This is a genomic window from Glutamicibacter sp. NPDC087583 (assembly GCF_044743685.1).
GTDB lineage: Bacteria > Actinomycetota > Actinomycetes > Actinomycetales > Micrococcaceae > Glutamicibacter.
Genome location: NZ_JBIUWY010000008.1, coordinates 1 through 115343, shown reverse-complemented (window position 1 = coordinate 115343; position 115343 = coordinate 1). Strand labels below are relative to the sequence as shown.

General features: G+C 61.8%; 93 protein-coding genes, 4 tRNA genes and 2 pseudogenes (1 of these 99 running past the window's edge). 42 read left to right on the top strand and 57 right to left on the bottom strand.

Annotated elements, in window-relative coordinates; translation table 11 throughout:
• The 10 genes from ACIOU9_RS16440 to rfbB form a co-directional block, all read right to left on the bottom strand.
• Positions 1-1179: the 5' portion of a Wzz/FepE/Etk N-terminal domain-containing protein gene (locus tag ACIOU9_RS16440; RefSeq protein WP_146112302.1), read on the bottom strand. It extends 114 nt beyond the left edge of the window; the window shows 1179 of its 1293 coding nt (coding positions 1-1179); its start codon is at positions 1177-1179; the stop codon falls past the left edge of the window.
• A 76-nt stretch (positions 1180-1255) separates the two neighbouring features.
• Complete coding sequence (locus ACIOU9_RS16435) at positions 1256-1999, bottom strand: CDP-alcohol phosphatidyltransferase family protein (RefSeq protein WP_105658095.1); 744 nt, start codon at positions 1997-1999, stop codon at positions 1256-1258.
• 244 nt (positions 2000-2243) lie between these two features.
• Positions 2244-7700, bottom strand: a complete 5457-nt coding sequence (locus ACIOU9_RS16430) for a PKD domain-containing protein (RefSeq protein ID WP_402697579.1) — start codon at positions 7698-7700, stop codon at positions 2244-2246.
• 33 nt (positions 7701-7733) lie between these two features.
• Positions 7734-8999 carry a hypothetical protein gene (locus tag ACIOU9_RS16425; protein ID WP_402697578.1) on the bottom strand — a complete coding sequence of 422 codons (1266 nt, stop codon included), beginning with the start codon at positions 8997-8999 and terminating at the stop codon, positions 7734-7736.
• Entirely contained in the window at positions 8996-9529 is a 534-nt protein-coding gene (locus ACIOU9_RS16420) for a hypothetical protein (protein ID WP_146112301.1), read from the bottom strand. The genes ACIOU9_RS16425 and ACIOU9_RS16420 overlap by 4 nt, the downstream gene beginning before the upstream one ends.
• A 627-nt stretch (positions 9530-10156) precedes the next feature.
• A complete protein-coding gene (locus tag ACIOU9_RS16415) occupies positions 10157-11686 on the bottom strand; it encodes a sugar transferase (RefSeq protein WP_133834685.1) in 1530 nt (509 codons plus the stop codon).
• A gap of 568 nt (positions 11687-12254) precedes the next feature.
• Positions 12255-14942 (bottom strand): LuxR C-terminal-related transcriptional regulator, encoded by a 2688-nt coding sequence (locus ACIOU9_RS16410; protein WP_402697576.1) that lies wholly within the window; start codon positions 14940-14942, stop codon positions 12255-12257.
• Complete coding sequence (locus ACIOU9_RS16405; protein ID WP_402697574.1) at positions 14939-17467, bottom strand: LuxR C-terminal-related transcriptional regulator; 2529 nt, start codon at positions 17465-17467, stop codon at positions 14939-14941. The genes ACIOU9_RS16410 and ACIOU9_RS16405 overlap by 4 nt, the downstream gene beginning before the upstream one ends.
• 435 nt (positions 17468-17902) lie before the next feature.
• Positions 17903-19324, bottom strand: a complete 1422-nt coding sequence (gene rfbD / locus ACIOU9_RS16400) for a dTDP-4-dehydrorhamnose reductase (protein WP_133834687.1) — start codon at positions 19322-19324, stop codon at positions 17903-17905.
• Complete coding sequence (gene rfbB / locus ACIOU9_RS16395; protein ID WP_402697572.1) at positions 19324-20340, bottom strand: dTDP-glucose 4,6-dehydratase; 1017 nt, start codon at positions 20338-20340, stop codon at positions 19324-19326. Before rfbB ends, rfbD begins: the two co-directional genes overlap by 1 nt.
• 105 nt (positions 20341-20445) lie before the next feature.
• Between rfbB and rfbA the strand changes: the two genes are divergently transcribed.
• The gene (gene rfbA / locus ACIOU9_RS16390) at positions 20446-21363 is read left to right on the top strand and encodes a glucose-1-phosphate thymidylyltransferase RfbA (protein ID WP_105658087.1); all 918 of its coding nucleotides are present in this window, start codon (positions 20446-20448) and stop codon (positions 21361-21363) included.
• A gap of 56 nt (positions 21364-21419) precedes the next feature.
• Here the strand turns inward: rfbA and ACIOU9_RS16385 are convergent, their stop codons facing one another.
• Positions 21420-22124: a class I SAM-dependent methyltransferase gene (locus tag ACIOU9_RS16385; protein WP_208294286.1), complete on the bottom strand. Its 705-nt coding sequence runs from the start codon at positions 22122-22124 to the stop codon at positions 21420-21422.
• A 164-nt stretch (positions 22125-22288) separates the two neighbouring features.
• Between ACIOU9_RS16385 and ACIOU9_RS16380 the strand changes: the two genes are divergently transcribed.
• Positions 22289-22945: a hypothetical protein gene (locus ACIOU9_RS16380; protein ID WP_133834689.1), complete on the top strand. Its 657-nt coding sequence runs from the start codon at positions 22289-22291 to the stop codon at positions 22943-22945.
• 136 nt (positions 22946-23081) lie between these two features.
• Here the strand turns inward: ACIOU9_RS16380 and ACIOU9_RS16375 are convergent, their stop codons facing one another.
• The 4 genes from ACIOU9_RS16375 to ACIOU9_RS16360 form a co-directional block, all read right to left on the bottom strand.
• Positions 23082-24347 (bottom strand): hypothetical protein, encoded by a 1266-nt coding sequence (locus ACIOU9_RS16375; protein WP_133834690.1) that lies wholly within the window; start codon positions 24345-24347, stop codon positions 23082-23084.
• Between the two features lie 273 nt (positions 24348-24620).
• The gene (gene ilvC / locus ACIOU9_RS16370; protein ID WP_013348730.1) at positions 24621-25652 is read right to left on the bottom strand and encodes a ketol-acid reductoisomerase; all 1032 of its coding nucleotides are present in this window, start codon (positions 25650-25652) and stop codon (positions 24621-24623) included.
• A gap of 122 nt (positions 25653-25774) precedes the next feature.
• Entirely contained in the window at positions 25775-26293 is a 519-nt protein-coding gene (ilvN, locus tag ACIOU9_RS16365) for an acetolactate synthase small subunit (RefSeq protein ID WP_105658085.1), read from the bottom strand.
• 3 nt (positions 26294-26296) lie between these two features.
• Entirely contained in the window at positions 26297-28180 is a 1884-nt protein-coding gene (locus ACIOU9_RS16360) for an acetolactate synthase large subunit (RefSeq protein WP_402697569.1), read from the bottom strand.
• Between the two features lie 619 nt (positions 28181-28799).
• Here ACIOU9_RS16360 and ACIOU9_RS16355 point away from each other — a divergent pair.
• Positions 28800-29261, top strand: a complete 462-nt coding sequence (locus tag ACIOU9_RS16355; protein WP_105658083.1) for a hypothetical protein — start codon at positions 28800-28802, stop codon at positions 29259-29261.
• A gap of 81 nt (positions 29262-29342) precedes the next feature.
• On the opposite strand, the gene ACIOU9_RS16350 is transcribed toward ACIOU9_RS16355, so the two are convergent.
• From ACIOU9_RS16350 to ACIOU9_RS16305, 10 genes and pseudogenes are all read right to left on the bottom strand, one after another.
• Positions 29343-29867, bottom strand: a complete 525-nt coding sequence (locus ACIOU9_RS16350) for a hypothetical protein (RefSeq protein ID WP_332728512.1) — start codon at positions 29865-29867, stop codon at positions 29343-29345.
• 80 nt (positions 29868-29947) lie between these two features.
• Complete coding sequence (gene idi / locus ACIOU9_RS16345; protein ID WP_402697568.1) at positions 29948-30472, bottom strand: isopentenyl-diphosphate Delta-isomerase; 525 nt, start codon at positions 30470-30472, stop codon at positions 29948-29950.
• 26 nt (positions 30473-30498) lie between these two features.
• The gene (locus tag ACIOU9_RS16340) at positions 30499-31362 is read right to left on the bottom strand and encodes a prenyltransferase (RefSeq protein WP_402697566.1); all 864 of its coding nucleotides are present in this window, start codon (positions 31360-31362) and stop codon (positions 30499-30501) included.
• Positions 31359-31679 (bottom strand): lycopene cyclase domain-containing protein, encoded by a 321-nt coding sequence (locus ACIOU9_RS16335; RefSeq protein WP_105658079.1) that lies wholly within the window; start codon positions 31677-31679, stop codon positions 31359-31361. Before ACIOU9_RS16335 ends, ACIOU9_RS16340 begins: the two co-directional genes overlap by 4 nt.
• A complete protein-coding gene (locus tag ACIOU9_RS16330; RefSeq protein ID WP_402697565.1) occupies positions 31669-32031 on the bottom strand; it encodes a lycopene cyclase domain-containing protein in 363 nt (120 codons plus the stop codon). The genes ACIOU9_RS16335 and ACIOU9_RS16330 overlap by 11 nt, the downstream gene beginning before the upstream one ends.
• Positions 32028-33554 carry a phytoene desaturase family protein gene (gene crtI, locus ACIOU9_RS16325; protein WP_402697611.1) on the bottom strand — a complete coding sequence of 509 codons (1527 nt, stop codon included), beginning with the start codon at positions 33552-33554 and terminating at the stop codon, positions 32028-32030. The genes ACIOU9_RS16330 and crtI overlap by 4 nt, the downstream gene beginning before the upstream one ends.
• A 3-nt stretch (positions 33555-33557) precedes the next feature.
• Positions 33558-33626, bottom strand: a pseudogene (locus ACIOU9_RS16320) (hypothetical protein); the annotation flags it as partial.
• Positions 33617-34561 carry a phytoene/squalene synthase family protein gene (locus ACIOU9_RS16315; RefSeq protein ID WP_402697563.1) on the bottom strand — a complete coding sequence of 315 codons (945 nt, stop codon included), beginning with the start codon at positions 34559-34561 and terminating at the stop codon, positions 33617-33619. The pseudogene ACIOU9_RS16320 and the gene ACIOU9_RS16315, both read right to left, overlap by 10 nt.
• A gap of 5 nt (positions 34562-34566) precedes the next feature.
• Positions 34567-35670, bottom strand: a complete 1104-nt coding sequence (locus ACIOU9_RS16310) for a polyprenyl synthetase family protein (protein WP_402697561.1) — start codon at positions 35668-35670, stop codon at positions 34567-34569.
• 12 nt (positions 35671-35682) lie between these two features.
• Positions 35683-36171, bottom strand: coding sequence for a MarR family winged helix-turn-helix transcriptional regulator (locus ACIOU9_RS16305; protein ID WP_133834694.1), 489 nt, complete (start codon positions 36169-36171; stop codon positions 35683-35685).
• A 114-nt stretch (positions 36172-36285) separates the two neighbouring features.
• Between ACIOU9_RS16305 and ACIOU9_RS16300 the strand changes: the two genes are divergently transcribed.
• Entirely contained in the window at positions 36286-37116 is an 831-nt protein-coding gene (locus ACIOU9_RS16300) for a tryptophan-rich sensory protein (protein WP_133834695.1), read from the top strand.
• Positions 37113-38564, top strand: coding sequence for an SDR family oxidoreductase (locus ACIOU9_RS16295; protein ID WP_402697560.1), 1452 nt, complete (start codon positions 37113-37115; stop codon positions 38562-38564). Before ACIOU9_RS16300 ends, ACIOU9_RS16295 begins: the two co-directional genes overlap by 4 nt.
• Positions 38565-38596: 32 nt before the next feature.
• On the opposite strand, the gene ACIOU9_RS16290 is transcribed toward ACIOU9_RS16295, so the two are convergent.
• From ACIOU9_RS16290 to ACIOU9_RS16275, 4 genes are all read right to left on the bottom strand, one after another.
• Positions 38597-39157: a MarR family winged helix-turn-helix transcriptional regulator gene (locus ACIOU9_RS16290; protein ID WP_133834697.1), complete on the bottom strand. Its 561-nt coding sequence runs from the start codon at positions 39155-39157 to the stop codon at positions 38597-38599.
• Positions 39158-39274: 117 nt separating this feature from the next.
• A tRNA-Leu gene (locus ACIOU9_RS16285) sits at positions 39275-39359 on the bottom strand.
• A 92-nt stretch (positions 39360-39451) separates the two neighbouring features.
• Positions 39452-39943, bottom strand: a complete 492-nt coding sequence (gene bcp / locus ACIOU9_RS16280) for a thioredoxin-dependent thiol peroxidase (RefSeq protein ID WP_133834698.1) — start codon at positions 39941-39943, stop codon at positions 39452-39454.
• Between the two features lie 66 nt (positions 39944-40009).
• Positions 40010-40082 (bottom strand) — tRNA-Lys (locus ACIOU9_RS16275).
• Between the two features lie 458 nt (positions 40083-40540).
• Between ACIOU9_RS16275 and ACIOU9_RS16270 the strand changes: the two genes are divergently transcribed.
• Complete coding sequence (locus ACIOU9_RS16270) at positions 40541-40801, top strand: hypothetical protein (protein ID WP_402697559.1); 261 nt, start codon at positions 40541-40543, stop codon at positions 40799-40801.
• A gap of 101 nt (positions 40802-40902) precedes the next feature.
• Positions 40903-41067, top strand: coding sequence for a hypothetical protein (locus ACIOU9_RS16265; RefSeq protein ID WP_402697557.1), 165 nt, complete (start codon positions 40903-40905; stop codon positions 41065-41067).
• A 356-nt stretch (positions 41068-41423) separates the two neighbouring features.
• Here the strand turns inward: ACIOU9_RS16265 and ACIOU9_RS16260 are convergent.
• Positions 41424-41496 (bottom strand) — tRNA-Lys (locus tag ACIOU9_RS16260).
• A gap of 49 nt (positions 41497-41545) precedes the next feature.
• Positions 41546-41618, bottom strand: a tRNA-Lys gene (locus ACIOU9_RS16255).
• A 173-nt stretch (positions 41619-41791) separates the two neighbouring features.
• Here ACIOU9_RS16255 and ACIOU9_RS16250 point away from each other — a divergent pair.
• The 3 genes from ACIOU9_RS16250 (at position 41792) to ACIOU9_RS16240 (ending at position 46285) form a co-directional block, all read left to right on the top strand.
• Positions 41792-42724, top strand: a complete 933-nt coding sequence (locus ACIOU9_RS16250; protein ID WP_105658069.1) for a 2-hydroxyacid dehydrogenase — start codon at positions 41792-41794, stop codon at positions 42722-42724.
• Between the two features lie 150 nt (positions 42725-42874).
• A complete protein-coding gene (locus ACIOU9_RS16245; protein ID WP_402697555.1) occupies positions 42875-44719 on the top strand; it encodes an ABC transporter substrate-binding protein in 1845 nt (614 codons plus the stop codon).
• Positions 44720-44791: 72 nt separating this feature from the next.
• Entirely contained in the window at positions 44792-46285 is a 1494-nt protein-coding gene (locus ACIOU9_RS16240) for a malate:quinone oxidoreductase (protein ID WP_332499058.1), read from the top strand.
• A 70-nt stretch (positions 46286-46355) separates the two neighbouring features.
• On the opposite strand, the gene ACIOU9_RS16235 is transcribed toward ACIOU9_RS16240, so the two are convergent.
• On the bottom strand, positions 46356-46634 hold the full coding sequence (locus ACIOU9_RS16235) for a hypothetical protein (protein ID WP_105661102.1): 279 nt from the start codon (positions 46632-46634) through the stop codon (positions 46356-46358).
• 251 nt (positions 46635-46885) lie between these two features.
• Here ACIOU9_RS16235 and ACIOU9_RS16230 point away from each other — a divergent pair, with 251 nt between their 5' ends.
• Positions 46886-50233, top strand: a complete 3348-nt coding sequence (locus tag ACIOU9_RS16230) for an efflux RND transporter permease subunit (protein ID WP_402697553.1) — start codon at positions 46886-46888, stop codon at positions 50231-50233.
• A gap of 87 nt (positions 50234-50320) precedes the next feature.
• On the opposite strand, the gene ACIOU9_RS16225 is transcribed toward ACIOU9_RS16230, so the two are convergent.
• From ACIOU9_RS16225 to ACIOU9_RS16215, 3 genes are all read right to left on the bottom strand, one after another.
• On the bottom strand, positions 50321-50959 hold the full coding sequence (locus ACIOU9_RS16225; protein ID WP_402697551.1) for a CueP family metal-binding protein: 639 nt from the start codon (positions 50957-50959) through the stop codon (positions 50321-50323).
• A 34-nt stretch (positions 50960-50993) separates the two neighbouring features.
• Positions 50994-51599, bottom strand: coding sequence for a DUF305 domain-containing protein (locus ACIOU9_RS16220; protein ID WP_332488993.1), 606 nt, complete (start codon positions 51597-51599; stop codon positions 50994-50996).
• A 93-nt stretch (positions 51600-51692) separates the two neighbouring features.
• On the bottom strand, positions 51693-52133 hold the full coding sequence (locus ACIOU9_RS16215) for a hypothetical protein (protein ID WP_402697550.1): 441 nt from the start codon (positions 52131-52133) through the stop codon (positions 51693-51695).
• Between the two features lie 229 nt (positions 52134-52362).
• Here ACIOU9_RS16215 and ACIOU9_RS16210 point away from each other — a divergent pair, with 229 nt between their 5' ends.
• The 3 genes from ACIOU9_RS16210 to ACIOU9_RS16200 are packed head-to-tail and all read left to right on the top strand — an operon-like array spanning position 52363 to position 53702.
• Positions 52363-52815 (top strand): MarR family winged helix-turn-helix transcriptional regulator, encoded by a 453-nt coding sequence (locus ACIOU9_RS16210; RefSeq protein WP_286172289.1) that lies wholly within the window; start codon positions 52363-52365, stop codon positions 52813-52815.
• A 34-nt stretch (positions 52816-52849) separates the two neighbouring features.
• Complete coding sequence (locus ACIOU9_RS16205; RefSeq protein WP_402697548.1) at positions 52850-53272, top strand: organic hydroperoxide resistance protein; 423 nt, start codon at positions 52850-52852, stop codon at positions 53270-53272.
• Positions 53265-53702: a DoxX family membrane protein gene (locus ACIOU9_RS16200; protein ID WP_286172290.1), complete on the top strand. Its 438-nt coding sequence runs from the start codon at positions 53265-53267 to the stop codon at positions 53700-53702. The genes ACIOU9_RS16205 and ACIOU9_RS16200 overlap by 8 nt, the downstream gene beginning before the upstream one ends.
• A 71-nt stretch (positions 53703-53773) precedes the next feature.
• On the opposite strand, the gene ACIOU9_RS16195 is transcribed toward ACIOU9_RS16200, so the two are convergent.
• Both ACIOU9_RS16195 and ACIOU9_RS16190 read right to left on the bottom strand, forming a co-directional pair.
• Complete coding sequence (locus tag ACIOU9_RS16195; protein ID WP_133834709.1) at positions 53774-54568, bottom strand: ABC transporter; 795 nt, start codon at positions 54566-54568, stop codon at positions 53774-53776.
• Positions 54565-55488: an ATP-binding cassette domain-containing protein gene (locus ACIOU9_RS16190; RefSeq protein WP_402697545.1), complete on the bottom strand. Its 924-nt coding sequence runs from the start codon at positions 55486-55488 to the stop codon at positions 54565-54567. The genes ACIOU9_RS16195 and ACIOU9_RS16190 overlap by 4 nt, the downstream gene beginning before the upstream one ends.
• 140 nt (positions 55489-55628) lie before the next feature.
• Here ACIOU9_RS16190 and ACIOU9_RS16185 point away from each other — a divergent pair, with 140 nt between their 5' ends.
• A complete protein-coding gene (locus tag ACIOU9_RS16185) occupies positions 55629-56978 on the top strand; it encodes a sensor histidine kinase (RefSeq protein WP_402697543.1) in 1350 nt (449 codons plus the stop codon).
• A 15-nt stretch (positions 56979-56993) separates the two neighbouring features.
• The gene (locus ACIOU9_RS16180; RefSeq protein ID WP_332728518.1) at positions 56994-57671 is read left to right on the top strand and encodes a response regulator transcription factor; all 678 of its coding nucleotides are present in this window, start codon (positions 56994-56996) and stop codon (positions 57669-57671) included.
• On the opposite strand, the gene soxR is transcribed toward ACIOU9_RS16180, so the two are convergent.
• Positions 57652-58161, bottom strand: coding sequence for a redox-sensitive transcriptional activator SoxR (soxR, locus tag ACIOU9_RS16175; RefSeq protein ID WP_332727574.1), 510 nt, complete (start codon positions 58159-58161; stop codon positions 57652-57654). The genes ACIOU9_RS16180 and soxR overlap by 20 nt on opposite strands.
• Before the next feature lie 87 nt (positions 58162-58248).
• Here soxR and ACIOU9_RS16170 point away from each other — a divergent pair, with 87 nt between their 5' ends.
• The 5 genes from ACIOU9_RS16170 (at position 58249) to ACIOU9_RS16150 (ending at position 61752) form a co-directional block, all read left to right on the top strand.
• The gene (locus ACIOU9_RS16170; protein WP_402697541.1) at positions 58249-58482 is read left to right on the top strand and encodes a hypothetical protein; all 234 of its coding nucleotides are present in this window, start codon (positions 58249-58251) and stop codon (positions 58480-58482) included.
• Positions 58483-58667: 185 nt separating this feature from the next.
• The gene (locus tag ACIOU9_RS16165; protein ID WP_105661548.1) at positions 58668-59801 is read left to right on the top strand and encodes an LLM class flavin-dependent oxidoreductase; all 1134 of its coding nucleotides are present in this window, start codon (positions 58668-58670) and stop codon (positions 59799-59801) included.
• Positions 59785-60243 (top strand): MarR family winged helix-turn-helix transcriptional regulator, encoded by a 459-nt coding sequence (locus ACIOU9_RS16160; RefSeq protein ID WP_105658053.1) that lies wholly within the window; start codon positions 59785-59787, stop codon positions 60241-60243. The genes ACIOU9_RS16165 and ACIOU9_RS16160 overlap by 17 nt, the downstream gene beginning before the upstream one ends.
• 122 nt (positions 60244-60365) lie before the next feature.
• Positions 60366-61049 carry a hypothetical protein gene (locus ACIOU9_RS16155; RefSeq protein WP_105661090.1) on the top strand — a complete coding sequence of 228 codons (684 nt, stop codon included), beginning with the start codon at positions 60366-60368 and terminating at the stop codon, positions 61047-61049.
• 109 nt (positions 61050-61158) lie between these two features.
• The gene (locus tag ACIOU9_RS16150) at positions 61159-61752 is read left to right on the top strand and encodes a dihydrofolate reductase family protein (RefSeq protein WP_402697539.1); all 594 of its coding nucleotides are present in this window, start codon (positions 61159-61161) and stop codon (positions 61750-61752) included.
• Positions 61753-61765: 13 nt separating this feature from the next.
• Here the strand turns inward: ACIOU9_RS16150 and ACIOU9_RS16145 are convergent, their stop codons facing one another.
• Both ACIOU9_RS16145 and ACIOU9_RS16140 read right to left on the bottom strand, forming a co-directional pair.
• Entirely contained in the window at positions 61766-62242 is a 477-nt protein-coding gene (locus ACIOU9_RS16145) for an SRPBCC family protein (protein WP_332499038.1), read from the bottom strand.
• 69 nt (positions 62243-62311) lie between these two features.
• Positions 62312-62821, bottom strand: a complete 510-nt coding sequence (locus tag ACIOU9_RS16140; protein ID WP_166650847.1) for a GNAT family N-acetyltransferase — start codon at positions 62819-62821, stop codon at positions 62312-62314.
• Positions 62822-63270: 449 nt separating this feature from the next.
• Here ACIOU9_RS16140 and ACIOU9_RS16135 point away from each other — a divergent pair, with 449 nt between their 5' ends.
• Positions 63271-64698: a D-alanyl-D-alanine carboxypeptidase family protein gene (locus tag ACIOU9_RS16135; RefSeq protein ID WP_402697537.1), complete on the top strand. Its 1428-nt coding sequence runs from the start codon at positions 63271-63273 to the stop codon at positions 64696-64698.
• A gap of 65 nt (positions 64699-64763) precedes the next feature.
• On the opposite strand, the gene ACIOU9_RS16130 is transcribed toward ACIOU9_RS16135, so the two are convergent.
• The 5 genes from ACIOU9_RS16130 to ACIOU9_RS16110 are packed head-to-tail and all read right to left on the bottom strand — an operon-like array spanning position 64764 to position 70466.
• Positions 64764-65906: a cysteine desulfurase family protein gene (locus ACIOU9_RS16130; RefSeq protein ID WP_402697535.1), complete on the bottom strand. Its 1143-nt coding sequence runs from the start codon at positions 65904-65906 to the stop codon at positions 64764-64766.
• A complete protein-coding gene (gene nadC, locus ACIOU9_RS16125) occupies positions 65903-66769 on the bottom strand; it encodes a carboxylating nicotinate-nucleotide diphosphorylase (protein WP_402697534.1) in 867 nt (288 codons plus the stop codon). The genes ACIOU9_RS16130 and nadC overlap by 4 nt, the downstream gene beginning before the upstream one ends.
• Positions 66766-68409: an L-aspartate oxidase gene (gene nadB / locus ACIOU9_RS16120; RefSeq protein WP_402697533.1), complete on the bottom strand. Its 1644-nt coding sequence runs from the start codon at positions 68407-68409 to the stop codon at positions 66766-66768. The genes nadC and nadB overlap by 4 nt, the downstream gene beginning before the upstream one ends.
• A complete protein-coding gene (gene nadA / locus ACIOU9_RS16115) occupies positions 68406-69689 on the bottom strand; it encodes a quinolinate synthase NadA (RefSeq protein WP_332489029.1) in 1284 nt (427 codons plus the stop codon). Before nadA ends, nadB begins: the two co-directional genes overlap by 4 nt.
• Positions 69690-69740: 51 nt before the next feature.
• The gene (locus ACIOU9_RS16110; protein WP_402697531.1) at positions 69741-70466 is read right to left on the bottom strand and encodes an NUDIX hydrolase; all 726 of its coding nucleotides are present in this window, start codon (positions 70464-70466) and stop codon (positions 69741-69743) included.
• 116 nt (positions 70467-70582) lie between these two features.
• Between ACIOU9_RS16110 and ACIOU9_RS16105 the strand changes: the two genes are divergently transcribed.
• Both ACIOU9_RS16105 and ACIOU9_RS16100 read left to right on the top strand, forming a co-directional pair.
• Positions 70583-71341 carry an alpha/beta fold hydrolase gene (locus tag ACIOU9_RS16105; protein ID WP_332498684.1) on the top strand — a complete coding sequence of 253 codons (759 nt, stop codon included), beginning with the start codon at positions 70583-70585 and terminating at the stop codon, positions 71339-71341.
• A 142-nt stretch (positions 71342-71483) separates the two neighbouring features.
• Positions 71484-72632: an ATP/GTP-binding protein gene (locus ACIOU9_RS16100; protein WP_402697529.1), complete on the top strand. Its 1149-nt coding sequence runs from the start codon at positions 71484-71486 to the stop codon at positions 72630-72632.
• Positions 72633-73066: 434 nt separating this feature from the next.
• On the opposite strand, the gene ACIOU9_RS16095 is transcribed toward ACIOU9_RS16100, so the two are convergent.
• Positions 73067-73846, bottom strand: a complete 780-nt coding sequence (locus ACIOU9_RS16095) for a helix-turn-helix transcriptional regulator (protein WP_402697527.1) — start codon at positions 73844-73846, stop codon at positions 73067-73069.
• A gap of 85 nt (positions 73847-73931) precedes the next feature.
• Between ACIOU9_RS16095 and ilvD the strand changes: the two genes are divergently transcribed.
• Positions 73932-75851, top strand: coding sequence for a dihydroxy-acid dehydratase (gene ilvD, locus ACIOU9_RS16090; protein ID WP_105661080.1), 1920 nt, complete (start codon positions 73932-73934; stop codon positions 75849-75851).
• A gap of 68 nt (positions 75852-75919) precedes the next feature.
• Here ilvD and ACIOU9_RS16085 read toward each other — a convergent pair whose 3' ends face one another.
• A complete protein-coding gene (locus tag ACIOU9_RS16085; RefSeq protein WP_332498682.1) occupies positions 75920-76096 on the bottom strand; it encodes a hypothetical protein in 177 nt (58 codons plus the stop codon).
• A gap of 138 nt (positions 76097-76234) precedes the next feature.
• Between ACIOU9_RS16085 and ACIOU9_RS16080 the strand changes: the two genes are divergently transcribed.
• Complete coding sequence (locus ACIOU9_RS16080) at positions 76235-77854, top strand: hypothetical protein (RefSeq protein WP_332498681.1); 1620 nt, start codon at positions 76235-76237, stop codon at positions 77852-77854.
• Positions 77855-78137: 283 nt separating this feature from the next.
• On the opposite strand, the gene ACIOU9_RS16075 is transcribed toward ACIOU9_RS16080, so the two are convergent.
• Entirely contained in the window at positions 78138-86042 is a 7905-nt protein-coding gene (locus ACIOU9_RS16075) for an LPXTG cell wall anchor domain-containing protein (protein WP_402697525.1), read from the bottom strand.
• A gap of 835 nt (positions 86043-86877) precedes the next feature.
• Here ACIOU9_RS16075 and ACIOU9_RS16070 point away from each other — a divergent pair.
• From ACIOU9_RS16070 to ACIOU9_RS16060, 3 genes are read left to right on the top strand one after another with little or no spacing between them, the layout of a single operon-like run.
• Entirely contained in the window at positions 86878-87957 is a 1080-nt protein-coding gene (locus tag ACIOU9_RS16070) for an efflux RND transporter periplasmic adaptor subunit (RefSeq protein WP_332488687.1), read from the top strand.
• Complete coding sequence (locus tag ACIOU9_RS16065; protein ID WP_105658038.1) at positions 87947-88654, top strand: ABC transporter ATP-binding protein; 708 nt, start codon at positions 87947-87949, stop codon at positions 88652-88654. The genes ACIOU9_RS16070 and ACIOU9_RS16065 overlap by 11 nt, the downstream gene beginning before the upstream one ends.
• On the top strand, positions 88651-89886 hold the full coding sequence (locus tag ACIOU9_RS16060; RefSeq protein WP_133834727.1) for an ABC transporter permease: 1236 nt from the start codon (positions 88651-88653) through the stop codon (positions 89884-89886). The genes ACIOU9_RS16065 and ACIOU9_RS16060 overlap by 4 nt, the downstream gene beginning before the upstream one ends.
• Before the next feature lie 189 nt (positions 89887-90075).
• Here ACIOU9_RS16060 and ACIOU9_RS16055 read toward each other — a convergent pair whose 3' ends face one another.
• Complete coding sequence (locus ACIOU9_RS16055) at positions 90076-91704, bottom strand: hypothetical protein (protein ID WP_402697523.1); 1629 nt, start codon at positions 91702-91704, stop codon at positions 90076-90078.
• Between the two features lie 547 nt (positions 91705-92251).
• Between ACIOU9_RS16055 and ACIOU9_RS16050 the strand changes: the two genes are divergently transcribed.
• From ACIOU9_RS16050 to hpaD, 4 genes are all read left to right on the top strand, one after another.
• On the top strand, positions 92252-93775 hold the full coding sequence (locus tag ACIOU9_RS16050; RefSeq protein ID WP_181148971.1) for a fumarylacetoacetate hydrolase family protein: 1524 nt from the start codon (positions 92252-92254) through the stop codon (positions 93773-93775).
• Positions 93775-94434 (top strand): GntR family transcriptional regulator, encoded by a 660-nt coding sequence (locus ACIOU9_RS16045; protein ID WP_332488680.1) that lies wholly within the window; start codon positions 93775-93777, stop codon positions 94432-94434. The genes ACIOU9_RS16050 and ACIOU9_RS16045 overlap by 1 nt, the downstream gene beginning before the upstream one ends.
• Positions 94435-94512: 78 nt before the next feature.
• The gene (hpaE, locus tag ACIOU9_RS16040) at positions 94513-96006 is read left to right on the top strand and encodes a 5-carboxymethyl-2-hydroxymuconate semialdehyde dehydrogenase (protein ID WP_105658032.1); all 1494 of its coding nucleotides are present in this window, start codon (positions 94513-94515) and stop codon (positions 96004-96006) included.
• A 63-nt stretch (positions 96007-96069) separates the two neighbouring features.
• Complete coding sequence (gene hpaD / locus ACIOU9_RS16035) at positions 96070-97167, top strand: 3,4-dihydroxyphenylacetate 2,3-dioxygenase (protein ID WP_105661547.1); 1098 nt, start codon at positions 96070-96072, stop codon at positions 97165-97167.
• A gap of 126 nt (positions 97168-97293) precedes the next feature.
• Here the strand turns inward: hpaD and ACIOU9_RS16030 are convergent, their stop codons facing one another.
• A complete protein-coding gene (locus tag ACIOU9_RS16030) occupies positions 97294-97659 on the bottom strand; it encodes a VOC family protein (RefSeq protein ID WP_105658031.1) in 366 nt (121 codons plus the stop codon).
• Between the two features lie 94 nt (positions 97660-97753).
• Here ACIOU9_RS16030 and ACIOU9_RS16025 point away from each other — a divergent pair, with 94 nt between their 5' ends.
• Positions 97754-98749, top strand: coding sequence for a WYL domain-containing protein (locus ACIOU9_RS16025; protein WP_332595293.1), 996 nt, complete (start codon positions 97754-97756; stop codon positions 98747-98749).
• A 79-nt stretch (positions 98750-98828) separates the two neighbouring features.
• On the opposite strand, the gene ACIOU9_RS16020 is transcribed toward ACIOU9_RS16025, so the two are convergent.
• Positions 98829-100142, bottom strand: a complete 1314-nt coding sequence (locus ACIOU9_RS16020) for an MFS transporter (protein WP_105658029.1) — start codon at positions 100140-100142, stop codon at positions 98829-98831.
• A 9-nt stretch (positions 100143-100151) separates the two neighbouring features.
• On the bottom strand, positions 100152-101567 hold the full coding sequence (locus ACIOU9_RS16015; protein ID WP_402697521.1) for a M20 family metallopeptidase: 1416 nt from the start codon (positions 101565-101567) through the stop codon (positions 100152-100154).
• Positions 101568-101693: 126 nt separating this feature from the next.
• Here ACIOU9_RS16015 and ACIOU9_RS16010 point away from each other — a divergent pair, with 126 nt between their 5' ends.
• The gene (locus ACIOU9_RS16010) at positions 101694-102590 is read left to right on the top strand and encodes a LysR family transcriptional regulator (protein ID WP_402697519.1); all 897 of its coding nucleotides are present in this window, start codon (positions 101694-101696) and stop codon (positions 102588-102590) included.
• Positions 102591-103019: 429 nt separating this feature from the next.
• Here the strand turns inward: ACIOU9_RS16010 and ACIOU9_RS16005 are convergent, their stop codons facing one another.
• The 3 genes from ACIOU9_RS16005 to ACIOU9_RS15995 form a co-directional block, all read right to left on the bottom strand.
• Positions 103020-104015 carry a permease prefix domain 1-containing protein gene (locus ACIOU9_RS16005; protein ID WP_105658026.1) on the bottom strand — a complete coding sequence of 332 codons (996 nt, stop codon included), beginning with the start codon at positions 104013-104015 and terminating at the stop codon, positions 103020-103022.
• Between the two features lies 1 nt (position 104016).
• Positions 104017-104346, bottom strand: coding sequence for a PadR family transcriptional regulator (locus ACIOU9_RS16000; RefSeq protein WP_105658025.1), 330 nt, complete (start codon positions 104344-104346; stop codon positions 104017-104019).
• Positions 104347-104882: 536 nt separating this feature from the next.
• The gene (locus ACIOU9_RS15995) at positions 104883-105593 is read right to left on the bottom strand and encodes a FadR/GntR family transcriptional regulator (protein WP_402697517.1); all 711 of its coding nucleotides are present in this window, start codon (positions 105591-105593) and stop codon (positions 104883-104885) included.
• A gap of 153 nt (positions 105594-105746) precedes the next feature.
• Between ACIOU9_RS15995 and ACIOU9_RS15990 the strand changes: the two genes are divergently transcribed.
• The 5 genes from ACIOU9_RS15990 (at position 105747) to ACIOU9_RS15970 (ending at position 111384) form a co-directional block, all read left to right on the top strand.
• Positions 105747-107108 carry an SLC13 family permease gene (locus ACIOU9_RS15990; protein ID WP_105658024.1) on the top strand — a complete coding sequence of 454 codons (1362 nt, stop codon included), beginning with the start codon at positions 105747-105749 and terminating at the stop codon, positions 107106-107108.
• Between the two features lie 44 nt (positions 107109-107152).
• The gene (locus tag ACIOU9_RS15985; RefSeq protein WP_332488669.1) at positions 107153-108382 is read left to right on the top strand and encodes a CoA transferase; all 1230 of its coding nucleotides are present in this window, start codon (positions 107153-107155) and stop codon (positions 108380-108382) included.
• Positions 108379-109887, top strand: coding sequence for a carboxyl transferase domain-containing protein (locus ACIOU9_RS15980; RefSeq protein WP_105661070.1), 1509 nt, complete (start codon positions 108379-108381; stop codon positions 109885-109887). Before ACIOU9_RS15985 ends, ACIOU9_RS15980 begins: the two co-directional genes overlap by 4 nt.
• 187 nt (positions 109888-110074) lie before the next feature.
• Entirely contained in the window at positions 110075-110521 is a 447-nt protein-coding gene (locus tag ACIOU9_RS15975; protein ID WP_181148970.1) for an HD domain-containing protein, read from the top strand.
• Between the two features lie 200 nt (positions 110522-110721).
• On the top strand, positions 110722-111384 hold the full coding sequence (locus ACIOU9_RS15970) for a phosphoribosyltransferase (RefSeq protein ID WP_402697514.1): 663 nt from the start codon (positions 110722-110724) through the stop codon (positions 111382-111384).
• A 179-nt stretch (positions 111385-111563) separates the two neighbouring features.
• On the opposite strand, the gene ACIOU9_RS15965 is transcribed toward ACIOU9_RS15970, so the two are convergent.
• Entirely contained in the window at positions 111564-112784 is a 1221-nt protein-coding gene (locus ACIOU9_RS15965) for an MFS transporter (protein WP_402697512.1), read from the bottom strand.
• Positions 112785-112811: 27 nt separating this feature from the next.
• The gene (locus ACIOU9_RS15960; protein ID WP_105658020.1) at positions 112812-113177 is read right to left on the bottom strand and encodes a metalloregulator ArsR/SmtB family transcription factor; all 366 of its coding nucleotides are present in this window, start codon (positions 113175-113177) and stop codon (positions 112812-112814) included.
• 83 nt (positions 113178-113260) lie between these two features.
• Here ACIOU9_RS15960 and ACIOU9_RS15955 point away from each other — a divergent pair, with 83 nt between their 5' ends.
• Both ACIOU9_RS15955 and ACIOU9_RS15950 read left to right on the top strand, forming a co-directional pair.
• Positions 113261-114901: an ABC-F family ATP-binding cassette domain-containing protein gene (locus ACIOU9_RS15955; protein WP_402697510.1), complete on the top strand. Its 1641-nt coding sequence runs from the start codon at positions 113261-113263 to the stop codon at positions 114899-114901.
• Positions 114902-115028: 127 nt separating this feature from the next.
• Positions 115029-115343 (top strand): annotated as a pseudogene (locus ACIOU9_RS15950) (acyl-CoA desaturase); the annotation flags it as partial.

Below are 115343 nucleotides of genomic sequence, written 5' to 3'. Positions count from 1 at the left end.
GGTTCGCCGTTCACGTCCGGTGAGGATCACGCAATCGCTGTGCAGGGCCACTGCGGTGGCGTCCACCGGCTGGCCCTCCATGCTGGCTACGAAGATCACTACATCGAAATCCTCTTCGAGGGAAGCGATCAAGCTGTCCAATCCGGCGAACACATCGAAACGGCGCAGCGTTTCAGGTTGCGGTCCGGCAGGGAGGTAGCCCATCGGCACCGATTCGATATGAGTGAGCGCATCATGCAGCTCGCTGGTGCCAGCGAGCACTTGGGCCAGGCCCGTTCCACTTGCCTCGTCGCGGCGCAGCGGCTCCAGTTGACGGTCGGCCTGCACGATCACCGAGCGCTTGCCCATGGCCGCCAGGGTCTGGGCGAGCTGCTGCCCATCGAGAACCGCATCGGCACGGGTACTGAGCACCAGGATGCGTTGCGGCAGGCGCCCGTCATTGGCCATCAGCAGGTTCGATACCAGCTGGCGGTAACCGACCTGGATGCCGGTCGGGTTGGCACGGGCTCCGTCCTTGGACCGGGCCGCCACGGTGCCCAGCACGCGCATGCGCAATTGCCTTTCGGCGTCGCGGCCGCGCAGGATCCTCGGATCCAACTTGTGCAGCGCCAGGGCCAGCAGCAATCCCAAGCTGGCTCCCGAAACCAGGCCCAGGGCCAGATTCACGGATTTGCGAGGCGCGGTGGCGTACTGCGGTGCCGCGGCCGGCACGGACAGCTCCGCTTTGACTTCGAGCTTCTTGGGGTCGGTGTTCTCCAGCTTCTGGATGGACTCCGCCAGCAACCCGGCAGCCGTATTGGCGATGTCCGCGGCCTGCTGGGCCTCCGGGGCCTTCGCCGTCACGGCCAGCAGCACGGTATCGACCGGATTGGTGGCGTTCACATTGGATTTGACGTCCTGGAAACTGCGATCCAGATCGAGCTCGCGGATCACCTGGTTGATCAGCTGCGGATCATTGACCAGCTGCGGGTAGGACCCCACTCGCTGCAGCGCGAACTGGCCACGGGCATAGGCCGTGTCCTGGCTGGAATTGACGCTGACGAACAAGGTCGACTTCGCGGTGTAGACCGGGGTCATCCCCAGGGTGATGGCGATGGAGGCGAGTATCCCGGCAAGGGTGCTGGCCGCGATCCACCACAAGCGGGTTCGCAGCACGAAGAGGAAATCACTCAGATCCATGCCTGCCGCCTCCCGATGCGCATGCTGTCCCCAGCCCAATTCCGGTGCAGCTGGCCAGGTGCGATGTTCTTGGTAATCAAGCGCTTTGGCCAAGGCCCTTCACCTCCCGGTACCACTTGCCCAGGGCCAGCGCCAGGAAGCCTGCGTTGGCCAGCAGCAGCAGGACATACACCGGAATGAACACCGATGGCAGCCACAGCGTCAGGAAGGCCAGACAGATCAGGCCGAAGTCGGTAGGCACGACGGCCAATGAATACAGGGCCGAGCTCTTGCCCTGGCCCTGCAGGTAGTGCCCCGTTCTCCCGGAGTTCAGCCGGCGCAGCTGATCGGTGAGGATCATGGAGAAGAACAGGCTGCAGGCCACGACCTGGTAGGCAATGGGCACCAGGTACCAGGCGCCTTCTACCGGGTAGAACCGGTACCACGAGATCAGCACCATCGCGTGCAGGGCGGCGGTCTTGATCGCATCGACAATATGGTCCAGCCATTCGCCGGCAGCGGATCCGGAGCCTTGGAGACGGGCCAGCTGCCCATCAGCAGAATCCAGCGCGTAGCCGAGCACCAGCAAAGCCGTGATCAGCAGCGAAGAGCCGAAGGACGGTTCCAGCAGCGCGATCACCGCCAGTCCGCCAGCCGTGCATAGTGCGCTGATGCCGGTGACGCCATTGGGCGTTAGCCGAAGCAGATAGGCCAGTGCCGCCAGCCGGCGGCCCAGTGGCCTGTTGACGAAGCGCGAGTAGGCTGGCGCTCCCTTATTGGTTTTCTGCCGCTGGCGCAGTTCTGCGACTGCCCAACGGTATCCTTGTTGTTCTTGCAGCATGTGAGTCCTCCCCAGTGAACTCTTATGTGCTTGCGGCCGCGATCGGCCGCAAGCGCCCCCGATATTCAGCCCTGTCCCCAAGCACCGCATTTGTGCAGCGCATCCCCAGGGGACAACCCAAGCTGAGTACAATCTAGTTCATTTCCCGTGTTCTATCCATCGAATGCCCATTCCTAGGCGAAGCCGCTGAGCCAGCGCTCGCGATTCGCACCGCATTGGCGCAACGAACCGCGAACGGCCGGGCTCATTCGGCGATTTCCCGCACCTCCAGATCATCGAACCCGCCGTTGACCGGCGCGTTACCCGCCGAGCCGGAGAGGTAGACCGACAACCCCAAACGGCCTTCGGCCTGCAGTGCGGCGGTGGAGTCGGTGGCGTTGAGCTGCCAGTTCACCGGCTCATCCTGGCCTTGGTTGTAGGCCTTGGCCCGCAAGCTGGTGGAGCTGCTGCCCTGAGCCTGCAAACGCAGCCACACGGCCTTGCCCGGCGAACCGTCTACCTGGCCGATGACGGTCTCGGCGCTCAACGCACTGACGCTGCCGGAGACAACCTTCTCCAGGGTCACCGCCACCGAGCCGTTGGACAGGAACCTGACCTTGGCGCGGTACGCCCCGACGCCAGGAATATCCCGGATGGTCACCGTCTGGTAGATGCCTCCGCCGGTGGCAGCCTTGTCGCGGCTGAGCTTGATGCGCATGTCGCCTTCCCGTACCGTGGCTGGCAGCCACGACAGCGGTCCACTGCCGGCGGAGGACATGCGGATCGTTCCGGTGCCTCCGGCCACGCTGAAGTTGGACGATGAGCCTTGCCGCGTCCAGGTTCCCCCGGTATCGGCGTCACCCCAGCCATCGGAAACGGTGCGTCCAAATGCATCTGAAACCAGCAGGGCCGGTTCGGCGACGGCCGCGACCTGCACTTGCTGGACCAGCTCGGCACTTGCGCCGTCCTCGTCGGTGACCACCAGCTTGATCGGATAGCCGCCTGGCTCGGCGTACTCATGGGAGGCATTCTGGCCGCTGGCGGTGTTCCCGTCTCCGAAATCCCATGCGTAAGTGGCAATCTGGCCATCAGCATCGCTGGAGGCGGCGCCATCGACCTGGACTTCAAGTCCGTTCACTTCCAGGGCGAAGGCCGCCACCGGTGCCGAATTCTGGACATCCACTTCGGTTTCAGTGCGTGATTCCAGCCCGTTCCTATCGCTGACCGTCAGGGTGACCGTGTACCGGCCGTCCTCGGCGTAGCGATGCTGCGCAGTTTCTCCCAGAGCGTTCTGCCCATCGCCGAAGTCCCACTGGTATCCGGTAATCGGCGTATCCCCGGCCGTGCTGCCCGAGGCATCGACGCCCAGTGCGAGTCCGCGTACCGCGGTGCTGAACTGCGCCTGCGGACCTTGGGCGGCGGCAACCGTGGCCACCTGGCTGATGGTGCTTTCCCGCTCCCCTGCCTGGACGGTCAGCGTCACCGAGTAGGTTCCGGCCGACTCGTAGCTGTGGCTGGCCGCCACTCCGCTGGCCTGGGTTCCATCGCCGAACTCCCACAGGTACCCGGTGATCTCCCCGCCGGCTGCCGGAGGCAGCGAATCGGAGGCGTCCACGGTAATCGCGAGCTCATCGGCTTCCCAGGTGAAGGCCGCGGTCGGATCCAGCTCGGCCGGGTCCTGCACGGTGACTTCGCTGGAAGCGGTGCCGGTGGCGCCCTCGTTGTCGGTGACGGTCAGGGTCACGGTCTTGGTGCCGCTGCTCGAGTACTGGTGCATGGCTTCGGCCCCGGTTCCGGTGGTCCCGTCGCCGAAGTCCCATTCCCAGGACACGATCTGCCCATCGGCATCCTGCGATGGTGCGGCGGTGAAGACGGCGGCCAGTCCGTCGACGGTGGATTCGAAGGCAGCGTCCGGTGCCGTGTTCGGCACCTTCACTTGCACCGAATTCGCCACCGTGCCGGTGGCCCCGTGCTCATCGGCGACCACGAGGGTGACCTCGTAGGTTCCCGGTTCCGCGTATTCGTGGGCGGCTTCGGCCCCGGTGGCCTCGGTCCCGTCGCCGAAGTCCCAGGCATAATCCAGTACCCCGCCCTCGGGGTCTGCGGAGCCAGCACCGTTGACTTGGATGCCCAGGCCGTCAACAACCACTTCCATGGCCGCGAGCGGAGCGGAGTTTTCCACCGTCAGGATGCTCTGCGCCTGGGCGGTGGCCCCAGCGTTGTCTGTCACCGTCAGGGTCACCGTGTACTCTCCGCCTGCGCCATAGGCATGCTCCACGTCCTGGCCGGAGGCCTTCTGGCTGCCATCGCCGAAGTCCCATTCGTAGGACAGCTCTCCTTGTTCCGGATCCTCGGATCCGGAACCGCTCAGGCTTACCTTCAAACCGGTCTGTTCGCTGGCTATCGCGGCCACCGGCGGCTGGTTGACCGCCTTGGCCTCGACCTGCTGCGTCTTCGTGGCAGTGCCACCGCGGTCATCGGTAATGGTCAGCACCACCGTGTAGGTGCCGGCCTGGGCGTATTCATGAAGCACTCCTTCGGTCTGCACGGTGGTGCTTTGCCCGTCGCCGAAGTCCCAGGCGTAGCTGGCGATGGTGCCGTCGGCATCGGTTGATCCGCTGGCGTCGAAGGCCACCGCCAGACCTTGGCTGGTGCTGGTGAAGTCGGCCACCGGATCCTGGTTCGGCTCGCCGGCAATCCCGTAGTGCTCATTGACCTCGGCCTGGCTCAGTGCCCTGGCGTAGACGGCGGCCTCATCGATTTCGCCATCGAACCATGCGGAGCTGGCTCCGGACCATACCCGGTCCCCGCCAATGCGCCAGTAGCCGTTGAACGGCTCGGCCGCGGTTTGCGGGTTGGTGCCGGTGAGCCCGCCATCGACGTACAGCTTCATGCCCTCGCCGGACAACGTGGCAACCAGATGATGCCAGTCCCCGTCGTTGTAGGCACGGCCGGTGGTGACCAGATTTTCAGCTCCGGTGTAGACGCCGAAGACCAAGGTGCCGTCATTGCGCATGTAGACATGCCGGTCATAGCTGGAGGACAGGCCGCTGGCCGCATTGCCGAAACCGATGATCTTGCCTCCATTGCCCGTGGTTGTCCGGAACCAGGCCTCGGTGGAGAACACTGTCGGGTTCTGCACCGCCCGGTTCGAGACCACCGCGGCATCGGACTCCCCGAAGCCCAGCGATGTGCCGTGGCCGATGGCGGAATCTTCTGCGTAGCGGACCGGGCCGTTGATGGTTCCGTCGTTGCGGGCGATGGTGCTGTCCGTGGCCACGTTGCCCCCGGTTTCATCCAGGCGCCAGTACATCTGCGGTTCATCGGCGTAGACCGCGATGCCGTAGGCATCGGCTGGAGGCTCGGGAATGTCCGCAGTGCGCCCGGTGGATTGGAAGAGCTGCAGCACGGTGGCTGCGTCAATCTGCTCGTTGAAGATCGCCACCTCGTCCAGCTCGCCGTTGAAGGCCTTGCTCGACGGCTGGTTCGGCCAGCCGTTGAGGTTGTCCCCGCCGATGCGCCACATGCCGGAGTAGGCCTGGCCGCTGCTGGCATCGGTGCGTTCGGCGACCTTCAGCCCGTCAACATACAGGTGCATTCCGGCTTGGCCCAGGGTTGCGGTGAGCTGGTGCCACTGCCCGTCGTTGTAGCTCGCCGAGGAACTGACCGTTGCCGCCCACCCCAGCCATGTGCCAAAGTGCAAGCGTCCGGAATTGTCCATCCAGGCATGGCGGTCGTAGCTACCGGAGTCGCCGGTGGCCGAGCTGCCATAGCCGATCAGCTTGCCGCCCTGGTCGCTCTCGGTCTTGAACCACAGCTGGGTGGTGAAGGTGTCCGGCGCGGTCGCGGCATTTCGGCTCGCCAGCGACTGCCCGCTGAACCCGCTGGCGTCATCGTCGCTGATCGCACCGGGCAGGCCGCGCTGCAAGACCGCGCTGGCGTCGGCATCGACGAAACCGATGTTGTCAAAGGCTACGCTGCCATCGGATTCGTTCAGTGGATAGTAGATATCCGCGCCGGTCTCTCGCAGGACCTGCGTATACGGACTCTCGGCGCTGTTGCTGACGGTCACCGGATCCGAGCGCGGACCGATGTAGTTATTGCCCCACGGGTCCGAGACGCGTACCCGGTAGGTGTGGGTGCTGCCCGGAGCCACGCTGTCATCGCGGAAGCCCAGCGACTGCTTTTTCCACCAGATGGAGGACACATCCTGGCTGTCGATGGCGGTGAGCGAATTATCGCGCAGCAGCTCGTAGGTGAGCGTTTCGTCATCGATATCCCAGGTGGTCGGCCAGGCCACGCGCACGGAACCGCTGCGTTGGGAAATCGCCGACGGCTTCAGCCCCGCGGTGTACTCGGGCCGTATCGAATTCGACGACAGCGACCGCTTGGGGAAGACAGCCAAGCCCTGCTGGTTGGTGTTGTTCAACCTGGTGAACTCGCCGCCGAGAACCAGGTAGTCCCCGTTATTGTCCATGGCCCAGCCACCTTGGTACTGCCCGGTGTAGGTACCGGTATTGATCGAGGGATACCAGTGCAGCAAGGTCGGGATTGGCTGGTTGCGCACCAGCGAATTATTCGACGGCGCAGTGGCATCCGTACCGGTGGCGAAGGCAGTCTCCGCCAGCGCGCGCTTCCAGATCATCGGATTCTCCTCGGGGAACCCGTTGACCGACGAACAGTCGTGGGCGTGCGGGGTCGAGTAGACCACGTCGCCCATGATGCTGATCGATGAGGTCGATCCATAGCAATTATCGAGCCAGATCAGGTCTCCGGTGGCGTAATCGGCGGCAAATCGGCCGTCGAACCAGTGCCAGCCCATGCCGTTGTTCGCCGCGTAGATGACGCCGTTTTCCAGTTTCAGGTCCACGACCCATGCACGGGCATTGTCATCGATCCGCGCCGGGACCGGAGTGGAGCTCCATGCCGCCTGCTGGCCGGTGGTCGCATTCACGGCGCCGATGCCGACCTTGGGCTCGTTGTTGATCGTCTGGAAGCGTCCGCCAATGACCACGCGGTCGCTCTGGTCGGTGGCGATGATGCCGTGGACGATATCATCGGTGGCCGGTGCCCACGCCTGAAGTTCCGCGTTGGCGCGGTTCAGCTTGGCGACATTGCGCCGGGTCTGGTTGGCCACGGAGTTGAAGGAGCCGCCCAGGTAGACAGCGTCGCTGGTCACTGCAAGGGTTTCCACGGACCCGCCCACGCTGGCGGAGAAGGAAGTCAGCGCCCCGTTGGAAGTGGTGAATTCAGCGATCTTGCTGCGGGCTTGGCCGCTGACGGCGGTGAACTGTCCACCTGCGTAGAAACGGCTTCCATCCGGAGAGAACTCGATATCCATGACTGGAGCGTTGAAGTTCGGGTTCCAGGGCAGGATTTGCCCGTTGGTGATGTTGAAGGCCATGGCGTTATTGCGAACCACTTCCCCGGCGCCGCCAGGATTCGCACCGCTTGGCCGTACCCGGGTGAACGAACCGACCACATAAGCCACATTCCCGCGCACACGCAGGTCCCAAGCCACCCCGTTCAGCTGCGGGGTAGGAAGATGATTTGCGCTGACCGTCTCGGGCAGCTCGATTTCCTCTTCGCCAGCGGCTGTCGCCGGAATTGCGCTCAGGCCGGCAATGACCAGCACAGCCGCGGCGACCGAAGCCAGCACCCGTGTGAATCGCCGCACGGGTGTGCGCCGGCCTGCCGTTATCTGCTGCTCTTCCATGTCCATTCCGTTCATTGTTGATACCGGGGCTTTGCCAAGTCAGCGCTGCTGGGCGAATCGGCCCGCTGGTTGCCCCTGCCGGGGCAAGTGCACGGCAACCGATTTCTGCAGCCACCGCCGCATGGCCAAGCCGCCGGCCAAGGCACCAGCGGCGGCGGCCCACGGAACCAGCCGGTAGTCCGAAGTGAATACCAGGACCGAGGCAATCAGCACCACGGACAGGATGCTGTCCATGAACCTGATAGCAAATACCGGCCGTGCATTCTCGTGTACCGCAGCCAGCAGGCCATACGGCGTGGATGCCGCCACCGCGCTGGCATACGCCAGCCACCCGGTAACAGCAAGACCTGACGGGCGGATGCCCGTCAGCAGAGGTCCGCCCCAAGGCAGCAGCACCAGCCCAATGGCCGCGCAGCCTGCGGTGGCCAGCAAAAGCTTGAGCACCACCGAATCAGTGTTCTTCAGCTGGCGCCAAGGACCGGCATCTCGGTCGCGGGCCAGTGACGCAAACAGGTAGGCACAGGTGCCGGTGACCAGCAGCATCGCAGGAGCAGCATAAAGCCTAGCCGCCTCCAGCGCGCCGGCTGCGGCCAGGCCGATCAAGGCGGTGACGAGCACGCGCATCACGGTCAGCTGGGCCGGGCGCAGTCCTTGCAGGGCAGAGCGCCAGATTCCGAATCTGGCCACAGCCCGGATTTGCGCCGGACGGTGGGCCAGCGTTTTTTCGCTGTTTGGCAGGCGCAGCCAACCGAAGGCGGTTCCGGCGCATTGCCCGGCCAGGACCGCCAAGAAGAACGCTTCCAGCGTCAAGGTGGAGAAGACGCCGAATCCCAGCAGCACCATGCTGGTGGTTCCCAATACCACCAGGTCTACCGCGATCAGCTTTCCGAAGCTGAGGATCACCATGTAACTGCGCCGAACCAGCTCTTCAGCGACGTAGGCAACCACTGCCAGGCCGTAGAGCACAGCTCCGAGCAAGCCCAGCTCGGTACCCGCCCAGCAAAGCAACGCTCCGATGGCCCCGAGGGACAGGGCCAGCAACGCGAGCCAGAAGCGCAGTCCGGCCCGCACATGCGGATCATGCCGGTCCAGTACCGTCAACGAGTCGCCGACAAAGCCGGAGATGATGGCGGCTGCAAGGATCAGCGCTCCGTAAAGCGTCGAAATGAGGCCCAGCGCCTCCAGCCCGAGAAGCTTGGCGGCCAGCATCAGCACAATCAGGCTCGTCAGGGACTGGATTGCCTGTGCCGTGGAAGATGAAGCTACACCGGCAATCTTGTTCAGCAGGGTTCTGGCTAGAGTCATTTCTTCTCTGCCTTCAACGTGAACAACCCTGGAGCGTGCTGGTTGTCCAGATCCACCTGCACCTTTGCCACGGCGCCGGCATCTTGGACGATGAAGGCGTAGTGGGCGCTGGCCTGCTTTCCTGCCTCGATCGTGCCAGAGAAGTCATAGGCCTCGACCTCGCCGTATAGCGGCAGTGCTGCCTGCTGGCCCTTGCCCGGCACGAGGTTAATGATCACACTGGAGATGTCCAGTTCCTCACCGGATCCATTGCTAATCCGGACCTCGTACACCCGGTATTTCGCTCCGGTGAAATAGCCTGGTCCCTCGCTTTTCACGATGCCATTGCCGATCGCGGCAACCGTGACGTTGACGCCGTCCCGATAGCTGGCTTGTGTCGCATCCTTCATATTCGCCGGCATGCGGTCTGCGGCCCTGACTGCTTCACCGGAGCGCTTCACCACCGGCAGCTTTCCATCGCCGGCTTCGAAGGCTATCCCGCTGTAGTCCGCTGGCTTCTCTACTTCGGGTGTTGGCTCGTCGCTGGGCACTTTGGTAGCTTCCAGCTGCGGCGCACTGTCTTCCGGTGCCTTCGTCGGATTGGCCTGGGGTTTCCCAGTTGGCGGTGCGTAAGGTGATGGTGCTTGTTCTTGCGGCGCCGCATTGTCCAGCTCGCTCGCCTGGGGCGCAGCTGAAGTGCACGCTGCAAGCAAGAAGATCGACGAGCAGAGCATCGCCAGCGTTGACAGAATTCTTATCCGTCCGGCGGGTTTCGTGGCAAAGGAGTCGGCGGCAGCTGGGGGGCAAGTCGTGTTTTCGCGCGACTGACATGCCGCCGACTCCGCCTCATGAGCCCACCCGGAACTCGCAAGCGGGAATTCTCCCGCGCAGGAAATCGGATGGACTGGTTGATGCGCATCCGGCGGTGTCCCGCCAGAGCAATTCTTGTTGATAGCCCGAGTGCTTCCAGGCTCATGTGCTCGCAACGAACGCATTTTCTGATCCCCCACAGAATCCGTACTGCTTTGTTTTCGAACATTGGTTGCGCTTGGCACCCGATGAGAGGTAGCGCATGCTTGCGGATCCTGGCTGCAAATTGATGCGGCCCGATATCTTCTTGTCCCAGTGGCCCTGCCACGGCGTGCCCGCGGGCACGCTGCAAGTTCTCATCCTGGCTCCTAGTAGGCACCGTCGGGCTTGACCATGACCTGGAAGGTACGCCAGATCAACCGCAAATCGCTGAGCACGGTCCAGTTCTCTGCGTAGTACAGATCCAGCCGCACGCTTTCCTTCCACTCCAGGTTTGACCGTCCGGAGACCTGCCAAAGTCCGGTCACCCCCGGCTTCAGCAGCAACCTGCGGCGGGCCTGGCCCTCATAGGTTTCCACTTCGGCGAACAGCGCCGGACGGGGTCCGACCACCGACATGTCCCCGCGCAGGACGTTGAGGAACTGCGGCAGCTCATCCAATGAATGCTTGCGCAGCCAGTTGCCGCACCGGGTGACCCTCGGGTCGTCTTTCAATTTGAACAGCGGCCCTGCCCCTTCATTCAGCTTTTGCAGGGCGGCCAATTGCGCTTCGGCATCGTGGACCATGGTGCGGAATTTGATCATCTTGAAGGGGCGGCCGTCCTGTCCGGCCCGTTCTTGGAGGAAGAAGATCTTCCCCGGGCCCTCGCGCCGGATCAGCAAGGCGATCACCAGGAAAACCGGTGACAAGGCCAGCAAGGCGAGCAGCGAGAAGACGATGTCGAAGCCGCGCTTGCAGAGGTATCGCGCTCCGGTGAACTTTGCCAGTTCCACATGCAGCAGCGGCATCCCATCCACGGGGCTGGTCCGCACGCGGCGGCTGGCAACCCCGATGATCGAGGAGGCCACGATGAGCCTGGTCCCGGTGCCCTCAAGCCGCCAGCCCAGTTGCTGCAAGGCTTCATTGCCACCGGGTAATGGTCCGGCCACGATCACCGAATCAGCATGCAACCGCTGGATTTCCTGCTCGATGGCGCCGGTGTCGTAGGCCAGAGGAAGGGTCGGATCGGTTTTGCGGATATCGCGTTCGGCTTCCGGATCCGCCGCGCCGTCCATCAGCGCGCCAACAACCCGGTAGGCGGGCCCGGATTTCTTGGAAATCTGGCGGACGGCGTACGGGACGTCGGTGGGCTGGCCGTAGATCAGCACATTGCTCAAGGCGTAGCCGCTTCGGCTGCGCCAGCTCAGCCACTGGCGACAGGTCCACCTGCTCAGCAGCAGTGCGGGCAGTCCCAGCGGCAAAGAGAGGACCAGGAAAATTTTCAGGCTGTCTTGGCCGGTGAGCACGATAAGTACCCCCATGAAGCCCGACAGTGCCAGCCCCGAATAGACCATGATCTTGTATTCCTGCATCCCCACGGCAACACTTCCCAGCCGGTGGGCCTTGAAGGATAGCAAGCTGGCCATCCAGGCGAAGGTGAGCAGCAACCCGGCCAGCACGTAGTAATGCGTGCTACCCGCAATGAACTGCGGCATCTGCGAGCTCTGGAATTGCGTGATTGCCGGCAAGGAGCTCACCAAGGAAATGACCAGCAGATCAGTGCCGTAAAGCCGACGCAGATAAGCGCGGCCCCGGGCACTGGCGGTACCGGTTTCCTGATTTGTCCTTGGAGGTGCGAACGTCCAGGTGCCGAGAGAAGATACGCGATCTTCGCGCAGCCTGCTGCTAATTTGCGACATGTCTTGTTCCCACCCTGGCTAGCGATTCGACGCAGCAAGGGTGGTCGCAGACCGGCAACACAACGTCAATCATCTGTATTCCCCCAAGAAATAAGCGAGTTCCCCAATACACATGGCAATCGCGCTGTCCCACCAGCCCGGCTGCCGTTCTCGACCTTGAGCCTATGATGCGAATGCATCCGATGCACGAGTGGAAGAACACTCAAAAGATGGCCTGCATATCCTTCAAATACTCACACGGCACTTGGTTCATACTCGCTCGCTACTTGGAAGGAAGTTTCCGGGCATGGAAAAACCCTGCACCGGCGCAGAGGGGTTGCCGATACAGGGCCTTTTCGGGAAGGGACCGGCGGTAGCGCTGGGGGTAATCCTCGCGGATTCGCTGGCCGCCGGCCCCGTTTCAGGAAAGAGCTTCGCCGCCACGGCACCGACCGCGCACCCTACGGATAGGCACTCGTTCGCAAAAGAACGCCTGCGTAAGTCTCCAGCTCCCGCAAATCACATTACCCACCTGTGCTGGGCCGGGCACGGGTGGTACCTACTCCAAGTTTGCGCAAACCGGCACGTGCTACCTGCCGGTTGTACCCGCTTCAAGCCCTGCGTGATCCAATTCCGCGCGCTCGGTAATCCCCAACTTCGAAAATACCCGGTAGAGATGCCCCTCCACCGTGCGCTGCGAGACCGTCAAGGTCCGGGCAATCTGCGCGTTATTCAATCCCTGCCGGGCCAAACCGACGATTTCCGCTTCCCGGGCGGTCAATTCGGTCAGCGCCAGGACACGGGCGATGTACTTTCCCGGGTCCATCCCCTGTTGGTCGATCAGTTGGGCGGCCCGGCGCAGCAAGGCGCCGCAGCGCCGCTGGTCCCCGGACTGGGCGTAGCGTTCGGCCGCCCGGGCCCAGGCCTCGATCACCACCAGGTATTCTTTCTTGGCCAGGGCGTCCTGGGCCAGCTGCTCCAGCGGCTCGCCAAGCTCTGAGCCTCGCAAGTCCATCAGGCGCGCCAAAAACGCCGCTCGCGATCCCTGCTGCCCCGCAGCCAAGGCACGCAGTCTTTCACCCATCTGGGATTCGGCCAGCTCCTGGTCCCCCAGCTGCCGGGTCATGCTGAAAAGGAATTCGCGTTCCACCAGCGGGAAGCACTCCAGCGACTCACCCGGATACGGATGGCCCAGTCCCGCTGCGAAGGCCCGTGCGAAGATGCGCTGCTTCGACGACTCCTCGCCCAGTTGTCCGTTCAGCGAAATCGTACCGCTGGAACTGAAGGACTCGGGCCCGGTGACCAGGGCTTCAGGCACCGGAAAGCCCAACCGGGCCAGCAGCAGCCGGTACAGATTACTGGCCAAGGCCAGCAGTTGAGTGGTGTCCGCAATCTGCAGTTCCGTCACGGCCTCGGCCATTTTGGCCATGGCGAGCTGTACTCTGCCTTGCAGCAGGTGGCTGACGCCGTCGAGCAGCGAGATTGCCCCCTGGTAGTACTGGATGGAACGGAGCCGGGCATGGCGGTAGGAGTCGATGAATGCCGCGGCGCGCTCGTATTGTCCCAAGAACAGCAGGTTCCAGCCAATGCGGAAGAACACCCGGACCTCGTACATGGACTGCGGGGCCGGGTACTCCTTGAGGTCTTGCAAAGCCGGTTCCATCAGATCCAAGGCCTGCTGGCACCGGCCGGCGGACGTGTGCAGGTCGCTGAGCACCATCATGCCGATGAAGCGCACCTGCGCGGGCAGCAGCCGGTCCTCCAGGAATTCTTGCAGCTCGGAAACGCTCGGCAGTGGACCGCGGGCGGTATTGACCCTGAGCCAGAAATCCAGGACCCTGGCCCCTGCGCTATGCAGGGCCAAGAAGCTGGCTACCTCTTCTGCGTCCGCGTGCCCCAGGGCCCGATGCTTCCAATCGTCCAGGATCCGCCCCAATTCGACGCCATCGGTTCCGATATTCGTGGTGACCTCCAGCAGGTAGGCGTAGGCCTGCCCCAGCAGCGCCAGATCGGTCAGCTGATCGATCAGGCGCAGCAACAGCGCGCGCGCGGCATGGTGCCGCCCCATGCTCAGCAGCATCCGCGCTTCGAGCAGCGCTCCTTGCCCATGATGCCGGGCGAGCTTACCCAGGACGCATAGGCGCAGGGCCAACCCGAAATTCAGTTCCCGAGCGGCCTGCTCGGCCAGATCCAGGACCAACTTCATGGGCACCTGCTTACCGGTTTCCAAGGACCACAGCACCTCGCGGGCGTTTGGCTCGTTTCCCAGCGAGACCGCCGCGGTAACCCACAGGTCGTGCAGCTGTGCGATGTCATGTTCGGTGGCCAAGGCGCGGACGATCCGCTGCATCAGCTTGGATTTCAAGACCATTGCCGGGCCTTGCTGCATCAGCTCACCGATTTTCAGCAGCCGTTGGTAAGGCAATCCGCACTGCTCCAGCACTTCTGGGGGCTGCGGGCCAGCCAAAGCCAACAGCAACAGCGACTGCTGCTCCTGAACGGACAGGGTCCGGGTGATTTCCCGGCCCAGCGTCAACATTGGCGTATCGATTTCCGGAAGTGCGCGGGCCACGATCCATACCGGCTCGTGGAGCCCGTGGCTCTGCAGCAACCTGTCATCGTGGAAAAGCGTGCCTTGTTCCAGGCAGGATGCAGCGTAGGCTTCAACGAAGCTGGGATTACCGCCGGTGACCACGTCGATCAGGCTCACCGTGCCCTCGGCGAGCTTGCGTCCGATCACGCCTTCGGCCACCGCGCGCACTCCTTTGCGGTCCAGGCGCTGCAGGGCCATGGTGGTGAAGGATCCCAGCTCGGCCAGCGCGCCCAGCGGGCTATCCGCTTCCAACGACCCGCTGCCCAGGGCCAGCACCTTCACCTCGGCGTTTTCCACCAGCAGAGAGAGGATAAAGCAGGACTGCGGGTCCAGGAACTGCGCATCTTCGACGACAACGATATGCGGTTCAAGCTGCCCGCGGCTGGAAAGCAGGCTCCGATTCAGTTCGCGCAGCACGCTCACCGGCTCGTCGATGCTCTCCAGGGCCCCAAGATATGGCGACAAGGCACCATGGGCAACAGTGCTCAAGGACGGCGTGCCATACAGCGTCATGACCGGCTCGCCCGCGCCCGAGGAGGCAAGCACTGCCTCCACGAGGCTTGTCTTGCCCACGCCCTGCTCGCCCAGCAGCAAGACGCCGGCGGGACCTGGCCTTTGCAGGATCTGCAGCAGCCGGTTGTATTCAGTTGGCCTGGTCTTGGTAATCAGTTGATGCTGTTTCATCGCAGCCCTGCGGTACGGCGGCTGGTGCGGTCAAGCGCAGTGAGCTCCTGGCGATTTCGGACCTGGAGCTTGGAATATACCTGGTACAGATGCCCCTCCACGGTGCGAATCGAGACGCCATTGAATTTTGCAATTTCCGAATTCGTTTTGCCAGTTATGGCCATCTTGGCGATCTGGGCCTCACGCTTGGTCAACTCGCGCATCCAGCCCGGCTGCTGTTCGATGGCTTCAAACTGCAGCTCGTCGTGCTGCTGGATCTGCGGAGCCGAGTCCCGCTTGCGGCCGTTGACTGCCCGGGCAAGCTTGCGCTGATCCCTGGCTTCCATTGATGTGACGAACTCGTTGTTCGATGGCACGGACATGAGCAAGTGCCCGGCCTCGACCATGCTGTCCAGAGCCGCTGCCAAGCGCGGCGAGTCCTTGGCCGCCGCCGCGTCTGCGAGCGCCTCCAGATTCTGTCCGACAAGGCCCTCGCAGCGTCTGGCGGCGCTGCGCAGCTGCGGCAGCACCAGCTGGTCTCCCAGCCGCGCGGCGAACCCCAAGGTCAGCGCTTCGAGCAGGGTGTGCTGGCCGCCGCGGGCACGCTGGGCGAAGGTTGCCAGCCGCAGCCTTGCAGCCTGCGGCGAGCCGAGTTCGGCCAACGCAAGGCAGGAGAAGACTTCTGCCGCCCAGGAGTAGAAGCTCAGCGGCATCTGCATCGCTCCGGGGGTCCCGTATTCAGGGCATACCAGTGCGGATGCCTCCACCCGCCTCCCGGAGCAAGCCAGCGCATAGGCAATGACCGACCCAATCAGCGCTTCGGTTCCCCGGTCTCCGGCCACTTGCATCTGGTGCAGGTTCGGTTCCAGCAGGCGCAAGGCAGCGTCGTAGTCATTGCCCAGTCCCAGCAGGATCCCCCGCATGATGTCCCCGTAGGAAATGAGCAAGGGACTGATGTACTGCCCTTCGGCCAGGCGCTGGGCGCGGGCTGATGCCGCGTTCCAGACTCCGGAGAGCAATTCGGCCTGGAGCAGCTGGAACTCTATGTCTGCTGCGTCCTCGGAATGGAAATTCGAGACCGTCGGGCCGTTGAAGCGGATATTGCGCAGTTCCCCGTCCACGTAACTGACCAGCTTCATGGCATCGGCCTGTCGCGACTGCGCCGCCCAGCTGGCAGCTTGCAACGACAGGGACCGCAGGTGCAATGACTCGCTCATCCAGCCTGACGAAGACAGCAGTGACTCGCTGCTGCCGGCGATGCTCGTTTCTTTGGTCATCTCGGTGCTGAATAAGGTCGCGAACGTGCTGAGCAGTTCCAGTTCCTGGAATGCGGTATCCAGGGATTCGCGCGGACCGGACTCCCTGGCGGCCTGGGCCAGTCCCGCCCTGGCCAGGTCGATTGCTTCGAGTCCGTTGGACAGCTGGCCGAGCATGGCCTGCGCGCGCACGTGCATCTCCACGATGGCCACCCGGGCGCGCGGGTCAGTTGGCCAGCATTCGGCGTGATAGCCCTGCTGCTGGAAGTCTTCTGCCACCCTGAGCTGCGATTCGTAGTCGCCAAGGTCGTTCAGGGATTTCAGTTGCGCAAGGATCCGGGCAGCCAATGGGTCCTTGTGCAGCTTGGCCAGCAGTTCCACACCGTGAGGGTGGGCCTGGTTGCTGGATTCGGCGCGCACGAGCAGGGACAGCAGCGGATTGGATATGCCTACCTTGTAGGCGGCGCCGGGCAGGTACTTGGCCTGGCCACGGTTCAGCAAGCCGTCAAGCTCGCAGGTCAGGCCCGAACGCCGGATGCGGTTGAGTTCCACCGGCCCGCCCAGTGCCAGGGCCCCGAGCAGTTCGCGTTCACCGTCATCGAGCCCATGGACCAGCGAAGCGTGCAGGGCCTGCATCGCTGGCCCGGAATCGAGCGCGTTCATCCGCAAGGCCCAGGTACCGTTGCGCTGCAGCAGCTGGCCGTCTTCGCGCCAGCTGTGCATCAGCTTGAGCATCAGCGAGCGGTTGCCCCCGGCCAAGTAGCACAGGGTTGCCGAGGCGTAGGCGGAGACCCGCCCTTCCAATTCCTGCTGGACGAAAGCGTGCGTTTCCATGCTGCCCATGCGCTCGACGCGCTGGTGCGCCAGCCGGCCCGAACGGTACAAGGCGAACAGGTCCCCAGGAAGATCCTGCACGTGTTCGCAGATCACGAAAAGCTTGATCTTGCCCATCGTGGCCAGCTGGGCGAGCAAGGAGCTGGATTGCTCGTCGATCAATTCAGGCCGCCCGAGCACCACCATTGACGGGCGCTGGTCGGTGCACAGCACCCGGCCCAGCTGGTGGATCAGCTCATGACGGCTCGAAGCTCCGGCCACGTCGACTTGGGCAAGCAGGAATGAAAGCACACCGAAAGGCACTTTCGTGCCGAAGTTGCTTCCGTTCAGCCGGATCAGCTTCGGCGGCTCGGCCATCTGGCCCAAGTCGGTTTCCAGCTGCGCCCTTCGACCGCTGCCCGGTGGTCCGGAGACCACAGCTCCGGCGCAATGCGGGTCGTTCAGGACCCTGCCCAAAATGCCTTGCGAAATCCGCGAAAGTTTCGAAGTTGTCTTGCTATCTCCCCGCTGCGATCGAGCATTGCGAGTGCCCGCCAGCGAGAGAATTCGTGAATATTCCATTATTCAAACCGCCCCAATCGGTTCGTTCCCCCAAATTAACCGTGAAAGAATCTGTCAGGACTCTTCCTCGTGTTTCCCCATCCTAGGACTTAAAGGCAGCGAGAACACTGGGTTCGGCAGGATAAATGAAGCTCAGTCACTTTTTCTTCTTTTCCCAGTGATTGCACAGCACTTCGCCTTCACTCGGGAACAACGAGTTAGTGCCCATGACTTTTCTAGTTGACTTGGAATAACTCGCACCTTGGGAAGGATTGCCGAGCCTGGATGAGGGGTTCTGGCCGTTCACCTGCCATTCACTGGGACCACACCCGATTTTTACCTACCCGGTTTTTATGGCGTTACGCGATTCTGGCCAAGGAACTGATCCAGCAAGTCGGTTAACGGCTTCGGCGCGAAGCCGGTCGCTTGCAATTTTGCGGTGTCCAGCGTGCTGTTCGCCGGCCGGGGTGCCAACTGCGGCCGGCCCAAGGCATACTCCCGGGTGGAAACCGGCTGCACGGAATCCGGGTCATGGCCGCACAAGGCGAAGACCTCGCGGGCAACCTGGTACCAGCTGGCGGGTTCGCCGCCACCCTGCAGGTGATAGGTCCCCGGGGCGCTGCCGGCATCAATCAAATGCATGATGCCGCGGGCCAGCTCGCTGGCGAAGGTCAACCGGCCAATTTGGTCATCGACCACCCTGGGCGCGATTCCCTGCTCGGCGAGCCGGCGCATGGTGGACACGAAATTGTTGCCCTGCCCGATAACCCAGCTGGTGCGCACCACATAGTTTCTGGTGTGGGCCAGCACGGCCTGCTCGCCGGCGGCCTTGCTTTGGCCGTAGACTCCGAGCGGCGCGATCGGATGCAACTCATCAACCTCGCGTTGCGCGCCATCGAACACATAGTCGGTGGACACATGCACCAGCGGCACCCCCCGCTCGGCGCATCGTGACGCCAGCTGGCGCACGGCCACGGCATTGACCTGCCACGCTTCGGCACTGCCCGCAGGGGTTTGCGCCCGGTCCACTGAGGTCATCGCCGCCGCGTTGACCACGTGGCTGCAATTTGCAAGGTCCAGCGATGCCGCGAAGCCCGGGGACTGCAAGTCGGTCTGGGCGCGGGTATACAAAGCGATCCGTTCATCTGACTTCGCCAGCTGGGCGAAGGCACGTCCGAGCTGACCGTTCCCGCCGAGCACCGCAATTTTCTTGGGCTGCACTGGTTTCGCCTGCGCCAGCGGTGGGTGCTCCTTGTCCGCCTGTGAAACTATGGCCTCATCCAAGCTGATGGGCCAGGGGATGTCCAAATCCGGGTCGGCCAGATTGACGTAGCTGTATTCCAACCGGGCTGGCTCGGTCCAGTGCTCGGTGACCAGGTAGGAGTACACGGTATTCGAGGCCAAGGTCTGGAAGGCGTTGGCCACCCCGCGGGGCACGAAGACCGCTTGGCCTTCGCCCACCTGAGCGGTGAACAGCCTGCCGAAACCGTGCCCGGGACGCAGGTCCACCCAGGCGCCGAAGATCTCCCCAGACAGCATCGAAATGTATTTGTCCCATGGCTCGGCGTGCAATCCGCGAGTGGTCCCGCGCTGGCCATTGAAGGAGACATTGTTCTGCACCGGACGGAAGTCCGGCAAACCCGCAGCCACCATTTTCTCCCGCTGCCAGTTCTCCTTGAACCAGCCGCGCTCATCGCGGTGCACCGGCAGGCTGACCACTTTGAGTCCCTGAATCGGGCTGTCCTCTACCCGTAGCTGTGCCGCGCCGCCCATCAGCTGGCAACCTTGAACGCATCGGCCTGCTGCGCATAGCGCTGCTCGGTCTGTGCCTTGGCCGGCTCCCACCAGGAGCGGTGCTGACGGTACCAGCCAATGGCCTGCTCCAGGCCCTGCACCAGGTCGGTGTACCGCGGCTGCCAGCCAAGCTCGGTGCGCAGCACCGTGGAATCGATGGCATAGCGCAGGTCATGGCCGGCCCGGTCGGCCACCGCATCGAAGTCATCGGCTTTCCTGCCCATCAGCTCCAGAATCAGTGCGAGCACTTCGCGGTTGCTTTTCTCCCCGTCCGCACCAATCAAATAGGTCCGCCCGGTCTGGCCCGCTTCCAGGATGAGCTGCACCGCCGAGGAGTGGTCGCTGGCGTGGATCCAGTCGCGCACATTTGCCCCATTGCCGTAGAGCTTGGGCGGCAATCCCCCCAGGACGTTGGTGATCTGCCGCGGGATGAACTTCTCCACATGCTGGTACGGACCGTAGTTGTTCGAGCAGTTGGACAGCGTCGCCTCGATCCCGAAGGAACGGACCCAGGCCTTGACCAGAAGGTCGCTGGAGGCTTTGGTAGCCGAATAAGGGCTGGATGGCTTGTAGGGCGTAGTTTCGGTGAAGCGCTGCGGATCATCGAGTTCCAGGTCCCCATAGACCTCGTCGGTGGAAATATGGTGCAGGCGCACACCGTGGTTACGCACGGCTTCCAGGAGTTCGAAAGTTCCCAAGACATTGGAATTCACGAAGCTGCGCGGGTCATGCAAGGAATTATCGTTGTGCGTCTCTGCCGCGAAGTGGACCACAGCATCATGCTGCGGCACCAGTTCGTTGACCAACACGTAGTCGCAGATGTCGCCAACAACAAGGTTGACGCGTTTGCTGTCCAAGCCTTCCAGCGACTGCCGGTTGGCGGCGTAGGTCATCTTATCCAATACGGTGATTTCACTGTCGGAATGCGCAATCATATGGTGCACGAAATTTGCCCCAATGAATCCTGCTCCCCCAGTTACAAGGATTCTTTTCATCTCACCAATGTAGCCAGTGGGCACCGCGGCCAAGCAGCTTCCTAGCAATTCTCGAGTATGACTACTCTGACAAGATCGCTGCCCGCTTCATTAGGCTCGATAGCCATGAGGGGAATAATTCTAGCTGGGGGAACCGGGTCTCGTTTGCACCCGATCACGCGAGGCATCTCAAAGCAATTGGTGCCTGTCTTCGACAAGCCGATGATCTACTATCCGCTGACCACCCTGATGCTCGCTGGAATCAGGGACATCCTGGTCATCACGACGCCGCAGGATGAGGGGCAGTTCAAGTCCTTGCTCGGCGATGGCTCGCAGTTCGGCATCAATCTGTCCTATGCCGTGCAAGCCCGGCCTGAAGGCCTGGCCCAAGCGTTCATACTTGGCGCCGAGCACATCGGAGGGGAATCCGTGGCGCTGGTGCTGGGTGACAACATCTTCCATGGACCGGGCTTCGGCACCCAGTTGGGAAGCTACGCCGACCAGACCGGCGCGACGATCTTCGGCTACTGGGTCAAGGATCCCAGGTCCTACGGCGTCGTCGAGTTCGATAGCTCCGGAAGGGCCGTATCGCTGGAAGAGAAGCCGCTGGACCCGAAAAGCCACTACGCTGTTCCGGGATTGTACTTCTACGACAATTCCGTGGTTGGCAAAGCCCGGACATTGCAGCCTTCGGCCCGTGGAGAGCTTGAGATCACCGACATCAACCGCTTGTACCTCGAAGAGGGCAACCTCAACGTCACGGTGCTGGCCCGCGGAACTGCGTGGCTTGATACCGGAACCTTCGATTCGCTCAACGACGCCTCCAACTTCGTGCGCACTGTCGAAGCGCGGCAGGGTTTGAAGATCGGTTCTCCCGAGGAAGTTGCATGGCGCCAGGGGTTCATCTGCGATGACCAGTTGCGCACTTTGGGCCGGGAGCTGGGCAAGAGCGGGTATGGCGATTACTTGCTTCAGCTGGCAGAAAACAGTTTCGTCGATCCCCATCATTCAACGCGTCCTGCCGCTATGCCGGCTATCAGCTGATATTCGAGGGCTTCGCGGCTTCCGGACGCCGTTGGCACCCGGAAGCAGTGCGCTGGCTAGCGCGTCGAGCGCAGCGAGAAGAACAGGAAGCTCAAGAACGCGTCGCGTTCACGCAAGGCTTCTGGAATCACGCCTTCGGGCGCATCCTTGGCATACGGCGGCTCCCAAACACGCTCCACCGCGAACCCTGCGGAGATCAGTGCCTTCATAGTTTCATGCAAAGGCCGATGCCAATAGGTCAGTTCGGCAGGCTTCCCCTTGAAAGTCACTTCGTCGGTGTACTGGGTGAGCTGGAAGTAGTCCTTGCCTCGGTGGTTGAACGGGTAGAGAATCGGATGGTTCACCGACATGATGAGCCGGCCGCCGGGCTTGAGGACCCGGCGGACTTCCTCCAGTGCGTAGTCCCAGTCCGGCAAATAGTGGAACACCAAGGAAGCAATGGCATCGTCAAAACTGTTGTCGGCATACGGGAGCTTCTCCCCCAATGTCGCCACTTTCAGGTCGGCATCTTCGCCCAGCCGCTGGCGTGCCAGGTCCACCATGGCCCGGCTGGTGTCGAAGCCCGAGACGCTCGCTCCACGGCTCATGAGCTGTTCCGACAGCGGGCCGGCGCCGCAGCCGATATCCAGGATGTTCCGGCCGGCAACGTCTCCTGCCAGTTCCAAGGTGGCCGGCCGCTCATAGTAGGCGTTCAGCATGCTGAATTCGTTCTCGTCAGCGTAGTCCTGGGCGAAATCGTCGTAGTTGCTTTCCTGTGGCACGGGCGCGCTCCTTTGCATGGTTTTGCCCGAGCCTAGCAAAGGCTTCAACTAATCATTGGGAAAACACTCGACTGATCGAGTAACGCTTTGACTGCAATAGCCGCAATCGATCACAATCGCGTCCAGCCATAGTTTCTATTCCCAGTCCAGATTAGAATCAGCACATGGGACCGATCAGTGCCCATGCTCGTTCGACTTTCCATGGGGAGAAATTGAATAAATTAGTTCAGCGTTCACTCGCTGTCATCGCTTCGGGAGCACTTGCATTCTCCGGTGTCTCCGCGGCCTCGGCCGCTCCGTTGCCCACCAGCATTTCATCTGCCAGCATCGTTGCTGCGAAGAAAAAGGCTCCTGCGGTAACGATCAAGAAAATTGGCACGAAGACTGTCAAGGGTTCAGCCAAGGCAACCATCAAGCCTAGCTATTCCAAGGCAAAGAACGTGAAGATCAAGTCGGCGTTGCTGAAGGTGGTCAAGGGCAAGAAGACCGTCGCCAGCAAGAAGAAGTCCGTCAAGCTCGCAGCGGGCACCTACAAGGTCACCACCACGGTCAAGTACCAGCTCAAGGGCAAGACCTCGACCATTCAGAAGACGCAGACCTTGCTGGTGAAGAAGGCGGCCGCCAAGCGTTCCGTGAAGATGAGCGGGAAGGCGAAGAACTGCCCTGCAGGCTACCCGGTGAAGGGCAACCGCACCGGCAGCCAGAAGGAGTGGAAGTACCATGTCAAGGGACAGCGCTTCTACAACATCACGAAGCCAGAAGAATGCTTCAAGACTGCAGCTGATGCGCGCAAGGCCGGCTACCGGGCTTCGAAGCTCTAAACCTGCCTGGCTGGTATCCGACCCAGCAAACTAAAAAATCGACCTCGGTTGCTTCCCATATGGGAAGCAACCGAGGTCGATTTATTTGAAATGCAATGGAGCCAAGTGCGAGGGAAGAATCTAGTTCCGCCAGCTCCTACTTCTCAATGGCTTCTGGAGAATCCTTCGCGGACTCCCCACTGCGGCTTTTCTTGATATTCTCGGCAAATGAAGTTGCTACGTCCTCGGCTTTGTCCAAGGCACGGTTCTTCGTCTCGTCCCCAAACTGCTTGATTGCGCTCAAGCCATCAGCGCCTGCATCAGTCACCTTGTCCCGAACCTCGGAGACAGCCTTGAGCCACTTCTTTGACTCCAGTGCCCCGTAGGCGCTCTCGATTCCCAATCGGCTTTGGAATTCCACTAGATCATTCGAGACGGCATTCGTCGCCTTCACGACTTCGCTCGATGACTTCGGATGCAGCAGCACCTTTGAATTCGCCAGTCCGGCGACGACAGCGATTCGCTCAAGAAGCTGCTCGGTCACCTTCGTAATGTGTGCGATTCTGCGTTCGCGCGCGATCTGCAGCGCGATTCGATGATTCTCCAGTTCGTCAGGAGACCCGTTGAGCACACGGTCCAGTTCCAGAACAGACATGCCGTCTTCGAGTTGGAAGCAACGTGCCAGTACTGCCAACCACTGGGTGGCCTTTGATTCGATCTCGCGGGTGATCTTGGCCAGTTCACCCATCTTCGTTTTGTCTTCCAGCTTTTCAGCTAATCCTGCCAAGGCCCGCAGCGCATAGGACTGGGTCGTTGCGATGGTCTTGGCATTCGAATTAACCTTTGACCATGTCGTCTCGCCGATATGCCCCACTTGGTCGCGCACGACCATGGCATCATCGATGAGCATTCCAACACCATCAAGATCCGCTAGGACCGCGTCATTCTGCGCACGGAGGATATCGTCAATTTTCTCGTCGATCACCTTCAAGTAATCGGTGATCTCATCCATGCTCTGCTGCATCGCGTATTGGGCTATAATCCCACCCACGCCTGCCAGAACAGCCGGGTTTGAAAGCATCGCCGTTGGGCTGGTGACGATTTCAAGCAAATTGCTGATCTTGCCATCTTTCATGACGACTGCACGCGCCAGGCCGTTCTCCGATCCAGCCATCAGGTTCTTGGCATTGAAGATCCGTGCTGAGTCTTCCGAGAGCTTGATCCAGCGTCCGGACGTCTGCGCAATCCCGCTACCGGCTTGCATCGCGGTTGCACTGAGGCCAGCTGCTTTGCTTACGCGTTCCAAGGGCAGTTCCTTGGAAATCAAGCCGACGGATTCCACGAATTTGTCAACGGCGCTGCGTTCGCCAAGGACTGCCACGCCATTTCCATCAGAAACGATCTCAATATCTTCGCTAGCCACTTTTGCTCCTTGAACTATCAGCTATTGAACAGCGGCGGCGGCATTGTTCGTTCTGCTCTCGCCCGGAACAATTCTTACACTAAAAGATTGAATACTAAAGTTCCTTCAGGCCGCGGCACTTCAGCACACAGCAGGAGTGCAGCTCCCTTTTCGATGCGCTCATCGCAGAATAGACGCAACATGCATTTAAACGAAAACCGCTGGCTCTAAACGATATTCCTATCGTTCAGAGCCAGCGGTTTTCAGCTTATGAAGCTAGTTGTCACCTCGCAATTAGCGGGCTACCGAACCATCGACGTAGTCATCCGAGGATGCATCAGAGATCCAGGAGAACAGCGAGCGCAGTTCGCGGCCGGTGGTCTCGATTGGGTGGGCTTCGCCCTTGGCGCGCAGTTCCTTGAACTCCGGAGCGCCAGCCTTCTGGTCTTCCATGAAGCGGTTGGCGAAAGCACCGGACTGGATATCGGCCAGCACAGCCTTCATGTTTTCCTTCACCTCTGGGGTGATCACGCGTGGGCCGGAAACGTAGTCGCCGTACTCAGCGGTGTCGGAGATCGACCAGCGCTGCTTGGCGATGCCGCCTTCCCACATCAGGTCGACGATCAGCTTCAGCTCGTGCAGCACCTCGAAGTAGGCGATTTCCGGCTTGTAGCCAGCTTCGGTCAGGACCTCGAAGCCGTACTGGACCAGCTGGGAGGTGCCACCGCAGAGCACAGCCTGCTCGCCGAACAGGTCGGTTTCGGTCTCTTCGGTGAAGGTGGTCTCGATAACGCCGGCACGGGTGCCGCCGATGCCTGCAGCGTAGGACAGTGCCAGTTCCTTGGCGCCGCCGGTGAAGTTCTGCTCCACGGCGATCAGGTCAGGGATGCCACGGCCGGCTTCGAATTCGCGGCGCACGGTGTGCCCTGGTGCCTTGGGAGCAACCAGTGCAACGTCGACGTTGGCTGGTGGCTGGATGAAGCCGAAGCGGATGTTGAAGCCGTGGCCGAAGAACAGCGCGTTGCCCTCTTCGAGGTGCTCGGCGATCGACTCGGTGTAGACCTGGGCCTGGACCTGGTCCGGGGTCAGGATCATGATGACATCTGCCCAAGCCGCTGCCTCGGCAACGGTAGCTACCTTAAGGCCTTCGGCCTCGGCCTTGGCACGGGACTTGGAGCCCTCAGCCAGGCCGACGATAACCTCGACGCCGGAGTCGCGCAGGCTCAATGCGTGGGCGTGGCCCTGGGAGCCGTAGCCAATGACAGCTACCTTCTTGCCCTGGATGATCGAGAGGTCTGCGTCGTCTTCGTAGTACAGATCAGCCACTGTAATTCTCCTTATTTGTGCTTCTGGTAAAGAAGTCTTGTGCTTAGGCACTGTTGCTTTCTTCTAAGCTAGGTGCCAAATACCTAAATTTGTAGTTCGTGTCTCTTGAAGTCGTTGTGCGCTTAGGCGGACAGCGTCTTCAGGGCACGGTCGCTCATCGACTTTGTTCCGCGTCCCACGGCCAGCGTTCCGGCCTGGACGATCTCGCGGATGCCGAATGGCTCAAGTACTGCCAGCAGTGCTTCGATCTTCGCCGCATTGCCGGTGGCCTCAACGACCAGCGAGTCCGTGGATACGTCGATCACCGATGCGCGGAACAGCTCCGCGGCCTGGGTGACCTGCAGTCGCGTCGCCGCATCGGCGCGCACCTTGATCATGATGTGGTCACGCTGCACCGAGGTTTCCGGCAGCAGTTCCACGATCTTGATGACGTTGACCAGCTTGTTCAGCTGCTTGGTGACCTGCTCCAGGGAATCCCCTTCGGCGTCCACCACCACGGTCATGCGGCTGATGCCGGCAATTTCCGTGGGGCCCACGGCCAGCGAGTGAATGTTGAAGGCACGGCGGGCGAAGAGGCTGGCGACGCGGGTGAGCACGCCGGGAACGTCTTCAACCAGTACCGAAAGCGTATGCTTTGCCATGTCCTAGTCCTCCTCTTCCCATTCAGGGGTCATGCCGCGGGCAATCTGGATCTGGTCGTTGCTGACTCCCGATGGGACCATTGGCCACACCATGGAGTCGGCCGAGACCACGAAGTCGATGACCACCGGACGGTCATTGATTTCCAATGCCTTCTGGATGGTCGCGTCGATATCCTCGTCGCGTTCGCAGCGCAGGCCCACGCAGCCGTAGGCGTCGGCCAGCTTCACAAAGTCCGGAATCCGGGCGGTTCCGTGGCCGGTGTTCAAATCGGTGTTGGAGTAGCGGCCATCGTAGAACAGCGTCTGCCACTGGCGGACCATGCCCAGCGACGAGTTGTTGATGATGGCAACCTTGATGGGGATCCGGTTGATCACGCAGGTAGCCAGTTCCTGGTTGGTCATCTGGAAGCAGCCGTCTCCGTCAATGGCCCAGACCACGCGGTCCGGCTGCGCCACCTTGGCGCCCATGGCGGCAGGCACCGAGTAGCCCATGGTGCCCAGGCCGGCGGAGTTCAGCCACGAGCGCGGGCGCTCGTACTTGACGAACTGCGCTGCCCACATCTGGTGCTGGCCCACGCCTGCCACGTAGACGCCTTCCGGACCGGTCAGCTCGCCGATGCGCCCAATGACGTTCTGCGGAGCCGAGAGGCCATCGTGGGTTTCGGTGTAGCCGATCGGGTAGGTTTCGCGCAGGCGGTTGAGCAGTCCCCACCAGCCAGCCAGATCCTGCTGGGCTTCGTTCTCGAAGCGCGAGGCGCAGGCCTCGTGCAGCTGCGGGATGATTTCATCCAGCGAGCCGACGATCGGCACATCGGCCACGCGGTTCTTGGAGATTTCCGCAGGATCGATATCGGCGTGGATCACCCTCGCGTTCGGCGCGAAGGTGGAGAGTACGCCGGTGACGCGGTCATCGAAGCGGGCGCCGAGGGTAATGAGCAAATCCGACTGCTGCAGTGCGGTGACCGCAGAGACGGCACCGTGCATGCCTGGCATGCCCACGTGCTGTTCATGCGAGTCCGGGAAGGCACCGCGTGCGGTCAGCGTAGTGACCACCGGAGCGTTGACGAATTCCGCGAATTCCTTGAGCTGCTCATGGGCGTTGGCCTTGATCACGCCACCGCCAACATACAGCACCGGGCGGGTTGCCGAAGCGATGAGCTTGGCGGCTTCGCGCAGCTGCTTGTTGTGTCCGCGGGTGACCACACGGTAGCCAGGCAGGTCGACCTTTGGCGGCCATGAGAAGGTCATGTCGCTCTGCTGGGCATCCTTGGTGATATCCACCAGCACCGGACCGGGACGGCCGGTCTGCGCCAGGTAGAACGCGCTGGCCAGCGTGCGCGGAATGTCTTCCGCGTTGGTGACCAGGAAAGCGTGCTTGGTAATCGGCATCGTGATGCCGACAATGTCTGCTTCCTGGAATGCGTCAGAGCCAATGAAAGCGCTATTGACCTGACCGGTGATTGCCACCATTGGTACCGAGTCCATATTGGCATCGGCCAGTGCGGTGACGAGGTTAGTTGCGCCTGGTCCGGAAGTAGCGATGCATACGCCCACTTCCCCGCTCACCATGGCGTAACCCTGTGCGGCATGGCCGGCACCCTGTTCGTGGCGGACCAAGATGTGGTTAATCTTGGTCGAATCCATCAGTGGATCATAGGTGGGAAGGATGGCCCCACCTGGTAATCCGAAGACGTCTTTGACGCCCAGTTCTTCCAGCGAGCGGACGATGGCTTGTGAGCCCGTCATCTGTGTGGGAGCAACGATATTATTCGGACCCTGTACCGGGTTCGAAGCCTCCACGACGGAAGAGACAGCGGCGGCGGCATCCTTGGTTCGATTGATTGACTTCGCAACCGACGCCGGATTGGCGGGTGTTGAGTTGCTCATCGGGATCCTTTCCATATCTATCTCTTCGTTTGCGCATAAAAAACGCCCCGCGGCCGTCACTACTGACGAAAGGGGGCTTGCGCGTTACCGACGTACTGTCCGTGTTGTTGGACAGTGCCTCAGGCTCCGCGCCTGATAACTAGTAGTACATCGGTGTTTGTTTGCATGCCTCTAGTTTTCTCCACCTCACGGCAAAGAGCAACTAGACACCCTGTTTATCTCATTATATGAGATGGATGTCCAAGCCTTGGACGCGACACCGCAAACAAGACTTGGTTTTTTCGCTTCATAGGCACCAAAAGTGCCTGTCGAAACGGGATTAGCTGGAGACAAGCACCAACTGCCGGGAATGCGCATCGCTCGCGCTGCGCACCCCTTGCTCCAAGGAAGTCCCCTGCCATGCAGTTGGTTTCGCTTGCAGCGTTGAGCCGGGAAAGGCATGAGTTCCGTCGATGGCCACACGGGCGCATGGCTTGGCGACTCAATCAGCATCCTGGCTCATTAATCCCATTCTAGAAGTCAATATGACCAATCAGATAACCCATGACGTGCCGATGACACATTTCGATAAATGTTGCGACTGGTCAAATTGTCCAAAGTTATCGGTAGAGTATTAGTTATGGACAAGCGCCCAGACGAAAATCCAACCCAGCAGGTAAAGGCCCGCCTCCATGAGGCCTTCGACTCGCAGATCCCCAACTTCGCCAGCTACAATCTCGTGGCGGGCACCGGCATCGCCGGCTCCGGAGGGCTCAAGGTCATTGGATATCGGCGCCAACCAGCGGAACTGATTATTGCGCCAGTGAATGCCAGCAGCTTGGAAGCATCCGAGGATGCGATCAACATCAACAATACGAATGTGAACCAGCTCGCCGAGCTCAGCGATGGCGGCTACGAAATCGCGATCTCTTCGGGCCGAGTGTTCCGCTTCAGCATTCCCGAAGCGCCGAGCATCGACTTGCATGTCGATGATGCCATCAGCATTGGTGCCACCATTGACCAGAAATCCGATGCAGAGGACTTCGCTGATTTCATGGACCACTTCATGAACACCATCGAAGGCACCGAGAACTTCGTATAGCCGGCAAGAGAATTCCCGATAGCAAAGGCCATCCCGCCAGCTAGCTCCATTGGAAGCTACGCGGCGAGATGGCCTTTTCGCTTACAAAGCCCCGGGATGATTCCCGCGGTAGTCGGAGGCGAGCAGCTGCCCTTCGACGGTGAGGATCTCAACCCGGTCCAACTCGATTGATTCGTAGCCGACGGAGGTCATGACCCGCTCGGCATAGCCGGCAGCACTGCCCTCCGCGATCCAATCGCTGCCCTCCACGACAATGGCGAGCACGCCCTGGACTGGAGAGAGCCACCCCACGGTGGCGTACTGGATGGAATCCTCGGCGAATGAATGGAAGCCGGCGGCGCCCTGGCCATTGAGGTACTGGAAGATCTTCTGATCCGCCCATTCCTGGCGCCCTTCGACTTCCTGGAGGTTGTCGGCATACTTCGGCAAGGCCGCGATCTGCGGGCTCACGCCAGGAGTTTGCGCGGATGCTTCGAACTGGAGCGGGGCACAGCTGGCCAGGGACGAAGCCAGCACCAAGCCGCCGGCGACCACACTGGCCTTGCGCAACGCATCGATGGCCACGCAGCGCCGCTGGATTCCGGAAGAAATTACTTGAAGCACCATGCAATCGAGCATAGCCAATGACCCGGACAATTCCACAGGAATCACCCTGCACGGATTCCACGCCGGCGGCGGGCCCGGAATCAGCCTTGCTCGACCTGGTACAGGGACATCCCTGCAGCCTGCATCACCAGCCACGGGCTGAAGGCCCACGGGGTGGCGCGCAGGGCTTCACCGAGTTGTGCCGGATCCGCCCAGCAGTAGTCCATGACTTCGTCCGGGTTAGCGGAGATCTCGCTGTCGATTATCGCGGTGAAGACCGGGCAGATTTCGTTTTCCACAATGCCCGAGGCATCCACGGCGCGATAGCGGAAGTCCGGCAGCGCCGATTCGATGCGGCTGACCTTGAAGCCGAGCTCATGGGCCGCGTGGCGCGTAATGGCTTCTTCGAAGCTCTCGCCGGGCTGGGGATGCCCGCAGAAGGAGTTCGTCCAGACCCCTGGCCAGGTCAACTTGGACAGGGCACGACGCGTCACCAGCACCTGGCCAGCTTGATTCTGCACATGGCAGGAGAATGCCTGGTGCAGCACGGTATCCGTGGTGTGAACCAATTCTTTCGGGTGCGTGCCAATAGGCTGGCCTTGATCCGAAAGCAAAATGACGTCCATTGAAATCCTTGAATCCCCATCCGGGTCTAGTAGGTGAAAAGTGCCGAAAAGATCAGGAGCATGGTCAGCAGGAAACCGCACAGGTAGTTGATCCACAAGAATCTCTTCCATCCTCGATTAACCGTACCCGAGCTTGCATCGCTGATTCCAAGATGGGGTAGGACGTTGAGCACATAGGCCAGGGCCAGCACCGCCGCCCAGCGGCCAATCCCCGAAAGGCCCACCGCCACGAGCACTCCGGCCAGCAGGTAGGCGGCCAAGACCAGGTAGATGGTCGTGCGGGCCGACAAGGCGGTGGCGATCGAGGACAGCCCGCCTTGGCGGTCGGGAACAATATCCTGGATGGCGCCCAGGGCGTGGCTGGCCATCCCCCAGAGCAGGAACGCGCCGAAGACCAGCCACTGCTCGGCCTGCACGCTGGCGCCAGCAAGCACCCACCCGTAGACCGCCGGGGAGACGAAGTGCACCGCGCTGGTCAGCGAGTCCAGCCCGGGCCTTTCCTTGAAGCGCAGCCGCGGTGCGGAGTAGGCCAGCACCGCAAGGATGGACACGGCCAGAACGAGGTTGGCTGCGCCGTCCCCGGCTGCCGCGAGCACCACGAGGAACGGCGCGGCGCACAGGACGCAGGCGATGAGCAGCGCCTTATGGCTCTGCCTGGACAGCAACGCCCCTTCGAATCCTCCCTTGCGCGGATTGCGCAGGTCCGATTCGTAGTCGAAGACATCGTTCACGCCGTACATCAGCAGGTTGTAGGGGAAGAGGAAGAACACCGTGCCCAGGACCAGGCGCCAATCGATCCCGCCGCCGGCCAGCAGATAGGCGGCGGCAAACGGGTAGGCGGTATTCACCCAGGAGATGGGGCGTGAGCTCAATACGATTCCGCGGATCATGAAGCGTCCTTTCTGTGGCTGCGGGCACCGAGCAGCCACCACAGCCCGGGAACCAGGAAGACCGCGCAGGCGGCGTAGAAGAAGTCTTCAATCGGGGCCAGGCCCAGATGCACCCCGGACAGCGTCCCGCTGCCGTAGCCGAACAGCCCGGCGTAGATCATCAGGTTGTCGAAGATCGCGGTGAGCACGAGCATCAAGGCCATGGCAGCGCCCAGCGGCTTGGCGACCGAGCGCAGGCGCTGCTTGCTGGCGGCCAGACCGGCGGCAAAGACGGCCATGGCCGCAAATAGGAAGCAGAAGCTCAATTCAAGGAACATGGTTCTCCCCTAGCGTGCGCTTGGGTGCTTTCGGGTTTCGGTTGCGCAGCATTCCGGCCAGCACCGGCAGCCCGGTGAAGGCAATCATGGCGCAATAGCACAAGAAGACCAGGAAGAAGACTTCTTCCACAGGGAACTGCTCGCCCACCATGATTCCGGTCATGAGCTCTGATTCCTTGTGCAGGAAGATGCCCTGCCTGATGGCCAGCACATCCCAGAGCACGAAGAATCCGGTGCCCAGCCCCAGGGCCAGGATCCCACGCACCGGGTGGCGGAAGATGAAGAGCTTTCCCTTCGCGTCCAGCAACCCCATGCAGGCCAGCAGTGCCAGCAAGATGCCCAGGTAGATCATGCTCCGGCCTCCTGACGCACCGTGGCCGCGAAGTTTTCGTCCATGGGCCCCGCGGATTTGATCCCGAGCACCGCTTTGGCAGCCAGTTCCCCGCTGATCAGGCACATCGGCACGCCGATTCCAGGGCGCACGGTGCTGCCGGCATAGTGCAGCCCGCCCACCTTGGCGCTGCGGTTGCCCGGACGCAGCATGGCGCTTTGCCCCAGGGTATGGGCCAGGCCCAGCGCACCGCCTTTGAAGGCGCCGTACTGCTGGACGAAGTCCCCCGGGCCGATGCTCTGGCGCACCACGATCCGCTCCCGAAGATCCGTGATGCCAGCCCATGCGGCCAGCTGGTCGATGGCCGCGTCGGCCACCGCTTCCACCGCGGCATCTCCTGCCCCATCGGCTGCGCCAATCCCCCATTCGGGCATGGCCGGAGCCGGGACCAGGATGAACAGGTTTTCGCAGCCCTCCGGGGCCACCGAGGGGTCGGTGGCACTGGGCTTGCAGACATAGATGCTGGTTTCCGCCTCCAGCATCCGCCCTTGGCGAATCCGCGAGAAATTCTCTTTCCAGTCGGTGGTGAACAGCAAGTTGTGGTGCTCCAGCTGCGGCAGCTTGCCGCTGATGCCCAGGCAGAGCAGCACCGCGCTGGGGCCGGGGTCTTTGCGCTGGAAGCTCTTGGCGGTATGGGTCTGCAGCGCTTCGGGCAGCAGTTGGCCTTCCAGGTGGCGCACATCGGCGGCTCCGATCACCTGGGTCGCCGAGGTGAGCTGCTGCCTGCCGTGCGCGTCGATCCAGCGCACCGCGGTGACCCGGGGATTTTTTCCTGCGCTGGTTTCAATGGCCGTTGCGGTGGCGCCCAAATGGATGGACGCGCCGTGTTTCCGTGCCAGTTCAGCCATGGCATCGGCAACGGCAGCGAAGCCTCCCATCGGGTATTTCACCCCGTCGGTGAGGTCCAGGTGGCTCATCAGCTGGTAGAGCGCAGGGGTGCGGCTCGGGCTGGAGCCCAGGAACACCGCCGGGTATCCGAGCAGCTGGCGGATCTCGTTGCTCGAAAAGCGCCGGGCCACATGGCTTTCCAAGCTGGAGACGAGCAGCTTGGCCAGTTGCGGGGTCCGGCGCAGGATCCTTGGGTGCAGCAGGGAGGTGAGCGATTTGAAGTCGTCGTAGAGGAAATGCTCCAACGCCAATTCATACCCTTCCTTCGCGGTACGCAGGTACCGCGCCAAGGCTGGCGCGCTGCCCGGTTCCAGGGCCTCGAAGAGTCCGCTGGCCGCGGCGCCGGTTGAGACATCCACCGGTTCTTCGCGGTCCTGGAAGAAGGTGCGGTAGCCGGTGGACAGTTCGCGCAATTCCAGCTGTTCGCTGGCGCTGGTGCCCATGAGCTTGAACCAGTGCTCGAAGACCTCGGGCATCAGGTACCAGGAGGGGCCGGTGTCGAAGCGGAACCCGTCGCGCTCCAGGCGCCCGGAGCGACCGCCTGGATGCGGCTGCTGCTCGATCAAGGTGACCTTGCAGCCTCGGGCGGCGAGCAACCCGGCGCTGGCCAGGCCGGAGAATCCGCCCCCGATGACTACGACTTCTCTTTGTGCGTGGTTCATCTGCTTGCTACTTCCATTCTTGGCTTGCGGCCGGTGGTGCCCCGGGTGCCCAGCAGCACGCGGGCGGCGATCAGCGCCTTGCGCGGGGCGGAGACCGAGATGCGGGTGCGCAGCAGCTGGGAGGCCGGGGCCTTGTCCAGCTGGGAATTCAGTTCGCGGAACAGGTCATGGGCCAAGCGCACGGCCCGGGCAGCGGACGGAGCCAGATAGGGCAGGCCGGCGCGGGCCTGGGCCAGGTCCTGCTCGATCTGCGCAACCAGCTTCGCTTTGCTTGGCTCATCGAATCCTGCCGGGTCCAGGCCGGGAAAGTAGCTGCGTCCCAAATCTTCGCTGTCTTCCGCCAGGTCGCGCAGGAAGTTGACCTTCTGGAAGGCCGCGCCCAGGCTGCGGGCGGCGTGCTTGGCGCGCTGCGCCTGGGCAGGGGTCAAGTCCGGCGCGGCGGGCATCGCCTGGAAGACCTGCAGGCACATCAGCCCGATGACTTCGGCCGAGCCGTAGATGTAGTCCTGCAAGCTGCGCGCATCATGCTGCCCGGTGCCCAGGTCCGCGCGCATGGAGGCGAAGAACGGGGCGGTGAGCTCGGCGTGGATGCCGGTGGCCCGGGCGGAAATGGTAAAAGCGTGGACCACCATGTTGGTGCTGTACCCGCGTTCCATGGCGCGCAGGGTTTCTGCTTCCAGCTCGTCCAGGCACGCGGCGATGGCCTGGTTGTCCAGGCCGGCCTGGCAGGCCACCCCGTCCACGATTTCATCGGCCAGGCGCACCAGCGCATAGATATTGGCGATGTGCCTGGCGCTGGCGGCATCCAGCAGCCTGCAGGCCAGCGAGAACGAGGTGGAGTATTCGCCCAGTACCACCCTGGCGCTGCGCTGGGCGGCGCGCGAATAGTGCTCCAAGGCGGCGGTGCCTGCGGTGCTGTGAGGGGAATTGTCGGGTTTCATGGCGTTCAGTTGCTTCGATCCAGGATCAGGCCGGTGCATTCGCGCAGCAGCGTCCGGGCTTCTTCGGGCAGGTCCAGGAAGGCCGCGGAGCCGGTGGCCCGCGAGCAGAGTTGCTTAGCCAGCTGCCGGGCGAAGCGCTCGGCCCCCTGCGCGGCCAGTTCCTGGCGGATCCGGCCGGCATCCACTGTTCCTTCGCGGAATCCGCCCAGCAGCTTGGCGAATTCGGGTTGCTCGCTGGCCAGGGCCAGCAAGATGGTGCTCTTGAATTCGCGCAAGTCCGATTCCACCGGCTTGCCGGTGCGTGCCGGATCCCCGAAGGTGCCCAGCACATCATCGATGATCTGGTAGGCCACCCCGAGCTGGCAGCCCACCGCGCCGAGGGCCTCGGCCTGGCCGGGGTGCGCCCCGGCCAGCAGCGCTCCGGCCTGCAGCGGCAACTGGAAGGAGTAGGCCGCGGTTTTCATCTGCTCCATGCGCAGCACCTGGCTGGTGGTGGCTGGAGCCGGGCCCAGCGAGTAGAGCAGGTCCTCGAGCTCTCCGGCCCCTGCCTGCTCGATGGCTTGGAAGAAGGCCTGCTGGACCCCGGCTTCGCTGTCGCTTCCGGCCGCGGCCCTGGCTGCGAGCTTGATCGCTTCGCTGATCAGCAGGTCCCCGGCGATGATGCCCACGGAATTGCCCGCATGCTCGGCGTCGGCCCGGTTCCGGCCGCTGGCGATGGCGTGGTCGCGGTAGAGCGCCGAGATGGTCTTTTCCCCGCGGCGCACGAAGTCGCGGTCCACCACGTCGTCGTGGATCAGCAAGGCGGCGTGCAGCAGCTCGAAGGCGCAGCCCAGGTCTATGGCGCGGGCCTCATTGCGGCCGCCGAAGGCCCGGTAGCCGAGCATTACCAGCCCCGGGCGCATCAGCTTGCCGGTAGCCAGCCGTTCGGAGATCCGGGACCAGAGCAGCGCGGTCTGCGCGGAGTAGGCGGCGCTGCGGCGCTGGGCCTGCGTGGCCAGCAGTTCCAGCCGATCGCTGATGGCGCGCCGGGTGGGTGCATCGATGAGCCCGCCTGAGGCTGGCGCGCCAGCCGCTGCGGCCGGCGGGGCCTGGTGTGTGGTGGTGTGCATTCTCATGGTTCCCTACTGAAAGGATGTGGTGGGGTTTGCTTGGTTCTCTTCGCTGCTCACGGTGTCCCGCGTCTCCAGCTCTCGCCGGGCATCTTCGAGCAGGACGCCCAGATTCCTGCGCGACGGCTCGTCCAGCTGCGCGTATAACGTGTGCAGCTTGCGCAGCAGCACCTGCCCTGGCCCGGTGGATACCGGGAAATTGCTCCCCGGGGCCACCAGGGTGCGCCGCCGATCCGCGGCATGGTGCCTTCTTTCAACCATCCCGCGGGCTTCGAGCCGGTCCAGCACCGAGGTGATTCCTGCCGATGACACTCCCAGTTCGCGGGCCAGTTCCCCGGAGCTGGGCGTTTGCATGGAACGCAGCAGGTTCACCGCACGCAAATCTGTATCGTTCAGGTCAAGGCTGTGGCGCAGGCGCGCTTCGCTCAGTGCATAGGACCGCTGGAGCTTGAGCAGCAACCGGAACACTTCCGAGGCAATCAGCGGACGTGAACAATCCATGATAACTTCTCTCGCCTAGTTGATATTTAGCTTTTCTAGATACATCATGGTTTAACTATCTCGTTTTGTCGACTCGAAGCGGGAAAATTTTTCAACCGACATCAGGAGCACACGATGAGCAGTTCCACGGATTCCCCGAATTTTCCCTATCGAGCCCCCGCGTCGGCCACATCCTGGGCACTGCCGGTGTTCACGGCGATTGCCCTGGTCCTGGCCATTGCCGTTTCATTTATCGGAAGCGGGGCCCTGGGCGGAACTCCGGTCCAGCAGGCAGCCGGCGGCTATCTGGGCGCTGACTCGACGCTGCTGGCCCCCGCGGGTCCGGCCTTCTCCATCTGGAGCGTGATCTACGCCGGGCTGGCCGTCTACGGAATTTTCCAGCTCACTCCGGCCGGACGCCGCTCGGCCTGGGCCGCCAAGCTGCGGATTCCCGCGCTGCTTTCGGCATTGCTGAACGCCGCATGGATTACCGTGGTCCAGCTGGGCTGGCTGGGCGCCAGCGTGGCAGTGATCTTCATCCTCGTCGCGTGCTTGGCTTGGATGTTGACCATCATGGTGGCAGGCACCCCGGCCTCGCGCACCGAATACTGGATCATGTGGCTGACCTTCGGCATCTACCTGGGCTGGGTCTGCGTAGCCAGCATCGCCAACACCTCCGCATGGCTGCTCTCCCTGGGCTTTGGCCAGGACGCCTCCTGGGCACCAGGAGCGGCAGTGGCACTGCTGGTGGTCGCAGCCGTCATCGGGCTGGGCACCACCGCCTACTCGGGCAGGATCTTCACCGCCTTGGCCATCGCCTGGGGCCTGGGCTGGATCGGCGTGAGCCGGCTGTCCGGAACCAATCAGTCTGAACTGGCCGGGTACGCCGCGCTGGGCTGCGCCGCGCTGCTCCTGCTCGGATCCATGGTGATCGCCTGGCGCAAGCGCGGTGTTCGAACGCCATGAGCTTGATAGCAGTGACCGGAGCGACCGGATATATCGGCGGACGGCTGGTGCCTCTGCTCTTGCGCAACGGGCACCGGGTCCGAGTATTCACCCGTGATGCGCAGCGCCTGCGCGATACCCCGTGGCGCAGCCAAGTCGAGATCATCGAGGGAGACCTGCAAGATGAGCACGCCGTGGCCAAGCTCTGCAAGGACGCGGACCTGCTCTACTACCTGGTGCATTCGATGTCCGGGACCCGGGATTTCGCGGCCCAGGAAAAAGCGTGCGCGCAGGTCATGGCGCAGGCCGTACGCGAACAGGACGTCAGCCAGCTGGTCTACCTTTCCGGGTTGCATCCGGCAGGCGAACTCAGCGAGCACCTGGCTTCGCGCGTGGCCGTGGGGCAGATCCTGTCAGCGGCCGCCAGCACCCTGGTGCTCCAGGCGGGCCTGGTGATCGGCTCCGGCTCGGCCAGTTTCGAGATGGTCAGGCACCTGAGCGATGTGCTCCCGGTGATGCCGGCCCCACGCTGGGTGCTGAACCAGGTCCAGCCCATCGCCATCCGCGACACCTTGCACTATCTTGCGGCTTGCGCCGAGCTGGCGCAGCCCGCGCAGGGAACCTATGACATCGGCGGCCCCGGCACCTACAGCTACGCGCAGCTGATGAAGATCTATGCCCAGGTGGCCGGCCTGCGCGAGCCGAAAGTCTGGCCATTGCCGCTGCTGACCCCGCGGCTGGCTTCGCACTGGGTGAATCTGGTGACGCCGTTGCCGCGCACCTTGGCTTCCGCGCTGGTGCAGTCGCTGCAGCATGATTGCGTCATGGGCTCGCGGGACATCGATAAGCTGATTTCTCCGCCTGCCCAGGGCTTGTGCGACTATCCGCGAGCGGTGCAGCTGGCACTGGAAAAAATGGATGCCGACGCGGTGCAAACCAGTTGGGCTACCGCCCAGCCGATTTCGGCACCCGCCGAACCGCTGCCCTCTGATCCGCAGTGGTCCGGGCGCAAGGCCTATACCGACATCCGCCGCATCAGCACCACGGCAACCGAGGCGCAGCTCTTCAGCGTGCTGCATCGGCTCGGCGGGGAATCACCATATTTCGCTTTCCCCGCCCTGTGGAAGCTGCGCGGCTTGATGGACAAGCTGGCAGGCGGCGTGGGGTCGCGGCGCGGACGCCGCTCGCACAGCACGCTGGCACTGGGAGATGTGGTGGATTGGTGGCGCGTGGAAGCCCTGGAGGAAAACAGCTTGCTGCGCTTGCGCGCGGAGATGCGCGCCCCGGGCCAGGCATGGCTGGATTACCGGATCGAAAAGCGAGCTGACGGGCGAAGCGAACTGATCCAGCGAGCTGTGTTCTTCCCGCGGGGCTTGGCCGGACGCTGCTACTGGTGGGCGGTATACCCGTTCCATGGGGCCATCTTCCCGGCCACCATCAAGAACATTGTGCGCGCCGCGGAAAATTAGGTGGCTGGCTGAGGATCCAGTACGTCCCGGAACTACTCCGCTTCGCCGGCAGCGGTTGAATCGAGGCTGCTTTCCAAGGCATCGGAGGTCCCGGCAAGGAACCGGATCACTACGTCCCGCTCCTCAGGGCTCATCGCGTTGGCCACTTCGAATCTCTTGGCATGGTGCCGACCCACTTGCTCGCGTGCTGCCAGGTGGGTTTCTTCGGTGACCTCGACGCATTGCGAACGCCGGTCGGTTGGATGTCTGGTGCGCCGCACATGGCCGTGGGCTTCCAAGCGGTCAATCATCTTGGTGACCGATGCGCTGGAAATTCCCAGATACTGGCTCAGCGCACCCGGGGTGACGGATTGGCCCGCATGCTTGGCGGAGATCATCTTGCGGATCGCCCGCATGTCGGTTTCGTTCAGCTTCATGAACTGCTGGGAGCTGCGCATGATGCGGCGTTCGATTTGGCGCATCCGGCCCATTTCAGCCATGATGCGGTCGATTTGCTCCAGATTGGCTGGGGCTATGCCTGCCCGCTTGATCAGGTCCTGGCCAGGATCGGATTCAGAAAGCCCATACATGGTGGGCAGTTCCTTGGCTGCCATGGTGCCCCTCCTCCTCGGATCGCGGCCGCTTGCCTTATTTGGATCATACGCTTGGTCAACCGCTGCGGATGCATGCAAAAACCCTGCGGCCGATGGAATCAGACCGCAGGGTTCAGTTGGTGCGAGTAGAGAGACTTGAACTCTCACGTCCGAAGACACTGGAACCTAAATCCAGCGCGTCTACCAATTCCGCCATACTCGCTAGCGCTACACCGGAAACACTGTTTCCTCGAAGGCGACCTCATTTAGTGTAGCGGAAGTTCTGCCTGATATGAAATCAGCCAGAGGAGGGGTCTACTTGGGATCAATGCCCAAGTCACGACGCAGCTTGGCCACATGGCCGGTGGCGCGAACGTTGTACTGCGCCAGCGCGATTTTGCCCTCTTCATCGAGCACGATAGTGGAGCGAATCAGGCCCTCGTAGACCTTGCCGTAGTTCTTCTTTTCTCCCCAGGCGCCGTAGGCTTCAGCTACCGCGTGGTCCTCGTCGGAGAGCAGCGGGAAGTTCAATTCTTCCTTGGCGACAAACTTTTCCAGCTTGGCGGTCTTGTCCGGGGAAATGCCCAGAACTGCGTAACCCAGGGACTGCAAAGATTCGAGTGAATCGCGGAAATCGCAGGCCTGCTTCGTGCAGCCCGGGGTGGATGCGGCTGGGTAGAAGTACACGATGGTCTTCTTGCCGCGGTAATCAGCCAAGGCAACAGACTTGCCAGCAGCGTCCTGCAAGGTGAAATCAGGGGCCTGGTCACCGATGGACAGACGGTTAGTCTTTTCGGAAGTACTCATGAGCTGATCCTCTTTTCTTTGCGGTATACAAAAAATCCGACCTGACGAATCAGATCGGATCTACTGTGCGCCCTCCGGGACTCGAACCCGGAACCTAATGATTAAGAGTCATTTGCTCTACCAATTGAGCTAAAAGCGCTTCCTCGCTCTGACTAGTTCTTTTTCAGAACTCGTCTTTGCGACGTAGACAATCATAGGCAGAAATGATGCAAAAGCAAAAATCGGCCAGTACCCGACCTCAGAACATAAAATTCCAAGTCAACTCCATAATATCACCAATTGTCCGGCTTGAAAGTAATCTAAAACACACATAACATCTTGTTCTTCAGTAGTCGTTGAGCACTGAAATGCAGGCACTCTTGGCATGGGTTCGACTTTCACCATCCGGGTGGTGAAAGCAATGGAATGATTGTCCACTTACTATCGCGACGGCATGGCAACCTATCTAGGCATCGAAGGGCAAACACCAGCGAAGCATGCAGTCGATTGCAGACTGTCAACAGTGCCCGCCCTAGTGATCATGGCCGGCGAAAGCTTCTAGGTTCATAAAGCCGTCAGTTGAGGCTAGGCTCATATCAACCATCACTTGGAGGACTCATGTCGCGCTCGGCCAAACGAATTCTCGGGAACGTTTCTGTACTAGTTGTACTTGTCGCACTTGTGGCCGTACTCGTGGTTTCAGCGACTAGCCCCACGTTGCTGAAGAACGACGCGAAGCTTACTGCTGAAGCAAATGCCGGAACGCCTATTGTTCAGGCGCAGAACACGCCGAGCCCTACCCCAGGGTCGACAGCCAACGCCCAAAGTACGCCAAAGACGATGAGCGAAGTCAGCCAGGAATGGGCAGATGAAAAATAACCCAGTACCTAAATGGAAATGGTGCTCATAGTTTCGACGCTTTCCCTGGTAGCGCGCAAGGTGACACGATCCGCTGGAGCTCCCCATCCGAAGGCAAGCTTGTGATTACCGTACAGGATGGCTGGTCTTCAGAAGACCTGGAGGCCTATGCGAATCTGGTCTTGACCACGGTTGGCCACGAATCCCCTGAACTCACAAACGTCACCGTGAAGACCGACAACAATGTGGTGGTCGAAACCGTGGCGGCAAAAACCTCGCAGGACTAGGTCAAAAAGACAGTAACAGCTCTGGTTACGCTGGATTCCCTCGCCCTAGTGGGTGACCCCTGAGGCTATCGAGTTCGAAGTTAGGCCAATCATCGAGCCAGCTGATGAGTCGAGTCCATCTATCGAGGCTGTGTTCATGCGAGGGATCATGATGAGCCTGCTCGAACGCTATCGACGTGCTGAACTCACTTGACGTTCATATCTTGAAGAGTGCGATCAACGCCCGAGCTTCGGATGCGAACACCGTAGTTGCCTGGAGACCATGGCTCCTTGTCCTCGCCGAGCGCCGTCCTGAACTTGAAGAAGAACCACCGGGACAAACAAAAAGGCCAGACCGAAGCCTGACCTTTGTTTTGTGCGCCCTCCGGGACTCGAACCCGGAACCTAATGATTAAGAGTCATTTGCTCTACCAATTGAGCTAAAAGCGCGTATTAATTTATGCAAACAAGTTGTCTGGTGAACCGAACAAATTGTTCGTGCGCCCCCCGGGACTTGAACCCGGAACCTAATGATTAAGAGTCATTTGCTCTGCCAATTGAGCTAGAGGCGCCCGCTGCGATGTTCTAGAAGCTTTTCGGGCTTCGCGCTTTCGCAACGAGATAAAACTTTACCAGCAATTTCCCTCAGCGCAAATTCGGGGGCCAGTATTCTGCGGTGACCTTCATTACAGGACATGACTAGGGGTTACTACCAAAGCGCGGATGGGGTTTGTACAGTGTTTCCATGAGCACCCAACGAACGATTTCATTCCCGACACAAGATCTGATTGATGCGGTCGGTCCGATCCCAGAAAACCTCAAAGCTGTGCTCTGGGACTTGGAGAGCACCCCCGGAACTGCGCTGGAAGAAATCGACATTGCCATTCTTCCCTATATGTCGAATCCCCAGACGCTGAAGAACATCCGCAAGGCACCGAACGTCAAGATCGTCCAGACGCAGACCACCGGCTTCGACGGAATGGTTGACCTGATTGGCGATCGCGCAGATATCAATACCGCGGCCGGCGTCCACGCGGCGGCTACCGCCGAGATGGCCATCGGCCTGGCCATCGCATCCCTGCGCGGCTACCCGCACGCGGTCCGAGATCAGCAGCAGGGCCGATGGAATCCCCAGCAGTGGCCCGGCTTGGCTGATCGGACGGTGGCATTGGTTGGCGTGGGCGGCATCGGCGAAGAGATCCGCAAGCGCCTGGAGCCCTTCGAGGTCAACCTCCTGCGCTTCGGCTCCACGGCCCGCACCGATGAGCATGGCGAGGTCTTCGCAACTTCTGATCTCGCAGCGCGCGCGGCGGAGATCGAAGTGCTGATCCTGATCGTGCCGCTCAACGATTCCACCCATCATCTGGTTGACGCTGATCTGCTGGCCCAGCTTCCCGACGGTGCAACCGTGGTCAACGTCGCTCGCGGCCCGGTGGTGGATACCGAGGCAATCGTGGCAGAAGTCGCTTCGGGCCGCTTGAATATGGCATCGGATGTATTCGATCCAGAACCCCTGCCGTCCGATCACCCATTGTGGCAGCACCCTAATGCCTTGGTCATTCCCCACAACGGCGGCAACACCAAGGCGTTCTTCCCGCGCATGGTGAAGTTGCTCAAGAAGCAGGTGCAGGCCTGGGCCGCGGGCAACGACGGCGAGAACCTCGTGCACCGCAGCTAACAATTTAGCGACAGTTGACGGCTCCGGGAGTTTTGGCTCCCGGAGCCGTGGCCGTGGTGCGCTATCTTTGATAAATACCTTTGCGCACATTTACTTGCTTGTTCCCTGCGCGAAGCAGTACCGCCTGCCATAGGAAGATGAGTCATCCCAGTGCCCGAATTGCCATTGAAACTCGTATCACGACGCGCATTGCTGACCGGTACATTGGCGACTACCGCACTGGCACTGACCGCCTGCACCGGAAATTCGGGGCCCGCGTCCTCCGCTTCGCCCACAGCCTCGGCCAGCGCACCGCGCATTCCCCGGACCCTGCGCCTGGCAGCAGCCGCTCCCCCAGTCAAGCTGGATCCGGCCATCGTGGCGGATAACGAATCCTTCCGGATCACCCGCCAGGTGTACGAGACGCTGGTCGATATCGATCCCGATACCGGTGGCGCCGTAGCCGGCCTGGCCGAATCCTGGACCGAAAGCCCTGATGGCTTGCGCTACACCTTCACCCTGCGCGAAGGCGTGCTCTTCCACGACGGCACCGAATTGACCGCAGAAGCAGTTGTCGCCAACTTCAACCGCTGGGAAAACTTGTCCCCGCAGCTGCGCGCTTCATCCAGCCAGGGCTTTGCCAATGTCTTCCACTTCGACAGCGACATCCCCAAGCTTCCAACCGCCAAGGAACTCGAAGAAGAGTTCAAGAGCGCTGCCGACGCCAGCGAAGAGGAACTGGCCACCCAGCAGCTGCGTACCAAGCAGCTTGAAGAGCTGACCAAGAAGTTCGACACCAAGCTCTTCGAGGGCAAGTCCGCAGCCGGTTCCGCCAGCTATTTCGAATCCGTCAAGGCAACCGGCAAGTACCTGGTCGCCTTGAACCTGCGCCGCCGGCTGCCAGGGCTGATCGAAGCGCTGACCCTGCCGGGCATGGCCATTGCCGCGCCCAGTGCGTTGACCGGCGGCCCTGGGCAGAACCCGGCCGAGTCGCTCTCCACCCACCCGGTAGGTACCGGGCCATACACTTTCGTTTCCCATGAGGACAATGTGGTGCGCCTGGAGATCTTCAAGGACTATTGGAATCAACCGCGGCTATCCAATAACACCGCGCATCCCGAGGTTGCGCTGATCTCTGCTGTGCCTTCGCCCTACAACCGCGAAGGCGCGCTGCTGGCCGATGAAATCGACGGCTTCGACATGGTCTCGGTGGACATCATGCGCACCCTGGTGCGCAATGCCAAGGTGGTTGTCCAGCGCGATCCCTTCTCCGTGCTCTACCTCGGCATGAACCAGCGCAATAAGTGGCTGGCCAAGCCGGAATTCCGCATGGCCATTGCGCACGCGGTCAACCGCAGCTCGCTGGCCGAGAAGCTGTTCCTGCAAGGATCCAAGCACGCTTCGACCCTCTTGCCGTCCGCCTTGAGCATTCCGGCACCGGAAGATACGCCGAACCACGATGCATCGAAGGCCAAGACCTTGCTGGCCGAGTTGGGCTACAAGGGCGAACAGATCGAGTTCGCCTACCCGCTGCAGGTTTCGCGCAACTACCTGCCGCTGCCTGAACGCACGTTCGCGCAGATCGCCGAGGACCTCGCCGCAGTGGGCATCCGCATCAAGCCGCGCCCGATTGCATGGACCGACGGCTACGTGCAGACCGTGCAGTCCAAGGACTTCGCGGGATTGCACCTGCTGGGATTCTCCGGCGGCTACCGTTCGGCAGACGACTTCCTTTCCGGCATTTTGGCGGCCAAGGAGAATGAGTTCGGATACACCTCGACGTTACTTGACTCACAGATCATGCTGGCCCGTTCCATCCCTTCCGGAGAGGAACGGACCGCCGCCTATGCCGATATCCTCAAGACCCTGAACGCGGATCTGCCCGCGCTCCCACTGGTCTTTCCGATCTCTGCGCTGGCGTTTAACGGCAATGTCACCTTCTATCCGCCATCGCCGATGCTCAATGAGTGCTACGCGGATGTGCAGATGGCAAACTCGCCGTCTATCTCAAGTTAGTGACCGTTAACCCAGTTAACGATTTCTAACCCCCGGGGATATAGGTCTACTCTGGGAGAGAGCAAAGTATCACTGTCGATGGAGATCCTCGTGCCTTCTGAAACGTCAACCGAATCTTTTGACGTAGTACTAATCGGTGCCGGCATCATGAGTGCCACCCTTGGCACCATGATCAACCAGCTGGAACCAACCTGGTCCATTGGTCTTTTCGAGAACCTGGACAAGGCCGGGCAGGAATCCTCCTCCCCTTGGAACAACGCAGGTACCGGCCACTCGGCACTGTGCGAACTGAACTACACCGCTGCCAAGGCTGACGGATCGGTCGATCCGGCCAAGGCCATTGGCATCAACGAGCAGTTCCAGGTTTCCCGCCAGTTCTACTCGTGGGCCGTCGAGAACAACCGCGTTGCCGACAACAGCTTCATCAGCGCCCTGCCGCATATGTCCTTCGTCATCGGCGAGGACCACTCCAAGTACCTGCAGACCCGCTACGAGGCACTGAAGCCCAATGCGTTGTTCGAGGAACTGGAAATCACCAACGACCTGGACACCATCAACCAGTGGACCCCGCTGGTGGCCAAGGGCCGCGATGCCTCGCAGAAGGTTGCCGCATCCCGCGTTGTCTCCGGTACCGATGTCGACTTCGGCCGCCTGACCCGCGACCTGACCGACTCGCTGGGCGCCGCTGGCGCCTCGGTGAACTACGGCCACAAGGTCAAGGGCATCAAGCGTTCGGGCGCCGGCTGGGAATTGAGCGTCAAGGACAACGCTTCGGGCGCAGTCAAGAACGTCAAGGCCAAGTTCGTGTTCGTCGGTGCCGGCGGTGGCGCACTGCCACTGCTGCAGAAGGCTGGCATCGACGAGATCAAGGGCTTCGGCGGCTTCCCGGTCTCCGGTCAGTTCCTGCGCTGCACCGATGAGACCGTCATCAACCAGCACCACGCCAAGGTCTACGGCCAGGCTTCGGTGGGCGCTCCTCCAATGTCGGTACCGCACCTGGATACCCGCTTTGTCGACGGCAAGCGCTCGCTGATGTTCGGCCCCTACGCCGGCTTCTCGATGAACTTCCTGAAGTCCACCGGCCAGCTGGATCTCCCGTTGTCTCTGCGTCCGCACAACATCATCCCGATGCTGGCTGTAGGCAAGGACAACCTGGATCTGACCACTTACCTGATCAAGGAAGTACTCAAGTCCCGCTCCAAGAAGGACGAGGCGCTGGCCGAGTACTTCCCGGATGCAGATGGTTCCAAGTGGGAGCTGATCACCGCTGGCCAGCGCGTGCAGGTCATCAAGAAGGATGCCAAGAAGGGCGGCGTGCTGCAGTTCGGCACCGAGGTCATCACCTCCTCGGACGGCTCGATCTCCGGCCTGCTCGGCGCTTCGCCAGGCGCTTCGACCGCTACCCCGATCATGGTCGGGCTGCTGTCGCGCTGCTTCCCCAAGCAGTTCGCAGGCTGGGAGTCGAAGCTCAAGGACATGATTCCTTCCTACGGCCAGAAGCTGAACGAGAACCCAGCACTCTACGCTGAGGTCAAGGCAGCCACCGACAAGTCCCTGGGACTGTAGGCACCAAGCACAACGAGAACCGCCCACCAGCATTGGTGGGCGGTTCTCGCGTATCCGGGCACTGGTCGGGCTATGGCCGGTCCAGCGGCTCGCCGTAGGGGTAGTCCACCCAAGCACCAGCGCCAAGGTCGGGGCAATGGCGTTCGGCGCCGTGGCGCGTGCACGAGGCGTCAGCGGGATACCGGTGCCCTTGCAGCAATTTATCGGCCTCGGCCCAGCCCAGGCCGGAGACTTCCCGCCCGTCGGCGTAGCGCAGGGCATAGCTGAAATAGCGGTAGCGGATCCTGATCAGCCGCCGGATCCCTTGCTGTGCGGTGGCTTGCACCGCAATCGGCATCTGCAGACTCATGTCCCCAGTATTCCATGCGGCCACCAGCCGCCGCCTTCCCTTAAGAATCGGGCAGGCGCTCCAGCACCACTGCGCGCGCCGCGGCATCGGCAGCATTGGCACGTGCGGGCGGGGCTGCCCCAGGCCGCTTCGGGGTAATCCATTGGGATGATTTTGCGTGCTTTACATCTCCCGGTGACTGTTGAGCAATGGCAACCAACTAAAGTTGAGATCAGCCCTTCCCACTGCGACACAGCTAGGACCACACCCGCATGCAGCGCTTGGCCATCTTGTCATTGAAAAACCGGGCGCTCATTGCGCTCATCACGGTTTTCGCCGCCGTCTTCGGCGTGATTTCCATGGGATCGCTCAAGCAGGAGCTGATCCCCGCCCTGGAATTCCCCCAGATCTCGGTCATGGCAACCCAAATGGGCTCCAGCCCCGAGGTGATCGACGAGCAGGTGGCCGAGCCGCTGGAAACCGCTTTGCAGGCAGTTGAGGGCCTGGAATCCTCCACCGCTACCTCGCAGACCGGCTTCACCCGCATCTCGCTGACCTTCGAATACGGCACGGACATGGATCGTGCCCGGACCCAGGTGGAACGGGCCATTGCCAATTCCAAGGCCCAGCTTCCCGAGGATGTCGAGCCCACCGCTTTCGCCGGCTCCATCGCGGACTTCCCGGTCCTGGCCCTGGCCGTCTCCTCGGACCAGTCGCTGGAAGCGCTCAACGACGACGTGGAACGCCTCACCCTGCCCAAGCTGCAGAAGATCGAGGGGGTCCGCGAGGCCTCGGTCTCCGGTGGCGCCTCCCAGCACATTGCGGTGATCCCGAAAGACGACCAGATGCGCGATGCCGGCTTGGCCGTCACGGATCTGAAGGACGGCATCGAGAACGCCGGCTCCCCCATGCCCATCGGCAACATGGACGTCGATGGCCTGGAACTGCCGGTCATTGCCGGCTCCACCCCGGACAGCTTGGAGGCCATCAAGGAAATCCCGCTGGTCACCGATGGCGGTCCGGTGCTGCTCAAGGACGTCGCCGAGGTCTCGGTCAAGGCCGATGAGGCCACCAGCATTACCCGCACCAACGGCGAGGAGACCCTGTCCATCCAGGTCACCAAGACTCCCGATGGCGATACGGTAGCCATTTCGCACGCGGTCACCGCAATGCTTGCCGAGCTGGAGTCCGAGCTGGGCCACAAGGCCACCTTGACCACGATCTTCGACCAGGCGCCCTTCATCGAGGACTCGATCAAGCACCTGGCGCTGGAAGGCGCCCTGGGCCTGGGCTTCGCGGTGATCATCATCTTGGTGTTCCTGTTCTCGGTACGCTCCACCCTGGTCACCGCGATCTCCATTCCGCTGTCCCTGATGGCCACCTTCATCGGGATGAATGCCTTCGGATACACGCTGAACATGCTCACCTTGGGCGCCTTGACCATTTCCATTGGCCGCGTGGTGGATGACTCGATTGTGGTGATCGAGAACATCAAGCGCCACCTGTCCCATGGCGAATCCAAGGCGCAGTCGATCCTGCTGGCGGTCAAGGAAGTGGCCGGCGCCATTACCGCGGCGACCCTGACCACCGTGGCGGTCTTCTTGCCGATCGCCCTGGTGGGCGGCATGGCCGGCGAACTGTTCAGCCCGTTCGCGCTGACCATGACCATCGCACTGCTGGCGTCGCTGCTGGTATCGCTGACCATTGTTCCGGTACTGGCGTACTGGTTCCTGCCGCACCGCCCGGGCAGCGGCGAAACCCATACCGTGCATGTGGCCGAAGACAAGTCGTGGTTGCAGCGTGCCTACATTCCGGTGCTGGAGGGGACCCAGAAGCACCCGGTCATCACCTTGCTGGCCTCGGTGCTGGTCCTTGCCGGCACCGTGGCCATGACCCCGCTGCTGAACACCAATCTGCTGGGTTCCACCGGCGAGAACTCCATTTCCATCACCGCCAAGATGCCTTCGGGCACCTCCATGGAAACCACCGAAAAGCAAGCGGCAAAGATCGAGACCGGGCTCGCTGATATCGAGGGAATCGAAGATGTCCAGCTGACCGTGGGCACCGCCAGCGGCATGGCTGCCATGTTCTCCTCCGGCTCGGATACCGCAAGCTTCACCGTGATCACCGATGCCGATGCCGACCAGGAAGCGCTGACGAACACGGTGCGCGAGCAGGTGGAAGGCCTGGACCTGGCCGAGGACCTGGACCTGAGCTTCGGCTCGAACTCCTCGGCCATGATGTCCAGCGATGTCACCATCGAGATCAAGGCCCCGGACGAGGGGATCCTGCGCGAGGCGACCTCCACAATGCGCGAAGCACTGGAAGGTACCGCGAACGTCACCGAAATCTCCGATAACCTCTCTGCCGAACGCGAGCAGGTGTCCATCGATATCGATGCGCAGAAGGCTGCCGAGGCGGGATTGACCGAGACCCAGCTCGCTGGCATGGTCGCTTCGCAGGTCTCCCCTGTTCCGGCAGGCACCTTGCGCCTGGACTACACCGACATGACGGTGCAGATCGGCGAGGGGATGGATCTGGACAGCCTGGCGAAGCTGCGCGAGCTGCAGATCCCTACCGCCACCGGCATCAGGGAACTGCAGGATCTGGCCACCGTTGAGCGTGCCAAGGTGGTCCAGCAGGTCACCACCTCCAACGGCGAGCGTATCGCTACGGTCACCCTGGCTCCGGTGGAGAACATGCTCGGAGAGGTGTCCAAGGACGTCGCCGCGAGCCTGGACTCGGTGCAGCTGCCCGAGGGCGCCACCGCGGAGATCGGCGGCGCGGCAACCGAGCAGGCCGAGTCCTTCAACCAGCTGTACCTGGCGCTGCTGGCAGCCATCGCGATTGTCTACGTGATCATGGTGGCCACCTTCAAGTCGCTGATCCAGCCGCTGATCCTGCTGGTCTCGATTCCCTTCGCGGCGACCGGCGCTATCGGCCTGCTGCTGATCTCGGGGATCCCGCTGGGCTTGCCTTCGCTGATCGGCATGCTGATGCTGGTGGGCATCGTGGTGACCAACGCGATTGTGCTGATCGACCTGATCAACCAGTACCGCCAGGACAGCGCCGAGCGTCCGGCCATGTCCCTGGAGGATGCCATCATGCACGGCGCCCGCCAGCGCCTGCGCCCGATCCTGATGACCGCCCTGGCTACCATCTTCGCGCTGGTGCCGATGGGCCTGGGCCTGACCGGCCAGTCCGGATTCATCTCCCAGCCGCTGGCAGTGGTGGTGATCGGCGGCCTGGTCTCGTCCACCGTGCTCACCTTGATCCTGGTGCCGGTGCTCTACCGCTTGGTCGAGTCCCGCAAGGAGAAGAACGCCAAGGCCCGCGGCGCGCGCAAGCATTCGGCGCAGCAGCATACCGCTGCCCAGGACCTGTCCCGGGCGATGGACAGCGCCAGCGCCAAGATCGTTCCGGGCGCTGCGCCAGAAGCCGCGGCCACGGAGGCCTCGAAGACCGCGGATGCCGGGAAGAGCCCCGCGGCTAAGCCTGCGCCTGCCGAAGCCGCTGGCCAGGTCGTCAACCCGTTGACCGGCCAGATCCCGGTCTCGCGCAAGGAACGCCGGGCCTTCGAAGAGCTGATGAAGCAGGCACCGCCAAAGCCCAACGACTAGGCTTTGGCGACGCTATGACTCGGGCCTGCAACCACCTTCGTGGTTGCAGGCCCGAGTCCGTTTGCGCGCTGTCCGCGACCGCTGGCCCTAGACCAGCCGCAGCTCCGTCAGGCAGGTTGCGCTGGACTGCCCGGCGGTAGACACCGTGGTCTTGGCGCTCTTCCCCTGGTAGGTGAATTCAAGGTCCAGCGTGATTCCCCGCGGAACCCAGAGGCCGATGAATCCGTTGTCGAAGGTTTCCATGCCCTGGTCCACCAGCACATCGCCGGTCTCGGCGTTCACGGCCTTGACCTCCATCTGCCTGCCTTGCAGCTGCCCAAGGCAGGTGGTGAGGCTATGGAAATGGCAGCTGTGCGTCTGGTCCACATAGGGCGCGGCCGAAAGATAGTACTGGCCTTCCGGCAGCGGCAGGTTCGCGGTGCGTCCCGACGCATCGGCCAGCACCAGCTGCGTTGGCTGCACCATGGCGGTGAAGTTCTCCGGCCGCTGCTCCTGCGGCAAGCGATCAAGCCGGTCGATGGCCGCCTTGGCGTCGAGTCCTTCCAGTCCAAGGTCGGCGAGGAACTGACCGGTGTCCTCTGCTGCAACCACCGTAGGCTCGGGCTGCGCAACGGGTGCCGCAGCGGTGCTGCATCCGGCCAGCACGGCCAGCGCGAGCAGCGAACCGGCGCCCGTGGCCGCAATGCGGGCACGGTAGCTCTTGCCGCCGGCAAATATTCCAGACATGGCCACTCCCAACCTTCCTGTCTCCAATTCCGGGCTACAGCGTCTCAAGCAGCTGCTTCATCTCATTGATTTCCCTGGTCTGGGAATCAACGATCTGCTGGGCCAGGTCGAGGGCCGCCGGGTAGCTTCCCTCGCTGATCTCGGTCTTGGACATCTCCACGGCGCCTTCGTGGTGCATGATCATCTGCTCGAGAAAGAGCCGGGCAGCGTCGGAGCCGGTCGCGTCTTCCAGCGCCTTGATGCCCTCCTCCGGGACCATCCCGTCGCCGTGGTCCATGCTCCCGTGATCCATCCCGCCGGGCATATTCCACTCGGAAAGCCAGCGGTACATGCGTTCGATCTCCGGGCCTTGCGCAGCCTGGATCCTTTCGGCCAGGGATGCCACCTCGGCGGGAATCCCGGATTTGCCCAGCAGGATGCCGGACATCTCGATCGCCTGTTCGTGGTGCACCTTCATGCCCGCGGCGAAGGCCATATCGGCGTCGTTGGCCGACGCAGACTGGTCCATGGAATGCCCGGAATGCGAACCGGAGGCCGAGGCGCTCGGCGCCTCGGTGCTTGCTGGTTCCCCTGCGCATCCGGCGAGGGTGAGAGTTGCACCCAGTACGAGGGCGCTGGAAATGAGGGTCTGCTTGTTCATGGTGATTCTCCTGGTGGATCTGGAACGTGAGCGGCGCCCGCCTGCGGCGGCGCCGGAACTAGCTGGAGGCCAGTGCATCGACCGGCCAAGCTCTCACCTTCGGCAGATCCCCAGCGCAACCAGATCAGGTTTATCCGGCGCGATCCCCCGCAGTTCCGGTCCCGCGCACAAGATCCGCGGGAACACCGCCCGGAGAACGGCTACAGTCTGCGGCGGCCGCAGGAACAGCAGGATGGCCAGCAGCGCCAAGACGCAACCGGCGGCGGCCGTCTCATGGCCCATCGGGCAGTCGGTGCAGCCCTGCTCTCCGCCGCCTGCATCGGCTGGCGGAGCATGGTGCGCGGGCTGGGTGTGAGCCGGATGCGCCTGCGCGACCGCGGCCGGGGCCGGGGATTGCGCCGAGGCTCCATGATGCATCACATGCATCGAGAACAAGCCGAAAAGCACCGCGCTGATCAGCAGCAGCGAGCGGACGACCGCCAGGCAAGGGCAGGTGCGCCCTCCGGCCTTCGCCAGGTAGTTGCCGATGCTCATGGATCCCAGCTTAGCGACGCCACTGCAAGGGCGCGAAACATGACCCCATCAGCCGGCGGGACAAGATCCCTGCCGGTGCTCCGACCCGTCGTTTTCCCCGATTCCAGTGCCGGCCCGGCTCCAATTCCAAATCCGATTCCAAGCCCCGTCCTGCGCTCCGCGCAGCGCCGTGCCTGGAGAATCAATAATATAAGTTGCGCACAATTGAATTGCGTGCAATCATTATTCCATGGCAATAGTTGACGACATGGTGTGCTTCTCCCTCTACTCGGCCAGCCGGGCCACCACCCGCGCATATACCGAGCTGCTCGCCCCTTGGCAGCTGACTTACACCCAGTACCTGGTGCTCGTTGCGCTGTGGTCCGAAGGCGATAAGCCAGTGCGCGAAATCGGCGAGATGCTCCAGCTGGACTCCGGGACCCTGTCCCCGCTGCTGCGCCGGCTGGAACAAAAGGACTTCATCGAACGCCAGCGCGATGACCAAGACAGCCGCGTCGTCAACGTCAGCCTGACCCCCGCTGGCGTGGCCCTGCGCAAGGAACTGGCGCATATCCCGGCGCAGATTGCCTGCGGCACCGGGTTGCCGGATATGGAAAGCGCCAAAGCGCTGCTGGCATCCCTGCACCGCATCACCGCCTCCATGCAGCAAATCCCCGCTCCGGACCAACCCTCCGGAAAATAGCTACCAGATTTCACCCTCATCGAAAGGCAGTTTCATGGAAACCCTGTACACCGCTGAATCCCTGTCCACCGGCCAAGGCCGCGAAGGCCGCGTCCAGACCCCGGACGGCAAGCTCGATCTGGCCCTGGCCTCCCCGGCAGAACTGGGCGGCTCGGGAGCCGGCACCAACCCGGAACAGCTGTTCGCCGCTGGCTACGCCGCCTGCTTCCACTCGGCATTGAATATGGTGGCGCGTGGCCGCAAGGTCAAGATCGAGGACTCCAGCGTCGGAGGCCGAGTCCACCTGAACCGCGAGGGAGAGAACGGGTTCAAGCTCTCGGTTGAGCTGGAAGTCATCATTCCCGGCATGGAACCCTCGCTGGCCCAGGAACTGGCCGACGCGGCCCACCAGGTCTGCCCCTACTCCAATGCCACCCGCGGCAACATCGATGTCCTGGTCAGCGTCAGCGATGACTAGGTCTCCCGCGGCGAAACCCCTGGGAATCGCCCGGCACGGCGCAAGGATTGCGCTCGGGGCATTCCTGGTCTTCGCCGGGGTCAGCCACCTGAGCTTTGCCCGCGAGGAATTCCGCGCGCAGGTCCCTGACTTCGTCCCGCTGGATCCGGACCTGACGGTCATCCTTTCCGGTGTCGCCGAAATCGGCCTGGGACTTTCCTTGCTGGCGCTGCTCAAGAAGCGGGTCGCCGTGGGCTGGATCGCCGCGCTCTTCTTCGTGGCGGTGTTCCCCGGCAATCTCGCCCAGTGGCAGGAGGGACGCGACGCGTTCGGCCTGGACACCGACGGGAAACGGCTTGCCCGGCTCTTCTTCCAACCAGCGCTGGTAGCGCTTGCACTGTGGAGCACCGCCGCATGGCGAGACCGGGCCCAGCTTCGGTCCAAGGCCTAGCAACGCCAGCCACGTGCGCACAGCGGGGTATCGGGCATCACGCCCGATACCCCGCTGTGCGCTGCCTGCGGCTAGGCGTCGCGCCGCTTCAGCGAAACATATCCGGCTCCGGGCAGGGCCACGGCCCAGCCTGCCAGCACCAGCAGCGCCACCGTCGGCCCGTAGGGTTCGGTGGCGCCGGTGGCCATGAACGTCGCCGCATTGCTGGGCAGGTAGTCGGCCACCGTCTGCACCCATGAGAAGGGAATCAGCTGCAGGATCTGCGGCAGCCCGGTCACCAGCATGATCGCCGAGACGATTGCCCCGGCCGAGTTCCGGCACAGCAGCCCGAGCCCGAGCACCATCAAGCTCAGCAGCGCCAGGTAGGTTCCGGCGCCCAGGCAGGCCGAAACCAGGTCGGAGACGGCGAATGCCCCGTACGGCCCCGCGCTGAGCGCTGCCGGAATGGTGCCCACGCCGATCATGGCCACTCCGGCAGCGAAACCGAGCCCGGAGAGCAGCAGCGACTTCGCTGCCAGCAGCAGCCCGCGGCGCGGTACCGCTTGCAAGGAGGTGGTGATGGTGCCGCTGGAGTACTCGCTGGTGATGTGCAGGGCCGCGGCGGCAGCGAAAAACAGCTGGCCGAATTGCAGGGTTGCGAAAACCATCAGCGGGGCGGGCATCGCCGTGTCGAAGCCATTGTCCCCGCTGGCTTTCGCACTGGCACCCAGCAGCCACCCCAGGGCGATGGACAGCGTGATTCCCAAGGCATAAAGCCAGAGCAGCGACCGCAGCCCGAAGAATTTAGCGGCCTCGGCGCGCGCCGCCGCCAGCAGCTCTGCGCCCAGGTATCCGGATGCGGACCCTTTGATCTGCAGCGTGCTCATTTGCTTCCCGCTCCCCTAGCTGATTCGGCGGAGTACTCCACCATGCCATGCGTCAATTGGTTGTAGGCGTTTTCCAGCGATCCGTGGGCAACGCTCAGTTCATGCAGCTCGATGCCATGGGCGAAGGCCAGCGCACCGACATTTTCCAGCGGCAGGCCGATGACCTCCAGCCGGTCCTCGCCAGCGTTCAGCTCGATGCCCGGTCGCTGCAGGAGCCCGGCGAGCGCCGCGAGCTGCGGCGAGCGCACCGTAATGACCTGCTGGGTGAATTGCCTGATCAGCTCCCTGGTGGGGGCTTGGGCGATCAGCTCTCCACGGCCGATCAGGATCAGCTGGTCCGCGACCTGCTGCACCTCGCTCATCAGGTGGCTGGAGACGAAGACGGTCCCGCCGCGATCCGCCCGGGCGCGCAGCAGCTGCCTGATCCAGACGATCCCTTCGGCGTCCAGCCCGTTCATCGGCTCGTCCAGGACCAGGATCTCGGGGTCGCCCAGCAGCGCCGCGGCAATGCCCAGGCGCTGGCGCATGCCCAGCGAGAATCCGCCGATCCGCTGGGTGCCCACGGACTGCAGCCCGACGTCGGCCAGTGCCTCATCCACCCGGGTTGCCGGGATCCGGTTGCTTTGCGCCAGGGATGCGAGGAAGGTGCGCGGGGTGTGCCCCGGGTGCCCCGCCGTGCCGCAGATGTGCGCTCCGAGAACCTGCAGCGGGTAGCGCAGCTGCGCGTAGGGAACCGAATTGACCAGTGCCCGCCCGCTGCTGGGCGCGTCCAGTCCGAGGATCATCCGCATGGTGGTCGATTTGCCGGCCCCGTTGGGTCCGAGGAATCCGGTCACCTGCCCGGGTTCTATGGTGGCGGTCAGCGCATTGACGGCGCGGGTGGCGCCGAAGTCCTTGCTCAGCGCTTCAAGTGCGATCATGGTGTGCTCCTTTGGTTCTGCGCTCAACCCTAGGATTCGCCCGGGCCGCCGCGCACCGGCTGGAAGTCGGCCATCGCGCGGCCCCGAACCCCTACCTTGGTCGGTGTCTGGCTGCGTCGATTCTGCGTAGCATGTTGATCATGACTACCTCGTGGAAGCAGCCGGTCCTGTTGCTGCTGCTGGCACTGTGCGCCTATCTGGTTCCCATCTCCACGAACGGGGCTTGGGTTGTGCTCGCTCCCCTGGCCGCGGCCTGCAGCTACCTGGCCGGACGGCATGTGTCCGCGCTGGCCCATGGATTGCTGGCCCTCGGGGCAGGGACGCTGGCCTCCGGGGTGACGCTGGCATGGTCCTCGCACCTGAGCCTGCTGGCCTTCGCACTGAATATCCTTACCGGCCTGGTGCTTTTCGCGTTGCTGCCCTGGTGGGCGGGCCGGGCGCGGCGCAATGCGGTGCTGTTCCGCAGCCAGGAGCGCCGGCATGTGGTGGTGCAAGCCGAGCTGCGGGAAAGGGCGCGCATTGCCGAAGCCATGCATGACCAGCTGGGCCACGATCTGGCGCTGCTGGCGCTGTCCACCGGCGGGCTGCAGGTGTCCTTGGAACAGGGCACGCCGGCCTACGAACAGGCTAAGCGGATCCGCGAGCAGGCCGATGAGTCCATCGAGCATCTGCACCAGATCATCGGGGTGCTGCACGAGGACGGCGAACAAGCGCCGCTGGGCCCGGCAGGTTCATCGCTGGAGCAGCTGGTCGAACAGGCCCGGGCCAAGGGCATGACGATCAATTTCTCCCGGAAGGGCCCCTCGCCCCAGGCTCCCGGATCCATCCGGTGGGCCGCGGTGCTGCGCCAGGTGGCCCAGGAGGCGTTGACCAATGCGGCGAAGTACGCGCCGCACGCCGAGGTGGACCTCGATCTCGATACGCGCTCGGAGCAGGCGGTGCTGAGCATTTCCAATCCGCTGCATGGCCCCCTGCCTCCCAGCCGGGTTGGGGCCACCGGGATAGCGTCGCTGCGCGGCACCCTCGAAGCTGCCGGAGGCTCGCTGGCGGTGCACCGCACCAAGGAGCGTTTCGAACTGCGCGCATCCATTGCCCAGGCATCCCCGCACCCGGCGCCTGCCGGGGTGCAGCCGCCGGTGAAGCGCACGAGCACCTCGATGCTGGTGCTGATGCCGGTCCTCGCCGTCACGGTGATTGCCGCGGCCCTGCTGCTGTTGCAGCATGCCACCTACCAGGCCACCGCCCTGCACCCCTCGGACTTCCAGAAGCTCTCGGTGGGCATGGACGCACGGCAGGTTGCTTCGCTGGTCCACGCCCCGGGCCTGGATGAGCCGCTTCCCGTGATCGACGAGCCGGCACCGCCAGGGGATGCGCAGTGCCGCTACTATGCGGCCCGGACCGGGCTGCTGGATCTGGGCAGCGAGATGTTCCGCCTGTGCTTCGCCGATAACGTACTGGTTTCCACCGACCACCTCTACCCCGCCGGCTAGCCAAAGGAACTGCAGATGAGCATGGATACCCCCGTCAGCGTCCTGCTGGTGGATGACGATGCGCTGATCCGCGCCGGGCTGCGCGCGATCCTGTCCAGCGACCCGGGCATCTTCATTGCCGGGGAAGCGGAGAACGGGGTGCGCGCCATCGAACTGGCCGCGCGCTTGGACCCTTCAGTGATCCTGATGGATATCCGCATGCCGCAGCTCGACGGACTGGGAGCCATGGAAGCAATCCTGGGCCAGGCTCCGGAAACCAAGGTGCTGGTCCTGACCACCTTCGGCGAGGAAGAATACATCGACCAGGCCATGTCCGGCGGAGCCTGCGGATTCATGCTCAAGAGCTCGGGACCCGAGGAACTGCTCGGCGCCATCCATGCGGTGGCCGAAGGCGCCGCGGCGCTCTCCCCGCGCATTGCCCGGAGGGTGATCGACAAGGTGCGCGGGATCGACACCGCCGCGCAGTCCCGGGCCCGGTCCCTGGTCCACGGCTTGACCGTGCGCGAACGCGAGGTCTTGGCGCTGGTGGGCCAGAGCCTGTCCAATGCGGAGATTGCCGCCCGGCTGGTGCTCACCGAGGCGACAGTCAAGGGGCATATGACCGCGATCCTGCTCAAGCTCGGGGCGCGCAACCGCGTGGAGGCCGCCCTGATTGCCTATCAGGGCGGAATCGTCACTCCACGGCGCCGGTAACCCCGTGGCTGGAGTTCGCATCGAGTTTGCGGATCCAGCGAGAGCCTTCGCCTTCCGCGGCGGCCTCATCTCCGGGGTTGACCAGTGAGCAATTCTTGATCGACAGGCATCCGCAGCCGATGCATCCATCCAGCGAATCCCGCAGCGATTCGAGCTGGAGCATGCGGCGATCGATGATCTGCTTCCAATGCGTGCTGAGCTGTTCCCATTCACTCTGCCGCGGCGCCCGGTCTTCGGGCAGCTCGCCCAACGTGCCGGCGATTTCAGCCAGGGTCAGGCCCACGCGCTGGCCAGCAGCGATAATCGCCAGCCTGCGCAACGTGTGCTTGGGGAACACCCGCATGTTCCCGTTGGTCCGCGTGGAGAAAATCAGGTTCCGCGACTCGTAGTACCTGATCGCCGCCACTGATACTCCCGCGCGCCGAGCGAGATCCCCGATGCCTAATTGGCTTTTCCTTGTTGGAACTGCGGACTGGCTGGAGGATGTCATATGAGGAATTATTCAGGTCCGGCCGCTTGACCTCAAGTTAGCTGGAGCCTGTTGGCTGTCGTATGAACTTCTACGAAAGGCCAACTCATGACCGCAACCCAGATTCCGCCATGCACCATCCTGTTCGCTCGCATCCAGGAGCAGCAGTCCGGTACGGATACCGGATCCGCGCTGACTGCGCGCCAGCTGCGACGGGCTTTGCGCCAGTTGCGCAAGCACAGGCGCAATTGCCGGTGCGTGCCAGGGCAGCCCTCTTTGGAACCGGCCCACGAGCAAGGCAACTTGTTCTGGGGTGGCGGTTTCATCCCCACCCGCCGTTGACTCGTTGCCCATTGACTCATTGCACGTTGCCGGCAGTGCGGCGGGCACCCGCCGGACGGTGCACCCCAGGAAGAAAGATCTCCGAGGAGCCCGGGAATATTTGACGCATCAACTTGTTATTACATGCATACGCATATAAATTGGTGGCAGGACATAACGCTTGCACCAGGAAAACAGGAGTGGACATGCAATTCGGAGTATTCTCAGTCAGCGACATCACCCGCGACCCGACTACCGGCCGCATCCCTACCGAAAAAGAGCGCATCGACGCATCGGTGGCGATCGCCAAGAAGGTCGAAGAAATCGGCATGGACGTCTACGCCATCGGCGAGCACCACAACCGCCCGTTCTTCTCCTCCTCCCCTACCACCACGCTGGCCTACATTGCCGCCCAGACCGAGCGCATCATCCTTTCCACCACGACCACGCTGATCACCACCAATGACCCGGTGAAGATCGCCGAGGACTTCGCCATGCTCCAGCACCTGGCAGATGGACGAGTGGACCTGGTTCTGGGCCGCGGCAACACCGGGCCGGTCTACCCATGGTTCGGCAAGAACATGCAGGACTCGGTCAACCTGACCGTGGAGAACTACCACCTGCTGCGCCGCCTGTGGGATGAGGACGTGGTGAACTGGGAAGGCAAGTTCCGCACCCCGCTGCAGAACTTCACCTCCACCCCGCGCCCGCTCGATGACGTGGCACCATTCGTCTGGCACGGCTCGATCCGCACCCCGCAGGTAGCAGAAATCGCCGCCTACTACGGTGACGGCTTCTTCGCCAACAACATCTTCTGGCCAAAGGAGCACTACCAGCAGCTGATCAACCTATACCGCGAGCGCTACGAGCACTATGGGCACGGACGCGCCGACCAGGCCGTGGTTGGCCTGGGCGGCCAGTTCTACATGGCCAAGGATTCCCAGCAGGCAGTCAAGGAATTCCGCCCGTACTTCGATAACGCCCCGGTCTACGGCCATGGCCCGTCGCTGGAAGACTTCACCTCCCAGACCCCGCTGACCGTTGGCTCCCCGCAGCAGGTGCTGGAGAAGACACTGTCCTTCCAGGAGTACTTCGGCAGCTACCAGCGCCAGCTGTTCCTCATCGACCATGCCGGCCTGCCGCTGAAGACCGTGCTGAACCAACTGGACCTGTTCGGCGAGTACGTGCTGCCTGAACTGCGCAAGGAAATGGATTCCCGGGCACCGAAGGACCTTACCCCGGCTCCTACCCATGCGGGATTGGTTGCTGCTCGCGACGCTAAACTGGAAGCTGAGCAAGCAAACACCAAGGAGCCTGTAGCAAGTGACCGGGACCAGTAATCCAGCAGCCTCATTGAAGGTCGCCACCGATGCCTGGGAGGCGCTTTTCCGGGCACAGGTGGCGGTCATGCGCCAGATCACCGCAATGCCGGAGTTCGGCAAGCTGTCCATGCGCGAGTACGACGTGCTGTTCAACTTGCGCACCTGCCCCGGCGGCAAAAGCCGGATGGTAGACCTGAACAAGCAGTTGCTGATTTCGCAGCCCAGCCTCAGCCGCATGGTCACCCGATTGGAAGACCAGGGGCTGGTAGTTCGCGAGGCCGACCCGGATGACCACCGTGCCATGCAGCTCTCGCTAACCGAGGCAGGCCGCAAGCTCCAGCAGGAAATCGGAAGGGAGCACGTCAAGCATCTGCACAATTTGCTGGGCACCGCACTGACCGAAGAAGAATTCCATGAGTTGGAACGCTTGAGCACCAAACTGCGTGAAGCGGTGCAGTAGCTTTTGCCCCAGCCCGGAAGGACATGCCATAGGCAGCTCCTTCCGGGCTCCCGGGCATTCCATGGGATTAAATTGATTCAGCATCAACTGTTCAATCACGGCGCACAGAAGGCAGAACACTCTTGAAGGACGAAAAGCTATTCAGCTTGGAAGAAGCTGCCAGCACCCTTGGCGTAGAAACCAAGGAGTTGCGCAGCTATCTGCGCCAGCATCGTCCCAAGGGCGCCATCCAGAAGCCGCCTCAGCCAGGTGGCAACTGGCATGTCTCCGCCGCTTTGCAGACCCAACTTCAGTTCGCCGGCGCGCCGGGGCTGGAAATTTCCCTCACGCCCATTGACGACCAGGTCATTGAATCCCTGGACTGGTCGCCGTGGGACTCCTTTGAAGCCACCGCCGACTCGGCGCCAGTGGCCCCGGGCGTCTACATGTTCCGCCGCGCGGGCGCCTCGGACCATGAGCCAATCTACGTGGGCCAGGCTGGTGAACGCAGCGGCAAGGGACTTCGCGGAAGACTGAAGATCTATTCCAGCGGCCAGGGCGCGACCTCCGGCATGGGCAAGTACGCTTTTGACGAAGGACTAGCGGATCCCCAGTGGCTGCGGGACCTGGCAATCGAGGCGGACCGCGGTGAATCCCGCTCAATCCAGCAAGTGGCACGCCTGGCCATTGACCGCTTGAATCTTGAAGGCCGGTGGGTCACCTGCATCCACCGCAAGGCGGCCCTGCTCCTGGAAGCAGCGCTGATCCGGAAATACCACTTGTCGCTGTGGAATGTTGCCGGTGCGCCAAAAGACGTGGAGAGCTAGGCGTCTGGGTGCATTGTCCCGAACCTGGGCTTGATTCTGCCTCCGGGCAGGTTCATTGTAGGAGTAGCCACTCTCCCGCCGGCATGTAGGTTGAATCGAGGCATTTGCCATGGGCTCGGTAGTTTGCGATGTCACCGTCTCCCTGGACGGATTCTGCGCTGGACCCAATCAGAGCATGGATAATCCGCTGGGCGAGGGAGCCGAAGCCCTGCACCGCTGGCAGTTTGAGCGCCTCGACGAGAACCAGGCGGAAATTTCCGCTATTACCGAAGCCTCGGCTTTCATCATGGGGAGCAAGATGTTCGGCCCTCCAGCCGGTGAGGACGACGCCGACTGGATCGGGTGGTGGGGAGAGACCCCTCCGTACCATGCCCCGGTCTTCGTGCTCAGCCACCATCCGAAGCCGATGCTCTGCCTGGAGGGCGGGACCAGCTTCCAATTCGTCCCCGATGGGATCGAGGAAGCCCTCGCCGAAGCCCAGGAAGCGGCGGGAGAGAATCCAGTGGCCATCGCCGGTGGAGCAAACACCATTGTGCAGTTCTTGCGAGCCGGCCTCATTGACGAGCTGCGGCTGCATATCGCGCCCATCCGCCTCGGGCATGGCGAACCGATCAGCGTTGAAGATATAGAAACGCATATGGACCGCGTGTCGCGGCGCGAAACGACGCTTGCCACGCACGTCTACTACCAGCGCCGCCGCTAGCTGCCGATCCCGGCTATTTGTAGAACCCCTCGCGGAGGTTGATCCCGTATTCCAGCCACGCCTTCATCGCGGCCAGCATCCCGGTCCAGCCCTCGCAATTCCCAAAGGCGGCCTTGGCTCCTTCGGAGGTCGCCACCCAGCTGGCCTCGCTGATGGTCACCTTGGTTCGGGTGCTGTCTTCCAGAGAAGCGAATTCGAACGTCACGGTATTCATGCCATCGGCAGCGGTGGATTGCTGGCCGCCCCATTGCAGGACAATGCGCTTTGGCTCTTCCACTTCCACGACCTTGACCGGGAACGGGCCGGGGAAATCATGGAAGTCCCAGGTCACGGTGGCACCGTTTTCCATGTGCCCGGATGCTCCGCCGGTAGTGAAGTAATGTGAAAGCTGTTCTGGATCAGCCACAGCTTCGTATACTTGCCTGATCGATTTGGAAATGATTCCCGACACGGTGAAGGACAGTTCGCGAAGCTCTTCATGTGGTTCCATAAGACAGGTTTACGCCCGAAGAGCACTAGTGACAATAGATATGGGAAAATTCCCAGCGAAAATTAGCGCTTAGACGCCAAACGGCTTGGCATAGCGGTAGTTGCCGCGCGGCAGGCGGTTATCGTCGAAGACCCGCACCATGAAGTGCTCGCCCCATGAGGTGCGCGTAGGCAGGATCCCGCGACCTTGCGCCGCTTCGTAGCCGAAGCGGCGGTAGTAGCCAGGGGCGCCCAGCAGAACGATACCGCTGATGCTTTCTTGCTCGGCCCTGTCATGAATTTCTTGCATCAGGATCGACCCGACACCTCGGTGCTGGTATTCCGGGGCGACAGCTAGCGGGCCAAGTCCCAGCAAGGGTTCCCCATTCACTTCTCCCCATGTAGCGATGACGTGCCCAATGACCGTTGTGTCATCCAGGGCAACGATTGAGAAACGGTTATCGTACTGGTCGCAGTCGAATAGACGCTGCAGCAGTCCGACTTCCTCAGGCTCAACCATCGGATCGATGCCGGAGAACGCAGCATGGGTTATTGCATACACCGCAGCTCGGTCATCGAAGACTTCTGGACGGATACGCATGCACGCAAACCTACCAAATCTCGCCGAGCTAGAAAAATTGGCCCTTCGTGTTCTTCCACCAACTTGACTCCAGGAACGGGGCATTTTCCTGGCGGCTGGCGTGAGGATTGCGACTTCTTGCAAGCAAAGTTCAGCGAGCATTTTCCCAGGCCGTGCTCCTTGCGGCACGCCTGGCCGACTGGAAAACCCAGTTGCGAAGACCCTGCGGCCACGGCCCATGGAATACTTGCGGTGCCTCAAGTGGGAGGCCGTTTATCCATATCCACACCGCCAGCAGCAACTGGTTGCCGGCCTCTGGCGCCAAGTGCGGAACTGCCGCGCTAGTTGATTCAAAAGATGCGCCCAACGAGACTATTCCTTCTCTAACGTTTGCAGTAACGTCTTGAACGAGTCATGGATAGATGATGGAATGATGGTCGCATCGCTTGTCACCTCTATCGGAGAGTTCCATGAAACTGCCTCGGGCGTTCAAGACTTCAATGGCTGCCGTCCTGTCGGCCGCACTGCTTGCAACAGTGCTTCCGGCAACCCCGGCACTAGCCGCAGCCCCTGCTCCAGCAACTTCAGCGGTACAGGCTCAGGCACTGGCAGTTGATGGCGGACTGCAGATTGCCGCCAAGAAAATCCAGCGCAATCCGAGCAAGGATGACGTCTTCGTCAACAAGAAGTACCCGCTCAGTCCCGTTAAGTACGCACCGAAGACGGTAGCGGTCAAGGGCACCAACGTCCGGCTGAAGTCCTCGGCGGCCAAGGCCTACAGCAAGATGGCCAAGGCAGCTGCGAAGGACGGTGTCAAGATCCGGGCTGTCAGCGGTTATCGTTCATACAACCGCCAGGCTGAGCTGTTCAACTACTACACCCGCATCTATGGCAAGAGCTACGCTTCACGCATCTCCGCTGTACCGGGCACCAGCGAGCACCAGACTGGCCTGGCCATTGACGTGGGAAATACCAACGGCGCTTGCGGTTTGCAGGCCTGCTTCGCCAACACTCCCGTGGGCAAGTGGGTCGGCAAGAACGCACACAAGTACGGCTTCATCATGCGCTACCAGAAGGGCCAGGAATCCGTCACGGGCTACTCCTACGAGCCGTGGCACTTCCGCTACCTGGGTACCTCCTTGGCCAAGAGCGTGAAGAACTCCGGCGCCAAGAGCCTCGAAGCCTTCTATGGGGTTTCTGGCAAGAAAGCCAAGAGCACTCCCAAGCAGACCAAGGGCACAGCGCGGACCACCGCGAATCTGAATATGCGCACCGGGGCAGGCGCCGGAAACCGACTGTTGGTGACCATCCCGAAAGGCAAGAGCGTCCAACTGACCGGATCCAAGAAGTCCGGTTGGTACCAGGTTCGCTACAGCTCGAAAACCGGTTGGGTATCGGGCAAGTACCTGAAGAACATCTCGATGCCGGCAGCACCGAAGAAGGATTCGAAGAAGAGCGCGCCTCAGAAGAGCACCAGCAATGCCAAGTCTGCCAAGACCACTGCGAACTTGAATATGCGTGCCGGGGCAGGCACCAGCCATCGCGTCGTGCTGACTATTCCGAATGGCAAGAAGGTCGCCATTCGCGGCGCAAAGAAGTCCGGCTGGTACCCGGTGAAGTACGCAGGGAAGAATGGCTGGGTCTCGGGCACCTACCTGAGCAATTTCTCCTCCTCCGGGACTGCACCGAAGACCACCAATCCCAAGAGCTCAAAGTCCTCGTCCAAGAAGACCATCGCGAACCTGAACATGCGCAGTGGTGCGGGAACAGGCAAGCGTGTCATCCTCACTATTCCCAAAGGAAAGACGGTGACCATCCGCGGCTCGAAGAAGTCCGGCTGGTACCCGGTGAAGTATGCCGGGAAGAACGGCTGGGTCTCCGGCACGTACTTGCGCTAGGGCGCCGGCATCGGCTGGCTGCAGTCCTGCTTCCAAGAACTTTTCTGTTCCGGGAAGCAGGATTTTCAGCTTAAGAGCCCGGAGACGCAGGAAACTACAGCCGAGGCCACCTGGCTGATCTCATTTTCTTTTGCGGTGCGCATGAACGAAAGACGGACAGCAGTATGGGCCAGTTCTTCTTCATAGCCCATCGCAGTGAGTACCGCCGAAGGATCGGTCGAGCCTGCTGCGCATGCAGAACCTGAAGAGCATAGGACTCCCCTGCGGGCCAATTCAATCAGCACAGTTTCACCGGCGGTCTTCGGGAAAACGAAGGAGACTATGCCTCCAACACGATGTTCCGGATCCCCTGTCAGCTGGACGCTGCCCGGATGCTTGGCATTGAGTTCCTTGAGAATCCGTTCAACCAGGTACGGGCCAAAGCTTGCGCCCAGTCCTGCTTCGCGCTGTGCGGTCGCTGCCTGCAATGCCGCGGCTATGCCCACGGCAGCGGCCGGGTTCTCGGTTCCCGAACGTATTCCGCCCTGCTGTCCGCCACCGTGCAGCAGCGGCACAAAGCGATGCTTAGCGGACAGGTACAGTGCTCCGCTGCCCTTGAGGCTGCCGAGCTTGTGCCCGGAAATGCTCAATGCGTCCACTGCGGCGCACAACGGCTTGAGATCGATCCAGCCGGCGCCCTGCACGGCGTCCGTATGCATGATCGCCCCAGCGTTGCGGGCCAGTTGGGCAACCTGCACTACCGGTTGAATGGTGCCGACTTCGTTGTTCACTGCCATCACCGAAACCACGGCAACAGCTGCATCGATCAGCTGGCCGGCCGCATCCAGATCGACCAGCCCCGTGGCCGATACCGGGATGATGCGGTGTTCGAATCCGTGGAATTCAACAAGGTACTTGCAGGCTTCCAGTACCGCTGGATGCTCAATGGAGCTTGAGACCACCACACGTCCACGGGGGTTGGCCAAGGCCGCCCCGATCACGGCAGTGTTGGCTCCCTCGGTGCCGCCGGAAGTGAAATAGACTTCCTCTGCTGCCACGCCCAGCTGGCTAGCCAGCTGCGTTCTTGCCCAGTCGTTAGCCCGCTTGGCTTGCTGCCCGGCTTCGTGCAAAGATGCCGGATTACCGAAATCCTTGGTCAACAACGGATTGAGCATGTCGAGAACGTCTTGGCGAGGTGGCGCGGTGGATGCGGCATCCATGTAGATCATGCAATAACCATATCCAGTCCAAGGTCAATTGCTTTCACCGAGTGTGTAATGGCACCCGAGGAAATGACATCAACACCGGCTTCAGCGACAGCCACGACTGTTGATGCGTTGATGTTTCCGCTGGCTTCTACTACTGCTTGCCCGTTGATCAGTTCAATGGCTGCGGGAATGTCAGCGGGATCAAAGTTATCCAGCATGATAATGTCCACTCCGGCGGCGAGCACTGGTGGAATCTGTGCAATGGAATCTACTTCAACTTCCATCGACGTGGTGTGCCCCAGCCGCGCACGTACCGACTTCAGGGCAGCGGTAAGCTGCTCTCCGTTATCCAGCAAAGCCAGGTGGTTGTCCTTGGCCATGAAAGCATCCGATAGGTTGTCCCGGTGGTTGACTCCTCCTCCGCAGCGCACTGCGTAGCGTTCAAGGACGCGAAGGCCCGGCGTCGTTTTCCGGGTATCGACAATGCGGGCTTTGGTATGCGCAACCAGGCCGACGAGCTCAGCGGTCGCCGTGGCGATGGCACACATGCGCTGCAGGAGATTGAGCCCCACGCGTTCAGCGGTCAGCAAGCTCGCCGCCGGCCCGGAGACCTTGAGCAAGCTGTCACCGGCGGCAAACGTGTTTCCGTCGGCAATCAGCTGCTCTACCTCCAGCTGCGCATCGACTAGCTGCATAGTCCGGGTGAATACTGCCCCTCCGGAGAGTACGCCTGGCTGGCGGGCCTGCACCACGGCGGTAGCTGTCGCGCCTTCGGGAACGATGGTAAGTGCGGTGATATCGCCGCGCGGATTGTCCTCGGCGAGCGCCAGCTCGATGATGCGGTCCATGGCAGCGTTGGGTACCGGATGGATCAAAGTGTTCACGCGTTCATTTCCTTGCTCAAAAGGTTCTCGTTGTTCAGCTTGCTTGGGTGCAGGGTCCAGCCATAGCGCACACCCTCATCTGACAGGCTGCTGGTGAATTCGGTTGAATCCAAGCGGTGGTGTGCACCCAGGCTTTTTGTGCGTGCCATGGAACCTGCAGCGATGATCCTTGCAGCGATCCACAGATTGCGCAGTTCCGCCTGCTCTCGCGCAGTGGCAGCGACAGGCGCGCTCGTCGCCAGTATCTGGGCCATTTCTTCGAGCTCCTCGCCGGTGCGGTAGACACCAAGTTTGCTGCTGGCTGCCGTTTGCAGCTGTTCAAGATCCAGGGGTGCTTCCGGGGCAGGCTCGGAGAGTTGCTGGATAGTCAGCGCATCGGTATTGCAGCGAGCATCTGGTGGGTCGCTGATCAAGGCCAGGATGGCTTCTCGGGCAAAAATCATTGCTTCCAGCAAGGAGTTGCTGGCCAAGCGGTTGGCACCATGAACTGTCGTGTTGGCGCATTCGCCGGCCGCATAGAGGCCTGGGACAGAGGTTCGTCCTGAGATGTCGGTGTGGATCCCGCCCATGAAGTAGTGCTGGGCCGCTACCACCGGAATCAGGTCATGAGCCATGTCCAGGCCGGAGCCGCCCGCGGTGCAACTTGCGAGCCGGGCGGTGATGGATGGGAAACGGCCTGCGAGGAATCCTGTGCCACGCGTTTCTTCCACGGCCCGCGCATCAAGGTAGACCTGGTGCCCGGCTTGGATCTGTTCATGGATGCCTCGGGCCACGACATCACGGGGTGCCAGCTCAGCATCCGGGTGAATTCCAGGCATGAAGCGCTGCCCGGCGTCATTGACCAAAATGGCACCTTCACCACGTACGGCTTCGGAAACCATCCCGGCTTCTGGATATCGGGCGGGGTCAACCAGCGTTGGATGGAACTGGATGAATTCGGCATCCGCGATGACAGCACCTGCCCGGGCGGCCAGTCCCAGGCCGTCGGCGGTTGCTCCTTGAGGATTGGTGGTCGCTGAATACAACTGGCCCAGTCCACCGGTAGCCAGCAGGATCGCTTCTGCCAGGAGCAGTTGTTCTGCCTCGTTGCGCAAGTAGTGCACCCCTGAGACTTTTCCATCATGCAGCTGGAGTTCGGTGGCAACTGCATCCTCGAAGATGCTGAGCTTGTTTGCAGTTTCCAATTGGCGCACGGCACGAACCAAGGTTTGCACCAATGAAGCGCCGGTGGCATCCCCATTGATATGCAGAATACGGTGTGCGCTGTGCGCGGCTTCAAGGCCAAGCTGGTAGGAGCCATCTGCATTACGGTCAAAATCCACTGCATAGGATTCCAAAGCCTGCACTAGCTCTTCGCCTGAGGAACACAGGTGTTCCACCGGTTCCACGCCGCAGTGGCCCGCGCCAGCTTTGAGCGTATCGGCAACGTGTTTGGAAACAGAGTCGCCTTGGGCCATGGATGCTCCGGTAACAGCTGATAGCCCGCCCTGCGCGAGCTCAGAGTTCGAGTCCCCCAGTTTCCCTTTGGTCAGCAATACCGGCTGGATGCCCAGCTCTACGGCGTGCAAAGCTGCGCACAGTCCAGCCACACCGGAGCCGACGATCACCAGCTTCTTCGGTTCTTGTTGGACCTGGCTCATGGCTTGGCAGCTAGCATGCGCTCCAGGGCGATCTTTGCATCCCCTTGTTGTTCCTTCGGTACCGAAATTTGGTTGACCACTCGTCCGGCAACCAGCTCTTCGAGCACCCAGGCAAGGTAGCCCGGGTGGATTCGGTACATCGTGGAGCATGGGCAGATCACTGGATCAAGGCAGAAGATGTTGTGCTGCGGGTACTGGGCAGCCAAGCGGTTGACCATATTAATTTCGGTACCGATGGCAAAAGCAGTTGGCTCGGTAGCAGCGGCAATAGCCTTTTGGATGTAGTCGGTAGAGCCGGCTTCATCTGCCGCGTCCACAACTTCCATGGGGCATTCCGGATGCACAATCACGCGCACGCCAGGGAAATCCTCACGCGCCTTGGCGATCTGCGCGGGGTTGAAGCGCTTGTGCACGGAGCAGAAGCCGTGCCACAAAATGACCTTGGCATCGAGCAGCGTGTCAGCTTCGTTGCCGCCCAATTCCTTGCGCGGAGTCCACATCGGCATCTGCTCCAGGGGAATGCCCATGGCCTTAGCGGTGTTGCGTCCAAGGTGCTGGTCCGGGAAAAACAGGACGCGGCGTCCTCGCTCGAAAGCCCACTCCAGAACAGTTGCAGCGTTGGAGGAGGTGCAGACCAGTCCGCCGTTGCGACCGACAAAGGCCTTAAGCTCTGCAGAGCAGTTCATGTAGGTCACCGGAATGACCGGCATCCGCCCATCATCAGCTTCATCCGCATATAGGGCGGTGAGCTCTTCCCAGCACTTTTGCACGCTCGGACCGTCTGCCATGTCTGCCATGGAGCAACCTGCTGCAAGATTCGGAAGGATCACCGATTGGTCCTCGCGGCTGAGAATATCTGCCGTTTCGGCCATGAAGTGCACACCGCAGAACACGATGGCTTCCGCCTTGTCTCGGGTCAATGCTGCGTTGGCCAGCTGGAAGGAGTCACCCACGAAATCCGCATATTTCACCACTTCATCGCGCTGGTAGAAGTGCCCTAGGATCACTGCCCTGTCCCCCAGGGTTTCTTTGGCAGCAATGATGCGAGTATCAAGCTCGGCGTCGCTAGCCTCCAGGTATTCCTCTGGGATGGAACCCTGCACCGGGTAACCAGCTGGAACCGAATCCTCTTGGGAGGCACCTGGCCCGTAGCCCGCAGGGGTGTCCCACGGGTTGGAGGCCAGATCGGTGGAGCAGGTGGATTCCGGAGCCAGCAGATTGAGCCGAGCGATGTTCTGGGCTACCGAGGCATTGGCGTTGTCAGTGATTTGGGTGCTCATGGGTTCGTCCGTTTCTTACAGGATGACGGTGAAAAGTATGAATGGTGCTTGCTAGTCGTGCAGCGGGTCGACTTCCAACGGGTCTGGTCCGTGGCCCACGTAGCGGTATAACCGTGGCGGCCGGTGCTGTCCGCCGGCCAGATACTCATCGGTCTCCTCGATGGAGGCAGTGTTCTTGAGCGTTCGGCGGAAGTTCGCAGGATCCAGGCGGCGTCCGAGGATAGCTTCATAGACTCCGCGCAGGGCCGCCAGGGTGAAGCGTTCTCCTAGCAATCGATGCGCTATCTGCCCGTACTCGGTCTTGTTGCGCAGCCTCCACATGGCGTAGTCCAAGATCTTTCGGTGGTCGAAAGCCATCTGGGCAATCTGCGGATCATCGATATCGAACCAGGCCACGTTGTCGTCTTGGATGGTGGCACCGACCTGGTCAGCGTTCAGCAGCGCAAAGTAGGCGATGGTGACTAGGCGGTGGGTTGGCGAGCGGTCGATATCCCCGAAGGTGTAGAGCTGTTCCAGATAGGTGGGGCGTAGGCCTGTGGTTTCAGCAAGGTTGCGCCCTGCCGCTTGGCCGAGGGATTCCCGCGGATCAACTGGTCCGCCTGGCAGCGCCCACATTCCAGTGTGGGGTTGGCGAATGCGGCGTACCACTGGCAAGCAGAGTTTGTCGGGTCCGCCATCTTTGCCTTCACGGATTCCCAGGATCACAGTGGAAACCGCAAGAGCGGGCGGGAGGTTGCGGCGTTCGTCGACATTCGCCCAACCCGGTACGGATGACATTTCTTATTTGCCTCGTTTTCAGCACATTCGGATTCGTTAGAGTCATTCTGACATTAACGCTCTTGAGGCGCTAGCCCAGATCACATTTCAAGGGTGAATGACCTATGATCAATGGCATGACATTGGATCTGAATCTTCGAGTGGTTCGCGCAAACGCTGAGGTGAAAAGCCCATCCGTGCTTTTCATCCACGGCTTCGCCTCATCCGGCGAACTGAATTGGGACCGCTCGCGGTGGCTGAAATATTTCACTGATGCAGGACGCGATGTCCTTCTGGTTGATTTGCCGGGCCATGGAGAAGATCCTCGCCGCAACGACGGCAGCTGGGCACCAAGCCAGATTCGCCAGGCCCTGGCTGCCATCGTGATGGATCTGGACGATGGACCCGTAGATGTCATCGGCTACTCTTTGGGTTCCCGGCTGGCCTGGGAATTCGCCGCTTTCAATCCGGATTTGGTGAATCATTTGGTCATCGGGGGTCCAGGAGCCGGTGATCCGCTGGCCGCCTTCGAATTGGACCAGGCCCGCACCTACGTTGAGACCGGCGAAAAGATCCATGACGACTACACCGCCGCCATCATGCGGATTGCCGAGGCTGAACCGTCCAATGATCTATCGGCGCTCTTTGAGCTGATTGAGGCAATCAAATCCGAGCCCTACGATCCGGCAGCCAAGGTGCCATCGGTTCCCACCTTGCTGGTCGCCGGAGACCAGGATGATCTCGCGACCACCATGCCGCATTTGCGTCGCCTCCTGAAGGACGAAGGAACACGCAATGAAGTGCTGTGGCTGGCAGGACGCAATCACGCCAACGCGGTAACCAGCCGCGAGTTCAAGGAAAAGGCACTAAACTTCGTTAATGCTGAATTCTTATAATTTACATTTCGCCGCTACTCTGCAGTCAAAATAGTTCGCCTATTAGACACCTCCGCCCTTTCGTCGCTGTATGCCTATAAGCTGATCCCAACAGAAATCGATTGACAGCGCTAATTGCGCGATAAGCCTGAGGAATGATTCCATGGCGAGTACTAAAACACCTGAGCAGCACATTGCTGTCTTCGGCGAAAGTGGTAGCGGAAAAACAGTTCTACTGTCCGCTTTATACGGAGCCGCGCAAGAACCGGAGTTCACCGAACGCAACCTCTATCGGATAGTTGCCGACGACTTTAAGCAGGGTGCAAAACTTCATAAGAACTACTTGGGAATGCGGGAAAAATCGCGCACACCGCTAGCCAACCGCTTCAATAACGAAACGTACTCATTCACTTTAAAGCTGAAAGAAAACAACGGACAAAACCATCCGAGCATCCCTTTCAATGCGCTCAGGCTCGTATGGCACGATTATCCAGGCGAATGGCTCAGCCACGGAGCCAATACTGAAGAAGAAGCCGAGATCCGCCTGAAGACCTTCAACGACTTGATCCGGTCGGACGTTGCCTTGATCCTCGTCGACAGTTCTCGACTCCTTGACGATGACGACGACATCGAGCGTTACCTCAAGTCCTTGCTAGGAAATCTCAAGAGCACCCTCCTATCACTTCAAGACGAATTGCTGCATGATGGCAAGAAGCTCGTCAGGTTCCCTCGAATCTGGATGTTTGCACTGACGAAATGTGACTTGCTGCCAGATTATGATGCGTATCGTTTTCGCGATCTTTTGATCGGTAAGGTCGCAGGCGAAATCGCAGATCTCCGGCAAATTTTGTCAGGGTTTGTCACTGGAAATGAAGCACTGTCTGTGGGGGAAGACTTCGTGCTGACATCATCAGCGAAATTTGAATCTGGCCATATCGATCTCGGTGATCGCGTTGGCATCAATCTGGTCCTACCCCTCGCTTCAGCGCTGCCAATGCAACGCCATCTTCGCTGGGCGAATGCACGTGTCCTGCCCGGCAAGGTTGCGAAAGAACTGCTAAATGGCGTAGGACTAATCGCTGCGGCGGTTCAACTGGTCCAACATCGATTCCCCAATCGCATCGCATCGCTATTTAATCATGTCCAGCCACAAGCTATGGCTCACGTAGCAAACATGGCGGATGAAGGTTTGGAGAAACTCCAGAAGAAGGCAATACAGAAGAAGGACTTTATCAGTGCCATTATTGCGGGTTTCCAATTAGAACTCTCACAAGCTGAATCTGACAAGGTATTGCTCAGGAGCCCACGTTGAGCGTCATTTGGGCCACACGGGGCAGGATTTGGGGATTTCGATTTCTTCGAGATGGGAGTCACGAAAAGCCTCTGGAATTCTACAATCGAGCGTTTTCTGAAGTCGACGACGAATTAGAAGTATTCCACCGAGACGCCGATTCCATAGCTATTCGTTTCGCTGATCCGCTGGACCGCAAGGACAGATCGGGCCGAGTCATTCCTCATGAATTTGTCCTCACAGGCGACGATATGAAGGGCATTTCGTGTCTCGATGATGTTCGATCCAAAATTTGGCCCGCCTTCAGCACGGAATACAGTGAAATTTGGGATAAGGATCTTTAAACGGAGCGTTCGGTTTCGGGACTAATTTGCAGTACTGGAACCGAATGGCAATGTGATGCGTTCTGTTACGAAGCTCTCCCTACGACAAACTCATTGCGAAATCGGTTCCATCTACAGCGGCGTGTACATCAACAAGGTCAGGTCCGAGGCTTCGGTAGGGGTCAGGTTGTGCTGCTCATAGCGGGTCAGGCCTTTAGCTGGGTGCCGGAACACCCGTTCACCAGTACGGAAACCGGCAACGTCCCGTTCATTCCAGATAGCGGCGAATTCCGGGGAGGCCGCCGAGACCCGGGCAACAATGCCGCTGTCCCCCGATGGGCTGAGCCATCCACGCGTTTCGGCACGGAAGCTTCCCACGAAACCGCGGCTTTGCACTTCCCAATCCGGGAGCATCTCACGCAATTGCGCATCGGTGAAAACGAGCCACAACAGGTTCCGATCTTCGCTGTCCAGTGAAGCCACCCGCGGATACAGCTGTTCATAGGCCTCATTCCAGCCCAGGATGGTCCAGTCGGCGGAGAGCAGGAAGGCCGGGAACTGCAACGCATCGAGCAAACGCTGCAGGGCTGGCGTCATGCCGCCGGTGCCAATGGGGTCAAGCTCACCGTGCCCTGCCAGAGAAAACAGGTACGAGGATTCCACCGGGGTGAGCCGGAACAGCCGCGCCAAGGACTGCAGAACCTGGCGCGAGGGATTAATGTCGCGGGCCTGCTCAAGCCAGGTGTACCAGGTAACAGAAACGCCGGCCAAGGTGGCGACTTCTTCGCGGCGCAGGCCGCGCACGCGGCTGCGTCCGATCTCCGGCAATCCATGGGAAGCCCTGTCAGCCCGGGCCCGGCGGTCCTTGAGGAACGCGGCGAGTTCTTCGCGACGTCTTTGACTTGGAGTCACGGGGTAAACCTCATTGCATGGTAGTAGTACTACTAGTATCGTCACCGTCTGGGTTTGAGGGCAAATATATGGTGAGATTTTAGGTATGACCACACTTCGTTCACACACTGTCACCCATGGCCGCAATATGGCCGGCGCTCGCGCACTGTTCCGCGCAGCCGGCGTGAACGGCGCTGACCTCGGGCGCAAGCCGATTATCGCTGTCTCCAACAGCTTCACTGAATTCGTTCCAGGGCACACCCATCTGCAGCCGGTAGGCCGCATTGTCTCCGACGCCATCACCGCCGCCGGTGGCATCCCCCGCGAATTCAACACCATTGCCGTGGACGACGGCATCGCCATGGGCCACGGCGGCATGCTCTACTCGCTGCCATCGCGCGACCTCATTGCCGACTCCGTGGAATACATGGTCAATGCCCACTGTGCCGACGCACTGATCTGCATCTCGAACTGCGACAAGATCACCCCGGGCATGCTGATGGCCGCATTGCGCCTGAACATCCCTACGGTCTTCGTCTCCGGTGGTCCGATGGAAGCCGGCCGCGCCACCCTGGTAGATGGCACCGTGCGCACCTTGGACCTGGTGGATGCCATCTCCGAGGCCGTGAACGAGAACGTATCGGATGCAGACCTGCTGCGCATCGAAGAGTCGGCCTGCCCGACCTGCGGCTCCTGCTCGGGCATGTTCACCGCCAACTCGATGAACTGCCTGACCGAGGCCATGGGCTTGTCCCTGCCGGGCAACGGCTCCACCCTGGCTACCCACACGGCCCGCAAGGACCTGTATGAAAACGCCGGCAAGCTGGTAGTCGATATCGCCAACCGCTACTACGGCGAAGACGACGAGACGGTCCTGCCACGCAGCATCGCCACCAAGAAGGCCTTCGGCAACGCCATGGCACTGGATATCGCCATGGGCGGTTCCACCAACACCATCTTGCACCTGCTGGCCGCCGCCCGCGAGGCCGGCGTGGAATTCGGCCTCGATGAGATCGATGAAGTGTCCCGCCGTGTCCCGTGCCTGGCCAAGGTTGCACCCAACGCTGCCGGCAACGGCACCATCTACTACATGGAAGATGTCCACCGTGCCGGTGGCATCCCCGCAATCCTCGGCGAGCTGCGCCGCGGCGGCCTGCTGGATGAAACCGTGCACACGGTTCACTCGGCAACCCTGGGCGAATGGCTCGATGACTGGGATATCCGCAGCGGCAAGGCCAAGGAGGAATCCTTCGACCTGTGGCACGCGGCCCCGGGCGGCGTGCGCTCCTCCACCGCCTTCTCGCAGTCCGAGCGGTGGGCGGCGCTGGACACCGATGATGCAGAAGGCTGCATCCACTCGGTTGAGAACGCCTACTCCAAGGACGGCGGCCTGGCCGTACTGCGCGGCAATATCGCCGTGGACGGTGCAGTGGTCAAGACCGCTGGCGTTGACCCTTCGATCTGGACTTTCTCCGGCCCGGCAGTGGTCTGCGAATCACAGGATGAAGCCGTCGAGAAGATCCTGAACAAGCAGGTGAAGGAAGGCGACGTAGTAGTCATCCGCTACGAAGGTCCCAAGGGCGGGCCGGGCATGCAGGAAATGCTCTACCCCACCTCGTTCCTCAAGGGCCGCGGCCTGGGCAAGGCCTGCGCACTGATCACCGATGGCCGCTTCTCTGGTGGTACCTCGGGCCTGTCCATCGGGCACGTCTCCCCCGAGGCCGCGTCCGGTGGCATGATCGCCCTGGTGGAAGATGGCGATACCATCTCCATCGATATCCCGACCCGCGAGCTGACCCTGAACGTCTCTGACGAGGTCTTGGCACAACGCCGCGAGCGCTTGATCGCTACCACCGGCTACCGCCCGAAGAGCCGCGAGCGCGTGGTCTCCCCTGCGTTGCGGGCCTACGCCGCCATGGCGTTGTCCGCTGACAAGGGTGCGGTCCGCGACGTGGATCGTGTAGAGCGTGCCATGCGCGAAGCCGATGAGCGTGAAGCCGCAGCCCAAAGCGCAGCCCAAATCTAGCCAGAAGGCTTGCCCCCTGCAGCCGGCCCGGATCTCTTATTCGCATAAGAGGTCCGGGCCGGCTCTGTTCATTCTCCTGCACTGTTGATTTCACGAAAACTTACGGAAGCTGCAATGCCTGTCAATGCTGTAATTGATCGTGTTAGAACTATTCGGTTGCAATTCACCGACGCACTTGCCATCGGCAACAACTCACCGATGGAAAGCGTGGCTTTTTCTTCCAAACGACTTTTATCCAGGCTCATCGTCTACATCTTTGAATCAACATTTCTGGTGCGCCGGACAGCGACAGATAGACTGATGCCGTCTTCACTCGGCTTCAATCCATTGTTCGGAGCCGTGCTTTTCACCGTCATGAACCACTCGCGTAGAAAGTCCGTTGAATGTCTAACCCAGAAGTTCCCGCACCCGATACCCCAGAATCCAATGGAAACAATGCGTCCAGTTCGGAATTGGCCTCGCAGGCGTCCGACATTGCATTGCTGGAGGTTGGTGACGGATATGCGATGCTTTTCGCGGATCATGCTCCAAAAGACGTTGATCTCTTCAGATTCGATTTACTGGGTGCGAACGTAAGTCAACACGTGATTGACCACTTTTCTATTGCAACCGGAGTAGGAAATCTCGCTGCTGCAGGTTTGAACCCATTGCCCCAACTCCAGGGCATCGTCCAACTTGCCCCGGAATCTTTGCAAATCTTGAACCAAGCCGGTAATTCTCTGATGCAGTCTGCGGGCCAGAGCATGGGCACGATAGTGAATAGCAGCGGAACCGTCGTTGCACAGGCCCGGTTCCTTCCCGTCGAAATGGCTCCGGCAGCCGCCTTGGGACCAGCCTTCGCTCCAGCAATGGTGCTTCTGGCAATTCAGCTCCAACTGGCATCCATCTCCCGCAAAGTCGACAAGAATATCGAACTAACACGAGATGTATTGCGCGCCATCCACGAGGATCAGTGGGCCAGCTTGATCGGACTGCATGAAACCAGTATTCGTGCGCTTCAGGAAGCAGACGCAGCAGGAACCGTCAACAATCATATCTTTGCCCCTTTGGCTACGCGCGAAGCGGATCTGAGCAAGTACCGAAACCTGTTTGCCGGCTTCGTAAAGAACCATGTTAAAAACCTCGACGGTAACGCCAGATCACGGCGAAGCTATGTCAAGCAAAATTTTGACCAGATCATCGCCGACTCCCACGGCATGTTGATGGCAGAATTTGCTTGGTACCGTGCTCAGGTACTGCGCGGAGTCCTCATCAGCCAGGACTCGCTGGAATCTGAGGCCACCGCTCGGCTACTTTCCCATCATGTCGAGAAAACGAAGTCCGAGCATGCAAAAGCAATGGGTGAAGTAACCAATCTACTGGCGGAAGTCGAAAGCCAAGTGCGTTTGCTCGCGCTCCTGCCAGCTGTCCGAAATCTTCCATTCACGGGTAAACGCCGCAGCCTAGACGACGCGCTTAACATGGCCGAAGCGCTAGCAACCGCCGTAGCTGACTTGCGCAACCAACTGCATTCTGGGCGAGAAACACTGGCCCCAGCAGTTCCGGTCTTCAAGGAAGGCACGCCGGACAAGGTGGCAGACATACTTACATGGGCACTCCCGGAAAACGCTCAATTGCTTGCCCTGGCGGATGCAAATCAAGAGAAGCTGCTCGCGAACAATGTTTACCTCGGAATTACCGATAACTATTTCTTTGTCGCTGACCAGAGTGACCTCATCAAAGAAGGCGCTATCGAAAGCGTGGTTCCTCTCGCAGATGTCCGTTACGTGCGGTTCGCGGAACGGACCAAGAAAGGCCCCAAGCTGGACATCATAACCAGGGACGAGAATTACTCATTCACATTCGATTCCTGGGCAAGCGAAGGCACGGCGCTTGAGGCAACTCAGCGGATGGCAAACGTCTTCGCTAGCGTGATGAATCTGCCTGCTGAAGAGCAACGGACAGATCCACTCATTGAGACCAGTGTGGAAGGCAAGGCGACGCGCGATCAGATCGAGTCCTAGGACTTTTCCGCCATCGGCCATCAGCCGGACGATATCCTCCACTTCGGTCGTTCCCAGCAGAAACCTCTTCAGCGGACGGTTCGCTAGTTAGATTCGCCGACGCAGCCCAAATCTAGCCAGAAGGCTTGACCATGGCAACAGGCCCGGACCACTTATGCGAATAAGCGGACCGGGCCTGTTCTGTTTCCAAGGCACTAGCCCCGAAGCAGCAGGGATTGTTCCCCGCACGCCGAATGCCGGCCCTGCCCCGAAAGGCCAGACCGGCATCCAGCTGGCGCGCGGACTATGGGTTCCGGCGACGGTACCGAAGCAGGATCAATGCTCCGGCGATAATCACCATCCCTGCAGCCCCTGCCAGCCACAACGAGCCCTGGTCAAGGCCGGTTGCCGCAAGCGGTGCTGGCGGGGCAGGTGGTGCTGCCGGCGCTGGCGGCGCTGGCGGAGCCGGAGGAACCGGTGGTGCCGGTGGCGCTGCCTGCGGAGCCTCGGAGCAAACTTCCACGTCCGCCGAATCCGAATTGTTCCCATCCTCGCCGGACTTCTCCGGTATCGAGGCCGTATTCGTCATCGTCTGGCACGTGCCGGCTACGCCGTCCAAGACCAGTTCGTACGTGAACTTCTTGCTCTGCTCTTCGGCCTTGACCGTGCCCAGTTCCCGCGGCTGGCCGGGATTGGTGTAGTCATCGAAGACCGTCACCATTTCATCGGTGGCCGAAGCCGCCTCGAATTCCAGCGGAGCCTTGGCACTGACCGTGCGGGTTGTCCCTTCCACGTCGGTCCAGCTGGCGTTCACCGTGTTCTCGTGGCCGGTGTAGTCGGCCTCGGCAACCGGTGAATCGAAGGTGCAGCTGTACTTCACGGTGCGGGTTTCCCCGGCCGCAAGCTCCAGCTTCCCCTCCGCCAATCCTTCGATGGAGCAGGTGGCCCCGTCGATGGATAGCTTGTCTTCCAGGAGCACTTGCGTGTCCTTGAAGTCATTCGGATTGGCCACGGTGATCTCACCGGTGACGGTGAAGTCCTGGTCTTCGTAACCCACCAGCATCGCCTGGACCGTGTACTTGGCCGTGGCTTGCCCGTCCGGATCAACCTCGAACTTCGTTTCCTTCGCGTCCTTGCGGGTCGACCAGTCGTAGTCCCGGACGTACCGGGCGTCGGCGCTCTTGGCGATCATCAGGCCCTGCTCGATGCACAGTTGCAGGTCCACCGAGGATTCGTCCTTGCCGTTGCCGTCGGTACTCTCATGCACTGCCGCGGTATTGGTGTATACCGTGCAGGTTCCGGCTTCAAGTTCCAGCACCTGTTCGTATTCGAACTGCATGGGAGCTTGCGGGACGTGGACTTCTCCGAGCACCTTCGGTTCGGCGCCAGGATCCATCATGTCGTCGGTGACTCTCACCGATTCGTCCGTGACTGCGTCGATCGTGAAGCCGATCGGTGCCTCGGCACGCACTTCGCGGTCATCGAAGGTGGCAATCACCGTATTGACTGCTCCTTCGAAGGCATCGGTGGTGAGCCAGCTAGCGAGGTCGCATTCATACCGGGCCCCCAAGTTCTCCCCGGCATCGAGCACGACCTGCAATCCAGCGGCCGCTTCATCGGCATCCTCCAGATCGATCCGGCAGCTGGTGCCAGCGGTATCGATCCGGTCTTCCAAGGTGGCGGTGATGGAACCGAAATCATTCGGGTTCTGCACCATCACTTCACCGGCCAGCCGCAAGTTCTGCTCAACGGCTGCGGTGTTGCGAGCCTGAACCCAGTAGTGCGCGGTGAAGGTTCCATCCCCGTTCGCGGTGAGCTTGCTCTGGTCGATCCGCTTCTCTACCTCCCATTCGTAATCCAGATCCACCAGTCCCTGCGCGGTCTTCTGCAGGCCCAGGGCCTTCTGTCCGCAGAGGGTGACGGTGGTCGAATCATCGGCCCCGGTCTGCTGGATCACCGCGGTGTTGGTGAACTCGGTGCAGGTGCCGGCCTGGGCCTGGTGGCGCAGGGTGTAGTCGAAGTCGACCGGGGTGCCTTCGGCATTCCAGATCGCTTCGCCCAGCACTACCGGCGACTCGGGGTTGGTCTTGTCATCGATGACGGTGACCTGCTGATCGGTTTCCGCATCCAGCAGGTAGTCCACCGGTGCGGTTGACGTGGCCACCGAACCCTCGCCCCAGGTTGCCGTAACCGTGTTGCTGCCGTGCAGCTGGCCGGGGGTGCCCGAGCAGCTGTAAGGCAGCTGCACCGTGGCGCCGGTTCCGTCGCTGCCCACCAGGACCGCGACTTGCAGGCCCCCGGTTTGCGGATCGGCGTCCTCGGCGTCGATGGTGCACGTGACCCCTTCGATGCTGATCTCATCGGTGATGGTGGCTACCGTCGAGGCTGCTGCGAAGCGGTTCGGATTCACCAGCACGATCATTCCGTGCACTTCATGGCCGGAATCCTCCGCTCCGTCCGGGATGGCCGACACGGTGTAGGAGAAGTCGGCGGTGCCGTCCTCGGCAACGATGGTTTCGGTGCGGTCAACCTTCTTCTCCAGGTCCCACAGGTAGGTCCGATCGAAGCTGGCTTCGGCATCTTTGGCAATCATCAGATCGAGCAAGCCGCATAGCTGCACGGTCGCCTCATCCCTCGGATCCTCCCCTGCCTGGATATCGACCCAGGCGGTGTTCGTGTAGCTCATGCATTCACCGGCCGGAGCATCATGCTCCAGCTGGTACTCGATGAGCACCGGCGAATCATCAATGTCCACGGTGCGCAGCAGCACCGGCTTCTGGGGATTCGACTGGTCATCCCAGATCTCGACCTGCCGATCGATGCGGGAATCAATGGCGAATTCGATGGGCACCTGCGTGCTCGATGCCCGGTCATCGCCCCAGCTGACCGTGGCGGTGTTGGTGCCGCCGCTGTAGGAGCCGGGATCGACTCCCGCCGAGACATCGCAGCTGTAGCCGACGGTGATTGTTCCGTTGGCCGGGATGCCCACCAGCGATTCAGAGGTGGTGCAGGTGACCGCGTCCAGATCGACCACGTCCTGGATCGTGGCGTCGATGCCCGTGTACTGGTTCGGGTTGGTGATGGTGATCTGGCCTTCCAGCACCCATCCCGAATCCTCGTACCCGGTGTTCTCTACCTTGACCACGTAGTCCACCGGTTCGCTGGCCGCCCCGTTGGTGGTGATCTCCTGGTCCTGGCCTTCGGCCAAGGCCTTGTCGATCTGCCATTGGTAGGTGCGGTCGTACGCGGCTTCGACGGTCTTGCTGATCTCCAAGGCCGCCTCGCGGCAGGCTTCGGCGAGCGCATTGTCCGTCGCGGTGAAGCCGTTATCGCCGGTGAGCGTGGCGACGTTCTCGAAGACCTGGCAGGTGCCTGCCTGATCCACGGTCCACGTCACCGAGTAGTCCCGGCTTTGCGGCCCATCGGCCACATCCACTGTCCACGCCGGATCGAACTCGTGGGCGCTGTCCGTGATGGTGACCGTGTCGTTCAGCGGCGTCTGGTTCCAATCCTGTTCCGAGATCCCCACGGTGTCCGAGTCCTGGCTATTGGCCGTGCTCAGCGCCTGGGCGTCCCAGTCCACGGTGGCGGTGTTGCTGCCTTCGTAGTCCGGCTGGGATGCGAAGGTGCACGAGTAGTCCATCACCCATTGGGCCCCTGCGGGGATCACCGTCTGGAAGCCGGCTTGCTCGGCGGACATGTCAGCCACCGCTTCGCCCTGCACCCCGGTGATCGTGCAGGCCACGTCCCCGCCGACATCGGCGAAGTCCTGCACCGTGACCGGCGCGTCCTGCCAGTCGTTCGGGTTGGCCAGCGTGATTTCTCCGCTCATCGCCCAATTGCCGTCCTCGTGGCCTTCGGGGGTCACGGTGATCCGGTAGTTCGCCGTGGCCTCGCCGGTACTCGGGTTGGCTGCCAGCGGTTGCCCGGAGAGCAGCTCCTTGTCCAGCGACCACAGGTAGGAGCGGTCGAAGGAGGTCACGACGTTCTTGGCGATATCCAGATCTGCTCCGGCGCACACCGTGGTGCTGGCCGAAGCCGTGTTCTCCTCGCCCTCGCCGGTGGCCTCATCGAGCACCGCGGTGTTGGTGTACTCGGTGCAGGTTCCGGCCACGCCCTGCAGTTCCAGGTCGTATTCGAAGGCCTTCGGCGATTCACCGGCCATGGCGGTGCCCAGCACCACTTCCTGGCCTTCAACGGTCTGGTCATCGGTGATGGCGACTTCGCCGTCGGTCAGCAGGGCCTGCTCGAACCCGAAATCGACGTCCGTTTCAGCCTGGCGTTCCTGGCCCCAGGCCACGGTTGCGGTGTTCGTGTACTGGGCGGTGATGTCGGTGTCCGCCGGGACCTGGCAGTTGTAGCCCAGGGTGGTGCTTTCCCCGTCACCGAGCACGAGCTGGAAACCGCCGGCGGTTTCATCCGCATCGGTGCCCTCGATGGTGCAGCTGGCCGACGGGATGGAGAGCACATCGGTGACCGTGGCCGCCAGGTCCCCGACTTGCGTGTTCGGGTTGCTGATGGTGATGGTTCCGGACACCTGCTTCGCGCTGTCCTGCGCTTCGCCGGCGGTGGCCACTACCGTGTAGTGCGCGGTGACCGTGCCGTTGCCGGCGACCGTGAATTCGCTGCGGTCCACCTGCTTGTGAAGCGACCAATCGTAGTCGCGTGCGTAGCTGGCGTCCACGTCCTTGGTGATAACCAGATTCTTCTGGTCGCAGATGCCCACGTCCTGCGAGTCCTCGATGTCCTCGCCGGCCAGATCCACCCACGCGGTATTCGTGAAGACCAGGCATTCATCGCGCGGCACTTCGTAGGTGATCTCGTAGCTGAAGCTCTGCGAGGCGTCGGCGTAATGGACCGTGCCCAGCAGTACCGGGTCCCCGGAAGGATCAGCCTGGTCATCCCAGACGCCAACTGATTCATCGGTGCTCTCATCCAGGGTGAAGTCGATGGGTACCGGCTGGCTCTCAGCCTCCATCCCATCACCCCAGGTGACCACCGCCGTGTTGGTGTTGCCGGTGTAATCGCCCTCCGCCACGGCCGATGCATCGCAGTTGTAGTCCACGGTGATCGAGCCGATGCGCGGCACCACCTGCTGCATGCCTTCCATCCCCGGATTCGAGTCCTCGGCCACGATGGTGCAGGCGGCCGAGAGGGTATTCTCGTCGCTGATCGTCACTTCGAGGTCTTCGAATTCGTTGGGATTGGCCACGGTAATGGATCCGGAAAGCTGCTGCCCGGAATCCTCGTAGCCGGTGTTGTCCACCAGCACCGTGTAGTGAACGGTAGCGGTTCCGTCTTCTTCGACGACGGCATTTGGCCGCTGGCCCTCGGCCAGCTGCTTGTCGATGCTCCACAAGTAGGTGCGGTCATAGGAGGCCGTCACGTCCTTGGTGACGGTCAGCCCTGCCTGGCGGCACGCTTCGACTTGGGCGTCATCGCTCTTGACCAGCTGGTTGCTGCCGGTGATCGTGGCGGTGTTCATGAAGCTCTGGCACGTGCCGGCCTCGTCCACGGTCCAGGTGTATTCATAGGTCCGAGTCTGCGGGCCATCGGAGTAATTGATGGTCCAGGCCGGATCGAACTCATGCAGCGGGTCGGTCACGGTCACCGTCTGGTTCAGTGGTGTCTGCGTCCAGTCGCCTGCATCCACCGGTACAACTTCGGTGGCGCTGCCCGAAGCGGTGGAGGCCGCGCTGGAGGACCACGTCACTTCGGCGGTGTTGCTGCCCTCGTAGTTCGGCTGCGATCCGAAGGTGCAGCTGTAGCTGAAGGTCAGCGTTTGGGAGGCATCCAGTGTTGCCTGGAAGCCCGGTGCGGCCGGATCGGCGTCCATCGTGTCCGGTTCGCCGGCAATGCCGACCACCTGGCAGGTTGCGTCCCCGCCCACATCGACCTGGTCGGTGACGGTCACGTCAATGGCTTGCCAGTCATTGGGGTTGGATACCGTGATGGTTCCGCTCATGGCCCAGTCGCTGTCCGAATAGCTTTCGGGAGTGACAGTGACGGAGTATTGCGCGGTGAATTCGCCGGTTTCCGGATCCGCGGTGAATGGCTGCTCGCCTACTGCGTCCTTGGCGATGCTCCAGTCGTAGCTGCGGTTGAAACTGGACACGACCAGTTTCTCGATGGCCAGATCCTGGCCGATGCAGATTTCCACGGTGGCATTGTCGGTCAGCGTTTCGCCGTCGTCTGCGGCGAGGCTGGCGATGTTCTGGTAGTCGGTGCATTCTCCGAGCACGCCGTCCCACTCGATGGTGTACGCGAAGGACTTCGGGCTTTCCCCGGCTGTAACGGTATTACCGCCGGCGATGCCCGAAAGGTCGATTTCACTATCGGTGACGGTGACTTCCTCGTCGGTCACCGTTGGCGAGACGGACGCGAAATCGTAGCCGGCCGAGGCGCTGGCTTGTCCATCGGTGCCATAGTAGGCCTCCGGGTCCCAGGTTGCGCTGACCGTGTTGGTGCCGGCGCTGGAGGCACTGGTTCCCTCGGGCAGGTCGCATTCATAGGTGAAGGAATTCTCGCCGGGCTGGATGGTCACCGGATTGGCGATCGGCGAACCGCCAGCGGAGATGACGCAATTGGCTCCATCAAGCTGGTCGGCCAGGGTGATCCCGGACATCGCCGTGTCATTCGGGTTCATCACGGTAATGGTGCCGGAGAGCTGGAAGTTGCTGTCCTGGGCCTCGCTGGCGGTGGCGACCACGTTGTAGTCGACGTCCACTCCGGTGGCCGTGGCCTTCACTGTGGCTTGCTGGCCCTGGGCCAGCGACTTGTCCAGATCCCAGTCGTAGTCGCGGTCATAGGATGCCTGCACATCCTTGTGGACCGTGAGCTCGTCGTAGGTGGTCTTCGTATTGGTGAAGGTACAGGTGACTTCATCGTTGTCGCCCAGCTCGAAGGTGATGGCCGAACCGCTGCGGATGGCGGCGGCGCCGGTGCAGGCGATCGAGGAAAGATTCCAGCCAGCTGGCAAGTCCTCTTCGGTGACGGTGATCGTAGCTGGCGCCACGGTGTAGGTGACGCTCTGCGGCAAGCTCGCGCCGGTATCGGAATCGGCACTGTCATCGAGGTTGAATGATGTCGAGTCGCCGAAGCGGTCCTCGGCGAGGGTGAAGTCGAAATCCGTGCCGTCGGCAGGAACCGCGTCCTTGATGACGGTTACGGAACCGGCTTGGACCGCACCGGCCTGGATCTGGTTGTCGCGTTGTCCAATGGACTTGCAGTTCAACGACGAGATCAGGACGTGGTACGGCGAACCGTTGATTGAGGAAGCACCGGTGCCCGGGCCGTGATCCAGCTCCGAGGCGATATGCGCATCGAAGTAGAGGGTGACGCTTGACTCGTCGCCTTCTTCTCCGTCGACCATCAATGTGATGAAGACGGTGTCGACGCGGTCGTTCCCGGCGCCTTCATCGACAGTCCAGCCGGTGATGTTCGCGCCGTCCACTGTCTCGTTGAGCAAATAGTCATAGGCCCATTTGCCGGCCTGCTTGACCTGGTAATTGATGACCAGCTCGTTTTCGCCTGCGGGCAATGTCATTTCCAAGCGCTGGTGAACCACACCGCCCTCATAGAGCCCGTCGTGGACATTGCCGTTGGCGAAGGCGGGCATCTCATCGGACTTCTGCATGAAGGTGTCGACCGAGCCGTCTCCTTCGTTGTACTCGCAAATCCGCGGAGCACCTGACTCAAGGGCAGCGGCCGTGATCGGCTCGCGGGCCGCTGTCGAGGACCCGGTAGAATCTTCCGATTCCGAAACTTCGGCCTTCGGCTGCGCAAGTTCCGGTGAAGCCTTGTCCACTGGCTTATTCTCTGTCTTGGGCGCAGCTGATTCCACAGGTTGCGCTTCGGGTGCCGGCTGCGTGGTTTCCACAGCTTTTGGCTTTTCTGGCTTCTGAGTTGCCGGTGCCGGTGCAGGGGCGGACTCAGGTTCGGCCGCTGCTTCTTCCTCTGGCGCCGAGGTCTTGGCGCTGTCTACTGCTTCAGCAGCTGGCTGTTCTTCCCCCGTGTCAGCCGTGGACGATTCGTCGGCTTCGGCCTTGGTTTCCTCCGCCGAGCCGGTGGCCAGGACCGATTCAGAGTTCTCCGGTTCAGTCCCCTGCTGTTTGGCCTCGACTTCTTCCCCAACAGAAGTTTCGGCAGCAACTGCCATGCCCGGAATGGTCATGACAAAGCACAAGGAAATCGACGAAATTATCGCCAAGCATCCTTTTAATAATCTGTTTAAAGCTGTTTTACGGCGCAAATTTGGCACAAGAGTGCCACGCCTTTGATGCCTAGACATTTCTCCCCCATACAAGAATGTCCTGAGTGGATCGCGCGGCGTGCAGGAGCGATCCACCCGAAAAAGAGCGAGCTATAGTAAGGCTTTGACCTCAGATAATGAAAGCCTGGCCCATGATTCAGCCACCCCATGTGGCTCAACTGCTCAGGATAAGTTCCCCAATGCATCTAAAGATGCGAAATGAATGCGAGTGTTTCAATTCGTCTTTAAATCCCCCAATTCAAGACAACGATATGCCGACATCCTACGCCGGCATTCGGCTTTGTGCCAGCAAATGGAAGGAAATAAATTTGGCTGAAAATGAAGCGATCGGTGCACTTCTTTGCCCATGGATTAAACGTGCTTGTCACCTGCCAAATTCACGATTCAGGCCCTAGCGGACAGCAATGAAGGTCGATGCTCTGCGACAGCGGCTTTGGCACCCCCGCTCGCCCGCGGCACCCGAAAGGCTTGGCAGAAACCGGCCTGGAACAATCCTGCCGACCCCGGGGCCAGTACAGAAGCAATGGCACTACGCCTCGGGAGCTCCACATCCACCGAAGAGCTCCGCGGCATCGAGCCCCGGAGACTGCCCCGCTTCACCCCGGGACGTCGAGAAGATTCACTACGACCTTCAACTACTAATTTGAGTACCCGGTCTGACCTGCAAAGTAAAAATAAATCTCAATCTGATAAAGGTTGCGTGTTTTCTCCGTTTGAGCTTGGTAGTTGCTGAACACTTTGGTAATCATTGAATGGTGAAAAGAGCAACCCTATGAGCCAACGACGCGCGTTCCGTCGCATATTCCTTCCCGCTGCATGGCTAGTTATCGGCGCCTTGATCGCCGTCAGCCTCGTGAAACTCGCGTTTGCCGGCGGCACTGCCAGCGCCGATGATGACCTGTTCCCCACCGGAGAGATCCCGGCAGAGACCATCTTTGCTGAGAAAGCCACGGTAGAGAACAAGCTGTCCATTCCCGGAACTATTAAGCTCACCGAATCGAAAGAGCTGAATGCGCCCGTGGACGGCGTTGTCAATTGGGCTTTCGTCAAGCCAGGCGACAATGTCTCCCTCGGCGATCGAATCTTCCAGGTCCGCGCCGAATCCCAGCCAGAGAGCGTTGAGGCCAACGACTCGGATAGTGAAGGTTCACAAGACGAGCAGCAACCGCAGGAAGCTGCGCCAGTGGTGAAGTACCACGACGTCTACGCAACGGCCACAGGCAAGGTCGGCGCTTTCCAGATCGAGGTTGGCGATGACGTCACCAAGGGCACAGGACTCGGCGCGATCCAGCCCCAAGAATTCTTGGCCGCCGGTTCGATCGATCCGCTGGACCGCTACCGGTTGCTCGATGAAAGCCTCGAAGCAACGATCACCATTGACGGCGGACCGGAGCCATTCACCTGCAAGGACCTGTCTGTCGGTGACAGCGCTTCGAAGAAAACCAGCGCCGGCTCCGCAGACCAGGACATGGAATCGCAGATGGATCCAATGGCATCCGGAGAATCCACGGAGAGCTCTTCGGGCAGCGAGATTTCTTGTGCCGTACCTGCAGACATCGTGGTTTTCGACGGCCTGAGCATGAACATGGAAATTGATGCAGGCACCGCCGAGGACGTATTGACCGTACCGGTATCGGCTGTTCGCGGCCTGGTTGGCCAGGGTGCGGTGTGGCGGCTGGATGAAAACGGCAAGGAAATCCGCACCGAGGTAGAGCTTGGCGTGACCGACGGAAAGGTCATCGAGGTGATTTCAGGACTGAAGGATGAGACGGAAATTCTCCGCTTCGTCCCAGGATCCACCCCGGCACCTGAAGAAATGATGGATATGGAGTCCTACTCAGATGAGTGGTGAGCCATTGCTGAAGCTCGAGAATGTCACGCGCAGCGTCCTGCTGCCCGATGACAGCGAGCTGCATATCCTCAACGGGATTGATCTCACGGTGTCCGAAGGCGATCACATAGCCATTGTCGGCCGTTCGGGTACGGGCAAGTCCACGCTGCTGAATATCCTTGGCCTGCTTGATCGGCCCACCAACGGTAGCCTGCTGTGGCGAGGCAAGGATGCGACCCGGCTGAGCGCCAAACAGGCGGCCCATGCACGCGGGCGCGACCTCGGTTTCGTTTTCCAGCAGTTCAACCTCCTGCCAGGACGCACTGCCCTGGAAAATGTCATGGCTCCACTGATGTACGCCGGTGGACGCGACTTCTGGAATCGGCGCAAGCTAGCAACCGAGTCCTTGGAGCGCGTGGGACTGGGCAAACGCTTGGATTCAATGCCCCAGACCCTCTCCGGTGGTGAGCAGCAACGTGTGGCCATCGCTCGCGCGCTGGTCCGCCGGCCACGAGTCGTACTGGCCGATGAGCCCACCGGTGCCTTGGATGTCACTACCGGACGTGCGGTGATGGATCTCTTGGATTCCGCCACGGTTGATTCCGGCGCTGCCCTGATCACCATCACGCACGACAGCAATGTTGCGGCCTTGGCCCGAGAACAGCTGCAGTTGGATGGCGGGCGGCTGCATCCGCTCAGTGAGGTGGCGGCAAGATGAAATCCTTAACTCGCTTAGGAACCGGTTTTGTTGCTGCGCTGCTGGAGGCATGGCAGGAACTGCGTATTCACAAGTTGCGCGTCTTGCTCTCCTTGGTTGGTGTCACCATTGCGGTGGCCTCGTTAACTACGGCATTGGCCGGAGCTGGCATGGCGCGTCAGATGATGACCGAAAGCCTTGAAAGCGAGGGTCGGCCAGCAATGATTGTTGTCTACGCCTACGACCCGAACTCGGATGCTGGTCCTGCGGGCAACGACCAAATCGATGAGGCCTTTCAAAAGACCAGTGACCGGTTCAAGGTCGAGTACACCACCATGATGGGACGCAGCTACGACCAGAAAGCTTCAGCCCAAGGGCTGAGCCTTGATGCCGAGATCATGGTGGTTGATCCCGACTACGCTCCAATGCACCGGTTAGTTGTTACTGACGGCCGCTGGCTGGAAGCCGAAGATGCACAGAATCTTGCCCCAGCGGCGGTGGTTGACCACACCTTCATCAAAGAATTGGGACTGGAAGGCCAGCGACTGCCTTTAACCGTGGATTTGATGAGCAATGGGAACACCGTCTCAGTTACTGTCATCGGAACCACCAAAGCATCTAGCTACGGCATGGGCGGCAAGCTGTGGATGCTGCCGGCCACCTATGAGCACTGGTTCGGCATGCAAGCTCCGCTCAATGAGGTCAGCTACAAGCTGTGGGTGCCCATCGAGGGATCCGAAGAGCTGGCCATGCACTTCGGCCAGCAAATGCAGGCAGAACTTCCTGGTCTCACAGTTGATGCGCACCGCGAAGATTATCTGATGTGGGGTGCTGATGAGAGCTTGAAGATGTTGACCATGGTGGTTGCCGGGATCGCAATCATCATCTTGCTGCTTGGTTCCCTGAGTCTGCTCAATGTTGCCATGGTGACCATGAAGCAGCGTATCCGCGAAGTGGGTATCCGACGCAGCTTCGGTGCAACAACCGGACGCGTATTCTTCTCGGTGATGATGGAAAGCGTCGTGGCCACGGCCGTAGCAGGTGGCATTGGCGTGCTCATCTCCGTTGCCTTGGTCTCCAACGAGAATCTGCTGAATATGGTGATGGCTACCGAGCTGGATCAAATGCCGGCATTCCCTATCGGTGCGGCCCTACTTGGCATGGGAGTTTCCATCGCCGTAGGCGCACTGACCGGTGTGCTTCCCGCGCTGGTGGCAGCCCGAGTCAAGATTGTGGATGCTATTCGCGTCTAATATGCAGATGCCGCTAAGGCGCTGGAACGGAATCATGACTTCCGTTCCAGCGCCTTCTGCGTACCCCTGGTGAGTCGGCTGATTAACTGCGGTAGCCGAGGACCGTTGAGAAAGCCTCCGTCGCCGAGGTCGCAAACCAAGAGGTTCTTCTCCAGCTCAGTGGCCGCGAACTGTGTTGAGCTGATCTGTTTATCCCTTGTTCACGGCAGGGAGGGATTCGTCGCTGCACGATGCGCCTCCGGACGCGCGTTTTCTATCCTTCTTCCTCTTTCTACCCTCCGTCTTCATCCAAGCAATCAGCCCGATAGTAGTGACAGCAGCGATGCCGATCCAAATAGTTCCCCAAAGTGTGGATAACTGGATCCCCAGACCTCCGGTAACGGTGAAAATCAGTGTGGCCGGCAGGAATATAAACGCAAAAATATTCACTCGGTGACTGAACTTTTCACGCTTAACCGCCTCTTCGCGCAGTTGTTCGGCTCGTTCGCGATTCACCTGCTCTTCTTCGGCGCGCTGGTTGGCTTCCAGATAATCCATGATGGATTTCTGCTCGATCAGTGAATGCTTGATTCTTTCTTCCAGCATGCGCACGTTCTGCATGGCTTGCAGCACCCGAGTTGCAGATTCACGTCCGGGTATCTCCTGCAACCAGCGCTTGCCGTGGAACTCGATAAACCTTTTTTGAATGTCCTTGTATCGCTTAAGCGAAGCAGCGGAATCCTCAAGGTTTCCGGTTGCCGCTAGATTGGCCAGGTGTCCCGCGCGCTGGGTCAAGAATTCATCTTGCTGCATCGTCAAGACCGCCAAATCGACGAAGACTGAATGCGCTAAGGCCACCGTATGCCCAGTCTCTGCGATCCAGTGTTCAGGATCGCCATCCGGACGGGACTGGGCAACAATCCCCATCCCCCGATCACTGCACCAACCAATTGACGGGCCAAGGGAGACTTGGGCTTTGCTAACTCCGAGGTCGGACCAGTCGCTCAAAGTTGGCTTAGGCGTGGCGGTTTGAGCAATGCTCAGTGCATGCGCCCAGCGCACTGCAGGGTTGTCCATCGCGCTCGGTCCGTGCCAGTGTTTTTGGCACTGAGGAATCTTGTCTTGCGGAATAAAAGTGGAGATCGTATAGATGTTCCCCCATGGATCCTGCTTGTCTTTTGATTGCAGAGCGCCACCATTATTCAGTTCTACTGCCAAGCCTGCTGAACGCAAGGCGTTGTTTACACCCGCTCGCAAGTCCTTGCCATCGATGTTTGTGCCCGGCAGTAGCCCAGCACGAGTCGGCCGGTGCAGCGCAGAGGTCACCCAACCGGGGGTTTGCAATGCCTCTTTCGAAAGCTTCACGTGCAAGGCGACGTATTCAGCGTTGCCGGCTCCTGTTTCCGCCTCACTACGAGAACGTGAAATTCCAGCGATCCGGATACCGGCGCCGGTCAGCTTGCTGATTACCTTCTGGTTGTCGAAAGCAAACGTTGGAGCACCCGATAGTGCTTGCTTCGCGTCGGCAGTCATGGCCAGGAAATGAGGTCCGACCGAAGTCTTGTCGAACCAGCTTTTTGATGCTTTATGCAGATTTCCCGCGTCGTTTTGGAGAAACTCAGAGGTTTCGCTTTGCAGATCTTTGCAGAACATCTTCCACGTGATATCCGCGGCATTCGACGGGACCCACCACAAGTTTCCATCAGGTTCCGTGATCGAAGATGCCGGAACTCTGGCGACCAACGCCACGGATCCCCACATCCAGCTATTTGCGTGGACCTCGGTGGGGTGCGACGGCAGCGTCGAATCAATCACGCCTGTGTTTTGACCTGAAGACATCTTTTTCCTTGCGCTCTCATCTCAGCGAGTTTCGGATATTAAATACACTCCCCATAAATACAGGCTATCTACAATTACCCGGCATGCAGGAGGAAGCAACGGAATATTTCTCGTGAACAATCCATGACTCCACTTGCCCTCACCCTCAGTGAAATGGCCTATTTCCACGATCGGCAAAAGAGCGCCTGCCGTAGCTCGGCTTCGGTTCGCGAGCGAGCTTGCCCCTGCCGCCCAGCTGGCAAGAGGATAGCGCCGGTCGGGCATCCTTTGCCGACTACAGGGCAACGATGGCCGTGCAGGGAATCCGGCATCAGATCGACTGGCTAGCCAGGATTCCAGCTATCGATTGTGTGCTGCAGTACATCCGTTCCGGCGCCCCGCAATTGTCCATTTCGAAACATTCCCGCTCCCGGAGAATTCCGCGTGATCTTGCGGATTCCCAGGCCTTCACGATAATCATTTCCAAAGATTTCCAAAGCCCGCTTGACACCGTTTGAGATTCGGCGCACACTGATCGTATACGATTTGATGTACGAGATGATGTTCGATGAAAGCAGGCCGATCAACGGTGAGCAATATTGTCCCAGTAACCGAAGAGACCTTCGCGCAGGCAGGCAAGATCCTGGCCGTACACCTTAGCTACTCCTCGCGTGCGGCGCAGCGCGGACGCACCCCGAAGTTCCCCAGCTACTTCATGAAGGCCACCAGCTCGCTGGCCGCCAGCGGTTCCACCGTGGAACGCCCAGCTGGCACCGAGCTGCTCGCCTTCGAGGGCGAGATCGCACTGATCATCGGCAAGACCGCTCGCCGCGTCTCGGTAGACGAAGCCTGGGGCTACGTCGGGCAGGTCACCGCATCGAACGACCTCGGCGTGCACGACATGAAGTACGCGGACAAGGGCTCGAACATCCGCTCCAAGTCCGGCGACGGCTACACCCCGGTGGGTCCCAACGCCCTGGATGCTGCCACCTTGGATCCTGCCAAGCTGCGCGTGCAGACCTGGGTCAACGGCAAGCTCGCCCAGGACGCCGACACCTCCGAGCTGCTCTTCTCCTTCGCAACCATCATCGCCGACCTGTCCCAGCAGATGACCCTGCAGCCAGGTGACATGATCCTCACCGGCACCCCGGCCGGCTCCACCGTCTTCTTCCCCGGCGACGTTGTCGAGGTCGAGGTCACCGATCTGGTCTCCGGCGCCACGACCGGCAAGCTGGAGACCACCGCCGTCGAGGGCACTGCGGCCTTCGCCGCTTTCGGCAACCAGCCAAAGGTCACCGACAAGGACAAGGAAGATGCCTACGGCGATCGCGAGACCGCCGGCATGGCCCCGATCATCACCGGCAAGGACGTGCTGACCGACAAGGTCCGCGAGCAGCTGGCTTCGGTGGCTACCGCCACCTTGTCCGCCACCTTGCGCAAGCGCGGCCTGAACAACGTGAACATCGAAGTCCCCGGTGCCACCAAGGGCATGCAGCGCGTGATCGGCACCGCCCGCACCCTGCGCTACATCCCCAACCGCGAGGACCTGTTCAAGGCCCACGGCGGCGGCTACAACATGCAGAAGCAGTCCATCGACTCGCTCAATGACGGCGAGATCCTGGTCATGGAAGCCCGCGGCGAGACCGGCTCGGCCACCCTGGGCGACATCCTGGCCCTGCGCTCCCAGCAGCTCGGCGCCGCCGGCATCATCTCCGATGGCGGCGTACGGGACCTGGACGCCGTGTCCAACCTGCAGATCCCGGTCTTCTACAACGGCGCCCACCCAGCGGTTCTCGGCCGCAAGCACGTGGCCTGGGACAAGGACATCACCGTGGCCTGCGGCGGCGTATCGGTGCAGCCAGGAGATGTGATCGTGGCCGACTCCGATGGCATCGTGGTCATCCCGCCAGCAATGGTGGCCGAGGTGGCCGCTGAAGCCGCGGTGACCGAATCCAATGACGAATTCATCTTCGCCATGGTCCAGCGCGGCCACGGCATCGAGGGCCTGTTCCCGATGAATGATGCGTGGAAGAGCAAGTACAACGCCTGGAAGGACGCAGGCAGCCCGGATCTGGACTCATGGTCGCTGTAATGACCGCCTCCAAGTCCGAAGCCGCCTACCAGCTGGTTTCCGAGCGCATCGTCAACGGGGCATACTCCCCCGGCTACCGGCTGGTGCTGGGCACCATTGCCGACGAGCTGGGCTGCTCCGTGGTTCCGGTGCGCGAGGCGATCCGCCGGCTGGAGGCCGAGGGCCTGGTGCACTTCACCCGCAACGTCGGGGCGACGGTGGCCCACGTGGATTCCACCCTGTACCTGCACACCATGCAGACCCTGATGGTCATCGAGCCGGCCGCTACCGCGCTGGCTGCGGATGCCATGGATGCCGCCTGGCTTGCCAAGGCGCGGGCGCTGAACGAGAACATGCGCCAGTGCTTGGCGGATTTCGATCCGGTGGCCTTCACCCGGATGAATACCGAATTCCACCAGCTGCTCTACGGCCAGTGCCCCAATCCGCACATCCTGGACCTGGTCCAGCGCGGATGGCGCCGGCTGGCGGCCATGCGGGCCAGCAGCTTCACCCACATTCCCAACCGGGCTCGCGCTTCGGTTCAGGAACATGAGGCGCTGCTGGATCTGATCGGCAACCATGCCACCCCGGCGCAGATCGAAGCCGCCTGCCGGGACCACCGCTCGAATACGCTCAACGCCTATTTGAAAGCGGCCGGCATGGCACCTAGCGCCATCTAGCCAGCAGCACCGAGAACTTTCATAGATTTGCCACAACCCATCCGGTGAAAACACCGGAACAGCACGAAAGGAACTGCCATGAGCAAGCACTTCGTACCGGAAAACCTTCCGACCCACCTGCAGCACTACATCAACGGCGAATTCGTTGACTCCATCGGCGGAGCAACCTTCGACGTGCAGGAACCGGTAAGCAACACCAACTACGCCACCGTGGCTTCGGCACAGCCTGAAGACGTGGACCTGGCAGTTGCCGCCGCCAACAAGGCCTTCAAGGAAGGCCCTTGGGCCAAGATGCTGCCACGCGAGCGTTCCCGCGTGCTGCACAAGATCGCTGACATCGTCGAGTCCCGCGACGAAGAGCTCTCGCTGCTCGAGTCCTACGACTCCGGCCTGCCGATCACCCAGGCCAAGGGCCAGGCCCGCCGCGCCGCGGAGAACTTCCGCTTCTTCGCCGACCTGATCGTCGCGCAGGTGGATAACTCCTTCCGCGTCCCGGGACGCCAGATGAACTACGTGAACCGCAAGCCCATTGGCGTCGCCGCGCTGATCACCCCGTGGAACGTTCCGTTCATGCAGGAATCCTGGAAGCTGGCTCCGGCCATCGCCACCGGCAACTCGGTGGTCCTCAAGCCTGCCAGCTACACCCCGCTCTCCGCTGGCCTGTGGCCAGAAATCTTCCGCGAAGCCGGCCTGCCAGAGGGCGTCTTCAACCTGATCTTCGGTTCCGGCGGCGTCGCCGGCGACTACCTGGTCAAGCACCCGGATGTGCCACTGGTGTCCTTCACCGGCGACTCTTCCACCGGCGCCACCATCTCCACCGCGGCCGCGCCATTCTTCAAGGGCCTGTCCCTGGAACTCGGCGGAAAGTCCCCTGCAGTGGTCTTCGCCGACGCTGATCTGGAAGCTGCCCTGGACGCCACCGTGTTCGGCGTGTTCTCGCTGAACGGCGAGCGTTGCACCGCCGGTTCCCGCGTGCTGGTCCAGCGCGATATCTACGATGATTTCGTAGCCAAGTTCGCAGAACGCGCCAAGAACATCCGCGTTGGCCTGCCAAGTGACCCGAAGACCGAAGTCGGTGCACTGGTGCACCCTAACCACTTCGAGAAGGTCATGGGCTACATCGAGATCGGCAAGACCGAAGGCCGCTTGCTGGCCGGCGGCGGCCGTGCCGAAGGCTTCGAAGAGGGCAACTACGTTGCTCCGACCGTCTTCGCCGACGTTGCCCCGGATGCGCAGATCTTCCAGGACGAGATCTTCGGCCCGGTTGTTGCCATCACCCCGTTCGACACCGACGAGGAAGCACTGGAACTGGCCAACAACACCAAGTACGGCCTGGCAGCCTACGTGTGGACTTCCAACCTGAAGCGCGCGCACAACTTCGCGCACCAGATCGATTCGGGCATGGTGTGGCTGAACTCCAACAACGTCCGCGACCTGCGCACCCCATTCGGCGGCGTGAAGGCTTCGGGGCTGGGCCGCGAAGGCGGCTACCGCTCGGTGGACTTCTACACCACCCAGCAGTCCATCCAGATCACCCTGAACGAAGCGCACTCCCCTAAGTTCGGCGTCTAGGAAGCACGCGCTTCCCGCCCCTAGTTTTTCTTGCTTGCAAAGGAGCAAATCATGAGCAAAGAGATCGCAAACCCGATCCCAACCCCTTCGGTTCCAGCACCGGATATCCTGCGCTGCGCCTACGCTGAACTGGTCGTCACCGACCTGGAGCGCTCGCGCAAGTTCTACGTGGACGTACTGGGCCTGCACGTATCCTACGAAGACGAGAACCAGATCTACCTGCGTTCCTTCGAGGAATTCATCCACCACAACCTGGTGCTGACCAAGGGCCCGGTGGCAGCACTGAAGGCCATGGCTTTCCGTGTGCGCAGTGCCGAAGAGGTCGACAAGGCCGAGGCCTACTACAAGGAACTGGGCTGCCGCACCGAGCGCCGCAAGGAAGGCTTCGTCAAGGGCATCGGCGATGCACTGCGCGTCGAGGATCCACTGGGCTTCCCGTACGAGTTCTTCTTCGAGACCACCCACGTTGAGCGCCTGCACATGCGCTATGACCTGTACTCGGCCGGCGAACTGGTCCGCCTGGACCACTTCAACCAGGTCACCCCGGATGTGCCGCGCGGCCGCGCCTACCTCGAGGACCTGGGCTTCCGCGTCACCGAGGACATCCAGGACGACGAAGGCACCACCTACGCAGCCTGGATGCACCGCAAGGGCACCGTGCACGACACCGCTTTGACCGGCGGCAACGGCCCGCGCCTGCACCACGTGGCCTTCTCCACCCACGAGAAGCACAACATCATCCAGATCTGCGACAAGATGGGCGCACTGCGCATCTCGGACCGCATCGAGCGCGGCCCCGGCCGCCACGGCGTCTCCAACGCGTTCTACCTGTACATCCTGGATCCAGATGACCACCGCATCGAGATCTACACCCAGGATTACTACACCGGCGATCCGGACAACCCGACCATCACCTGGAACGTGCACGACAACCAGCGCCGCGACTGGTGGGGCAACCCGGTTGTTCCATCGTGGTACACCGAAGCTTCCAAGGTCCTGGACCTGGATGGCAACGTGCAGGAAGTCATCGAGCGCACCGATGACTCCGAGCTGGAAGTCACCATTGGCGCCGACGGCTTCTCCTTCACCCGTGCCGGTGACGAAGACGGCTCGTACCATGGCCAGGCTTCCAAGGGCTTCAAGCTGGGCAACCAGCTCTAAGCCAGGCAAGCTCTTCTAGACCCAGAGCTTGGCAGCTTCCCTGAGCTGCAACACAAGAATCCCGGGGCATCAGCGAATTTTTTCGCCGATGCCCTGGGATTCTGCTTTTATTGGCCACGCTAATTCCTAGTCCATCGGCGAGACCCTGATCAGGTTGCCATCTGGATCCGCGGCAACAAAGGTCCTGCCAAAGACTTCGTCGTAAGGTTCTTGCACGATGCGCACTCCCTTGGCGGACCATTGGCGGCAAGTTTCGTCAACGTCACCGCCGGAGCCGGGGACCATCAAACCCACCTCGCTGGTGCGCGGGGTTTCCGGGACCGCATCTTCATTCTTGCCGGACCACACAGCGAAGCTCACCTGCTCGCTGAGGGCGAATGCCACATAGCGCGGCGAGACGAAGACGGGATCCATATCGAACAAATCGCCATAGAATTCGGCAGCTTTCCGGGCATCCTTGACATAAACGAGGAACAGGTTCGGGCGGGGCATCGGGGACTCCTGGGATCAATGAATTAGTGGACATTAGCAGTCCACCAGAAAATCACGACAGAACATGTCTTCTTTTCTGGGATACTTGGAGGTCATGAAAGCTTCCAGGCTGTTGCACCTGCTCTTGCTGTTGCAGACTCGTCAGCGCATCAGCTCCTCGGAACTGTCCCAGACGCTGGAGGTCTCGCGACGGACCATCCTGCGCGATGTCGAAGCGCTGTCCATGGCTGGCGTCCCTGTCTACGCCGAGCGCGGGCGCCACGGAGGAATCGCCTTGCTGCCGGGCTCCCGATTGAATCTGGCCCATCTGGAGCCGCCGGAGCTGGAAGCCTTGTCCGTGGCGGGGCTCGATGAACGGCATTTGGAACTTCTGGGCTTGCGGGACGCACATGCTACGGCGGCGCGCAAGGTCGCGCTGAAGCAGGACGCAGCTCCAGCGGCCCATCCCCGGGCTACGTTGGCCGATATTGTCATGGTGGATAGTTCTGCCTGGCTGTCGGGCCGGAGCCTGCTGGTCGATATCGCGGATCTGGCAACCGCGTTGCGGCTTCGGCGCCAGCTGCGCATCAAGTATCGGCGCAGTACCGAGGCGCACCCAGCGTTCCTGCTCGTGGATCCCTATGGACTCGTGGCCAAGTCCGGTCGCTGGTATCTCGTCGCCGAACAGCAAGGTGAGCAGCGGCTGTTCTCGTTGGAGCGGCTCTACTCATTCGAAATCCTGCAGGCGCCGGCAAACTTGCAGGTCGACGCCACCCTGCGCACGGTGTGGCTCTCGCTCAAGGAACGCACAGAGGCACCCGGGGACGTGATGATCACGGCCCGCCTGCGTGCAACTCGACTGGATTTGGCCCGGCGAATCTTGGGCGAGCGTCTCCGGGACGTGGACGCAGCCGAAGGAGGGTGGTACCCGATCACTATTGTGTTCCGGCAAATCCAAGACGTGCGCCAACTGCTCCAATTTGCCGACCATATCCACGTAACTGGTCCCCCAGCGGCACGTGACATGATTCGCGCGCTGGCCACCGATCTGGTTTCGCGCCATCAGGATCCATCCGCCGCACCGGTGCCCGGAGAGCCGGATCGTTCGTGATCGTCGCGAGCGCGCAAAGGCCGGCAACCGCTGCGGTTGCCGGCCTTGTGCTTCCTGCGCTGCTTCACCAGTGGCGGGGTCAGCGCACCGCCCGGAAACGGAAGGCGGAGCCCAGCGCCGCGATGCTCACGATGGCCAGCACCGCCAGGTAGTAGCCCGGGGCAATCGGCTGGCCAGTGGCCTCGATCAGGAAGGCGCAAATCATCGGGGTGAATCCGCCGAAAATCGCCACAGAGGTGTTGTAGCTGAAGGACAGGCCCGTGGCCCGCGAGGAATCGCTGAAGACATCAGCCATCACCGACGGCAGCGCACCGAAGTACAAAGCCTTGAGCAATCCCAGGATGACCATTACGACCGCGAGGACCAGGAAGGTCTTGCCCGCAATCAACCAGAGGAACAGCGGGATGGTCAGCAGCATGATCGCCAGGGCGGCGGGAATCATGATGCGCAATCGTCCGAAGCGGTCCGAAAGGTGGCCCACCACTGGCGTGGCGAAGGTCAAGATCGCCCCGGAGATAATCAGCGAGGAAAAGGAAACGGTAGGGCTCATGCCCAATTGGCTGATGCCGAAAGTCGGCATGTACTGCAGCACGAAGTTCAGCGCTGTCGAAATAGCCAGCGCTCCGCCGGCGATGAACACCGAGGCCTTGTTCGAGCGGAACAGCTCGCGCACCGGGGCATGCACCGCGTTCTTGGCGCTGTGCCGATCCCCCGGGGCCGCTTCGGGCAGCGGCGCTTCATCGACGTGGCGACGGATCCACCAGCCGGCAGGGCCCACCAGCAGACCGATGAAGAACGGTATGCGCCAGGCCCAGTCGTTCATCTGCTCCGTCGTGAAGATACTGGTCAAAGCGACCACCGTGATGGCAGCCATCATCGCGCCCAGGCCTTGGCTTGCGAACTGGAAGCTGCCCAGGAATCCCTTGCGCCCCTTGTCCTGCGCCAAGAGGTACGAGGTGGCGGCACCGAACTCGCCACCGGCGGAGAAGCCCTGGATGAGCCGCCCCAGGATGAGCCCCAGCGGAGCGAAGATGCCGATGGTGTCGTAGCCCGGCAGCAGTGCAATGATCGCCGTACCCACTACCATCAGCCTGATAGTGAGGATCAACCCCTTTTTCAAGCCCTTGCGGTCCGCATAGGATCCGAGTACAAGTCCACCTAGAGGGCGGATCAGGTAGGAGATACCGAAGACCGCAAAAGCCTGGATGACCTCTACTGCCGGATTTTCCGAGGGGAAGAAGTTGTGGCCGATATAGATTGCCAACAGCGCATAGATGGCCATGTCGTACCACTCCAGCGCATTGCCAATGGTGGCTGCGGCGATACCGCGAGCGGTGGACTGGCGTCGGGCCGGCGCTGTCTGGTCTTTAACTGGTAATTGCTGATTTTCCATGCTGGAGTCCTAGATCTTCTCGCTGCTAGCCGCTACCGTGCGCGGCAAGGTCGTGTTCGTTGCCAGGTCATGGAAGAGCCCGCACATCATTTTCAGTCCTTGGCGCAGCACCGGCTCCAGGGCGTGCTCGTTGGGCCCGTGCTGCTGGCACCCCGGATAGGAATGCGGGACCCACAAGGTCGGCAGGCCAAGCGTCGATTCGAAGACCGTATTGGGCAGCGAACCGCCGATATTGGGCAAGACCACCGCGGGCACGCCGGTGCTCCGCTGGATGGACTCGCTGGCCCAGCGCACCCAAGGGTTGTCGGGGTTGGTCCTGCTGGCCGGGAAGCACTGTCCCATGGCCAGCTGCACCATCGGGTAGCCGGCCTCGTCCAGTGCCCGCCGGATCGCCGCTTCCAGTCCCGCCAGATCCGTTCCAACGACGAAGCGCAGTTGCAGGACCGCCCGGGCCTCACCCGGGATGGCATTGACCGGCCGGGCGACGTCGGCCGATTGCAGGGCGATCACCTCCAGGGTGTTCCAGGCGTAGAGCCGTTCTGCCGCGCTCAGCCTGGTGTCGCCCCAGCCGTCGGCCAATTGCGGGTCCTGCGCTCCTCCGCCCACCTGCACCGATTGGAGCGCTTGGCGCACCGAGTCGGGCAGTTCGTCGGGAAGCAGCCCTGGTACTTGGATACGCCCATGCCCATCGACCAGTGCACCGATCGCGCCAGCCAGCGTGGTTGCGGGGTTGCGCAGCAGGCCGCCCCAATTCCCTGAATGATAGCCGCCCGCGCGCAGCGGAATGCTGAGTTCGAAGGTCGCCCCACCCCGTGCGCCAAGGAATATCGTGGGTTCCTGGGCTGACAATCTGGGGCCGTCCGAGGCGATGAAGAGATCTGCGGCGAGTTCTTCGCGGTGCGCCGCGGCGTATTCATCCAGCTGCGGGGACCCGATTTCCTCGCCGGCTTCGAACAGGAAGACCGCGTTGAATCCCAATTCCCCGCGCTGGGCCAGCAGCATCTCGAAGGCCTTGAGGTTCACCAGGTGCTGGCCCTTGTTATCCGCCGCGCCGCGTCCGTACCAGCGCTCGCCCTGGGCATCCAGCACGAAAGGATCGCGCCCCTGCTCCCATTGCCCCGCTTGGCCGTCAACCACATCGGCATGCCCGTAGCACAGCACCGTAGTGTAATCCCGATGTTCTGTGCGAACCGCGCGCAGGAAAGAATTGCCCGATCCCCGCCAGTCCAGATCAAGCCGCACAGTAAAGCCCATGCCTTCGAGCCTCGATCGTAAGTTCTTATCCAGATATGAGTTCGTTGCAACCCTCTGGCTGGGGTCGGTGCTGACCGTCGGGCAGGCAACCAGCTCGGACAAGTCCTCGAACAGCTCCCCCGAGTCGACATACTTGTCCGCAGCTACTAGCAAATCTTCTCTATTCGGCATGATTTCTCCCCGTTCGGCGTGTTGTACTGTAGATCACATTAGGAGATGGGCGCGACGGGAACCAGTGCCGTTTCGTGCATCAGGTTTGAGTTAAATGCAAAATGCTGATCGAACGGGAACAAGAGAATGCAAACATTGCCAACGGCGCTGCGCTACTTCCATGAGGTGGCTAGCACGGGATCTATTTCCGATGCCGCCGAATCGCAACATGTTTCCGCGTCGGCGATCAGCCGGCAGATCAGCCAGCTCGAACGCCACGTCGGCGCGGCAATTTTCCGCCGCCATGCCCGCGGCATGGAATTGACCGATGCCGGGGTGCTGCTGCTGGCCCATACCCGCCGCATGCTCTCCGAAGGCGAGCAACTGGCTCAAGATCTGAGCGAGCTCTCCTCGGGGGCTTCACGAGTCATCGAGGTGGCCAGCTCGGAAGGACTTGCTGCCTCGGTGACTCCTCGCGCCGTCTCCGCGTTCTGCAAGGAACATCCCGAGGTGACGGTTCACCTGAGCGTCTTGCCCTCGGCCGAGGCCACCAGGCAGGTTATCGAAGGCACTGCGGATCTCGCGACGATCTTTGCCCTGGGCCCGCAGCGCCATGTAACCGTCGAGCATTCCTGCCCAGCTCCGGCTTCTGCCGTGGTTTGCGCCGACCACCCCCTGGCTGAGCGGACGCAGCTGTCGCTGGCCGAGCTCTGCGAGTACCCGATGTCCATGCCGGCCAAGGGCATCACCCAGCGCGAGCTTTTTGACATCGCCACCTCCATGGCCGGACTCACGCCGAAGATCGCGCTAACTACCGATCACATCAATCCGGCCATGGAGTTCGCGCGTTCCGGCGCGGGGGTGACCTTGCTCAGCCGCTTCGCTCGTCGCGATGGGCTGAGCCAAGGGCTGAGGTTCATCCCGATTGACCATCCGGCTCTGGCCGAACGCAGCGCACAGATCCTCACCATGCCGCGACGCCGGCAACCAGCCTTGGTCAGTGCGCTGATCCAGCAGATCACGGCCCTGATGCAGGAATACTGATCCGGGAAGAAGACGGCCTCGCCGCAGGGGCCGGCATGGGATTCTACTGGCCGAACAGCGGCCCCAGCTAATGGGTGGCGGTGCGGCACGGAGGCAGTCGCATGTACCGTGATGGCCCCTCCGAGGGATCGCTGATTGCCGGAGGCTTCGCTCGTCGGGTGCACCCGGGATTTGAACGGCGAGTATTTGCGCAGGCGGAGCCGAGCGAGCGCCGGAAGCGTTCGGAGCAGTCGTGGTTGACGGCGCTCTTCCTGATCGTGATGACGTGCTTTCCTAGGTGCCTTTCGAGCAACTGTCGGCCCAATTGATGGAGGGGCTTCCGTGCCGGAACACAAGCCGGGGGCAGTGACCCGCGAGCTCGTATCATTGCCGGCAGGCAGCTCAGCGCTGGACACGGTGGCACGGACTCCCACCTGCCATTCAGCGCGTTCAGCCCCGGGCTGTGCCCCGTTCCCGCACAGCCTTGCGCCAGCCGTCAACGATATCCCAGCCAATGCCGGCCGCGATTCCGCACCCGAGCAGCACGGCGAGAATGCGGAAGATGCCGCCATTGCCAGCGGCCTGTGCGTTTCCGGCGGCGAACCCGTCGCCTCCGGCAACCGCAACGAACGAGAGGAATTCCGGGTTGACGAGCTCGCCGCGCAACAGCAGGATCAGCGCCCAGGCCGCGAAGGCCAAGGCGAGCACGGTGTTCAGCACCGCCATGGCAGTTGTCCAACGACGCAGGCGGAACAGCGCGACGGCGAAGACGGCCTCGAGGATGATCAGTGCGAACAGGATGCCGATCCACCACGGCCACAGCCCCGGGTTGAGGATCGGGATCGGTTCACCGCCTGTGGGGAAGAATCCTCGGACCAGGTCCCATACCACCGCCCCGGCGGCGATGCCCAGGAATACCAGTGACGCGGTCAACTCGCTGCGGCCCGCGCCATCCTCGGGAATTTCCGGCAGCTGGTCGACATCCCACTTCACGCCAGTGTCCGCGCCAGTGCGCTCGAGCACGACGAACACGAGCGTGGTCCAGAAGCCCACGTGCACGATGACCTGCAGCCCGACGGAAAGCGACTGGACGATGCTTTCGCCCACGTCCTGTCCAGAGACCAGCAAACCCAGCGCCATTGCCCCTGCCACGCAGAGCGGCACAATCCACAGCAGCAGTTTCAGCAGGCGCCACCAAGCCAGGTAGTACTTCGGCCCGAGCAGGTGCAGCGGCCGGTCTGCGTAGCCGGCGGCGAGGATGCCGGGGTCGCCGAGTTCGGCCAGGACGCGGCGTTCTGCCTCCTGCGCGGCTTCGCCTTGGGCTACGCGCGCCTCGATGGCGTCGGCAATGGAGGCTTCGAGCTCGGCGCGGATGTCGTTCCGCATGCCGGGCTCGAGGCTGCGGATCGTGGCCGAGATGTAGCGTTCGGTCAATGTGGCAGTCATGTCAGTGCTCCTCTTCGGTGAGCGAGGCGATCGCCGTTGCCAGTGATCGCCATTCCGTGGTCAACGTGTCGGCAAGACGGATACCGTCAGGCGAGGTTCGGTAGAACTTGCGTGGCCTGGCCTCCTCGGTGTTCCACTCGCTGGTGAGGTAACCCTGCTTCTCCAGACGCCGCAGCAGCGGATACAAGGTGTTGGCATCGGTGGAGAAACCGTGGTCGTCGAGCTGCTCCAGCAGGCTGTAGCCGTATCCTGCACTGCGCAGCAGCTGCAGGCAAGCGAGCACAACGGTGCCGCGTCGCAGCTCTTGCAGTTGGGTGTCGAACTCTTCCATGCCGCTCACATTACCGTGCGCCACACACTATCGTCAATCACACATTACTGTCACAAGATGAGAGCAGGTGTTCAATGCTATTCGTTGCAGAACTGGGGGCTGCAGCCGGAAGTGAGCGGTGGCGCTGAGCCCGCACAAGCCAAACCAGCAAGTAACGCATCGCGTAGCGGCAGGACTGGCGACTGGACTGGAGTGCCAAGATCCGTTGAATTCCAGCGCAGCGTGCTCCACGCTGCGCGCTCAAGGCCTTATGCGGCGACGAGATCAACAGCCTCGGCTTCCCCGAGCCCGGCAGCGTGGTCCATAGATCGGCAGTGGCCGCGCTTTTCCAGCCCATCGCCCATCGCCTTTTGATAACTGCGAACTTTCCGCAACAGGCCAACCTCCGGCCACGGAGGCCTTCCGCGCACTGCGCGCGGGAGAATAGCAAAAGCTAGCGGCCGGCAGCACCTCGAGCCGCCCGGACATCGAAGAAAACGACTCCGGCGAAAAAGGGCCAGCCTCGCCCGGCAGCAATTGGCTGAACGGCTTTGCGGCTACCTGCCGTCCCTGAGCAGGGCCACGTCGGAGACCATTTCTATATGCTCGCCCATCGCGGCGGCGGCACCCGTGGCATCACCGCGGCGAATCGCATCGGCGATTTTCAGGTGCGACTCCAGCGAACGCTCCGGGCGTCCTGGCTGCCCCAACGATTCGATGCGGGTTTCGAGCACCATCTCGGCGATAAACGTCATGAGTTTTTGCAAAACCGCTGATTTGGCTGCAGCGGTAATTGCCTCGTGGAAAAGCTCATCACCGTGCTCGCCACGGCCGCCCTCGCCAATTTCCGCGGCCATCACCTCCAGCGCGTGATCGATTTTGCGCAGGTCAGCCTCGGTGCGGCGTTCGGCAGCCAGCGCGGCCAGCTTGACCTCCAAGGTACTGCGCGCCTCGACGATATCCGGCAACCGATTCTTGTGCTCGCGCAGTTCGCGCAGCACCGTGGCGACGCTCGGACGGTGCACGAGCACCGCGCCGGTTCCATGCTGCACGTCGATGACCCCGAGTACTTCCAACGCCACCAGGGCCTGGGCCAGGGTCGCTCGCGAGACGCCGAGCTGCTCTGCCAGCTCGCGCTCGGCCGGCAAATGGTCACCGGGCCCCAACTGCTCAGCCTCGACGAAAGCCAGGATCTGCTGCATCAACTGCTCATAGAGCCGAGGGCGTTGCACCTTCGCGAACGCCCTGGCCTTCTTGGCTTCAGCCACAACCACTCCCCACCTGAAAATGTGTTCTTCCTCAAACTTACACCGAAAATTACCTTGACAAGACACCGAGAGTCTAGGAGGCTAGGCCAGTGAGCCAGTGACACCCGTCACATCAAAACCATTCAGTGCAAAGCCTCCCGAAAAGGATTTCCCATGTCTGTCGCACTCGTCTCCATCATCGTCTTGGCGGTGATGTTCATAATTGCCACGATGTTCCCGATCAACATGGGAGCCTTGGCCTTCGTTGGCGCCTTCCTGCTCGGCACGATATTCCTCGGCATGGATGCCAAGGACATTCTCGCCAGCTTCCCCGGAGGGCTGTTCTTGACCCTGGTCGGGGTCACCTACCTCTTCGCCATAGCCCAGAACAATGGCACCATCGACATCCTGGTTGACCGGGCGGTGAAACTTGTCGACAACCGGATCTCGCTGATCCCCTGGGTCATGTTCGCCATCACCGCAGCCATTACCGCCATTGGCGCCCTGGGCCCGGCAGCGGTGGCGATCATCGCCCCGATCGGCCTGCGCTTCGCCCAGAAATACGAGATCAACCCGCTCATGATGGGCATGCTGATCGTGCACGGCGCGCAAGCCGGCGGCTTCTCCCCGATCGCCGTCTACGGCGTGATCGTCAATGGGCTGATCCAGGAAGCCGGGTTCGCCTTCAGCCCCACCGCCCTGTTCCTCACCAGCTTCGCCTTCAACCTGGTGATCGCCATCGTGCTGTTTCTGGTCCTGGGCGGGCGCAAACTGGCTGGCCAGCGGGCCAGCGCCATCGCCGAACGCGTTGCCGAGGCCCGCCTGTCGGTCTCCGTGGGCTCGCAGGCAGCCGATGTCGATTTCAAGGGAAGCGGCTCGGGAACCTACGGTCCCCGCGATCCTGCCGGCGACGGCGCCGCGCCGCATGCCCCGGGCCAGCGCTTCGGCCAGGCAATGACCATCCTCGGCCTGGTCGCCCTGGCCGTGATCGCATTGGGCTTCAAGGTCGACGTCGGCTTCGTTTCGATCACCATCGCGGTCGTCCTGGCCTTGGTCAACCCCGCTGCCCAGAAGGGGGCGGTCAACAAGATCAGCTGGTCCACGGTCCTGCTCATCTGCGGCATGCTCACTTTCGTCGGAGTCCTGGAGGAAGCCGGCACCATCGAATACGCTTCGAACGCCGTGGCGACCCTGGGAGCACCGCTGCTTGCGGGCTTGCTCATCTGCTACATCGGCGCCGTTGTCTCGGCTTTCGCATCATCCACTGCCATCCTGGCCGCGCTCATCCCGCTGGCGATCCCGTTCCTGGGCTCGGGCTCGATCAGCGCTACCGGATTGATCTGCGCGCTGGCCATCGCCTCGACCATCGTGGATGTCTCGCCCTTCTCCACCAACGGCGCCCTGGTCCTTGCCAACGCCCCGGAAGGCACCGACAAGGACCGCTTCTACAAGCAGGTCCTGGGCTACGGCGGCATCATCGTCCTGGCCGGCCCTGTCCTGGCCTGGGCGCTGCTGGTCTTGCCCGGCTGGCTGTAGGCACCAGCGGAACCGCCAATCTTTCCACTCCTAGGAGGTATCTCTTGAGCTCGATTACAGTCCAACCCGAAGAAACCCTGGCCACCGGCACCGGCCCCCTGAGCGGCTACGTGGTTCTTGACCTGACCCGTGCACTGGCCGGGCCGCATGCCGGAATGATGATGGGCGACCTGGGTGCCAAGGTCATCAAGATCGAAGCGATGGGCACCGGGGACGACACCCGCGGCTGGGGCCCACCCTTCGTCGGGCCGGAAGACAACCGGCAGGCCACCTACTTCCTGTCATGCAATCGCAACAAGCAGTCTGTTGCGCTGAACCTGAAGGATTCCGCGCACCAAGCCAAGCTGGCCGACCTGGTCAGGAACTCGGATGTGCTCATGGAGAACTTCCGCACCGGCGTGCTGGACCGGCTCGGCTTCAGCGTCGAGGTGCTCCATGAATTGAATCCGCGGCTGGTGATCCTGTCCATTACCGGCTTCGGGCACGACGGCCCCGAATCCCACCGCAGCGGCTACGACCAGATCCTGCAAGGCGAGGCCGGGCTGATGTCCATTACCGGCTCCGGCCCGGAGGATCCGCAGAAGGTCGGGGTGCCCATCGCGGATCTGCTCTCGGGGATGTATGGAGCGTACGGGGCGCTGGCAGCGCTGCTGGAACGCGAAAGGACCGGTCGCGGCCAAGTGGTCCGCACCTCCCTGCTGGCCTCGATCATCGGGGTCCATGCCTTCCAGGGCACCCGGCAGACCGTGGCCGGGGAGAATCCCCAAGCCATCGGCAACCACCATCCCTCCATTGCACCCTACGGCCTGTATTCCTGTGCCGATGGGAAAGTGCAGATCAGCATCGGCAGCGAAAAGCTCTGGCAGGCCTTCGCCTCCCGGTTCGGCTTGCCCGCCGGGGATCCCCGCTTTGCCAGCAACTCCCAGCGCGTGGAGAACCGCGCGGCGCTCAATGAGCTGATCGAACGGGCTTTTAGCGCATACGATGCGGCGCAGCTGCTCAACTCCCTTGACGCAGCCGGCATTCCAGCGGGAAAGGTGCGCTCCATCGAGGAGGTCTATGACTGGGACCAGGTCCAATCCCAAGGGCTCATCGTGGAGGTGGAGCACGAAGTGCTCGGCAGGGTCAGCCTGCCCGGCCCTCCCCTGCGCTTCTTCGATGCCGCCACCAGCAAGGAGACCACCCGCAAGGCGCATACCGCTCCGCCCCTGCTCAATGCAGATGCAGCGGACGTGGACCGCTGGCTCGAAGAGCGGAAGGAAGACCAGTCATGAGCACCAGAACCCAACGGATTGACGCGTCGGCGCTACTGTCCATCGTCTTGGATGAAGACTCCTTCGAGTCCTGGGACAGCCAGCCGCAGCAGCCCGAGCTCAGCGAATCCTATGCGGCCGACCTCGATGCCGCCCGCGCAAAAAGCGGCACCGATGAATCGGTGCTCACGGGCAAGGGGCTGATCCAGGGCCGCGAAGTGGCGGTGATCGTCTCGGAATTCAACTTCCTGGCCGGTTCCATCGGGCAGGCTGCCGTGAAGCGCATTGTCGCGGCCATCGAGCGCGCAACGGCGGCCGGACTGCCGCTGCTGGCGGGGCCCGCTTCCGGGGGCACCCGCATGCAGGAAGGCACCTTGGCCTTCCTGGGGATGGTCGCCATCACCGATGCGGTCCGCCGGCACAAGGCGGCAGGACTTCCCTATCTGGTCTACCTGCGCCATCCCACCACCGGCGGTGTCATGGCCTCCTGGGGCTCTTTGGGGCACATCACCGTTGCCGAGCCAGGGGCGCTGCTGGGTTTCCTGGGTCCACGGGTCTACCAGGCACTCTACGGACAGGACTTCCCGGAGGGCGTCCAGGTCTCGGAGAACCTGTTCCGCAAGGGCTTGATCGACGCGGTTGTCCCGCCGCAGGACCTTCCGCAGCTAGTGGACCGGGCACTGCAGATCCTGCAGCCGGTACGAGATTCCGGCGCTTTCCCGGCACCGGTGGGCAGCATCTCGTGCAGTGCGGACGAGGACGCCTGGCGCTCTGTGCAAGCCAGCCGGAACCCGCGCCGACCGGACACCCGGATGCTGCTGGCCTCAGCTGACGACGCGCTGCCCTTGAACGGAACCGGACAGGGAGAGAAAGACCCCGGGCTGATGCTGGCGTTGGCGCGGTTCGCAGGACAGCGCTGCGTGGTGCTCGGCCAGCAGCGGCCGCGGCACCCGGACACGGCCAGCCTCGGGCCCGCCTCGCTGCGCGAGGCCCGCCGCGGGATGCAACTGGCCCAGGAACTCGGCCTGCCGCTGGTCACCATCATCGACACCACCGGCGCCGAGCTCTCGGTGCAGGCAGAGGAAGGCGGGTTGGCCGGAGAGATTGCCCGTTCGCTCAGCGAATTGATCGGCTTGCGGTCCCCCTCGGTGTCGGTGCTCCTCGGCCAAGGTACCGGCGGCGCCGCACTGGCGCTGCTGCCGGCGGACCGGACCATCGCAGCCCGCAATTCCTGGCTCTCGCCGTTGCCGCCCGAGGGCGCCAGCGCCATCATGCACCGCAGTACCAGCCATGCCCCGGATATGGCCCGCCAGCAGAAGATCGGCGTTGCTTCGCTGTGCGACTTTGGCCTGGTGGACCACGTGGTGGACGAGTTCGATGACGCTGCCACCCGGCCGCGCGAGTTCTGCCAGGAACTCGGAACGGCTATTGCTGCGGAAATCTCCCTGGCCCTTGCCATTCCCGAAGCAGATCGGTTGGAGCGCCGGCAGAAAAAGTTCCAGAACTTGGGACAAGCCTCCAGCTAGTTCCGCACTGGGACACCGGGCCGGTCCGGCAACGGCTGCTGGACCGGCCCTTGGCTCGGCTGCCCTCGCCGGGCCGGCCGGCTGCACCCTGCAGGCACGTGGAAGTTCAAGGATCAGGCTACCTCCCCAAATGCCGGCCGCCATGCGTAGAGTGGGACTCGACAGGAACTACCCAGCGAGGCGGACTATGCGCGAGCGCAAATCGATGATCGATACGGCCAAGGACATCGCGTCCGGCGCCCACGAAGGACAGGTCGACAAGCTCGGCGCCGCGTATATCGGGCATCCGGCACGAGTGGCCGGGCACGCCCGCGACCTCGGCGGTTCGCCAGAAGCCATCGCAGCCGCCTGGTTGCATGATGTGATCGAGGATTGCGACGTGAGCGCGGCGGACCTGCGTGCCGCAGGCATTCCCGACACGGTCATCGTGGCGGTGGAACTGCTGAGCAAGCGGCCCGGGCAGAGCCTGGAAGAATATTGCGCCGGGGTACGCGGCAATGCGCTGGCCTTGCTGGTCAAGGAAGCGGACCTGGCCGATAACACCGACCCGGAACGCACAAGCCAGCTGGATCAGGCTACCCGGCAACGGCTGGCCAAGAAATACCAGCGCACCCGGTCCCTCCTGGGTCTCTAGCAGCGCCCGGAATCCTGGGTCCAACCCGGGTCTGCCCGGAAATAGTTCCTGGCCATAAACATTCAAGATCCCCGCCACGCACGGCCAGCACTTCTTCGCCGGCATCCGGTGGCGGCACCTGATCACCGCGCAGAACTCGGAATGCTGGATATTTCCCGCAGCCCCCTTGCAATCGGGCGCCATTGGGCAAGACTTGGACTATGGCAACAGGCAGAAGCACAGTGTTCGAAAACCGCAGCCATGCCGGCTCCGTGCTGGGCATGAAGCTGTCCACCCTGCTGCCCGCCGGCGAATACACCGTGCTGGGTTTGCTGCGCGGCGGAGTGCCCATCGCCCATGAAGTGGCCAAGGCCCTCGGGGCCACCCTGGGCGCGGTGGCAGTGCGCAAGCTCGGGGTGCCCCGCAATCCCGAACTGGCATTCGGCGCCATGGCCCGGTACGGGATTAGCAGCGCTCGCCACATCAACGAGGCGATCTACCGCCGGGCTCTGCAGTATTTCGGCAAGGACGAACTCGAATCCCTCGAACGCGGCACCGGTGCCGACCTGCTGGCTCTGGCCAGCACCTTCAAGGACTACTGCCCCGATCTGGCCGGGCGCGACCTGCTGCTCTGCGATGACGGAATGGCCACGGGCGCCACGATGAAGGCCGCGCTGGATCTTATCCAGGGCCGGGCTCCCGCCTCCATCACGCTGGCAGTTCCGGTGGCTTCGCCTGGAACGGCTGCCGAATTGGCACCCCTGGTCAATGGCATCTGCCAACTGCTCACCCCGGAAAATTTCACTGCCGTCGGAGCCTTCTACGAGGACTTCGGGCAAGTGGGCCAGGACCAGGTCCTGGAAATGCTGCGCTCCGCGCGGTGAGGTCCCAGGACCGCAGCCCGGGACATTGCGTCCAAGTTCCGGGTTAGCCGATAGCACCGGTCAGCTTCGCGACTGAACACATCCAGCCCCGCACGGGCAAGGGCCGGCTAGGAGGAATCCAGCGTCATTCCCAGCTCCCGGCTCCAATTGCGCCTGCCGGTCCTGCTGCCCGGGTGATGTCACCCCTGGTGCGCCGAAACCGTTACCGGGCGCCACGAGGCAAATGCCAGCACCGTACCGACCACTCCGATGCCGACCAGGACCAGAGCCGCACCCCACAGGCCGATTGAAGCGCCCAGGGCGCCGGCCACCGGATAGGTCAGCAAGAAGCATGCATGGGACAAGGAAAATTGCGCGGCAAAAACACCGGGGCGGTTTTGCTCGGTGCTGTTGCGGCGCAGCAGCCTCGACGAGGGCGTGAGGATAGTTGCGGTCGCCGCACCCAGGGCCAGCCACAGGCCAAGGAGCCCGGCCCATTGGCCAGAACCCTCGCCCCAGCCGATCACAGCGGCACCGATGAACAGCAGCAGCGGCATCATCACGGCGCCGGCGAGCATCACGCTGCGGTCTTCGAATCGCTCCAGCAACCCCGGCATGCCCAGTGCCACCGCCATCGAACCTGCACCGTATGCTCCGAGCAGCAGCGCCACATCCACCTGCGAGCGGCCCAGATCCCCCTTCACCAGCACCACTGTGTTGACGATGACCATGGCGGAGATCGCGGCGACCACCAGATTCAGCGCCATCAGGCTGCGCAGTTCCCGTGCCGCCCAGAATGCCCGGGTTCCCCCGGTGAGGCGATGGAAGAAGAGCGACTTCTGGGGCGGCGGGATCGCCGGGAAGCGCGTCGCGGCAACAAGCAGAGCAGACGCGGCAAAGCCGAGCACGGTCCCGGCGAAGAGGTTGTGGTAGCTGGTGACGGTCAGCAGCGCGGCCGCCAGCATCGGGCTGGCCAACGACTCCATGTCATAGGCCAGCCGCGACAGCGACAAGGCCCGGGTGTAATCCCGCTCATCGGGCAGGATCGAGGGAATGACCGCTTGGAACGCGGGGGTGAAGGTCGCCGATGCTGATTGCAGTACGAAAATCAGCACATAGATCTGCCACGCTTCGCTGGCGAATGGGAGGCAGAGCGCCACTAGTCCACGAATGATGTTGGACCCGATGAGCACGGGTTTGCGCGGAATATGGGAAACCAGGGCATTGGCCACAGGAGCAACGGCCACATAGGCGACCATCTTCACAGTCAAAGCCAGCCCAAGCACTAATCCCGCGTTGCTGCCGGCAATATCGAAAGCCAGCAGGCCCAGGGCAACGGTAAGCAGGCCCGTGCCCAGCAGCGCAATCATCTGGGCGCTGAAAAGCTTGGCGTACGCCTGGTCCCTGAGTACTGCGAGCATCTTTGCCGACTCCCGTATCTTTTGCCGCTAGCCTTGCGGGGCTTCGTGGTGCAGCGGCAGCTGTCCGTTGGATACCGAATGCTCCGCCTGCTTGATCGCTTCGCTGACCAGACGCGCCGGGTGCTCATCGGTGAGGCTGTACAGGACCTTGGTTCCGTCCTGGCGCGTGGTCACCATGCGCGCCATGCGCAAACGGGCCAGGTGCTGGGATACCCCCGAAGGGCTCTTCTCGACCAGCTCCGCGAGCGCGTTGACCGAGAGCTCACCGGCACGGCGCAGATGCAGCACAATCCGGATCCGGGTGGCATCGGACAGCAAGCCGAAGACTTCCGCGGCCAGCTCCACGAAATCCGAGGAAGGATCCGGAGCATAAATCTTATTATCTGCATGCATGCTAATAGACTAATACTCTCGCCCGGTATTACCTAGGGCACACCGGAAATATTCCGCGTCCGACTGGAACTAGAATTGGAGCCATGACTGCAACGCTCGTGGCCAAGGACCTGACTGGCGGCCACGCCCACCGAACCCTCTTCTCGAATCTGAACTTCACCGCCGCACCCGGTGATGCCTACGGCGTAGTGGGTGCCAACGGCGCTGGCAAGTCCACATTGCTCTCGCTGCTTGCCGGGGCCGCGGCCCCGCAGGCCGGAACGGTGAGCACCGCCCCGGATTCTGCGTTCATCGGCTGGATGCCCCAGGAACACGACCGCGTTCCAGGTGAAACCATCACCGCGTATTTGGCCCGCCGCACCGGTTGCGCCGCCGCCACCACCGCCATGGAATCCACCGCCGAAGAACTTGGCAGCGGCAAGCCCGGTGCGGATGACGCCTACACCGCTGCATTCGACCACTGGATGGCCTGTGGCGCCATGGATCTGGAAGACCGCATCCCCGAGGTGCTGGCCAAGCTCGGCTTCACCCTCCCGGTAGAAACCGAGATGACTGCCCTGTCCGGCGGCCAGGTAGCCCGCGTGGCTCTGGCAGCCCTGCTGCTCTCCCGCTTCGATGCGGTGCTGCTCGATGAACCGACCAATGATCTCGATCTCGAGGGCCTGGAGCATTTGGAGCATTTCATCAATTCCCTGCGCGCGCCGGTGATCCTGGTATCGCATGACCGCGAGTTCCTCTCCCGCTGCACCACCGGCATCATCGAATTGGACCTGGCCCAGAACCAGGTAGCCACCTATGAAGGCGGCTACGACTCGTACCTTGCCGAACGGGCCATCAACCGCACCCATGCCCGTGAGGCCTACGAGCAGTTCGAGAACCAGAAAGCCGATCTGGTCTCCCGCGCCCGCACCCAGCGCGAATGGTCCTCGCAAGGCGTGCGCAACGCCATGCGCAAGGCGCCGGACAACGACAAGATCCGCCGCCGGGCCAACTCCGAGTCCTCGGAAAAGCAGGCCGCCAAGGTGCGCCAGATGGAATCGCGCATCGCCCGGCTCGACGAAGTGGCCGAACCGCGCAAGGAATGGGTCCTGCAGTTCTCCATCGCCGCGGCTGAGCGCGGGTCCTCGGTGATGTGCACGCTCAACGAGGCCTCGGTATCCCACGGGGACTACGCTTTCGGACCGGTTTCGGTGCAGGTCAACGCCGGGGACCGGATTGGCATCACCGGCCCGAACGGAGCAGGCAAGTCGACCTTGCTGAACCTGCTGCTGGGCAAGCTGGCCCCGCACAGCGGCTCGGCATCCCTGGGCAGTTCGGTGAATATCGGAGAAATCGACCAGGCGCGCACCCAGCTGCCCGGCGACCTGCCACTGGGCGAAGCCTTCGAACTGGAAGTGCCCGAGTACTCCGCCGCGGAGGTGCGCACCCTGCTTGCCAAGTTCGGATTGAAGGCCGACCAGTCCTCGGCCCTGGTGGATTCGCTCTCCCCCGGCGAGCGAACCCGCGCATCCATGGCGCTGCTCCAGGCCCGCGGGGTGAACCTGCTGGTGCTCGATGAGCCGACCAACCACCTGGACGTACCGGCCATCGAACAGCTCGAAGAAGCCCTGGAAGCGTACACCGGAGCACTGCTGCTGGTCACCCATGATCGGCGCTTGCTGGAGAATGTGCGACTGGACGCCCGATGGGAAGTTGCACAGGGTCAACTAACGGCCCATTTCTAGGGCCTCACTTGGGCACTTATTGCACTGGCAAGTTCACAGCTATCCAACGTAGGATTGGCACTATGGGAGCCGAGTTTTTCAGTTCTTTCGACTGCGAGGTCGACGCCTAGTACCCAAGGATATTTTCTTGAGCAGCACTGCAACACTCCATCCCCAAGGGCCAACGGTCAAGCCGGGCGACCCCAAGAGCTTCTTCCACGTCAAGAAGCTGGTCACCGAAGCTGGACTGGTCGGCCGCCGCCGCGGGCACTATCTCGGGTTGGGCATCGTGCTGACGGTGCTGCTAGCCGGTACCGTTACCGGTTTCATCCTCCTGGGCGACAGCTGGTTCCAGTTGCTGATGGCCGCAGCCTTGGGCCTGCTGCTCACCCAATTCGCGTTCCTGGCGCACGAGGCGGCACACCGCCAGATCCTGGCTTCGCACAAGCGCAATGACAAGCTG

Coding starts and splice junctions, on each gene's coding strand:
- ACIOU9_RS16080 (WP_332498681.1), top strand. CDS start 76,235: ATGTCTAACCCAGAAGTTCCCGCACCCGATACCCCAGAATCCAATGGA.
- rfbD (WP_133834687.1), bottom strand. CDS start 19,324: ATGGGCGGCGCGGCACAGCTACGGGTAGAGGACAGCCCGATTCAGGGA.
- ACIOU9_RS16165 (WP_105661548.1), top strand. CDS start 58,668: ATGCAATTCGGAGTATTCTCAGTCAGCGACATCACCCGCGACCCGACT.
- ACIOU9_RS16200 (WP_286172290.1), top strand. CDS start 53,265: ATGACTAGGTCTCCCGCGGCGAAACCCCTGGGAATCGCCCGGCACGGC.
- ACIOU9_RS16430 (WP_402697579.1), bottom strand. CDS start 7,700: ATGGACATGGAAGAGCAGCAGATAACGGCAGGCCGGCGCACACCCGTG.
- ilvD (WP_105661080.1), top strand. CDS start 73,932: ATGACCACACTTCGTTCACACACTGTCACCCATGGCCGCAATATGGCC.
- idi (WP_402697568.1), bottom strand. CDS start 30,472: ATGGACGTCATTTTGCTTTCGGATCAAGGCCAGCCTATTGGCACGCAC.
- ilvN (WP_105658085.1), bottom strand. CDS start 26,293: ATGGCAAAGCATACGCTTTCGGTACTGGTTGAAGACGTTCCCGGCGTG.
- ACIOU9_RS16070 (WP_332488687.1), top strand. CDS start 86,878: ATGAGCCAACGACGCGCGTTCCGTCGCATATTCCTTCCCGCTGCATGG.
- ACIOU9_RS16105 (WP_332498684.1), top strand. CDS start 70,583: ATGACATTGGATCTGAATCTTCGAGTGGTTCGCGCAAACGCTGAGGTG.
- ACIOU9_RS16170 (WP_402697541.1), top strand. CDS start 58,249: ATGACCGCAACCCAGATTCCGCCATGCACCATCCTGTTCGCTCGCATC.
- ACIOU9_RS16015 (WP_402697521.1), bottom strand. CDS start 101,567: ATGCCGAATAGAGAAGATTTGCTAGTAGCTGCGGACAAGTATGTCGAC.
- soxR (WP_332727574.1), bottom strand. CDS start 58,161: ATGACATCCTCCAGCCAGTCCGCAGTTCCAACAAGGAAAAGCCAATTA.
- nadA (WP_332489029.1), bottom strand. CDS start 69,689: ATGAGCACCCAAATCACTGACAACGCCAATGCCTCGGTAGCCCAGAAC.
- ACIOU9_RS16030 (WP_105658031.1), bottom strand. CDS start 97,659: ATGCCCCGCCCGAACCTGTTCCTCGTTTATGTCAAGGATGCCCGGAAA.
- ACIOU9_RS16350 (WP_332728512.1), bottom strand. CDS start 29,867: ATGGTGCTTCAAGTAATTTCTTCCGGAATCCAGCGGCGCTGCGTGGCC.
- ACIOU9_RS16005 (WP_105658026.1), bottom strand. CDS start 104,015: ATGACTGCCACATTGACCGAACGCTACATCTCGGCCACGATCCGCAGC.
- ACIOU9_RS15970 (WP_402697514.1), top strand. CDS start 110,722: ATGGCAACAGGCAGAAGCACAGTGTTCGAAAACCGCAGCCATGCCGGC.
- ACIOU9_RS16020 (WP_105658029.1), bottom strand. CDS start 100,142: ATGGAAAATCAGCAATTACCAGTTAAAGACCAGACAGCGCCGGCCCGA.
- ACIOU9_RS16130 (WP_402697535.1), bottom strand. CDS start 65,906: ATGATCTACATGGATGCCGCATCCACCGCGCCACCTCGCCAAGACGTT.
- ACIOU9_RS16050 (WP_181148971.1), top strand. CDS start 92,252: ATGAAAGCAGGCCGATCAACGGTGAGCAATATTGTCCCAGTAACCGAA.
- nadB (WP_402697533.1), bottom strand. CDS start 68,409: ATGAGCCAGGTCCAACAAGAACCGAAGAAGCTGGTGATCGTCGGCTCC.
- ACIOU9_RS16055 (WP_402697523.1), bottom strand. CDS start 91,704: ATGTCTTCAGGTCAAAACACAGGCGTGATTGATTCGACGCTGCCGTCG.
- ACIOU9_RS16135 (WP_402697537.1), top strand. CDS start 63,271: ATGAAACTGCCTCGGGCGTTCAAGACTTCAATGGCTGCCGTCCTGTCG.
- ACIOU9_RS16145 (WP_332499038.1), bottom strand. CDS start 62,242: ATGGAACCACATGAAGAGCTTCGCGAACTGTCCTTCACCGTGTCGGGA.
- rfbB (WP_402697572.1), bottom strand. CDS start 20,340: ATGAAAAGAATCCTTGTAACTGGGGGAGCAGGATTCATTGGGGCAAAT.
- ACIOU9_RS16340 (WP_402697566.1), bottom strand. CDS start 31,362: ATGATCCGCGGAATCGTATTGAGCTCACGCCCCATCTCCTGGGTGAAT.
- ACIOU9_RS16185 (WP_402697543.1), top strand. CDS start 55,629: ATGACTACCTCGTGGAAGCAGCCGGTCCTGTTGCTGCTGCTGGCACTG.
- hpaE (WP_105658032.1), top strand. CDS start 94,513: ATGAGCAAGCACTTCGTACCGGAAAACCTTCCGACCCACCTGCAGCAC.
- ACIOU9_RS16335 (WP_105658079.1), bottom strand. CDS start 31,679: ATGTTCCTTGAATTGAGCTTCTGCTTCCTATTTGCGGCCATGGCCGTC.
- ACIOU9_RS16230 (WP_402697553.1), top strand. CDS start 46,886: ATGCAGCGCTTGGCCATCTTGTCATTGAAAAACCGGGCGCTCATTGCG.
- ACIOU9_RS16225 (WP_402697551.1), bottom strand. CDS start 50,959: ATGTCTGGAATATTTGCCGGCGGCAAGAGCTACCGTGCCCGCATTGCG.
- ACIOU9_RS16295 (WP_402697560.1), top strand. CDS start 37,113: ATGAGCTTGATAGCAGTGACCGGAGCGACCGGATATATCGGCGGACGG.
- ACIOU9_RS16045 (WP_332488680.1), top strand. CDS start 93,775: ATGACCGCCTCCAAGTCCGAAGCCGCCTACCAGCTGGTTTCCGAGCGC.
- ACIOU9_RS15955 (WP_402697510.1), top strand. CDS start 113,261: ATGACTGCAACGCTCGTGGCCAAGGACCTGACTGGCGGCCACGCCCAC.
- ACIOU9_RS16380 (WP_133834689.1), top strand. CDS start 22,289: ATGGGACCGATCAGTGCCCATGCTCGTTCGACTTTCCATGGGGAGAAA.
- ACIOU9_RS15990 (WP_105658024.1), top strand. CDS start 105,747: ATGTCTGTCGCACTCGTCTCCATCATCGTCTTGGCGGTGATGTTCATA.
- ACIOU9_RS16025 (WP_332595293.1), top strand. CDS start 97,754: ATGAAAGCTTCCAGGCTGTTGCACCTGCTCTTGCTGTTGCAGACTCGT.
- ACIOU9_RS16290 (WP_133834697.1), bottom strand. CDS start 39,157: ATGGCAGCCAAGGAACTGCCCACCATGTATGGGCTTTCTGAATCCGAT.
- ACIOU9_RS16010 (WP_402697519.1), top strand. CDS start 101,694: ATGCAAACATTGCCAACGGCGCTGCGCTACTTCCATGAGGTGGCTAGC.
- ACIOU9_RS16060 (WP_133834727.1), top strand. CDS start 88,651: ATGAAATCCTTAACTCGCTTAGGAACCGGTTTTGTTGCTGCGCTGCTG.
- ACIOU9_RS16235 (WP_105661102.1), bottom strand. CDS start 46,634: ATGAGTCTGCAGATGCCGATTGCGGTGCAAGCCACCGCACAGCAAGGG.
- rfbA (WP_105658087.1), top strand. CDS start 20,446: ATGAGGGGAATAATTCTAGCTGGGGGAACCGGGTCTCGTTTGCACCCG.
- ACIOU9_RS16220 (WP_332488993.1), bottom strand. CDS start 51,599: ATGAACAAGCAGACCCTCATTTCCAGCGCCCTCGTACTGGGTGCAACT.
- ACIOU9_RS16305 (WP_133834694.1), bottom strand. CDS start 36,171: ATGGATTGTTCACGTCCGCTGATTGCCTCGGAAGTGTTCCGGTTGCTG.
- ACIOU9_RS16310 (WP_402697561.1), bottom strand. CDS start 35,670: ATGCACACCACCACACACCAGGCCCCGCCGGCCGCAGCGGCTGGCGCG.
- ACIOU9_RS16140 (WP_166650847.1), bottom strand. CDS start 62,821: ATGCGTATCCGTCCAGAAGTCTTCGATGACCGAGCTGCGGTGTATGCA.
- ACIOU9_RS16315 (WP_402697563.1), bottom strand. CDS start 34,561: ATGAAACCCGACAATTCCCCTCACAGCACCGCAGGCACCGCCGCCTTG.
- ACIOU9_RS16100 (WP_402697529.1), top strand. CDS start 71,484: ATGGCGAGTACTAAAACACCTGAGCAGCACATTGCTGTCTTCGGCGAA.
- ACIOU9_RS16085 (WP_332498682.1), bottom strand. CDS start 76,096: ATGAGCCTGGATAAAAGTCGTTTGGAAGAAAAAGCCACGCTTTCCATC.
- ACIOU9_RS16195 (WP_133834709.1), bottom strand. CDS start 54,568: ATGAGCACGCTGCAGATCAAAGGGTCCGCATCCGGATACCTGGGCGCA.
- ACIOU9_RS16180 (WP_332728518.1), top strand. CDS start 56,994: ATGAGCATGGATACCCCCGTCAGCGTCCTGCTGGTGGATGACGATGCG.
- ACIOU9_RS16150 (WP_402697539.1), top strand. CDS start 61,159: ATGGGCTCGGTAGTTTGCGATGTCACCGTCTCCCTGGACGGATTCTGC.
- ACIOU9_RS16355 (WP_105658083.1), top strand. CDS start 28,800: ATGGACAAGCGCCCAGACGAAAATCCAACCCAGCAGGTAAAGGCCCGC.
- ACIOU9_RS16210 (WP_286172289.1), top strand. CDS start 52,363: ATGGCAATAGTTGACGACATGGTGTGCTTCTCCCTCTACTCGGCCAGC.
- ACIOU9_RS16410 (WP_402697576.1), bottom strand. CDS start 14,942: ATGAAACAGCATCAACTGATTACCAAGACCAGGCCAACTGAATACAAC.
- ACIOU9_RS16215 (WP_402697550.1), bottom strand. CDS start 52,133: ATGAGCATCGGCAACTACCTGGCGAAGGCCGGAGGGCGCACCTGCCCT.
- ACIOU9_RS16300 (WP_133834695.1), top strand. CDS start 36,286: ATGAGCAGTTCCACGGATTCCCCGAATTTTCCCTATCGAGCCCCCGCG.
- ACIOU9_RS16435 (WP_105658095.1), bottom strand. CDS start 1,999: ATGCTGCAAGAACAACAAGGATACCGTTGGGCAGTCGCAGAACTGCGC.
- ACIOU9_RS16205 (WP_402697548.1), top strand. CDS start 52,850: ATGGAAACCCTGTACACCGCTGAATCCCTGTCCACCGGCCAAGGCCGC.
- ACIOU9_RS16415 (WP_133834685.1), bottom strand. CDS start 11,686: ATGTCGCAAATTAGCAGCAGGCTGCGCGAAGATCGCGTATCTTCTCTC.
- ACIOU9_RS16000 (WP_105658025.1), bottom strand. CDS start 104,346: ATGGAAGAGTTCGACACCCAACTGCAAGAGCTGCGACGCGGCACCGTT.
- ACIOU9_RS15975 (WP_181148970.1), top strand. CDS start 110,075: ATGCGCGAGCGCAAATCGATGATCGATACGGCCAAGGACATCGCGTCC.
- ACIOU9_RS16190 (WP_402697545.1), bottom strand. CDS start 55,488: ATGATCGCACTTGAAGCGCTGAGCAAGGACTTCGGCGCCACCCGCGCC.
- ACIOU9_RS16425 (WP_402697578.1), bottom strand. CDS start 8,999: ATGACTCTAGCCAGAACCCTGCTGAACAAGATTGCCGGTGTAGCTTCA.
- ACIOU9_RS16250 (WP_105658069.1), top strand. CDS start 41,792: ATGAGCACCCAACGAACGATTTCATTCCCGACACAAGATCTGATTGAT.
- ACIOU9_RS16270 (WP_402697559.1), top strand. CDS start 40,541: ATGTCGCGCTCGGCCAAACGAATTCTCGGGAACGTTTCTGTACTAGTT.
- ACIOU9_RS16360 (WP_402697569.1), bottom strand. CDS start 28,180: ATGAGCAACTCAACACCCGCCAATCCGGCGTCGGTTGCGAAGTCAATC.
- ACIOU9_RS15960 (WP_105658020.1), bottom strand. CDS start 113,177: ATGCATGCAGATAATAAGATTTATGCTCCGGATCCTTCCTCGGATTTC.
- ACIOU9_RS16330 (WP_402697565.1), bottom strand. CDS start 32,031: ATGATCTACCTGGGCATCTTGCTGGCACTGCTGGCCTGCATGGGGTTG.
- ACIOU9_RS16065 (WP_105658038.1), top strand. CDS start 87,947: ATGAGTGGTGAGCCATTGCTGAAGCTCGAGAATGTCACGCGCAGCGTC.
- bcp (WP_133834698.1), bottom strand. CDS start 39,943: ATGAGTACTTCCGAAAAGACTAACCGTCTGTCCATCGGTGACCAGGCC.
- ACIOU9_RS15980 (WP_105661070.1), top strand. CDS start 108,379: ATGAGCACCAGAACCCAACGGATTGACGCGTCGGCGCTACTGTCCATC.
- ACIOU9_RS16110 (WP_402697531.1), bottom strand. CDS start 70,466: ATGTCATCCGTACCGGGTTGGGCGAATGTCGACGAACGCCGCAACCTC.
- ACIOU9_RS15965 (WP_402697512.1), bottom strand. CDS start 112,784: ATGCTCGCAGTACTCAGGGACCAGGCGTACGCCAAGCTTTTCAGCGCC.